The following is a 113,152-nucleotide window of genomic DNA, read 5'->3' as shown; positions in this document are numbered from 1 at the left end:
CTTCATGCTGGCCTGGCCCTACGGCGCCCCGGACATCAATTCCGGTTACGAGTTCTCCGACACGGACGCCGGCCCGCCCAACGGCGGCTCCGTGAGCGCCTGCTGGCAGAACGGCTGGAAGTGCCAGCACGCCTGGCCCGAGATCCAGCGCATGGTCGCCTTCCGCAACGCCACCCGCGGCCAGTCGGTGACCGACTGGTGGGACAACGGGGGCGACGCGATCGCCTTCGGCCGGGGCTCCAAGGGCTTCGTCGCGATCAACCACGAGAGCGGTTCGCTGAGCCGGACCTACCAGACCTCGCTGCCCGCCGGCACGTACTGCAACGTGCAGAGCAACACGACGGTGACGGTCGACTCCGGCGGCCGGCTCACCGCCACCCTGGGCGCGAACACCGCGCTGGCCGTCCACGCGGGCAAGTCCAGCTGCTGACCGCCTGACCCGGGCATGCGACGGCAAGGGTCGTGAAATTTCTTGCCGAGTCTTTCACGACCCTTGCTGTAAGCCTTTCGCCAGGGTTACGGTCACGCCGGCGCCCGGCGACACAGCCGTCCCGTGGCGCAGGGGTCGGACCCAAAAGAGCCGTAATCGCAAGGAGTTCACACCTGTGACACCGAGATGGCCGGCGCCCGGGACGCGCCGCACCGCCCGTGCCGGGCGGGTCGCCGCGGTCACCGCGGCAGCCCTCGCGGCAGCCCTCGTGCAGCCGCTCGCGGCCCGCGCCGCCACCCCGCCCCCGCCGCCCTCCGACGCGGCGCTGGCGAAGACCGCCGCCCGGCACGACCTCACCCGCGAGCAGTTCTACTTCGTCCTGCCGGACCGCTTCGCCAACGGCGACACCGCCAACGACAAGGGCGGCCTGACCGGTTCCCGCCTCGCCACCGGCTACGACCCCACCGACAAGGGCTTCTACCAGGGCGGCGACCTCAAGGGCCTCACCCGGCGCCTCGACTACATCAAGGGGCTCGGCACCACCGCCCTGTGGATGGCGCCCCTCTTCAAGAACCAGCCCGTCCAGGGCACCGGGAAGGACGCCTCGGCCGGCTACCACGGCTACTGGATCACCGACTTCACCCAGGTCGACCCGCACTTCGGCACCAACGAGGAGCTCGAGACCCTCATCGACAAGGCGCACGCCAAGGGGATGAAGGTCTTCTTCGACGTCATCACCAACCACACCGCCGACGTCGTCGACTACGAGGAGAAGTCCTACGGCTACCTCGCCAAGGGCGCCTTCCCGTACCTGACGAAGGACGGCGAGCCCTTCGACGACGCCGACCACGCGGGCACGGAGGACTTCCCCGAGGTCGACGCCGGCTCCTTCCCGCGCACGCCCGTCGTGCCCGCGGCGAGGAAGGACCTCAAGGTCCCCTCCTGGCTCAACGACCCCGCGATGTACCACAACCGGGGCGACTCGACCTTCGCGGGCGAGAGCTCGACGTACGGCGACTTCTCCGGCCTCGACGACCTGTGGACCGAGCGCCCCGAGGTCGTCCGGGGCATGGAGAAGATCTACCAGCGCTGGGTGCGGGACTTCGACGTCGACGGCTTCCGCATCGACACCGTCAAGCACGTGAACATGGAGTTCTGGACGCAGTGGGCCACGGCCCTCGACGCCTACGCGGCGAAGCGGGGCCGCGACGACTTCTTCATGTTCGGCGAGGTCTACTCCGCCGACACCGCCGTCACCTCCCCCTACGTCACCCAGGGCCGCCTCGACGCCACCCTCGACTTCCCCTTCCAGGAGGCGGCCCGCCAGTACGCCTCCCAGGGCGGCAGCGCGAAGAAGCTGGCCGCCGTCTTCGGTGACGACTACCGGTACACCACCGACAAGGCCAACGCCTACGAGCAGGTCACCTTCCTCGGCAACCACGACATGGGCCGCTTCGGCACCTTCCTGGCCCAGGACAACGCCGGGGCCACGGACGCCGAGCTCCTCGCCAAGGACAAGCTCGCCAACGAGCTGATGTTCCTCAGCCGCGGCAACCCCGTCGTCTACTACGGCGACGAGCAGGGCTTCACCGGCGCCGGCGGCGACAAGGACGCCCGCCAGACGATGTTCGCCTCGAAGACCGCCGACTACCTCGACGACGACCGGATCGGCACCGACCGCACCCACGCGAGCGACGCCTACGACACCGGCGCCCCGCTCTACCGGCAGATCAGCGCCCTCGCGCAGCTCCGCAAGGCCAACCCGGCCCTCACCGACGGCGTCCAGACCGAGCGGTACGCGGCGGACGGCGCGGGCGTCTACGCCTTCTCCCGCACGGACGCCCGGACCGGCACCGAGTACGTCGTCGCCTTCAACAACGCGGGCGAGGCCGAGTCGGCGACCTTCGCGACCGGTTCGGCGAAGACGGCCTTCCGCGGCCTCCACGGCACCTCCGCGACCGTCACCTCGGACGCCCACCGGAAGATCACCGTGAAGGTCCCGGCGGGCTCGGCGATCGTCCTCAAGGCCGCCGGCAGGCCCGCCGCGCCGGCCACGAAGCCCACCGTCACCCTCCGGGCCCCGGCCGCGGGCGCCACCGGCACCGTCGAGCTGAGCGCCGGCGTGGACGGCGGCGGGCTCGACCGCGTCGTCTTCGCCGCCCAGGTGGGCGACGGCGCCTGGCGCACGCTCGGCTCCGCCGACCACGCCCCCTACAAGGTCACGCAGGTCATCGGCGAGGACGTGCCCCCCGGCACCGCCCTGCGCTACAAGGCCGTGGTGATCGACCCCGCCGGCCGCACGGCGAGCGCGACCGCCGCCTCCACCACCGGCACCCCGCCCGCCCCCGAGGTCCCCACCGCCTCCTCCCGCGATCACGCGGTCGTCCACTACCGGCGCGCCGACGGCGACTACGACGACTGGGGCCTGTACGCCTGGGGCGACCTCGCCGACGGCGAGTCCACGAACTGGCCCGACAGCCACCCCTTCACCGGCCGCGACGCGTACGGCGCCTTCGCCTACGTCAAGCTCAAGCCCGGCGCGTCCGGCGTGAGCTTCCTCGTCATCGACGGACAGGGGAACAAGGACGTCTCCGCCGACCGCACGATCGACGTCACGAAGACCGGCGAGATCTGGATCGAACAGGGCAAGGAGACCGTCCTGACCGAACGGCCCGCCTACCCGCCGCAGGACAGGAGCAAGGCCGTCCTGCACTACCACCGGGCCGACGGGGACTACGACGGCTGGGGCCTGCACACCTGGACCGGCGCCGCGAACCCCACCGAGTGGTCGAACCCGCTGAAGCCGGTGCGCACCGACAGCTACGGCGCGGTCTTCGAGGTGCCGCTCACCGAGGGCGCCACCGCCCTCAGCTACATCCTCCACAAGGGCGACGAGAAGGACCTGCCCACCGACCGGTCGCTCGACCTCACCGCGGACGGCCACGAGGTGTGGCTGATCGGCGGCCAGGAGAAGCACCTCCTGCCGCAGCCCGCCGGCTCCGCCGCCGCCCTCGACCTCACCACCTCCAAGGCGGTCTGGATCGACCGGGACACCGTCGCCTGGAACGGCTCGGAGGCGGCCGCCTCCACCCAGCTGCTGTCCTCGCGCACCGGCTCGATCACGGCGAAGGACGGCACGCTCACCGGCGCCGACCAGCGCTGGCTGCGGCTCGCGAAGAGCACGCTCACCGACGCCCAGAAGGCGAAGTTCCCGCACCTGAAGGACCACACCGCCTGGACCGTCGACCCCCGTGACCGCGACCGGGTCCGCGAGGCCCTGCGCGGTCAGGTCGTCGCCTCCCAGCGGGCCGCGAACGGCGCCGTGCTCGCCGCCACCGGGGTGCAGACCGCGGGCGTCCTCGACGACCTCTACGCGGGCGCGGCCACCGCCCGCCTGGGCCCGACGTTCCGCGACGGCCGTCCCACCCTGGCCGTCTGGGCGCCGACCGCGCGGAACGTCTCCCTGGAGATCGACGGCTCCACCGTCCGGATGAAGCGGAACGACGCCACCGGCGTCTGGTCCGTCACCGGGCCGAGGTCCTGGAAGAACGAGCCGTACCGGTACGCCGTCACGGTCTGGGCGCCCGGCGCCCGCCAGGTCGTCACCAACAAGGTCACCGACCCCTACTCGGTCGCCCTGACCGCGGACTCCGCGCGCAGCCTGGTCGTCGACCTCGACGACAAGAACCTCGCCCCCGAGGGCTGGTCGAAGCTGGCCAAGCCCGCCGCCGTCCCCCTGAAGGACGCCCAGATCCAGGAACTGCACGTCCGGGACTTCTCGGTGGCCGACCCGACCGCCGACGACCCCGGCACCTACCTCGCCTTCACCGACAAGGACAGCGACGGCTCCGCGCACCTGCGGCGGCTGGCGAGGTCCGGCACGTCCTACGTCCACCTGCTGCCCGTCTTCGACATGGCCACCGTCCCCGAGAAGAAGGCCGACCAGGCCACCCCCGGCTGCGACCTGGCCTCCTACGCCGCCGACTCCGACCAGCAGCAGGAGTGCGTGGCGAAGTCGGCCGCGAAGGACGCCTACAACTGGGGGTACGACCCCTTCCACTACACGGTCCCCGAGGGCTCCTACGCCACCGACCCCGACGGCACGGCCCGTACCGTCGAGTTCCGCGAGATGGTCAAGGCACTGAACCAGGACGGCCTGCGCGTCGTCATGGACGTCGTCTACAACCACACCGCCGCGGCCGGGCAGGCGTCCACCAGCGTGCTCGACAAGGTGGTGCCCGGCTACTACCAGCGGCTGCTGGCCGACGGCTCGGTCGCCACCAGCACCTGCTGCGCCAACACCGCCACCGAGAACGCCATGATGGGCAAGCTGGTCGTCGACTCGATCGTCACCTGGGCCAAGGAGTACAAGGTCGACGGCTTCCGCTTCGACCTCATGGGCCACCACCCCAAGGCCAACATCCTGGCGGTCCGCAAGGCCCTGGACGCGCTGACCCCCGCCAGGGACGGCGTCGACGGCAAGAAGATCATCCTGTACGGCGAGGGCTGGAACTTCGGCGAGGTCGCCGACGACGCCCGCTTCGTCCAGGCCACCCAGAAGAACATGGCCGGCACGGGTGTCGCCACCTTCTCCGACCGCGCCCGCGACGCCGTCCGCGGCGGCGGCCCCTTCGACGAGGACCCGGGCGTCCAGGGCTTCGCCTCCGGCCTCTACACCGACCCCAACTCCTCCACCGCCAACGGCACCCCCGCCGAGCAGAAGGCCCGCCTGCTGCACTACCAGGACCTGATCAAGGTCGGGCTCAGCGGCAACCTCGCCGCCTACCGGTTCACCGACACCTCCGGCAAGGAGGTCACCGGCGCCCGGGTCGACTACAACGGCGCCCCGGCCGGCTACGCCGACGCCCCCGGCGACGCCCTCACCTACGCCGACGCCCACGACAACGAGTCGCTGTTCGACGCCCTCGCCTTCAAGCTCCCGGCGGACACCTCCGCCGCCGAGCGGGCCCGCATGCAGGTCCTGGCGATGGCGACGGCCACCCTCTCGCAGGGCCCGGCGCTCTCCCAGGCCGGCACCGACCTGCTGCGCTCCAAGTCCCTGGACCGCAACTCCTACGACAGCGGCGACTGGTTCAACGCGATCCACTGGAACTGCGCCGCCGGCAACGGCTTCGCCCGCGGACTGCCCCCGGCCGCCGACAACGCCGCCAAGTGGTCCTACGCCAAGCCCCTGCTGACCGGGACCGGCGTGGGCTGCGCCCAGATCACCGGCGCCTCGGCCGCCTACCAGGACCTGCTGAGGATCCGTACGACGGAGAAGGCGTTCTCCCTCGACACGGCCGCGCGGGTGCAGTCGGCGCTCTCCTTCCCGCTGTCCGGCGAGGACGAGACGCCCGGCGTCATCACCATGGCACTCGACGACCTGGTCGTCGTGTTCAACGCGACGCCCGACGCACAGGACCAGCGGGTCGACGCGCTCGCCGGGACCGGCTACCGCCTGCACCCGGTGCAGGCCGCCGGAGCCGACGACACCGTCAAGGCCGCCGCCTACGCGGAAGGCACCGGCACCTTCACCGTCCCGGCACGGACCGTCGCCGTGTTCACCCGCACTCCCTGACCGTCGTACCACCCCGGTGGAGCGGACCGCGAACCCGGTCCGCTCCACCGGTGCGTCCGGGGGCGACACGACGAACGCACACGGCATGCGGCGGGCGGTGGGCGGGCCGCGGTGACCGGGCCGGCTGCTCCGCCCGGATCGCTCGGGCCGCGGCTCGCACAGGCCGGGAGCGCGAGGACGGCACCGCCCCGCCCGGGCCGCGGCTCGCACCATAGGCTGATCCCCGTCGCCCACCACCGGGCCGTCCAGAAGGGGTGCCCATGCCGCAGATCACCGTCGACTACTCCGACCGGCTCGCCGACGACTTCGACCGCCCCGGCTTCGCCACCGCCCTGCACCGGGCCGTGGTCGAGATCGCGGCCGCCAAGCCGCCGGCCTGCAAGACGCGGTTCCGCCGCACCGAGGACACCACCGTCGGCCCCGACACCGAGGGCCACGCCCTCGTGCACGTCCACATCGCCCTGCTGGCCGGTCGCACCGAGGAGACCAAGGCCAGGCTCACCGAGACGGTCCTGGAACTGCTGCTGCAGCACGTGAGGACCCCGGCCGGAACGGCCCTGCACGCCTCCGCCGAGGTGCGCGACCTCGACCCGTCGTACCGCAAGCACGAGGCCTGAGCACGGGCCCGAGCACGAGGCCCGAGCACGGGGCCCGAGCACGGGGCCCGGAAAGCCACGGGGGACCTTTCCGGGCCGTCCTACGACGCCAGCGCGACCAGCCGGGTCACCAGGTCGCCGAACGGCCCGTCGCCCGGCTCCCCGCTCAGGACCGGCCGCAGCAGGGCGCGCAGTTCCTCGTCGTAGGCGGCGGTGACGGCGGTGAGGGCGGCGAAGTCGCGCACGAGCTTGACCTCCAGCTCCTCGCGGGGGACGCGCCGCCCGTCCAGCCAGATCAGCGCGGTCGACTCGGCGAGCGAGATCCAGGACCGGACGATCAGTTCGAGCCGCGCGGGCGCCTCGGTGACCCCCAGGTGCGACAGGATCTGCTCGTAGGCGGCCTGGCGCACGGAGTCGACGAGCGCGTTCGTGGTGGAGGAGCCGACCGCCGGGCCGCCGCGCATCAGGGCCGAGAACCCGGGCCCGTGCGCGTCGACGAAGTCGAAGTAGCGGCCCATCACCCGCAGCAGCCGGGCTCCCAGCGGCCCCTCGTGCGGCTCGGTGAACCGGCCCGCCAGATCCTCCGAGGCCCGCTTCAACGCCGCCTCGTACAGGCTGAGCTTGCCGGGGAAGTAGTGGTAGACGAGCGGCCGCGAGATGCCCGCGGCCGCGGCTATCTCGTCGATGGAGACCTCGTCGGGGGAACGGCGGGCGAACAGTTCGAGAGCGACGCCGATCAGCTGCTGCCGCCGCTCCTCCACGCCCATCCTGCGGCGAACCCCGGTACTCATACGAACACCTTACCGATCGGATCCGGACGCGAACGGACGGGACCGGCCACGGTGTTCGCACGGCGTCCCCTCCGCCGGCCGCGGGCCCGCCGTCTCCGCCCGGCGAGGGCCGGCCGCTCAGCCCAGCCCGTCCACCGCCCGCCCGCCCTTCAGCGTCCCCTCCAGCCGGGCCCGCGCGCCCTTCTCCGCCGGCACGGCCAGCAGGTTGCCCTCACCGGATCCCCTCACCCCGCCCGTCGCCCGCACCGACCCGGTGTCCTCGTCGCCGGCGGCGAGGAGGTACCAGGTGCCGGGCTCGGACTTCCACAGCACCCCGGCCAGCACGTGCGGGTCGCGCGGACCGCACGCCGGGACGTCACCGGCCCGCGCCGTGACCGCCCCGAACAGGCCGCCCGGCGTGTGGAACTGGGCCAGCACCCGGCTCCCGGCGCCCCGCCAGGTGTCGGCGCGGGTGCACACCCAGCCGGCCCGGCCGCCCGCGTCGGGCAGCGGCTGGCGCGCGTACGCCCAGGCGTTGACCGACCGCACGCCCTGCGCGCGCATCTCGCCCAGGGAGCAGGCGAACGGCGCCCAGGTGCGCAGCGCCTCCGCGCCCGTCGCCTCCTTCGGCGCGGTGGGCCGGCCCGCGGTCAGCCGGGCGGGCACCACCTCGCCGAGATCGCTCAGCAGGTACGACCCGGAGGCGTCGGTCACCTGCAGCACGTTCCACGTGGTGCAGGCACCGCGGCGGGTGGCGGGGCTGGACAGCGGCGAGGTGACGCCCCCGGTCAGGTCCAGGTCCATCAGTCCGGCGCCCGGCTTCGACAGGTCCCGCACGGCCGCCTTCGACACCCAGGGGGCGGTCAGGTAGCGGACGTTGCCGTCGACCCGGTCCAGGACCACCGCCGCGGCCTCGGCGCCGGTCGCGCCGTCCACCCGCGTGAGGTCCAGCACCGCGCCCACCGAGCCGTCCTTCGACGCGGCCTTCGGCTCGGCGTAGCGGACGATGCGCAGGCCGTCGTACAGGACGACCACGCGGGCGGTGGCGGCGTCACCCGCGTACAGCAGCTGGGGCGGGCCGGCCGGGCCGCCCGACGGGGTGCCGGGCGTCGACGCGAGGAGGACCCTTCCGCCGGGGCGGGCCCAGACGGCGAGGGCGCGACGCAGCAGCGCGTCGTCGTCGGTGCGGTCGCCGCGCGCGGGCCAGACGGAGAAGTCGGTGCGCGCGGAGGTCCTCCAGGCGGCGGCGGGCACCCTCACCAGCTGCCCGGGATCGAGGGCGGCCTCGGCCGCCGGGTTCCGCGCGTACGCCGGGGCGGCCGCACCGGCGGGCCCCCGGCCGTCACCGGGCAGCGCGACCAGCGCGCCGCACACGGCGAGCGCGGCCGCGGCGGCGAGCGCCGCCCTGGTGTGCCGGCGGCGCCGCATCAGGTCGGTGGGGCGGGCCTGGAGCGCACAGGGGTCGAACTCGGGGGACTCGAGCAGCGTGTACCGCACGGGGACGGTGTCGGCCTCGCGCAGCGCCGCGTCCACGTCGTCGACACCGGCCCCGGCCAGCACCTCGCGCACGGCGCCGTCGGGAAGCCCCTCCAGACCGCGCAGGACGTAGGCGGCGCGGGCCGGGCCCGACACGGTGGACAGCCCCTGGTCCAGGGCGAGTTCGTCGGCCCCGCCGGAGCGCGGGAAGAGCCGCAGCCCCCACACCCGGGGCAGCGGCGGCGGCAGCTGGGCGCGCCCGCGCCGGACCCGGCGCCGCAGCGGCAGTCCCGCCTCCAGCGCCGCACGGACGACGCGCAGGCGGACGTAGGCGTAACCGGGGTCGCCGCCGTGGGGGTCGGACCGGGACGGGACGGCCGCGGCCGAGGCGCGGCGGGGCAGCGAGCGCTGGACGAGGGCGTGGGCGGCGAGGACGCGCCTGCCGCGGCCGGGGCCGGGGGGCAGCACCAGATAGGCGAGCCGGACCAGACGCGGGTAGTGCTCGACGAGCGCGGCCTCGGCCTGCTCGACGTCGACGGTCCGGTCGGCGGGGGAACGGGGTGCGGGGCGTGGGGCGACATCCTGTGACTGCACGTCCAGCAGAACGAGCGAGCCGGGCGATGGTCACCGCGGACCGGGACCGCTCCGGGACCGCTCCGGGACCGCTCCGGGGCGACTCCGGGAGCGCTCCCCGGCCCTCGCGGGACGCCTCCGGGTGCCTTCGGGACGCGGGTATGTTGAGCGGACCGGGCGCGGGAGCCGTATCCAGAGCGAGGCTCTTGCTGGGAGGAACAGATGAAGGTGACCCGACCGATGCTCGCGGCGGCCGCAGTCGCGGCGGCGGCACTGGTGCTGACGGGCTGTGGTTCCGACGAGGACGCGCGGGGCGGCGTACCGGTGACCGCGACGGGCAGCCTGGAGCACCTGGCCGCCGAGGTGAAGTGCACGCCCGACATGCAGACCGACGCCGACGAACTCCGTCAGGCGCTCTGCAAGAACGCCGACGGCAAGTTCATCCTGCTGACCTTCGCCACCGACCGCGGCCAGCGCGAGTGGATCAACGGCGCCAAGGACTACGGCGGTCATTACCTGGTCGGCCGCAAGTGGGTGGCCGTGGGCGAGGAGACCGGCACCGTCACGGCGCTGCGGAACACGCTCGGCGGCGACATCGAGGAGGGCACGGACCACTCCGCGCACGAGCCCTCGCAGGGCGGCGCGACGCACTCGGGGCACTGAGTCCCCGCTCGGCGCGCCGGGTTCCCGCGCGGCGCGCCGGGTTCCCGCGGACGACGTGAGAGGCGGCGGTGAGGAATCCTCACCGCCGCCTCCTGCGTGCTCCCGGTCTCAGTGCTCCCGGTGTCCGGTCAGACCGTCACTCACTTGCACCGCTTGCCGGTGTTGATGCAGTTGACCATCTTGTTCATCGTGTTCTGGGAGAAGAAGTTGATGAAGTCGTTGTGGTCGGTGATCGGCTTGTGCAGGTTCTCGGGGAAGCTGTCCACCGCGTACGGGTTCACGACCTGCCCGTTCTGGATCTTCGGCGCGGGGACGTTGTAGACCAGCCGGACCTGGAGCTGCGGGATCGCCTTGAAGCCGTTCGCGCAGGTGCCGTTCGCCTGGACGAACGCCACGTGCGTGCGGTGGTTGGCGCTGTCGATGTTCTGACCGTCCCAGCAGCTCTGGAAGTTGGTCGTGCGGACGACCTGGCTGCCCTGCGGGCAGATCGGGTACTTGTCCTCCAGCTGCACCTTGTTCTCGAAGCCGGTGCAGCTCCAGTTGACGTTGGCGTTGCCGTTGCCGTTCACGAAGGCCTTGGCGTCACCGGTGATGATCCGCAGCGCCGTCGGCATCGCGACGACCTTGCCCCGCTTGTTGCCGACGAACTTCAGCTGGGCCTGGGCCGGCTGGAGGATCTTGCCGACGTTGCCCTCCTTGCCGCCGCCGTCGTTGTTCTGGTCGAAGTCCTGCGACCCGTCCTGCACCCGCAGCACCGGCCAGAAGTACGACGACTTGTCGCCCTGGTTCTGGCAGCTGGTCTCGGCCGCCGCCAGTTCCTGGTCGCTGGCGAACGCGTCGTTGTTCTGGTTGCCGACGTAGTCGTGCAGGTGGTGCGCGCCGTTGGTGACACCGGGGGCGACGATCACGTTGTCCGTGTTGTGGTTGTCGTTGCCGTTGGTGCCGCAGGAGGTGGTGAAGGTGCCGCGCGATCCGCCGTTGCCGTTCGCGGACAGACCGTTGGCGCCCACACCGAGCTGGGCGTTCCGCTGGGCCTTGGTGATGTCGACGAAGTCCGCCGCCGTCGGGCCGTTGCCGCCCTGGCCGCCGTTGCCCTGCTGACCGTTGTTCTGGCCGCCGTTCTGCTGGCCGCCATTGTTCTGGCCGCCATTGTTCTGACCGCCGTTGTTCTGGCCGCCGTTCTGCTGACCGCCGTTGTTCTGCTGGCCGCCGTTCTGGCCGCCGCCGGCATTGGTCTGCGCGCCCTGCGTGGTGCAGGCGGCGAGCCGGCTCAGGTCCTGGACCTGACCGCCCGCTCGCTGGATGTTGATGCGGATCCGGTCGATCGTGGCGGCCCGCTTCTCCTTCAGGGGGCCGACGATCGCGTTCTGCACGAAACCCGCGTCGTTGGTCTGCGCCTGGCGCGTGGAGGCGAGCCGGGCGTAGGCCTCGGTGATCTGCTTGTCGAGGTTCGCCAGCTCCCTGTCGACCCCCGAACGCGCCCCGCCGGGCACGTTCGTCAGCTTCTGCCCCACGTCGGGGCAGGAGATGGTGGCCACCTGCGCGGCGGCGGCCTTGGTCTGGTTCTGCGACGAGTTCTTCGACTCGTGCGCCGAAGCGTAGAAGTTCGCCCAGATCAGCCCGCCCCCACCGAGCGCTAGGGCCGCCGACGCGGCTATGGCCTTGTTGGCCATCGACGAACGGCGTTTACGTGTGTTGCGTCCCATGGAACTCCTCTGACTTCCTTGCGGGGCAGCATCGAGGCGCCCGACAGGAGTGAAGCGGCGCCTCTCCATACGCACGCCGCCCCGAGGGTGTTCAGCGGTCTCAGAAATTGATGAGAGTCCCGCGGGACAATTCCGCTTCAACTGCGTTATCCACCAAGGTGGTTGTGACAATCACCGGTCCCGGTCCAGATAGGCCAGCACGGCGAGGACCCGCCGGTTGTCGTCGTCGGAGACCTCCAGGCCCAGCTTGATGAAGATGTTGGCGGTGTGCTTGGCCACGGCCCGCTCGGTGACGACCATCTTCGCGGCGATCGCCGCGTTCGACCGGCCCTGCGCCATCAGCTCCATCACCTCCCGCTCGCGCGGCGTCAGCCGGGCCAGCGGCCGGTCGTCACCGCGCCGGGCCAGCAACTGCTGGATGACCTGCGGGTCCATCGCCGTCCCGCCGGCCGCGACCCGCCGTACGGCGTCCACGAACTGCTCCGCGTCGAAGACCCGGTCCTTCAGCAGGTAGCCGACCCCGCCGCTGCCGTCGGCGAGCAGCTCGCGCGCGTACAGCTGCTCCACGTGCTGGGACAGGATCAGCACCGGCAGCCCCGGCCGCTCCCGCCGGGCCCGCAGCGCGCACTGGAGGCCCTCGTCGGTGTGGGTCGGCGGGAGCCGGACGTCGATGACGGCGACGTCCGGCTCCAGTTCGGCCAGGGCCCGTTCCAGTTCGGGTCCGCTCTCGACGGCGGCGGCCATCTCGAAGCCGAACGCCTCCAGGAGCCGGACGAGTCCGTCCCGCAGCAGGAACAGGTCTTCGGCTAGGACAACGCGCACGGAATCTCCATGGTCACCATGGTGGGGCCGCCCTCCGGGGAGCTGACGGCCAGGACGCCGTCGAATGTACCCAGTCGCCGCTCGACCCCGGTCAGCCCCGACCCGGCGCCGATCACCGCGCCGCCCCCGCCGTTGTCCGTGACGGAGATCCGCAGGTGGCCGTCCGCGTGGTGCACGTCGATCCAGATCCGGTCGGCCCCGGAGTGCTTGACCGCGTTGGTGAGCACCTCGCTGACCGCGAAGTACGCCGCCGACTCCACGGGGGCGTCCGCCCGGCCGGGCAGTTCCACGGTCACCTCGGTGGCCGTCGGCATCCGCAGCGCCAGCGCGCGCACCGCGTCACCGAGTCCGCGCTCGGCGAGCACCGGGGGGTGGATGCCGCGCACCAGGTCGCGGAGTTCGGCGAGCGCGTCGGCGGACGACCGCCGGGCGTGCGCGAGGAGTTGCTTGGCCTTCTCGGGGTCCTTGTCCACGAGCATCTCGACGGTGCCGAGGTCCATGCCCATCGCCACCAGCCGGGCCTGGGCGCCGTCGTGCAGGTCGCGCTCGATGCGCCGCAGCTCGGAGGCCGAGGTGTCCACCGCGTCCCGCCGCGTCTGCGTCAGCACCCGGACGCGCTCGGCGAGTTCGGCCTGGGTCGGGGTGAGGAGGGCCCGGGTGAGGCGGAAGTGGAGCCGGAGGGCGCCGACCGTGTACCGGTGGGCGACGAGGAGCAGGACGGCGCCCAGGGCGGCGGCGCCGAACGCGGAGAGCTGGTCGGAGACGGGCACGAACCCGTACCAGTAGGGGTCGTTCCCGTACACCCGCCACAGCCCGGCCGCCAGCGTGAACCCCTCCAGCGGGTAGAGGACCAGGAGCGCCGGCAGCAGCGCCGTCACGAATCCCGCGGTCATGTCCACCGGCAGCCACCGCAGGTCCCGCCAGGTCGCCGGGTCGCGCAGCATCGCGGAGGTGCGCGCCCAGGGATTGGCGTCCTCGGGTATCGGCCGGTACGCCGCCGGGATGCGCACCCCGCCCCACGCGGCGGCGAGCTCCCGCCGCCGGCCCGCGAACAGGCGCACGCCGGTCAGGACGTAGGGCGTGGTCACGAGACCGACACCGATGGGGATCAGGGCGATCGAGACGGCGGTGAGGCAGAAGCACAGGACGGCGAGCGGGAGGGAGGCGACGGCCAGCACGAACCCGCGTCCGGCGGCCCGCAGCACGCCCCGGACCCCGAAGCCGTCGCTCTCGCCCTTCGTGGTGGTGTTCATGCCGTCAGTCTGGCCGACCCGCCGGCCGGGGGCACTGGGCCGAACCCCCGTTCCGGGGGGTGGAGCCAGGTACACCGGGCTCCGGGACGCCTGCCGCCGGGGGCGGCGCCGCCGTCACCGCGCGCCCGCCTCCAGCACCTTCGCCTCCACCTCCGGGTCCAGGCCCTTCCGGGCCCGGTCCGGGCGCTGCGGCGCCTCGCCGCCGATCTCCCGCAGCCACCGCCAGGTGTCGGCGACGGTCTCCCCGACCGGCCGGCAGACCAGCCCGGTGGCGAGGGCCCGTGAGACGTCCGCCGCGTGCAGGGCGTCGTGCAGGTCGCTGTCCGGCGGCACCCACACGGGCAGCTGGGTCCACGGCTCGATGCCCGCGGCGAGGACGGTCTCCGGCGCGGTCCAGCGCAGTTCGGCCGGACCGCCGGTGACCCGCACGCACGCCTCCAGCAACTCGCCCATGGTCGCGTGCCCCTGAGGGCTCATCAGGTTGAACGGTCCGCTCAGTCCCCGCTCCACCGCCCCGAGGATCCACTCGGCGAGGTCGCGGACGTCGACGTACTGCAGGGGCAGTCCGCGCGGCCCCGGAGCCAGGACCGGGCCGCCGCGCGCGATCCGGGTCAGCCACCAGGGCAGCCGGCCGACGTTCTCGTACGGCCCGAGGATCAGCCCGGCCCGCACCAGCACGGAGTCCGCCGTCCCGAACGCGTCCACGGCCGCCAGCTCGCCGCCCCGCTTGTCGCGGGCGTAGTCGGTCCGCTCCGCGTCGGGCGCGGCGCCCTCGACCGGCAGCGCGTCCTCGGCGTACCCGGCGGGCGGGGCCCAGGCGTACACCGAGCAGCTCGACACGTACACGTACCGGCCGGCGCGGCCCCGCAGCAGCCGCGCCGCCTCGTGCACCGCGCGGGGCGCCGCCGACCAGGTGTCGACGACGGCGTCCCACTCGCCGTCCTCCAGCGCGGCCAGGCCGCCGGGCGCGGTCCGGTCGCCGGACAGGGTCCGCACGCCGGGGGCGGCCGCGTGCCGCCCCCGGTTGAAGACCGTCACCTGCCAGCCGCGCCCGAGGGCCGCCTCGACGACGGCCCGTCCCGCGAACTCCGTACCGCCCAGCACCAGAAGTCTCATGCCGGTGACTGTGCCCGGTCCGCCGCCGGGAGGGAACCGTGCTCTGCCGTCGGCAGAGGCTCACGCGCCGGTCGGCGGCGTGTACTTGTAGCCCACCCGGCGCACCGTCTGGATCGCCCGGCGGTGCTCCGCGCCCAGCTTGCGGCGCAGCCGGGCGATGTGGACGTCGACGGTACGGCCGTCGCCCACGTGCCCGTAGCCCCACACGGTGGTGACGAGCTGGTCGCGGGTGTGCACCCGGTTCGGGTGCGCGACGAGGTGGGCGAGCAGCTCGAACTCCAGGTAGGTCAGGTCGAGTTCCCGCCCGCTCACCCACGCGGTGCGCTGCACGGGGTCGATCCGCACGACCTCCTCGCCGGCGGCCGGGGCCTCGTCGGGCTCCGGCCGGTCGGGCACCGCCGCGAACGGGAACGGCGGCTGCTGGTCGGCCGGGACGAGCACCAGGTAGCCGACCATCGGCGGCTGCCCCGGCAGGACGGGCAGGGTGTGCGGGGGAGCGGGCAGCCAGGTGGCGCCCGGCGGCAGGAAGTCCGGGACGTCCACGACCTCGTCGCGGTCCACCGCGCGGAGGCGGTGCCGGGCCGCGGCGGGCAGGGCGGGGGCGGGCAGGGCGGAGGCGTTGTACAGGGAACGAGTGGTCGCCATGAGAGGTCAGCTCTTTCGCGCGAGAGGTTCGTCGGGGGGCGACGGCCGCGATTCGTGGTCGGGCTCGTCGGGGACGTACGTCGTTCGCGCCGGCCGAAGACCGGGGTGTACGGCTTTAGAGGGCCGGCGCGTTCGTCGCGCGGCAACACACCCGGTCGAAGTCGTGGTGCTGACGGGACGGCCAGAACGGCTCGAGGTCGTGACGACCCGTCGCGGTGTGCTGCTGGAAGCCGGCCATGCGCTCATTGAAGCAGACACCGGCCCCGGACAGGAGACTCCTCTCACTGCTTGGACGCGTTCGCGGTCCGAAACCGGACGAGGGGCGCCCGCCGGTTCGGCGGACGCCCCTCGCGGGCGGACTGCGGGATCAGACCTGGCCGGCCTTCTCCAGCGCGGAGCAGCAGGTGTCCACGATCAGACGGGTCACCAGGTACGGGTCCACGTTGGCGTTCGGGCGGCGGTCCTCGATGTACCCCTTGCCGTCCTTCTCGACCTGCCACGGGATGCGGACCGAGGCGCCGCGGTCGGAGACGCCGTAGGAGTACTCGTTCCACGGGGCGGTCTCGTGCAGACCGGTCAGGCGGTCGTCGATGCCGGCGCCGTAGTTCTTGACGTGGTCGAGGGGCTTGGAGCCCTCGCCGAGCGACTCGCAGGCGGTGATGATCGCCTCGTACGTCTCGCGCATCGCCTTGGTGGAGAAGTTGGTGTGCGCGCCGGCGCCGTTCCAGTCGCCCTTGACCGGCTTGGGGTCGAGGGTGGCGGAGATGCCGAAGTCCTCGGCGGTGCGGTAGAGCAGCCAGCGGGCCACCCACAGCTGGTCGGAGACCTCCAGCGGGGAGAGCGGGCCGACCTGGAACTCCCACTGGCCGGGCATGACCTCGGCGTTGATGCCGGAGATGCCCAGGCCCGCCTTCAGGCAGTTGTCCAGGTGCGCCTCGACGACGTCACGGCCGAAGATCTCGTCGGCGCCGACACCGCAGTAGTAGCCGCCCTGCGGGGCCGGGAAGCCGCCCTTGGGGAAGCCGAGCGGGTAACCGTCCTGGAAGAAGGTGTACTCCTGCTCGATGCCGAAGATCGGCTCCTGCGCGGCGAACTTCTCGGCGACCTCGGCCAGCGCGGCACGGGTGTTGGACTCGTGCGGCGTCATGTCGATGTCGAGGACCTCGCACAGCACGAGGATGTCGTCGCCGCCGCGGACCGGGTCGGGGCAGGTGAAGACCGGCTTGAGGACGCGGTCCGAGGCGTGGCCCTCGGCCTGGCTCGTGGACGACCCGTCGAAGCCCCAGATCGGCAGCGCGTCCAGACCCACGGGCTCACCCGTGATGATCCTGGTCTTGGAGCGGAGCTTGGCGGTCGGCTGGGTGCCGTCGATCCAGATGTACTCAGCCTTGAAGGTCACGGGCCACTTCCTTCGGGGGTGGGTCAGGCGCACTTGCGGGTGCTGCGGCGCTGCGACACCGGGGCGCCGCACTCGATGCCGGGCAGCCTGTCAACAGGCGATTTCCCGGTCATTGCTCGTATGTGAACCCCGTGTTACCTGGTGGTTCTGTGGTGCGGCTCACGGTGTGAGGTCACCGGCCCGGCCGGGAGCGGCGGTGCGCGGACGCGTCCGCGGGCGCGCCCGCACGGGCGCGGGGCGGTGCCGGGACTCGTATGCGACGGGAAGGAAACACGGCGGCCGCGGGGTCGCCCCGGACGGGCCGGTCCCGCTGTCCGTGGCCGCGGACAGCGGGACCTCCCCCGCTCCCGGCTTCGCCCGGGCGGGGGTCCTCGTGCCGTACGGGCGGCGGTCCGGGCCGCCGCCTCACGGAGTGCTCCGGCCGGGCGTCACCCCACCTTCTCGATCAGGGCCCGGCGGATGAGGAACTTGCCGGGCTCGCGGACCTGTTCGAAGGCCGCGTTGTTCAGCAGCGCGCAACTGCCGGAGACCGAGGTCACCTCGACGGTCGTGGACTTGCCGTTGTCCAGGTTGGTGACCTTGAGCTTGGTCCCCGGGGGGAACTGGTTGCTGGACGCGGCCGGTGCGCCCGCCTCGCCGGAGAGGGTGACGGTCGAGCCGTTGCACACCTGCTGCCCGGCGGCGGCCCCGGCGTTCCCGCCGTTGCCCGCGTTCCCGGCCGGGGCGCTCTGCGACGGCCGGGCGGGCTGGGTGGCCTGCTGCCCGCCGCCCTGCTGGCCGTTCTGCTGGCCGTTCTGCGCCGGCTGCGTCGTCTGGGAGTCCTGAGCCGATTCCCCGACGACGCAACCCGACGCCTTCTGCTGCACCTTGATCTGCTCGACGACCGCTTCCCGGTTGGCGATCCGGGCCGCGGACTGCGCGTCCGGGTTCGCCCGTTGGTCGGCGATGAACCGCTGGTTGTTGCCGAGGGCGGTGGCGAGCCCCTGGCAGACGGTCGACTCGGCGGCCGTCTGCGGGCTCTGCGCGGCGTTGGAGGTGGCCGCCATGACGAAGGCGCCACCTCCCGCCACCGTCGCGGCGCCCACCAGCAGCGCGATCTTCTTCTTCGTGCCGAGAGTTCTCCTGCGCGACATCCGCGCCTCCTGAGGGGTAGGGGAGCGTACGCCGCTATGTACGAGATACCGAACGAGGATGCTCAGCCGTCACCGGAGTCCGCCGTCGTGGCGTACGTCACACGGGCGTTCCCCCGTCCGGTGCCCCGCTCAGCCGTCCTTCCCGCCCTCCCCGTCCTCGTGGTCCACGACCGTCTCGTTGACGTGTCGCAGCAACCCCTCCGTCTGGGCGGTGAGTTCGGCCTCGCCGGTCTCGGAGCCGTCGCCCCACTGGCCGTTGGCGAACACCACCGAACGGACCGTCATCACCCGCCGGAACACCCCGGCCGAACCCGGCGGCACCGTCGGCATGCCGGCCTCGGGCGGCGGGTCCAGCGAGACCACCTGGTAGGTGACCGGGTCCATCGAGGCCATCGTGAACACCCTCGTGGCGTCCTCGACGCGGGCGAAGCTCAGCACGGTCACCGTGATCTGCGAGCGCCGGTCCGCGTCCGTGAAGAGCGCCGCCGTCATGCGGGAGCACGGCTCGCCCTGCCCGATCAACCCGGCCAGCTCCGCCGACATGCCGCGGGCGCAGTCGGTGGTGGTGGCGAGGTCGACCCGGGTGTACCGCGAGCCGTCCCCGAGGCGGACGTTCTTCGCGGGGAACGCCTGCTCCGGCCGGACGACCGGCCGGGCCAGCAGCGAGGGCAGGCTGCTCGGGGCGTCGGAGGGCAGGGACGCGTCGACGGACGGGACGGCCGGGCCGGAGCCGGTCGCGGCGGCCGCCGGGGGAGCGCCGGCCGGACCGTCCCCGCCGTCCCGGCCTGCCGCCATGACGACACCGGCCGCCACGGCGGCGGCCAGGACGGCGCCGGTCCCGGCGACCGCGAGACGCCGGTTGCGCCGGCGCCGGCGTATCAGTTCCCGCTCGATCCGTTCCCGTTCGATCCGGTCCTGCTCGGCCGCGAAGCGGGCGTACGGATCGGGCGGTCCGTACGGGAATCCTTGATCACCGAAGGTCATGGCGGCGGAGGGTAACAGCGTCGGCGCCCCGACTCCCGCCGCCCGACCAATCGCCCGCAGGCGGACCAACGGGACAGAGCCTCCCGTGCGGCCTCTTCCGTGCGGGCCACCACCGCGGTGCCGTCCTCGGCGGTGATGATCGGGCGCTGGACGAGCCGGGGGTGGCCGGCGAGGGCCGCGATCCAGCGCCCGCGCGCGGCGGCGTCCCGCGGCCACCGCCCCGGCCCCAGCTCCTCGGCCTCGGCCTCCCGGGTGCGGGTGATGTCCCACGGCTCCAGCCCGAGGCGGTCGAGCACGGCGCTGATCTCGTCCTCGTCCGGCACGTCCTCCAGGTAGCGGCGGACGGTGTGGTCGGCGCCCTCGGCGTCGAGGAGGGTGAGGGCGCTGCGGCACGTGGAACAGGCGGGATCGATCCAGATCTCCATGCCGGTCACGGTAGCCGGAAACAGGGCCGAAAGCCCTTCTGATCAGGGGCGATTGTCAGTGGTCGGCAGTAGAATAGAAGCAGTGTTCGAGGGTTCCGCCGGAGGTGCCGGACGGGGCCCTGATCGCGACAGGAGGATGCCCGTGCCCGCTGCCGCACTCAAGACGAAGCGACCTGTCCCCCTCGACTCGCCCTACGTGCCCGTGGAGAAGCGACCGCTGCCGCCCGGCCGGCCGCGCGACTGGTACGTCACGCACAACCGCCGCCTCAAGGCCATGCGCCTGGCGATAGCCCTCCTCGACCTGGGCGTCTATCTGCCCGGCCAGGCCCGCGACGAGAAGATCCGCAGCACGGCCCGACTCATCGGCGTGCACCCGCCGTCGGACACGACGTGCCACATGGTGCGGGCGCTGATGCGTTACAGCAGGTGAGTTCGGCGCCGGGTGCCGCTGCGCACGGCCCCGGCGCACCACCGGCGCTCTCCTCCGCGGGACCTCGCCCTCCGCTCCCGCCCACCCGGAACGGGCCCCGCGCCCCGCTCCCGGCCGACGGTGGCCCCGCGCCATCCGTTCGCCAAACCCGGCCCGCACGGCCCCGGCCGGCCTTCGACGCGGCCGGGCGCACCCGCGCGCGGCCACGGGCGCCCGGGAGCGGCCGCACGCGTGCGTGGGCGCACATGCAGGCGGGGAGGCCGGCCGCGGGGACGGCTCACCCGGCCGCCTCCGCCGGCCGCGCGACCCCGGGCGCGGCGATCGCGGTGGTGGCCGCACCGGCCGTGCCCGGCGTGGGGACACCCCTCACGCGTACGCCTCCGGCAGCCCGGCCACGTATGCCTCCAGCCGCCCGCCGAGCACCTCGGCCGTCAGGTCGGTCCGGCCCGGCTCGCGTCACGGCCCCGCCGGTTTCGCCGCGTCGGGGCAGTGGGCCAGGGCGTCGAGCAGCCGCCGGTACAGGTGGTCGGCGCCGTCGGCGAGGCCGTGTCCGCCGTGCGCCTCGTAGCGCTCGCGGGAGCCGAGGCCGTGGACGGGCCCGTGCAGCAGGGCCAGGGCCGTGGAACAGTGGGCCACGTCCAGGTCGTCGTTCGCCGTCGTGCTCGTGCCGAAAGGGCCGATGGGGGGAACCGGACGACTGGCTCGTCCCCTCATCCCCTCATTCGCTCATGGGCGGTCAGGCCTTCGCCGACCCGCTCTCCGCCCGGGGCGCCCGGGCCGCCTCGAGGGCCTCCCGCAGGTGCTCCTCCTCCGCCTTGCCCAGCGAGGTCTGCACCAACTGCCCGCCGAACGGCGCGATCTGCGGGATCACCTTGTCCTCGGCCGCGTGCTTGACCAGGACGAAGAGGGCCGCGGCGCCGGGCCGCAGGTTCTGGCTGAGGTCCCTCATGAAGTCGTCGTTGATGCCGGTGTCGGTGAGGGAGCCGCCGGCCGCTCCGGCCGCCGCGCCCACCGCCGCCCCGAGCAGCGGGGCCAGGAACAGCAGCCCGATCACCCCGCCCCACACGGCACCGCCCGCCGCGCCGACCGCGGTGTGGCTCACCGCCTGGTGCAGCTTGATCCTGCCGTCGTCGCGCCGCTCGACGACCACCGCGTCCTCCAGCTCGACCAGATGCTGCTTGGACAGCTCGAACAACTTGTCGCGCACCTCGCCGGCCGTGGCGAGGTCGTCGTAGGCGACGACGAAGAGATTGCTCATCGGGGCACCCCTTTTGATCACACGTGTACCGTTCGGCCCGACTCTAGGTGCCCGGAAAAGGAGGTGCACGCCGAGTGAGCGTCTCATTACTCTGAGGAGACCGCGCCGTCCCCCACCCTCACCGTCCGGCGCACCCGTCCGTCCCGCCACGGGAAGTCCGTCCCCGCCCAGGAAGGAGGCACACCATGGGTACCGTCGTCCTCTCCGGGACCGCCGTCCTGGTGGTCCTGGGAATCGGCAACCACCTCTACTGGCTCGCCGCGGTCGCCGTCCTCTGCCTGTACGTGCGCCACGGCCGCGGCCCGGCGCCGGGGTCCAACCCGGTCGCGGGCTCCGCGCAGGGCCCGGCTCCCGCGTCCGCGCCGACGTCGTACAAGGCCTACCGGGCGCGCCGCGACCAGCAGGCCGAGTGGGAGCGCCGCTACGCCCGGGAACGCGGCGGCCGGTAGGGAGCGCGGGACCGCCCGGCTCAGGGCCCGTCCTCGCCGGCCGGCACCGTCCCCCGCCGGCCGGCACCACCGCTCACAAACCGGGCGCGCCCCACAGCGGGTACCAGCGGCCGAGGTCCTGCTCGGTCCGCAGGTCGCCGGCGAGGGCCGCCCTCACCTGCAGTTCCAGCGAGCCGTCGCGCCGCTGCCCTCCGCCGGGCAGCGGCGCGAACGGGTAGAAGGAGCCGCGCTTGTACAGGTACACCAGCGCCAGCCGCCGCCCGTCCCGGTCCTCGAACCCCGCGAGCGAGCACAGCAGTTGCGGGCCGAAGCCGTTGGCCTCCATCGAGCTGTTCACCGCGTGCAGGTCGTTGACCAGCTGCGGGAGTTCGCCGGGGGAGCGGTGGGAGACCAGCCAGGAGTAGCCGTAGCCGTCCCGCGACAGCCGCACCGGGGGCCCGGTGCGCTCGGTGTCCGCGTCCAGCAGGGCCTGGACCTCGCGGTGCGTCTGCTCGAACGCCGACCCCTCGACCGTCGCGAAGCACACCGCGCCCTGCCCGGTCGGCGTGAACCCGGTCGCCGCCTCCAGCGTCACCGCCGCCGACGGCAGCGCGAACAGCCGGTCCAGGTCGGGCGCGACAGGCTTGGACCGGCCGAGCAGGATGTCCAGCAGCCCCATGATCAGTCCGCCTTCCCCGGGGCGGCCGCCTCGCCCAGTTCGGCCGAGATCCGCCCCAGCTGCGCCAGCCGCTGCTCCAGGCTCGGGTGGGTGGAGAACAGCCGCGCGAGACCCGGCTCGGAGCCCAGCGCCGGGGTGAAGTAGAACGCGTTGAACGCCTGGACCGTCCGCAGGTCCTTCGACGGGATCCGCGCGATGTCCCCGGTGACCTTCGTCAGCGCGGAGGCCAGCGTGGAGGGCCGTCCGGTCAGCAGCGCCGCCGCCCGGTCCGCCGCCAGCTCCCGGTACCGGGAAAGGGCCCGGATCAGCAGGAAGCTGATCGCGTACACGGCCGCGGAGACACCCATGACGGCCGCGAGGACGGCCGCGGTGTTCTGGTCCCTGCGGCCGCCGCCGAAGAGCTGGCTGTAGAAGGCGAACCGCACGACCAGCCCCGCGATCACGCCGAGGAACGAGGCGATCGTGATCACGGCGACGTCCTTGTGCGCCACGTGCGACAGCTCGTGCGCGAGGACACCCTCCAGCTCCGCCGGCTCCAGCCGCCGCAGCAGCCCGGTGGTCACGCACACCACCGCGTGATCGGCGTCGCGTCCGGTGGCGAACGCGTTCGGCATGTCGATCTCCGACACGGCGACCAGCGGCCGCGGCATGTCCGCCAGCGCGCTCAACCGGTCGACCACGGCGTGCAGCTCGGGACACTCCTCCCGCTCCACCACCCGCCCCCGCATCGCGAACAGCGCGATCCGGTCGGAGAACCAGTACTGCGCGCCGAGCATCCCCGCCGCGACCACGACCACCAGCACCCACGACTTCAGCAGCACGACCAGCGCGGCGACGAACGCCACGTACAACAGTCCGAGCAGGAACAGCGTGACCGTCATCCGCGCGGTCAGCCCGCGGTCGCTGCGAAACCGACTCCGCATGTGCACCACCACCCACAGTCAGGCACTCGCCCCACTGCCCAGTGTGCACCGGCTCCCACCCGTGGGAAGGCCCCCCGCGCCCCCGGACCGGGCAAAAGGTCCCGTCCGGCCCGGCGACCCGGCAGCCGGCCGGCCGGCCCCGTTCCGTTCCGGCCGGCGGGCCGCGGGGCGGCCGGGTGCGGTCAGTAGGGCGCCTGGAACCGCGCGTACCCCAGCAGCAGGATCACCGCGGCGACGCAGCCCAGGACGACCGCCGTCGACACCCAGGACGACCGGCGGGGGGTCCGCGGGCCGGGAGCGGCCCGGAAGGGCTGGGGCTCGGGCGGGTTCTCCTTCCAGCGGGCGGCCAGCATGCGGGCCCGTGCCGAGGGCTCCTTGTGTTCCGAGCTGTCGGCCCACTTGAGGTCGAACTCCCGCTCGGCATCGTCCTGTTGCGACATCCCCGTCTCTCCCCGTCACCCTTGTCGAACAGCTGTGCCCGAAACCATACGACGGCGCCCCCGGCCCTGAGAAACCAGGAACGGAGGCGCGACCCGGCAGACGACGGCCTGCCGGAACGATCGCACCTCGGAGAAGCGGCGGGGCGGGCGCCCGACCTGCGGCCCCAGGATCAGGGCTGATCCCCCAGGGCTCCCGTTCCGCATGGGCGCTTCATCCAGCAGGGCCCGCCGGATGAAGCGCTTCGTCACACCGGGACCGGCGGACGGAGCGTCCAGGGTCGGCCGCCCGGATCGCGGGGTGGCTCGGGCGGCTGCAGAGCCGCGGAAGCAGTGACATCGTCTCCGCTTCGCCAGGCCGGCGGCAGGCCCCGTCCGTCACGGCGAGGAAACCTCACTGGCCATCGCCTTGGCGGTTCGTTGCCCGACGGGGGCGATATCGAGGGGACCCGCATCCGGTGCCACGGTGATGGCGAGGGCCCGGCAGTGAAAACCTTGAAAATCATCGTGACGGCGATGGTGCCGCGGGTTCGGAAAAGGGTCGACTGGAAAAGCGCTGCAGTACATCCTTTTTATGCATGAAGCGCGAACTCGTCGTCCGATCTCGGACCCGAAGCCGGATCGCGCTCAAATGTAAATCGACCGGACGTGCAATCGGTATTCAACGGGGTGAATCGCATCAAGGGAATCCCGTTCGATCGGCGTGATCGAACGGGATTCCCTTGTCCCGTACGCACCGACAATTCCGTGCCGTGTCCGACCTGGACGGTGATCGTCCAGGTCGGACGTGCTTCAGCCTCCCACGCGTCGTTCTGCGGCGTGGGCGTTGTCGTCCTTGGCCTGGGCGCGGGTGCCGGGGGTGACGCAGACGAGGTCGCTGGGTTGAGCCTCACGCCACACGAACCCCGGCTTGCACGTGGGGTCGTCCTCGCTGACCCGTCGTTCTGCGGCGTGGGCGTTGTCGTCCTTGACCTGGGCGCGGGTGCCGGGGGTGACGCAGACCAGGTCGTTGGAGGTGACCTCACGCCACACGAACCCTGACTTGCACTGGAGCGACAGCGTGGGCAGCTCCGGAGCCGCCGCCGCGGTCGACAGCCCCATGCCCCCTGCCACTGCGGCCAGAACAGCCGACACGACGGTGATCCTGCGAGAACGCTTGAGGATGTCTGCCATGTTTCCATGCTCCTTCATGGGGTTGCGGGCCTTGTCCGACCCGAGGGGTGTACCGATGTGAGGAGACCGTGACGGGGCCGGCTTCATCGAGGTGTGACATGCGAGCAGGGCCGGACTCCGGAAATGGATTGCCTCTGCTGTCGGATGGAGGCCGTGCGGCCTGGCCGATCACTCCGCGTGTGCCGTGGCTGAGCCATGGCGTGCAGACGGTTCAGGGGGAATTCCCGCCCTTTCCCTGCCGGGTCCTGCTTCTCAGATTGGCACTTCACTCTTCGGGGTGCATCTCGAGTGATTTGTCTGCATAGTGCAGAGGTTGGTCGTAGGACCTTGAGTGGGCCAACCCCGACGCGAAACTGGCCGAAGCCGACGGCGCCCTACAGGAATATTCCAACCGATTTCACCCTCCTTTCGTCTCGCCCCGCCTGCCGCCGACCCGGGCGGAGCCGAGCAGGCCGGGACGAGAACCCTGGCACTGGAGGTGCGTCTCCGGCCCGCGGGTGACTTCCTCGCTTCTGCCCGCAGCGTGTGCCGTGCCGCCGGGCGCGGCCGACCGGCGGCACGGGCAGGGAGCGGGCCGCGCCCGGCGGCGCGCCTGTGCCGTGCACGGGCCTCGACGAGGTGGAGAAGGGAAACCTGTGAATGGCGTCCGGTGGCGCAAGGTTCCGGCTGCTGACGTTCGTGCTCCGACGGGAGAGCCTTCGGCCAGGACCGTGCCCGCGGGGCCGTCGACGCGGCATGCGGCGTCGGATGCCGACCCCGGCCCCGACGAACCCTGTGTGCCGACTCGAGCGGCGGCCCGGCGCGGGGCCTCGGCGGCCGCTCGCGGCACAGGGCCCGAAAAAGGCCGTCGGCCGTGTCCTTCCGGCGAGGAAGGACACGGCCGACGGCCCACACACGGCCCAGGGGAGCGGAAACCCGCTCTGACCTGGGGCGATATCACACGTCGAAGTACAGCTCGAACTCGTGCGGGTGCGGACGCAGCTGGAGCGGCGCGATCTCGTGCGTGCGCTTGTAGTCGATCCACGTCTCGATCAGGTCGGGCGTGAAGACGTCACCGGCGAGCAGGAACTCGTGGTCGGACTCGAGGCGGTCCAGGACCGCCGACAGCGAGGTCGGGACCTGCGCGACGCCCGCGTGCTCCTCGGGGGCCAGCTCGTAGAGGTCCTTGTCGATCGGCTCGGCCGGCTCGATCTTGTTCTTGACGCCGTCCAGACCCGCCATGAGGAGGGCGGAGAAGGCCAGGTACGGGTTGCCGGAGGCGTCGGGCGCGCGGAACTCGACGCGCTTGGCCTTCGGGTTCGAGCCCGTGATCGGGATGCGCATCGCGGCGGAGCGGTTGCGCTGCGAGTACACCAGGTTGACCGGGGCCTCGAAGCCGGGGACCAGGCGGTGGTACGAGTTCACCGTCGGGTTGGTGAAGGCCAGCAGCGACGGGGCGTGCTTGAGGATGCCGCCGATGTAGTAGCGGGCCATGTCCGACAGGCCCGCGTAACCGGCCTCGTCGTAGAACAGCGGGGAGCCGCCGCTCCACAGCGACTGGTGCACGTGCATGCCCGAGCCGTTGTCGCCGAAGATCGGCTTCGGCATGAAGGTCGCGGTCTTGCCGTTGCGCCAGGCGACGTTCTTCACGATGTACTTGAAGAGCTGGAGGTCGTCGGCCGCGGCGAGCAGCGTGTTGAACTTGTAGTTGATCTCGGCCTGGCCGGCGGTGCCCACCTCGTGGTGCTGGCGCTCGACCTGGAGGCCGGACGCGGCCAGCTCCAGGGAGATCTCCGCACGCAGGTCGGCGAAGTGGTCGACCGGCGGGGTCGGGAAGTAACCGCCCTTGTAGCGGACCTTGTAACCGCGGTTGTCCTCCAGCGCACCGGTGTTCCAGGCGCCCGCCTCGGAGTCGATGTGGTAGAAGGACTCGTTCTCCGACGTCTTGAAGCGCACGGAGTCGAAGACGTAGAACTCGGCCTCGGGGCCGAAGTAGGCCGTGTCGGCGATACCGGTCGACGCCAGGTACGCCTCGGCCTTCTTCGCGACGTTGCGCGGGTCACGGGAGTACTGCTCGCCCGTGATCGGGTCGTGGATGAAGAAGTTGATGTTCAGCGTCTTGTCGCGGCGGAACGGGTCGACGCGCGCCGTCGACAGGTCGGCGCGCAGCGCCATGTCGGACTCGTGGATGGCCTGGAAGCCGCGGATCGACGAACCGTCGAACGCCAGTTCCTCGTCCGGGTCGAACGCCTCGACGGGCAGCGAGAAGTGCTGCATGACGCCCGGCAGGTCGCAGAACCGGACGTCGATGAACTTGACGTCCTTGTCCGCGATGAACTTCTTGACCTCGTCGGCGTTCTGGAACATCCAGCTCCTCCTACTCCCGGCCGTCGAGCCGGGGTGGTAGTTCGTTCGTGCGGCCAGTGCGGTGGCACACGCTGTCGTCGACCCTAAGGACGGGTGGTTTCTCGTGCGTGACCCGTTTGTTTCGCAGAAGTTAACGGGCCCGGTTCCACCGTAACGCCGACGCACCCCGCCGTCCCTCGTGCGAAAGGGGTCGCAGTACCGTGGACGGGTGGACAACAGGCAAGCAATCGGATCGTGGCTGTCCGGCCCCCGCGCGGCCATGGAGGACGCCGGCGCCGACTTCGGGTACCGGGGCGAGCAGCTGGGTCTGCCCGAGGAGGGGCCGGGCTCGATCGCCCGTCCCGGCCGACGGCTGGGCGCACTGGCCGTGGACTGGGGTCTGTGCGTCCTGATCGCATACAGCTTGATCACGCACGGCTACGGCCCCGCGACCAGCAACTGGGCCCTGCTGATCTTTCTCGTGACGAGTCTCCTCACGGTGGGCACGCTCGGCTTCACGCCCGGCAAGCGGCTGTTCCGCCTGCGCGTGGTGGCCCTCGGCACCGGCACCGTCAGCCCCTCGCGCGCGGCCGTCCGCACCGTCCTGCTCTGCCTCGCCGTCCCCGCCCTGGTCTGGGACCGCGACGGCCGCGGCCTCCACGACCGCGTGGCCCGCACCGTCGAGGTCCGCTTCTGAGGGAACCCCCGCGGCACGGGTTCCGAGGGAGCCCTCGCGGCACGGGCGAACGGCACGGCACGACGAAGAGCGCCGGAGCGTGAGGGCACGACGAAGCGCGACGGCACGACGAAGGGGGCGCCCGGACGGTTCCGGGCGCCCCCTTCGTGCGGGGTTTCGTGCGGGACGGGGATCAGCGGGGGCGCTGTCCGCCCTTCGGCAGGCGCATGCCCTTGGGCATCGGGCCCTTCGGCAGCGGCATGTTGCTCATCAGGTCGCCCATGGCGCGCAGCCGGTCGTTGGTGGTGGTCACCTGGGGGCCGGTCAGCACCCGCGGCAGCTTCAGCATGGTGGTCCGCAGCTTCTTCAGCTCGACCTGGCCCTCGCCCGTGCCGACGAGCAGGTCGTGCACCGGGACGTCCGCGACGATGCGGCTCATCTTCCTCTTCTCGGCGGCCAGCAGGCTCTTCACCCGGTTCGGGTTGCCCTCGGCCACCAGCACGATGCCGGCCTTGCCCACCGCCCGGTGCACCACGTCCTGGCTGCGGTTCATCGCCACCGCGGGGGTCGTGGTCCAGCCTCGGCCGATGTTGTCGAGCACCGCCGCGGCAGCGCCCGGCTGGCCCTCCATCTGCCCGAAGGCCGCCCGCTCGGCCCGGCGCCCGAACACGATCGCCGTCGCGAGGAAGGCGAGCAGGAAGCCCAGGATGCCGAGATAGATGGGGTGACCGATCAGGAAACCGATCGTGAGGAAGACACCGAAGGTGACGATTCCGACAGCCGCGAGTACAAGACCGATCTTCTTGTCGGCCTTGCGGGTCATCTTGTAGGTCAGAGCGATCTGCTTCAGTCGCCCGGGGTTAGCGGCGTCCGCCGCCGTGTCCTTCCTCGCCATGTCACGCAGTCTACGTGGCCGCGGGAGCGCCGACGACGGCAGTGCCCCGGAGGACTCCCGGAGGGCAGCCCGCGGATGTCCCCGACATGGCCGGGAGGGCGGGCCGGGGGGCGGCCCGGAGGAGACGCCGGGTGCGGTCAGAGGCGGAGGGAGGTGACCTCTTCGAGGACGCGCTGCGCCTCGGAGCGGTCCTTGGCGCGACGGCGGTCCTCCAGGACGGAGGTCCAGGCGTTGCGCCGGGCGGTGCGCTGGCCGCCGCTCATGAGCACGGACTCGACGGCGCGCAGGGCGTCGGTGATGGACGGGATCGCGGTGGCGCGAACGGGCGCGGCCTGCATGGCGGGGTCCCCTTCGGGAGCGGCTCGGCACGGAACTGCGGTGGTCTGCGGTGGTCCGCAGGGTGTGACACCAGCGTCACTGTTCGGTGTTACCAGGGCGTGACCGACCGGTCAAACACCCATGAAGCCTCGGTGCGGGGGCCGAAACGGTGACGCGGCCCTGACGTACGCCCTCATCTGCGAGGACGGTCAGGACCGCGTCGTATCGGACTGTACTGGCGGGTAATCGCTTGTGCGCGAATTCACACACGGGGGCTCCCGGCCCGGCGCGAGGGGAGCTTGACGGAGTGTCAGACGGCCTGGACGGCCACGAAGGAACCGCGCTTCTCGACGGCCATCCGGTACAGGCGTCCGGCGCGGTAGGAGGACCGTACCAGCGGTCCGGACATCACGCCCGAGAAGCCGATCTGCTCGGCCTCCTCCTTCAGCTCCACGAACTCGTGCGGCTTCACCCAGCGCTCCACCGGGTGGTGGCGCACCGACGGGCGCAGGTACTGCGTGATCGTGACCAGCTCGCAGCCCGCCTCGTGCAGCTGCCGGAGGGCCTCGCTGACTTCCTCACGGGTCTCGCCCATGCCGAGGATCAGGTTGGACTTGGTGACCAGGCCGACGTCGCGGGCCTCGGTGATGACCTTCAGCGAGCGCTCGTACCGGAAGCCCGGGCGGATGCGCTTGAAGATCCGCGGGACCGTCTCGACGTTGTGCGCGAAGACCTCGGGGCGGGCGGAGAAGACCTCCGCCAGCTGCTCGGGGACGGCGTTGAAGTCGGGCGCCAGCAGCTCGACCTTGGTCCGGCCGCCCTCGCGGCCGGCGGTCTGCGCGTGGATCTGGCGGACCGTCTCCGCGTACAGCCAGGCGCCGCCGTCCTCCAGGTCGTCGCGGGCGACGCCGGTGATGGTGGCGTAGTTCAGGTCCATGGTCACCACGGACTCGCCGACCCGGCGGGGCTCGTCGCGGTCCAGCGCCTCGGGCTTGCCGGTGTCGATCTGGCAGAAGTCGCAGCGCCGCGTGCACTGGTCACCGCCGATGAGGAAGGTCGCCTCGCGGTCCTCCCAGCACTCGTAGATGTTCGGGCAGCCGGCTTCCTGGCAGACCGTGTGCAGGCCCTCGCTCTTCACGAGGTTCTGCATCTTCGTGTATTCGGGACCCATTTTCGCCCGGGTCTTGATCCACTCGGGCTTGCGCTCGATGGGGGTCTGGCTGTTGCGGACCTCCAGGCGCAGCATCTTGCGTCCGTCGGGTGCGACTGCGGACACGACCGGCTCCCTGTAGCTTCGATTCTTCGGCGTACACCAGGGTACGCCCGTGTTTGTTGAGCCCTACCGGTGAGGCCAACCCGGAGACCGTGGGGGTCATTCCCCCCTGGGGCCGGGCGCCGTCCGGCTAGACGGCCGTCTTCTCGATCTCCCGCGGCTTCAGCTCCGCGTTCTCCAGCACGTCCCGCAGGTGCCGCTCGACGACCGGCAGCACCTCGTCGATCGTGACGTCCCGGCCCAGCTCGCCGGCCAGGGACGCGACGCCCGCGTCCCGGATCCCGCACGGGATGATGCGGTCGAACCAGGAGTTGTCCGGGTTCACGTTCAGGGCGAAGCCGTGCATCGTGACGCCCTTGGCGACCCGGATGCCGATCGCCGCGAGCTTGCGGTCCTCGCGGCGCTGGCCGGCGTTGGAGGGCGCGTACTCCGGGCCGTCGAGACGGGGGTCGAACTCCTCGTCGTGCAGCCGAGGGTCGAAGTCGAGGGAGAGGCCGCCGAGCGCGGGCCGCTGCTCCACCGGGTCGCCCAGCACCCACACCCCGCTGCGGCCCTCGACCCGCGAGGTCGCGACGCCGAACTCCGCGCACACCCGGATCAGGGCGTCCTCCAGCCGCCGCACGTGCGCCACGACGTCCACCGGCCGCGGGAGCTTCTGGATGGGGTAGCCCACCAGCTGGCCGGGGCCGTGCCAGGTGATCTTGCCGCCGCGGTCCACGTCCACCACCGGGGTGCCGTCCAGGGGGCGCTCGCTCTCGGCCGTGCGCCGGCCCGCGGTGTACACCGGCGGGTGTTCCAGCAGCAGCACGGTGTCGGGCACCTCGTCGGCGAACCGCGCCGCGTGCACCCGGCGCTGTTCGTCCCACGCCTCCTGGTACTCCACGGCGTCCGCTCCGAAGCCCATGCGAACGAACCGCAACTCACTCACGGCAAGCGCCTCCCTAGGCGATACGGCGATACGGCGATACGGCGATACGGCGGTACAGCGGTCCGGCGGTCCGCCGGGGTCCCGTACCGGTCGCCCGGACCCGCCGGTCGGCACCCGGCCCGCGGGCCCGCCGCCGGAACCCGGCTGTCAGGTCTCCACACGACCCAAGCCACTGTACGTCCGCCCGTCACGCGTCAGCCCCGCGGGCAATCCTCACACGATCGGATGAATGAACGGCGAGATGTGCGAGAGCTTGCTCACGCTCCGCTACATTCGCGCCGTTCACGAGGCCATCAGGGCTGCTCACAGCAATCAGGGCACTTCATCCGGGCGCGTCACAGGCCCGGAAGGCAGGAGACCGCACCGCAGATGACGGAACGACCCGCGCAGCGCATTCCCAACCGTCAGCTCGCCGCGCTCATCGCAGAAGCGGGATTCTCCAACGCGGGTCTGGCCCGACGCGTCGATCAGCTCGGCCTGGAGCACGGCCTGGACCTCAGATACGACAAGACCTCCGTCACCCGGTGGCTGCGCGGCCAGCAGCCCCGCGGCACCACCCCCGCCCTCATCGCCGAGGTCTTCACCCGCCGCCTCGGCCGCCGGCTGACCGCCCAGGACCTCGGCCTGGACGCCTGCGCCCCCGTGTACGCCGGTCTGGAGTTCGCCGGCACCCCCGAGGAGGCCGTCGAGATCGTCAGCGGGCTCTGGCGCAAGGACTCCGGCAGCCACGCCGAGCTGCGCAAGATCGCCTTCACCGCGGCCGGGCTCGTCGTGCCCAGCCGGGACTGGCTGATCGGCCGGGCCGACGAGAAGGTGGCCCACGGCGATCCGGCCGCCCGGGTGCCCGCCCAGGGCCGCCCGGCCGCCCGGCCCGCCCCGCCCGGACCCGCCCCCGTGGCCGGCCCGCCCGGCCCGCTCGCCCCGCCCGCCGTGCCCCGGCCCCGCCCCACGGCCGAGCGGGGCCCCGGCCGGCGGGTCACCGGCGGCGACATCGCCGCGCTGCGCTCGGTCGGCGAGCTCTTCCGCACCCTCGACGACATGTACGGCGGCGGTCACGCCCGCCAGGCCCTGGTGCGCTACCTGGAGCACGAGTGCGAGCCGATGCTGCGCGGCACCTACGGCGAGCAGACCGGCCGCCGGCTGTTCGCGGCAGCCGCCGACCTCACCCGCCTCGCGGGCTGGACCTCCTTCGACATCGCCGCGCACGGTCTGGCCCAGCGCTACTTCGTCCAGGCCCTGCGCCTCTCCCAGGCCGCCGCGGACCGGGCGTACGGCTCCTACGTCCTCGTCACCATGAGCCGTCAGGCCGTGTACCTCGGCCACGGACGGGAGGCCGTGCAGCTCGCACGAGTGGCGCAGCAGGGCGTCGGCACCGGCGCGCCGCCCGCCGTGCAGGTGCTGCTGCACACGGCGGAGGCCCGCGGGCACGCGGTGCTCGGGGAGGTGCGGGCCTGCACGGCGTCCCTGGTGCGGGCCGAGCGGGCGCTGGACGCGGCCAGGCCGGGGGAGGAGGTGCCGTTCTGGGCGCGGTTCGTCGACGAGGGGCAGCTCGCCGACGAGTTCGGGCACTGTCACCGCGATCTGCAGCAGTTCCGCGCCGCCGCGCAGCACGCCGAACGCTCCCTGCGGCTGCGCCCCGCCGGGTACGCGCGCAGCCGCCTGTTCTGCCGGATCGTCCTGGCCACCGCCCGCCTCGGCCTCGGTGAGCTCGACCAGGCCTGCCAGATCGCCGCGGAGGCGGCCGGGCAGGCCGCGGAGATGCGGTCGGTACGGGCGGTGGAGTACGTCCGTGACTTCGAACGCCGTCTGGAGCCGTACCGCGACGCGGCCCCGGCCAGGGCGTACCGGGACCGGGTGGCCGCGCTGGGATAGGGCCGCCGGCCGTCGCCCCCCCCGCCCCGCCCCGGCCGGGCGGGGTGGGCCGGGGCGGGCCGGAACCGGGAGTCGAGGCCCGGGGCCGGCCGCCGGGGGACGGGACGCCGCTTTGGCCCTCCGCCCTCAGGTCCCGGCGCCCGGCTTCCTCACGCTCACGCCGCCCGTGGCGCCGTCCTGGCCGGCTCGGCCGCGTGGAGCGACCCCGCCCCCAGGTCGGAGACGATCGCCGCGGACGCCCGGTGGGCCGAGTGCAGCGCGCCCTGGACCGTACTGGTGTCCCGGTGGTCGCCGCAGACGTACAGCCCGGCCAGCAGCCGCACCGGGCGGCGCAGGTCGTGCGGCGCCCGCATGGCCGGCACGGCCTCGGCGGTGTGGTGCACGGCCAGCGTCTCCCAGCGCCCGGTCGAGGTGCCGTACAGCCGCGCCAGGTGCCTGCGGACGGCCGTGTCGACGCCGTCCGGCGGCGGCCCGAGCACCGTGGAGGAGATCAGCGTGCGGCCGGCCGGTGCCCGGCTCGGGTCCACCTCGCTGAGCACCGCCGTGTGGGCGACCGGCCCGCTCCGGTCGGCGTCCAGCAGCAGCGAGGCCCCGGTCGCGAGCGGCTCGTCCGTCGTGTGGTGGAGGACCGTGACGGGATGGAAGCCGGGCAGCCGCAGGCCGGGCAGCAGCTCCGCCGCGGTGCGCGCGTCGGTCGCCACCAGCACCGCGCGGCACCGGAACTCGCCGTGCTCGGCGGTGGTCACCGAGGTGGTGGAGACGGCGGTGGCACGCACCCCCGTGTGCACGGTTCCCGGCGGCAGCGCCCGCGCGAGCAGTTCGGGCAGGACGTCGGCCCCGCCCTCCGGCACGCACAGCCGCCCGGCCGCGAAGGCGCGCAGCGCCAGGTCCGCGCACCGGCTGGAGGTGGTCAGGTCCGGGTCGCACAGCAGCGCGGCGAGCAGCGGCCGCAGGAAGCCGTCGATCGTGCGGGCGGGCAGGCCGCGCGCCGCGAGGGCCTCGGCGGCCGGTGCCTCGGGCCGGCGCAGCAGCCGTTCGGCGGGCGTGGCCGCGAGCCGGGTGAGCGCGGCACCGAGCCGGGCCTGGTCCACGGCCGAGCCCAGCGGCGCCCGGGCCCGTGGCGGTGCGGCGGCCGGTCCGGTGCGCGGCCGTGGCAGCGCCCCGCTCCGGGGGGCGCCGGCGAGGGCGCGGACGGCGTGGAGTGCGCCCCTTGCGCCCCCCGCACCCGCTTGCGCGCCCGCGCGATGGTGGCGTCCTTCGCTGTGCAGCAGGACCCCCGGGGCGAAGGGACGCAGGGTGAGCGCGTCCAGCCCGGGGGTCAGGGCCAGTTCGGGATACGCCGTGGACAGCAGGTGTCCGATGCGGTCGAGCCGGAAGCCGTCGACCTTCTCGGTCGCCATACGGCCGCCCACGCACGGGGCGGCCTCCAGGACCGTGGTCGTCACTCCTGCGCTGGTCAGTCGATGCGCTGCGGAGAGTCCGGCGACCCCGGCCCCCACGATGACGACGTCCGTCCGGTACGCGGGCTCAAGCACGTGCCCCTCCTCGAGGTTGCGCGGCCGATGGAGACGTCATGCCCCCGACCGGCCTCCTGGATACCCGAGTTCGGATCGAGCGTAGGTCCGTGACCGGTCGGCAACAGTCGCGCATGGACAGGGCACGGTCGCACGGCGGTCGCATACGGTCCCGACGGGGCGTCAGGCGGCTCGGAGGGCGTCCTCGATCCCGGGGAACGCGAAGGTGAACCCCGACTCCAGCAGCCGCTTCGGCACCACCCGCGCGCTGCCCAGCACGTCCCCGGCCATCTCGCCCAGGACCCCCCGCAGCACCGGCGCCGGCACGGAGAACAGCGTCGGCCGGTGCAGCACCCGCCCCATGGCCGCGGTGACCTCACGGTTCGTCAGCGGCTCCGGCGCGGTCAGGTTGAACGGCCCCGACAGGTCGTCACGGTCCAGCAGATGCCGGATCGCCGCCACCTCGTCGTGCAGCGCGATGTACGACCAGTACTGCCGCCCGTCGCCCATCCGTCCCCCGAGACCCGCCCGGAACAGCGGGAACAGCCGCCCCCAGGCGCCGCCGCCGCGCGAGACCACCAGCCCGGTCCGGGGGAACACCGTCCGCACCCCGGCCGCCCGCGCCGGTTCCGCCGCCGCCTCCCACTTCACGCACAGCTCGGGCAGGAAGCCCCGGCCGGCCGGCGCGTCCTCGTCGACGACCCGGTCGCCCGTCTCGCCGTAGTAGCCCATCGCACTGCCGCTGACGAACACCCGCGGCCGCTCGTCGAGCGAGGCGACGGCCTCGGCCAGGGCGGTCGTCCCGTGCACCCGGCTGTCGTGGATCCGGCGCTTGTACTCGTCCGTCCACCGGTGGTCGCCGACCCCCGCGCCCGCCAGGTTGACCACGGCGGAGCACCCGGCGAGCCCCGCCGCGTCCACCTGCCCCCGCTCGGGGTCCCAGCGCACCTCGTCCGACCCCCGGGGCGCGTGGCGCACCAGGCGGACCACCTCGTGCCCGTCGGCGGCCAGGGACCGCACCAGGGCGCTGCCGATGAGACCGGACGCGCCGGCCACCGCGATTCGCGTTCGTTCCATGGGCCCATCCTGCCCCCGCCACCCCGGAACACCCTCGCGGGCACGAGCCGCCCGAGTCGTAGGATGCCGCCCATGACCGGCCCCCTCATACGCCCCGCCCGGCCCGACGACGACGCGACGCTCGCCCTCGTCGACGCCCTGACCTGGTCGCCCCTGCACGCCGTGACGCCGCGTCCGCAGCCGCCGTACGGCCCCTTCTTCGACGCGCGGCACCTCCCCGAGGACCACCTGGTCGCCGAACTGTCCGGCCGGGTCGTCGGTTACGTCCGCGTGGTGCGCCCCACCGGACTCGCCTGCAACGCGCACGTGCGCCAGATCCAGGGCCTCGCCGTCTCCGACGAGGCGCGCGGCCGCGGCGTCGGACGCGCGCTGGTCCGGGCGGCCGTCGAGCGGACCCGCCGCCACGGCGCCCGCCGGCTCACCCTGCGCGTGCTCGGCCACAACACCGCCGCCCGCAAGCTCTACGAGTCCGAGGGCTTCGCGGTGGAGGGCGTCCTGCCGGAGGAGTTCCTCCTCGACGGGGCGTACGTGGACGACGTGTTCATGGGCCGCTCCGTCCTCTGACCCCGTCCCCCCCCGTGAAGTCCTAGGAACCGACCAGCTCGCCCGTGTCCACGGCCGCCGTCGCCGCGGCCGCCCGCCCGGCGTCCTCGGCCACCTCGGCGGCCGTCAGGACGTACCCCGTGCCGGTGTCGGAGGTGGAGCGGGCGAAGACGACCCCGAACACCCGGCCGTCGGTGGTCAGCAGCGGACCGCCGGAGTTGCCGGGGCGGACGGTGGAGCGGATCGAGTAGATCTCCCGGGTGACGGTGCCCTCGTCGTGGATGTCCCGCCCCCGCGCGTCGACCCGGTTCGCCACCGTCGCCGCCCGCAGGTCCAGGTCGCCGCCCTGCGGATAGCCCGCGACGACCGCGGGGTCCCCGCGCGAGGCGTCGTCGTCGAACCGCAGCTCCGGCGCCCGCAGCCCCGGCACGTACAGCACGGCGACGTCCCGGTCCGGGTCGAACAGCACCACCCGCGCCTCGTACGACCGTCCCACACCCCCGATCCGTACGGTCGGGTCGTCGATGCCCGCCACCACGTGCGCGTTGGTCATGACCCGCTCGTGCGCGTACACGAACCCGCTGCCCTCCCGGCCCCGGTCGCCCGAGACGCCCTCGACCTTCACCGTGCTCAGCCGGGCGGCGTCGGCCGCGGCCGGGGTGACGCTGTCGCCGGTGGGCTCGGCGACGTCCGCCGTCGACGCGTTCTCGAACGGGTTGAAGACCTGCGGGAAACCCGCCTCGGTGAGCGCGGACGTGGCCCGCGAGAACCAGGCCGGCGTGGTGTCCGGCATGGTGTCCTGCACCGCCCCCAGCAGCCGGGAGTCCCGTACCGCCGAGGACACCACCGGTGTCGAGGACACGGCCGGCACGCTCGCCGCCACCCAGGCCACGACCAGCACCGCCACCGCGTTCGCCATCGCCCCGCCGATCCCGTCGGCCACCCGGAGCGGCCCGCGGTCCAGCTCCCGGCGCAACCGCAGCGCCAGCCGCCCCGCCAGTTCGTGCCCCGCCGCCGCGGGCACCAGCACGGTGAGCACCGCGGTCACCGTCGCCGCCGTCGTCCCCGGTGCCACCAGGTCCGCCGCCCACGGCAGGATCCACACGCCCACCGCGGCGCCGCCCACGAAACCGGCCAGCGAGACACAGCCGGCCACCAGCCCCCGCCGGTATCCCGATCCGGCGTACGCCAGGACCACCGGCACCAGCAGGATGTCGAGCAGATCCACGGCGCCGCCTTTCTCCCGGACCCTTCAGTACGTGTGGGGCGGGCCCGGTGATCAGCCTCGCGCGCGGTCCGCTCCCGGCCGGTCACACATGCGTGCACCCCGGAGAACGTCACGGACCGGGCGGACGGTTCCACCGGGTGGCACAGCACACGTCGCGGGCGGGACCGAACCGTCCGACAGTGGGGTCATGCGTGCCATCCGACAGGTCCTCCGCCCCGGCCGCGGACCTGCGCACAGACCCGCGCGGGGACTCGCGCGCGGACCGGGGGGACGGCGCCCGGCGCGGCTGCCGCTCCCGCTCCTGGTGGTCCTGGCCTGTCTGCCCGGACTGGCCGCCGTGGCCGCCCTGGTCCTGTGCGCGGGCGGAGTCGAGCACGCCGCCACGGTCTCCCTGGCCGCCCGCCCCGTACGGCGCGCGGCGCACCTGCCCGCCCACTCCGCCGCCCGGCCGCGCATCGTGCCGCGCTCGGCCTGGGTGGCCGACGCCGGACGCGCCCAGCCGCCGCCGCGCTACGACGACGAGGTCGTCGCCGTCTTCGTCCACCACACCGACTCGCCCAACGGGTACGACTGCGCCGACGCGCCCCGCATCATCCGCGACCTCTACACGGGCCAGACCGGCGGCCGCGACTGGGACGACATCGGCTACAACTTCCTCGTCGACCGCTGCGGCACCGTCTACGAGGGCCGCGCGGGCGGCGTCGACCGGCCCGTCACCGGCGCGCACACCCAGGGCTTCAACCACCGCACGGCCGGCATCGCCGCCCTCGGCACGTTCACCGCGGGCGTCCCGGTGCCGCAGGCGATGGTGGACTCGATAGCGGCCCTCGCCGCCTGGAAGCTCGGCCCGGCGGACGTCGACCCGCGCGGGAGGGTCCGGCTGACCTCCAGCAACAGCGGCAGCCGGTACGCCGCGGGCACCACGACCGTCCTGCCCGCCCTCGCCGGCCACCAGGACGGCTACATGACCAGCTGCCCCGGCGCGGCCCTCAGCGCCCGGCTGCCGGAGATCCGGCAGACGGCCGCCCGCCTCCAGGGCCGTCCGTCCACAGCAACGCCCTAGACGGCGTCCAGGGTTCTCCCATGCCGGTCCCCTACGGTCGTGCACCACACGAAGCCGACCGAGGTGGGGACCATGAACGGCATCCTGAAGAGCAGCACCGGCACCACGCTCCGCGACCGGGAGGCGGCGGCCGGCGGGCGAAGCGCCCTGCGCAACCCCTGGACGGTCGTCTGCGCCGTCGCCGCGGTCGTCCTCGGCCCCGCGGCGGCCACCGCCTCCGCCCTGGAGCAGGCCAACGAGGCGCCGCTGCACCACGCCGTGCGGGCCGAGCCGCAGGCGTACCTCCCGGCGGACGCCACCCGCCGCCGCACGACCACCTGACCCGCCGCCGCACGACCGTCCGGCCCGCCGCCGACGCGGTCCGGCCCGGCTCCGGTCCCGGCCCGCTCCGCCCTCGGCCCGGCGTGGTCCGTCTCCGGTCCCGGACCGGTCCGATCCTGGTCCGGCCCGGTGGCACGGCCGGTGTCCCGGCCCGCCCGGCGGGACGGTCAGCCCCGGAAGCGCTCCCACAGGAGCGGGAACCGCTCCGCGAGCGCCCGCTCGTCCTCGAAGTCGACCGGTGTGCCCCCGGGTTCGGCCGGGGCGGGCGCGATGCCCAGTTCCGGGGCGACGGTCCCGGTGAGCTGCTCGTAGGCCTCGTCGGCCGCGTAGCCCAGCTCCTCGCCGTCGCCGTCGACCTCCTCGTCGAACTCGTCCAGCAGCTCCGCGAGCGCGTCCGGGTCGTGCACGGCCCCCTCGTACACCTCCCGGCCCCGGCCGATCAGCCAGCACCGGAAGAAGTCGAAGGCGTCGTCGCTGGCCCCGTCCAGCAACACCCAGGCGGCGCCCCACAGGTCCCAGGTGTACGCCCGGTTGTAGCGGGCCTCGAAGTGACGGGCGAAGTCGAGCACCAGGTCGGGGTCCAGCTGGAGCAGCCGCTCCACCAGCAGGTCGGCCTGCTCCTCCGGGTCGCCCCCGGCCGCCTCGCGGGTGGCGTCGACCAGCTCCCAGAACTCCGTCTCGTCCATCACGCGTCCCAGCATCCTGCCTGGACGGTGCGGCCGCACCCGGAGTGCGGGCGACCGTCAGGGCCGGTACAGCGCCGCCAGCCGGGCCGCGTCCTCGGCGAAACGGCGGCGCAGCGGCTCCGGGGAGACCACCTCGGCCTCCGGCCCCAGGGCGGTGAGCTGGCCGTGCGCCACCTCCTCGGACTCCACGCCCAGGGTGACCGTCACCCACCCCCGCGCGTCGGGCTCCCCGGCCGTCTCCAGGGCGTCCCGCGCGGCCACCGGGTCGACGGCGTGCGGCAGCCGGCGCAGCCCCGCCGGCGTCAGCCGCACGACGACCTCGGCGCGCAGGATCGACCGCGCGAACCGCTCCGCCTGCCGCGCCCAGAAGCCGGGCAGGTCGAAGTCCTCGTCCCTGCCGAACCGCTCCGCGCCCGCCCGCGCGTCCGTGAACCGGTCGACGCGGTACGTCCGGAAGACCTCCGCGCCGGTCACCCGCGCGCACAGGTACCAGACCCCCGCCTTGAGGACGAGCCCGTACGGCTCCAGCTCCCGCACGGCCTCCCTCCCGTCCCGCAGGTACCGGGCGGTGAGCGGACGGTCGTCCCACACCGCCTCCGCGACCACCGGCAGCAGCGGGGGCGTCCGCGGCTCCTGGAACCAGGCGGGCGCGTCCAGGTGGAACCGCTGCGCCGCCGTCCTCGGGGCGTCCCTGAGGGACGGCATCAGGGCGGCCGACACCTTCAGGCGGGCCGCCGAGGCCGCGTCCTCCAGCCCCATCTCCCGCAGCGCGCCCGGCACACCGCTCAGGAACAGCGCCTCCGCCTCGCCGCGGGCCAGGCCGGTGAGGCGGGTGCGGTAGCCGTCGACCAGGCGGTAGCCGCCGGCCCGCCCGCGCTCGGCGTACACCGGGACACCCGCCTCCGACAGGGCCTGGGCGTCCCTGACGACCGTCCGCTCCGACACCTGGAGCTCGCGCGCCAGCTCGGCGGCGGTCATGGCGGACCGGCCCTGCAGGAGCAGCACCATCTTGATGAGCCGGGCAGCACGCATACCCGCATGATGCCGGGTGGCACCGACAGGAGCCCCGGCCCCCGGCCGTCGCTCCCGGGACGAGGCCCACCGGCCGGCGGACGGCCCGAACGCCCGCGGGGGCGCGGCGGCCACCGGCCACCGCGCCCCCGCGGGCACACACCCGGGCCCTACAGCCCGTACCGCTCCCGTGCTTCCTTCACCGCCGTCGCCCGGACCTCGCCGCGGCGGGCCAGCCGGGCGAGGGCCGCCACCACGATGGACTCCGCGTCGACGCCGAAGTGGCGGCGGGCGGCGTCACGGGTGTCGGACAGGCCGAAGCCGTCGGCGCCCAGCGACGAGTAGTCCTGCTCGACCCACTGCGCGATCTGGTCGGGGACCTGGCGCATGTAGTCGGAGACCGCGAGGACCGGCCCCTCGGCTCCCTGGAGCGCCTGGCGGACGTACGGCACCCGCTCCTCGCCGCGCAGCAGCGCCGCGTCGGCCTCCAGCGCGTCGCGCCGCAGCTCGGTCCAGGAGGTCGCGGACCACACGTCGGCGGCCACGCCCCACTCCTCGGCGAGCATCCTCTGCGCCCTCAGCGTCCAGTGGATCGCCGTGCCGGAGCCCAGGAGCTGGATGCGCGGCGCGTTGGCGACCGGGGACAGACCCGCGGACTCCGCCGTGTTGAAGCGGTACAGGCCCTTGACGATGCCCTCGTCGATGCCGGGGACGGCCGGCTTCGCGGGCTGCGGCACCGGCTCGTTGTAGACGGTCAGGTAGTAGAAGACGTTCGGGTCCTCGCCCGGCGCCGCCTCGCCGTACATCCGGCGCAGACCGTCCTTGACGATGACGCCGATCTCGTACGCGAACGCCGGGTCGTACGTCAGCGCGGCCGGGTTGGTCGCCGCGATCACCGGCGAGTGGCCGTCGGCGTGCTGGAGGCCCTCGCCTGTCAGCGTGGTGCGGCCGGCCGTGGCGCCGACCAGGAAGCCGCGGCCGAGCTGGTCGCCGAGCTGCCACATCTGGTCGGCCGTGCGCTGCCAGCCGAACATCGAGTAGAAGATGTAGAACGGGATCATCGCCTCGCCGTGCGTGGCGTACGCGGTGGACGCGGCGATGAAGTCGGCCATCGAACCGGCCTCGGTGATCCCCTCGTTGAGGATCTGGCCGTTCTTCGCCTCCTTGTAGTACATCAGCTGGTCGCGGTCGACCGGCTCGTACGTCTGGCCCTTGGGGGAGTAGATGCCCAGGGACGGGAACAGCGACTCCATGCCGAAGGTGCGCGCCTCGTCGGGGACGATCGGCACCCAGCGCCTGCCGGTCTTCTTGTCGCGGACCAGGTCCTTGACCAGCCGGACGAAGGCCATGGTGGTGGCGACGTTCTGGGAGCCGGAGCCCTTGTCGAACGCGGCGAAGGCCTTCTCGGCGGGGGCGGGCAGCGGGGCGAGCGCGTGCGTGCGGCGGGCCGGGGCCGGGCCGCCGAGGGCCGCGCGGCGCTCCTGGAGGTAGCGGACCTCGGGGGAGTCGGCGCCCGGGTGGCCGTAGGGCACGACCCCGTCGGCGAACGCGCTGTCCGGGATCGGCAGCTCCAGCAGGTCGCGCATCGCCTTGAACTCGTCCACCGAGAGCTTCTTCATCTGGTGGTTGGCGTTCTTCGACGCGAAGCCCTCGCCGAGGGTGTGGCCCTTGACCGTCTGGGCGAGGATGACCGTCGGGGCGCCCTTGTGCTCGACGGCCGCCTTGTAGGCCGCGTACACCTTGCGCGCCTCGTGGCCGCCGCGGGAGAGGTGGAAGCACTCCAGGATCTTGTCGTCGCTCAGCAGTTTCGCCATCTCGACGAGCGCCGGGTCGGCGCCGAAGAAGTCCCGGCGGATGTAGGCGGCGTCGCGCGTCTGGTACGTCTGCACCTGGGCGTCGGGCACCTGGCGCAGACGGCGTACGAGCGCGCCCGTGGTGTCGAGCCGGAACAGCTCGTCCCAGGCCGAACCCCACAGCGTCTTGACGACGTTCCAGCCGGCGCCGCGGAACTGGGCCTCCAGCTCCTGCACGATCTTGAAGTTCGCGCGGACCGGGCCGTCGAGGCGCTGGAGGTTGCAGTTGATGACGAAGGTGAGGTTGTCCAGCTCCTCGCGGGCGGCGAGCGCGAGGGCCGCCGTCGACTCGGGCTCGTCCATCTCGCCGTCGCCGAGGAACGCCCACACGTGGGAGGCGGAGACGTCCTTGATGCCGCGGTTGGTCAGGTAGCGGTTGAAGCGCGCCTGGTAGATCGCGGAGAGCGGGCCGAGGCCCATCGACACCGTCGGGAACTCCCACAGCCAGGGCAGCCGGCGCGGGTGCGGGTACGACGGCAGGCCGTTGCCGCCCGCCTCCTGGCGGAAGTTGTCGAGGTGGCCCTCGTCCAGCCGGCCGTCGAGGAAGGCGCGGGCGTAGATGCCGGGGGAGGCGTGGCCCTGGATGTAGAGCTGGTCGCCCGAGCCGTCGGCCTCCTTGCCCTGGAAGAAGTGGTTGAAGCCGGTCTCGTAGAGCCAGGCCGCGGAGGCGAAGGTGGCGATGTGGCCGCCGACGCCGTGCTTCGCGCCCCGGGTCACCATGGCCGCCGCGTTCCAGCGGTTCCAGGCGGTGATCCGGGCCTCCAGCGCCTCGTCACCCGGCGTGGCGGGCTCGGCGGCGGTGGGGATGGTGTTGACGTAGTCGGTCTCGAGCAGCTTGGGCAGCGCGATGCCGTTGCCCTCGGCCCGCTCCAGCGTGCGCCGCATCAGGTACGCGGCACGGTGCGGCCCGGCCGCCTGGGCGACCGCGTCCAGTGAGGCCTGCCATTCGGCGGTCTCCTCCGGGTCCCGGTCGGGGAGCTGGTCGAGCGCGCTCGGCTGGATGGCGTGGGGGTCGGTCATGTCGCCGCCTTCCTCAGTCGAAGGGGGTTCCCTCATCGGTAAGGGTTCGGGGGTGCCCTTGGTCTTTGGCAGGACAGGGCGGTGGGGCTCTGCCGCGGAGTCGTTGTACGACACCGCCGCGCGGCCCGTCGGCGACTGTAACCCCCTGATCGATGATCGATCAAAGGGTTGAGGGCGAAAACCTCTTGATCACGAGAAAGTCGGCACGCGGTGTCTCACGCAAAGGCACCGGGTGCCGCGTTTTCGAAAGGTTTCCGCAGGTGAGGCCACGTATGAGCGAATGCGCGCTCAGTGGCGTCCGGCACCGCCTGGGCCGGCACTCCGCAGGCCCGCGGGCCGGTACCGCTCGGGCCGGCACCGCGCACGCCGCAGCCGCTCAGGCCCGCGGCGCGCAGCCCAGCACGTGCGCCTTCACGATCTCCGCGATGCGCGGGTCCCGCCGCTTGAAGGCCGCCACCAGCTCCTCGTGCTCCTCCGCGTACGACTGCTGCACCGTGCCCAGCCAGCGGATCGACAGGGCCGTGAACACCTCGATCCCCAGACCCTCCCAGGTGTGCAGCAGCACGGAGTTGCCGGCCGCGCGGACCAGCTCGCGGTGGAAGGCCACCGTGTGCCGCACCTGCCCCGTCCCGTCCGCCGCCCGGTCCGCCTCGTACAGCGCGGCCACGTGCGGCTCCAGCGCCGAGCAGTCCTCGGCCAGCCGCTGCGCCGCCAGCTCCGCGGCGATCGCCTCCAGCCCGGCCCGGACCGGATAGCTCTCCTCCAGGTCGGCCGCGGTCAGGTTCCGCACCCGTACGCCCTTGTTCGGCGCGGACTCGATCAGCCGCAGCGACTCCAGCTCGCGCAGCGCCTCGCGCACCGGCGTCTGGCTGACCTCGAGCTCGCCGGCGATCCGCCGCTCCACGATCCGCTCGCCCGGCTTCCAGCGCCCGCTGACGATCCCCTCCACGATGTGCTCGCGGATCTGCTCGCGCAGCGAGTGGACGACGGGCGCGGTCATGGGTGCTCCTTAGGGAGGGGCCGCCCATCGGCCCCTGGGGCGTTCGACGTTTAGACAATAAGGCCGCGACGGGTCCGGGGAGCGGCTCACGGGGGTGCTCCCGCGCAGGTGAGACGAGACTTACACACGGCCGACGGCCCGTCCGGCCGCCGGGGACGAGGCCCGGACGGGACCGGGAGCCGGGTTCCGGGGGCGGTGGGGGCGGTGGGGGCGCGAGGGTCGGCGGGGCGCGGGAATCCCCCTGGACGCGAACGTGCGGCGCCCCCGCCCGGAAGGGATCCGGACGGGGGCGCCGTACGACACCGCGCGCAGGCTACAGGCCGAGCTCGACCTCGAACTCGCCCGCCTCCAGGATCGCCTTGACCGCCGTCAGGTAACGGGCCGCGTCGGCGCCGTCCACCAGCCGGTGGTCGTAGGAGAGCGTCAGGTAGGTCATGTCGCGGACGCCGATGACCGTGCCCTCCTCCGTCTCGATGACGGCCGGACGCTTCACCGTGGCCCCGATGCCGAGGATCGCGACCTGGCCCGGCGGCACGATGATCGTGTCGAAGAGGGCACCGCGCGAGCCGGTGTTGGAGATGGTGAAGGTCGCGCCGGACAGCTCGTCCGGAGTGATCTTGTTGCCGCGGACCTTGCCGGCCAGCTCGGCCGTGGCCTTGGCGATGCCGGCGAGGTTGAGGTCGCCGGCGTTCTTGATGACCGGGGTCATCAGGCCCTTCTCGGAGTCCACCGCGATACCGACGTTCTCGGTGTCGAAGTAGGTGATGGTCCCCTCGGCCTCGTTGATCTTGGCGTTGATCGGCGCGTGGGCCTTCAGCGCCTGGGCCGCGGCCTTGACGAAGAACGGCATCGGCGAGAGCTTGACGCCCTCGCGGGCCGCGAAGGAGTCCTTCGCCCTGGCGCGCAGCTTCATCAGCCGCGTGACGTCGACCTCGACGACCGAGGACAGCTGCGCCTGCTCGTGCAGCGCCTTGACCATGTTGTCGCCGATGACCTTGCGGATGCGCGGCATCTTGACGGTCTGGCCGCGCAGCGGGGAGGCCTCCAGGGCGGGGGCCTTCCTCGCGGCGGTCGGCGCGGCGGCGGCCGGAGCCGGCGCGGCGGCGGCGGCCTTCGCGGCCTCGGCGGCGGCGACGACGTCCTGCTTGCGGATGCGACCGCCGACGCCGGTGCCCTTGACCGAGCCCAGGTCGACGCCGTTCTCGGCGGCGAGCTTGCGCACCAGCGGGGTGACGTAGGCACCCTCGTCGGTGGCCTGCGCGGCGGGGGCGGCCGCGGCCGGAGCCGGGGCGGCCGGCGCCGGGGCGGCCGGAGCGGGCGCGGCCGGAGCAGGAGCCGGGGCCGGCGTGGGCTCCGGGGCCGGCGCGGGCGCCGGAGCGGCGGGCGCGGGCGCGGCGGGAGCCGGGGCCGGGGCGGCGGGCGCGGGGGCGGCGGCCGGAGCCGCACCCGGGGCGCCGATGACGGCCAGCTTGGCGCCGACCTCGGCGGTCTCGTCCTCGCCGACCGTGATCTCGAGCAGCACACCGGAGGTGGGCGCCGGGATCTCCGTGTCGACCTTGTCCGTGGAGACCTCGAGCAGCGGCTCGTCGGCCTCGACGGAGTCGCCGACCGACTTCAGCCAGCGGGTGACGGTGCCCTCGGTGACGGACTCGCCGAGCGCGGGCAGGACGACGTCCGTGCCCTCGGCGGAGCCGCCGCCGGCGGCGGCCTCGGCGGTGGGAGCGGGGGCCGGGGCCGCCTGCTCGGTGGAGGGCTGCGCGGCCGGGGCCGGCTCGGGGGCCGGCGGGGCGACCTGCTCGGCCGCCGGCGCCTCCTCGGCGGCCGGGGCCGGCTCCGCGGCCTCGGCCGCACCGGTGCCGTCGTCGATGACGGCCAGCTCGGCGCCGACCTCGACGGTCTCGTCCTCGGCGACCTTGATGGACGCCAGGATGCCGGCGGCGGGCGAGGGGATCTCGGTGTCGACCTTGTCGGTCGACACCTCGAGCAGGGGCTCGTCGGCCTCGACGCGCTCACCCTCGGCCTTCAGCCAGCGGGTGACAGTGCCCTCGGTGACGCTCTCGCCGAGCGCCGGAAGGGTTACGGAAACCGCCATGGTTTCGGTTGCTCCTTACGAATTGCGGAAGTCTGTGTCGTCGCGGAGTCGCTTCGCCGACCGAGGGTCAGTCGTGCGCGTGGAGCGGCTTGCCGGCCAGGGCGAGGTGGGCCTCGCCGAGCGCCTCGTTCTGCGTCGGGTGGGCGTGGATGAGCTGCGCGACCTCGGCCGGCAGCGCCTCCCAGTTGTAGATCAGCTGGGCTTCGCCGACCTGCTCGCCCATGCGGTCGCCGACCATGTGGACGCCGACCACGGCACCGTCCTTGACCTGGACGAGCTTGATCTCGCCCGCGGTCTGGAGGATCTTGCTCTTGCCGTTGCCCGCCAGGTTGTACTTCAGAGCGACGACCTTGTCCGCGCCGTAGATCTCCTTGGCCTTGGCCTCGGTGATGCCCACGGAGGCGACCTCGGGGTGGCAGTACGTCACCCGCGGGACACCGTCGTAGTCGATCGGGACGGTCTTCAGACCGGCCAGACGCTCCGCCACCAGGATGCCCTCGGCGAAGCCGACGTGCGCGAGCTGGAGCGTCGGGACGAGGTCGCCGACGGCGGAGACGGTGGGGACGTTCGTGCGCATGTACTCGTCGACCAGGACGTAGCCGCGGTCCGTCGCGATGCCCTGCTCCTCGTAACCGAGGCCCTGCGAGACCGGGCCGCGGCCGATGGCGACGAGCAGGATCTCGGCCTCGAACTCCTTGCCGTCGGCGAGGGTGACCTTGACGCCGTCCTGGGTGTACTCGGCCTTCTGGAAGAAGGTGCCCAGGTTGAACTTGATGCCGCGCTTGCGGAACGCGCGCTCGAGGAGCTTGGAGCTGTTCTCGTCCTCGACCGGCACGAGGTGCTTGAGGCCCTCGACGATGGTGACGTCGGTGCCGAAGGACTTCCACGCGGAGGCGAACTCCACGCCGATGACGCCGCCGCCCAGGATGATCGCGGACTTCGGCACGCGGTCCAGGACGAGCGCGTGGTCGGAGGAGATGATCCGGTTGCCGTCGATCTCCAGGCCCGGCAGCGACTTCGGCACGGAGCCGGTCGCCAGGAGCACGTGGCGGCCCTGGACGCGCTGCCCGTTCACGTCGACGGAGGTCGGGGAGGACAGACGGCCCTCACCCTCGATGTACGTCACCTTGCGGGAGGCGACAAGCCCCTGGAGGCCCTTGTACAGGCCGGAGACGACACCGTCCTTGTACTTGTGGACCCCGGCGATGTCGATGCCCTCGAAGGTGGCCTTGACGCCGAACTGCTCGCTCTCGCGGGCCTGGTCGGCGATCTCGCCCGCGTGGAGCAGGGCCTTGGTGGGGATGCAACCCCGGTGCAGGCAGGTACCGCCGACCTTGTCCTTCTCGATCAGGGCGACGTCCAGGCCCAGCTGCGCCCCGCGCAGGGCCGCGGCGTAACCGCCACTGCCACCGCCGAGGATCACTAGGTCGAAAACGGTGCTGGCGTCGTTCGCCACGTCACGTCCTCCATGCATGTGCGCCGTGCGCCGGTCGTCGCTGACCGCCGGCGGCTGGTGTCCGGCCGCTCTTTCTTCGGCCCTGTGGTGTAGGGCCCTGTCCTGCCGGGCCCCATCTTCGCACCTGTGGGAGGCGAACGAGACGCCGGGCCGTGGTGTGAGACACCCCACGCCCGCTCGTGCGCGGGAGGGAGCGGCCCCACCAGGGGTGCGGGGACGCGCCCGACGGACGGCGCGCGCGCCGAGTGATCAGGCGCACAGTCCCCGCACCCCGGGCGGTCAGCCGAGATCGCCCTCCGCGGTCAGCTCCGCCAGCCGCACCAGCGTCCGCACGGCCGTGCCCGTACCGCCCTTGGGCGTGTAGCCGAACGGCCCGCCCTCGTTGAACGCCGGTCCCGCGATGTCGAGGTGCGCCCAGGTGATGCCCTCACCGACGAACTCCCGCAGGAACAGACCGGCGACGAGCCCGCCGCCCATGCGCTCACCCATGTTCGCGATGTCGGCGACGGGGGAGTCCATGCCCTTGCGCAGGTGCTCGGGGAGCGGCATCGGCCACGCCGGCTCGCCGACCTCCTCGGCGGCCTCGTGCACGGCGGCGCGGAACGCGTCGTCGTTCGCCATGACGCCGAACGTCCGGCTGCCCAGCGCCAGCATCATCGCGCCGGTCAGGGTCGCGACGTCCACGATGGCGTCCGGCTTCTCCTGGGAGGCGGCCCACAGCGCGTCGGCGAGGACCAGCCGGCCCTCGGCGTCGGTGTTGAGGACCTCCACCGTCTTGCCGCTGAACATGCGCAGCACGTCACCCGGGCGGGTGGCGGAGCCGGACGGCATGTTCTCGGCGAGCGCCAGCCAGCCGGTGACGTCGACCTCCAGGCCGAGGCGCGCGACGGCGACCACGGCGGCGAAGACCGCCGCCGCACCGCTCATGTCGCACTTCATCGTCTCGTTGTGCCCGGCCGGCTTGAGCGAGATGCCGCCCGAGTCGTAGGTGATGCCCTTGCCGACGAAGGCGAGGTGCTTCTTCGCCTTCGAGGAGGTGTACGACAGCTTCACCAGGCGCGGGGCCGCCGCCGAGCCGGCGCCGACGCCGAGGATGCCGCCGTAGCCGCCCTTGGCGAGGGCCTTCTCGTCGAGGACCTGGACCTTGATGCCGTGTTCCTTGGCCGCGGTCTGGGCGAGGGCGGCGAAGGCCTGGGGGTCGAGGTCGTTCGGCGGGGTGTTGACGAGGTCCCGGGCGCGGTTGAGCTCCTCGGTGACGGCCGCGGCGCGGGCGAGGGCCGCCTTGTGCGCGGCGTCGCGCGGCTTGCCGCCGAGCAGGACGGCCTCGGCGAGCGGGGCCTTGCCCTTCTTCGACCCGGCGTCCTTGCCCTGCTCCTTGTAGGTGTCGAAGGAGTACGCGCCGAGCGCGACCCCCTCGGCGACCGCGCCGAGGTCGGCGGCGTCCGTCAGGGGCAGGGCGAAGGCGGCCTTCCGGGAACCGGCGAGGGCGCGGGCGGCCACACCGGCGGCGCGGCGCAGCGCCTCGGCGTCGTAGGAGGCGTCCTTCTCGGGCTCCGCGCCCAGCCCCACCGCCAGCACGAGGGGCGTCTTGAAGCCGGCCGGGGCCGGCAGCTTCGTCACCTCGCCCTCGGCGCCGGCGGCACCGAGGGTTTCCAGGACGCCGGCGAGCCGGCCGTCGTAGGCCTTGGCCACGGCCTCGGCGCCCGAAGTGACGACGGGGCCGTTGGCGCCCTTGGCGACACCGATCACGATCGCGTCGGCCCGCAGGCCGGGCGCCGCGGCGGTGCTGAGAGTGAGAGCAGTCACGGTGGTGATTTCTCGCTTCCGATGTGGAGTTGCTGTGGCCGGTATGAGTGGGTCGACCGGGCCCGACAGCCGACACTAGATCCGGGCTGTGGGAGCGGTCGCCACCGGGGGCGGCCTCACCGGCGCGGCGTACCGGCGCGGCAACCCCGCGACGAGCGTACGCGTGCGTGGGCGTTCGCCCGTGCACGGGAGCGTTCACCTGTCGGTGGCGTCGTGGCCACTCCCCGATCCTCGCATCCGGTGCGCGGGGCCACACCTCTCGGGTGCCGTGGAGGGCGGTGCCGGCCGCCGGAGGGCGCCGGGAGATCATGGCGGGAGCCGCCGTCGCCCACCCTGGAGCCCGTCCGTGAGACGCATGGTCCCGCTGTCCGTCCTGCTGCCCGTCCTGCTGTCGCTGCTGGCGGGCTGCGCGTCCGCGCCGGACGACGGGCCGGCGCGGGGGGACCGCTGGCGGCCGGCCCCCGGCATCGGCTGGCAGTGGCAGCTGAGGGGGCGTCTGGACACCTCCGTCGACGTGCCGGTGTACGACATCGACGGCTTCGACCAGAGCGCGGCGGCCGTCGCCGGCCTGCACGAGGACGGCCGCAAGGTCATCTGCTACCTGTCCACCGGCGCCTGGGAGGACTGGCGCCCGGACGCGGGGGAGTTCCCGCGGGCGGTCCTGGGAGAGGGCAACGGCTGGGACGGGGAGCGCTGGCTGGACGTCCGCCGCACCGACGTCCTCGAACCGCTGATGGCGGCCCGTCTGGACATGTGCCGCGACAAGGGCTTCGACGCGGTGGAACCGGACAACATGGACGGCTACCGCAACGAGACCGGCTTCCCGCTGACGGCCGCCGACCAGCTCCGCTACAACCGGCTGATCGCCCGGCTCGCCCACGACCGCGGCCTGTCCGTCGGCCTGAAGAACGACCTCGACCAGATCCCCGAACTCGTCGACGACTTCGACTTCGCGGTCAACGAACAGTGCGCCCAGTACGGCGAGTGCGCGAGGACGACCCCGTTCGTCGAGGCGGGCAAGGCCGTCTTCCACGTCGAGTACGAACTCCCCACCAGCCGCTTCTGCGCCGAGTCCCGTCGCTTGAAGCTGAGTTCCCTGCTGAAGAAGTACGAACTCACCGCGTGGCGCGAGGCCTGTTAGCCGGACCCCCGCGCGGTCGCGCCGGCTAGCCGAGGCAGAGGACGAGCAGTGCCGCCGTGGCCGCCGTCTCCGCCAGGCCGCCGAAGACGTCGCCGGTGACCCCGCCGAAGCGGCGCGTGCAGTGGCGCAGGAGCAGTTCGGCGGCGACGACGGCGAGGACGAGGGCGGCGGGCGTGCGGACGGCGTCGGCCGGGCCGAGGAGGGCGCCCGCGGCCGCCGCGGCCGCCAGGCAGCCCGCCGCCGCGGCCAGCGCGCCGCGCACCGGGACCACCCCGGCGACCGCCGCGCCGAGCCCCTCCGGCCGGGCGGCGGGCACGCCGGCGCGGGCGGCGAGGGTGAGCGCCAGCCGGCCGGCGAGCGCGGAGGCGACGGCCGCCAGGGCGCCCCGGGTCCAGGAGGAGCCGTAGAGCTGGGCCAGTGCGGCCACCTGGGCGAGCAGGACGAGGACCAGGGTGAGCACGCCGAAGGGCCCGACGTCCGACTGCTTCATGATGCGCAGCGCGTCGTCCGCGGGCCTGCCGCTGCCCAGCCCGTCCGCGGTGTCCGCCAGCCCGTCGAGGTGCAGACCGCGGGTGAGGGCGGCGGGTACGGCGACGGAGGCGACGGCGGCGAGCGGCGGGCCCGCGCCGAGGAGCAGGAGCAGCAGCCCGAGCCCGGCCGCGCAGCCGCCGACGACCAGCCCGGCCAGCGGCGCCGCGAGCATGCCCCCGCGCGCGGCCCCGCGGTCCCAGCGGGTCACCCGGACGGGCAGGACGGTCAGGGTGCCGAAGGCGAAGCGGAGACCGTCGAGGCCGGAGGGCGGCGAGGGAGGGGAGGGCGGGGTCGTGGACACCGGCGCAGATTACCCGGCGGCCGGACGGGCGCCGCGGGGCGCCCGGGACGAAAATGCGGCTATGGGAGATTGGCTCCAGCGCAACATCGTCGAACCGGGCAAGCTGCCGCTGCTCGTCGCCCTGGCCTCCTTCGTCCTGACCTTCCTGATCACCCGGGTCGTCACCCGCCTGATCCGCGCGGGCAAGGGCCCGTTCGGCAACATCAGCGAGGGCGGGGTGCACATCCACCACGTGGTCCCCGGGGTCGTCCTCACCGTCGTCGGCGGTTTCGGCGCGGTCGCCAGCGGCCGGCACGGCTTCGGCTCGTCCGCCTGCGCGGCGGTCTTCGGCATCGGCGCGGGCCTGGTCCTGGACGAGTTCGCACTGGTCCTGCACCTCGACGACGTGTACTGGACGGAGGCCGGCCGCAAGAGCGTGGAGGCCGTCGTCCTGACGGCGGCCCTCGTCGGCCTGGTGCTGGTCGGCTTCGCCCCGTTCGGCGTCAACGACCTCAGCGACGAGGAGCTCCAGGACCGGGGCACCGTGCTCTCGACGGTGATCGTCAACTTCCTGATCGCCCTGGGCGTGCTGAGCAAGGGCAAGGTGAAGCTGGCGGTCTTCAGCGTGGTCGTCCCCTTCCTCGCCCTGTTCGGCCTCGTCCGGGTGGCCCGCCCCGACTCTCCGTGGGCCCGCCGCTTCTACCGCGGACGCCCCCGGGCCCGCGCCAAGGCGATCCTGCGGGCCTACCGTCACGACCGCCGCTGGGCGGGGCCGCGCCGGATGGTCGGCGACTGGCTGGGCGGCAAGACCGACGCCGAACTGAGCCGCGCCGACGAGCACCGCTGACGCGCTGCCGGGCGTCCTCGGGTGTGCCGCCGGGCGTCGCCGACGTGCCGCTCGCGCAGAGCCCTGGCGTGCCGCCGCCGAGCACCTGCGGCGCGCTGCCGGGTGCCTCGAGTGCCTCGGGTGTGCCGCCGGGCGTCGCCGGTGTGCCGTCCACGCCGGGCCCTGGCGTGCCGCCGCCGAGTACGGCCGGCACGTTCCGAGCATCTCCGGGTGTGCCGCCGGGCGTCGTAGGCGTGCCGTCCACGCCGGGCTCTGGCGTGCCGCCGCCGAGCACCTGCGGCGCGCTGCCGGGCGTCCTCTGGTGTGCCGCCGAGCGTCGCAGGCGTGCCGCCGAGCCCTGCGGTGCGGGCCGCCGGGCATGCCCGGCGCTCCGCGGTGACGGTCGGCGGTCCGGTGGCTACTCCGTGCCGAGCGCCTCGGCGGGCTCTCCGGCGGCCACCTTCCCGGCGGAGCCCTCGGAGCCCTCGGAGCCCTCGGGCCCCTGCGGTGCCGCGGGCCTCTCCGGCAGTTCGGCGGCCAGGGCGGCGGCCGCCTGCACCAGCGGCAGCGCCAGCAGCGCCCCCGCGCCCTCGCCCACCGTCACGCCCTGGTCCAGCAGCGGCTCCAGCGCCATCCGGTCCAGCGCCTTCGCCTGCCCCGGCTCCCCGCTGCGCTGCCCGGCCAGCCACCAGTCCGGGGCCCGGAACGCGATCCGCTGCCCGACGAGCGCGCACGCCGCCGCCACGACGCCGTCCAGCACCACCGGCATCTTCCGCACGGCGCTCTGGAGCAGGAAGCCCGTCATCGCCGCGAGGTCCGCGCCGCCCACGGTCGCCAGCAGCCGCAACTGGTCCCCGAGCACCGGCCGCGCCCGCCGCAACGCGTCCCGGATCGCGGCGCACTTGCGCATCCACGCCAGGTCGTCGATCGCCAGACCGCCCCGCCCGGTCACCACGGACGCGTCGGTCCCGCACAGCGCGGCCACCAGCACGCCCGCCGCCGTCGTCCCGCCCACGCTGACGTCGCCGAGCACGACCAGGTCCGTCCCGGAGTCGGCCTCCTCGTCGGCCACCGCGACCCCGGCGAGGAAGGCCGTCTCGGCCTCCTCGGCGGTCAGCGCGTCCTCGACGTCGATACGGCCGCTGCCGCGCCGCACCCGGTGCCGCACGACGTCCCCGGGGAACGTCTCCGGCGGGCAGTCCAGCGCCATGTCCACGACGCGCACGGGGACGTCGAGCCGCCGGGCGAGCACCGACACCGGCCGGCCGCCCTCCAGCACCTCGCGCACCAGCTCCGCCGCGCCGCCCGCCGGGCGCGCGGAGACACCCAGTTCCGCGATCCCGTGATCGCCGGCGAACAGCACCACCCGGGGCCGTACGACCGGCCGTACGGGCACCGAACCCTGCGCCGCCGCCAGCCACTCACCCAGGTCGTCGAGGCGGCCCAGCGATCCGGGCGGCACGGTCAGCCGTTCCCGGCGGGCCTCCGCGTCGCGGCGCACCCCGCCGTCGGGACGCTCGATCAGATCGGTGAAGTCGTCGAGATTCAGCGAGCTCATTCGCCGAACAGTACCGGCACCGGTCGAACGGTCCGGCGCCACATCGGCACCACACCCCCCTGACGTCTTTGCACCCAAGATCGGCATCCCATACGTTCCGTTTTGTTGAGAATCGCCGCACCCCCCGACGCCCCTCCACGGAGCCGCTCATGCCCCCCAGGCCCATCCACGAGCCGCGCCGCGACGACTGCCCCTGGTGCGGCTCGAAACGCCTGCGCACCCGCCTGCGCGCGCCCGACCTGCTCCACCACCGCCCCGGCACCTTCGCCCTCGACGAATGCCGGGACTGCGCCCACGCCTTCCAGAACCCGCGACTGACCGCGGAGGGCCTCGCCCTCTACCACCGCCCCCCGGCCGGGGACCCGCCCCACGGCTCCACCGAACGCGTCCTCGCCACCCGCACGCGGCGGCGCCGGCTGGTGGCCACCGCCCGCACGATGCTGCCCTTCCCCGAGCCGGAGAGCTGGCTGGACGTGGGCACGGGCGACGCGCTGTTCCCCGAGGCGGCCAAGGAACTCTTCACCTACACCTCCTTCGACGGGCTCGACCCCACCCCGCGGGTCGTCCGGGCCCAGGAGGCCGGCCGCGTGGAGGAGGCCCACCAGGGGCAGCTCACCCACCCCGCCACCACCGCACGGCTGCGCGCCCGCTACGACGTCGTCAGCATGCTCGGCCACCTGGAGCACGTCCTCGACCCCCGCGCGGAACTGCGTGCCGCGCTCGTCGCGCTGCGGCCCGGCGGGCACCTGCTCCTCGAACTGCCCGAACCGGACAGCGCGTTCGCGGCGCTGCTCGGCAAGTGGTGGGTGGCCCACGGGCAGCCGCGCCACCTCCACCTCGTCCCCCTGCCCAACCTCCGCGCCGAACTCGAGGCCCAGGGCTGCACCGTCGTCACGGCCGACCGCAGCGGCGCCCACGTCCCCCACGACCTCGCGGCGGCCCTCGCCCTGTCCCTGTCCCGCCCGGTCCCCGCCCCCCGCACGTCCTCCGGCGCGGCCCTCCCGCGAGCCGCCCGCCCGCTGGTCGCCGCGGCCCACGCCCTGGACCACCTGCTGGCCCCCCTGCTCCGCCACACCCGCTTCTCCAACACCTACCGGGTGATCGCCCGCAGGAACTGACCCCGGCCCCCGGCGGGCGCCCGCCCCGAGCGTCGGACCGTCGCCCGGGAGCGCCGGCGCCTCAGCCCCGCAGCACCGTCACCTGTCCCGCCACCACCAGCAGCACCTCCTCGCACTCGCCCGCGACCGCCGCGTTCAGCCGTCCCAGCTCGTCCCGGTACCGCCGTCCCGACGCCGTCGCCGGCACGATCCCGGACCCCACCTCGTTCGACACCAGCACCACCGGGCGCCGGGTCCCCCGCACCGCTCCCGCCAGCTCCGCCACCCGGGAGCGCAGCGCGCGCTCGCCGCCGTCCGCCCACACCGCGTCGTCCCAGGCGCCGACGGAGTCCATCGCGTCGGTCAGCCACAGCGACAGGCAGTCGATCAGCAGGGGCGACGCCCCGTCCTCGGCGAGCAGCGGCACCAGGTCGCACGTCTCGGCCGTCCGCCACGACCCCGGCCGCCGCTCCCGGTGCGTGGCCACCCGTGCCGCCCACTCGCCGTCCCCGCCCCGCGACCCGCCGGTCGCGACGTACAGCACGCCGGGGAAGGACTCCAGCCGCCGTTCGGCCTCCACCGACTTGCCCGACCGCGCGCCGCCCAGCACCAGGGTCCGCCGCGGCACGTCCGGCACCTCCTCGTAGACGCCCACCGTCAGCGTCGAGCCGTCCGGCACCGCCCGCGCCCCCGCCGCGGCCAGCCGGCGCCGCACCTCCGGCCCCGGGGGCACGTCGTGGTCCAGATGGACGGCGACGACGTCCGTGGTGGGTCCGACCGCGCCCACCGCCCGCAGCTTCGCCAGCGCGTCCGGCCGCCCCACCACGTCGGCGAGGACCATGTCGTACCGCTCGGCCGGTTCCCCGCCCTCCTCCAGCCCGGCCGGCGCCCCGCCCGGCGGCAGGTACAGCAGCCGTTGCCCGTCGGGGCCGGTCACGGCGTACCCGGTACCGGGCGCGTCCATCGCCACCCCCCGCACCCGATGCCCCGTCAGTTGCGTCAACTCCCGTCCGTCCGACGCCCGGACGGGTTGCGGCAGCCCGGCCGGCACCTCGACCGCGGGCCCGTCGTGCGGATGCGACAGCAGCACCTGCCGTACGCCGCCCAGGGAGTGGCCGGAGCGCGCGGCGGCGAAGGCCGCGCCCGGCGTGAGGTCGAGCAGCAGCGCCCCGTCCACGAGCACCGCGGTCGCCGCCCGGGCGTCCACCCCGAGGGAGGTCGCGCAGACGGCACAGGGACAGTCGGGGCGGGGGAGTCCCGCGGGGGCACCGGTACCGAGCAGAGTCACTTCCACGGACCTGATTTTCGCGCGTCCGACCGGGTCTTGCGCATCCGGCTAGGCTGCGTGCCTGGAGCCGGACCATGATCCGGCTCCTGCTCTGCATGTGCTCACACGTTGGAGGCGTACATGGCGGCATGGACGTGGCGGTTCGAGAAGGCCGACGGGACGGAGGTCCAGCCCGCGGTGGAGCCGGAGGAGTTCACCACCCAGGGGGACGCCGAGTCCTGGCTCGGGGAGCACTGGAAGGCCCTGCTCGAAGGCGGCGCGGACCAGGTCCGGCTGTCCGAGGACGCCACCGAGATCTACGGCCCGATGAACCTGCACGCCGACGAGTCGTAGGACCGGCACCGGCCCGGGGTGGCCGGCCGACGGCCACCCCGCTCACCCCGTCCGGCACTCACCCCCGTCCGGGGCTCGCCCCGCCCGACGGTCCCCGCCACCCCTCGCCGGCGTCACGTCGGCCGTCCGCCCGTCGCCGTTCCGGGGAGCCGCCGGGGGAGAGCCGTCCGGGGGAGCCCCTCGGTCCCTCAGCCCCGCACGCCGCACAGGTGCAGCAGCGCCGCCACGCTGCGGTACGGGTCCGTCCGGCCCGCCCGCTCCTCCGCCGCCAGCAGCGGCTCCAGGTCCTCGGGGACGTCCGCGCCGTCCACCGCCGTGTCCGTGAAGACCCGCACGCCGTACCAGGCGTGCAGCGGCGCCCCGATGCCCGAGAGGGTCGCGGTCAGGGTCTCCCGGCGGTCCGCGCGGACGTCGAGGCCCAGCCGGTTGCGGTAGGCCGTGGTGTCGAAGGAGCCCAGGGCGCCCGCCCAGTCCCCGCCCAGCCCGGGCCGCATGGCCAGCGCGTCGGCGTTGCGCACCAGGAGGGACAGCAGCCCGCCGGGGGCCAGCACGCGCGCGAGGCCCGCGAGCAGGGGATCCGGCTCCTGGACGTACATGAGCACGCCGTGGCAGAGCACCACGTCGAAGCTGCCCGGCGGGAAGTGCGCACCGGTGTCCCGGCCGTCGCCCTCCATGATCTGCATCCGCTCCCGGATGCCCTCGGGCTCCCCGCACAGGGCCTCACGGGCCGCGGCGATCATCGTCGCGTCCTGCTCCAGCCCGGTCACCTGGTGGCCGAGCCGGGCCAGCCGCAGCGCCTGCGTGCCCTGCCCCATCCCCACGTCGAGCACGCGCAGCCGCTGCCTGACCGGATACCGCCCGGCTATCTGCTCGTCGAGCTGCCGGGCCACCAGCTCCTGCCGTACGACGTCACGCAGCCCGCCGAGCCTGCTCAGCCAGGCCTTCGCCGCGCCCCCGGAGAAAGAACCCGTGCTCAGGGCCGCTCTCCGCGCTTGACCTGCGGCTTGGGCAGCCGGAGCCGACGCATCTGCAGGGAGCGCATGAGCCCGTAGGCCACCGCGCCCCGACGGTTCTGGTCGGGGAAGCGCTCGGCGAGCCGCTTCTTCAGACGGAACCCGGTCACGAGCGAGTCCAGCACGATCAGCACGATCACCACGAGCCACAGCAGCAGTGCGATCGTCTGGAGCGAGCCCACCCGGACCATGCTCAGCACCAGGATCACCACGGCCATCGGCAGGAAGAACTCCGCCACGTTGAACCGCGAGTCGATGGTGTCGCGCGCGAACTTGCGCACCGGGCCCTTGTCGCGGGCCGGCAGGAACCGTTCGTCACCACCCGCCAGCGCCTGGCGCTGGCGCTCCAGCTGGGCTCGGCGCTCCTCGCGCTGACGCTTGGCGGCGTCCTTGCGCGACAACGAGGTGCTGGCGACGCTGCGGCGCTGGGACTGGGCCTCACTGCGCTTGGGCGTGGGCCTGCCCTTGGGGGCCTGCGGGTCGCGGGTCTGCTTGGAGTCGGCCGGCGCCCTGTCGGCTACCGGGACCTTCTCTTCCTTGGCACGGCTACGGAACACAAAACCCAAGGGTAAGCGCTCCCCGGGCATGGACCCCAGCCCGGTGGGGAACGATCCGGCAACGCCGCTCGTCTGAAGTGAGGACGGACCCGGGACAGACCGGTGGAGAGGGGACAGGCGGTGGCGAGGCGGTCACCCCGAAGGTCGTCTCCTCCTCACGCCGGAGCAAGGCCCCGGTCAGTCGTCCTCGGGGATGAGCGCATCTGTCCTCGAACAGTGCGTCAATGGAAGCAGGGCCCGTACTGTGGGTTCTGTCGCAGAGCTGGAGCTGGACGTCAGAAGGGGGCGCGCGAAGCCCATGAGCGGTGTCATGAAGCGTATGGGGATGATCTTCCGCGCGAAGGCGAACAAGGCCCTTGACCGGGCCGAGGACCCGCGCGAGACCCTCGACTACTCGTACCAGAAGCAGCTGGAGCTCCTCCAGAAGGTCCGCCGCGGTGTCGCGGACGTGGCCACCTCGCGCAAGCGGCTGGAACTCCAGCTGAACCAGTTGCAGTCGCAGTCCTCCAAGCTGGAGGACCAGGGCCGCAAGGCGCTCGCGCTGGGCCGCGAGGACCTGGCCCGCGAGGCGCTCTCCCGCCGTGCCGCCCTCCAACAACAGGTCACCGACCTGGAGACGCAGCACTCGACGCTCCAGGGCGAGGAGGAGAAGCTCACCCTGGCGGCCCAGCGCCTGCAGGCCAAGGTGGACGCCTTCCGCACCAAGAAGGAGACCATCAAGGCCACCTACACGGCCGCGCAGGCGCAGACCCGGATCGGGGAGGCCTTCTCCGGCATCTCCGAGGAGATGGGCGACGTCGGCCTGGCGATCCAGCGTGCCGAGGACAAGACGGCCCAGCTCCAGGCCCGGGCCGGCGCCCTCGACGAACTCCTCGCCTCCGGCGCCCTGGACGACCCCACCGGCATCGCCAAGGACGACCTCCAGGCCGAGCTGGACCGGCTCTCCGGTGGTACGGATGTGGAGCTGGAGCTCCAGCGCATGAAGGCGGAGCTGGCCGGTGGCCCCTCGTCCGGGCAGCAGGCCATCGAAGGCGGCGCCGACCCGGCGCAGAGCCGGCAGCAGCCGCAGGACACCCCGCGCCTCGACAAGCAGTAACTTCGCGGCCGGGGCCGGAGCCGAGGAGACCGACATGATCGTCCGGATCATGGGGGAGGGCCAGTGGACGCTGGCCGACTCCCACTTCGCCGAGCTGAACACCCTGGACGACGAACTGCTGGCCGAGACGGAGGGCGGCGACGACGACGGCTTCCACCGCACCCTCGGCGCCCTCCTGGACGCCGTGCGCCGCCTGGGCGATCCCCTCCCCGACGACTGCCTGGAACCGTCCGAACTGATCCTCCCGGCTCCGGACGCGAGCCTGGAGGAGGTGCGGGAGATGCTGAGCGACGACGGGCTGATCCCCGAGCCGGGCCGGCCCCCGGGTGACGGCGCGCGGGTCCCGCCCGCCGGACGGCCGGGGTCGACGTCGCCCGGGCCGGCGGGTGGATCCGAGAGCGCCGGCCCCGGCGACCGCCACGAAAGCGACGGTACGGAAAGTGACCCCCCTTGACCCCCCTCGCCCGAGCCCGGCGCCGGCTGAAGGCCCACCCCCTCGCCCTGGACTCCGCCCTCGCCGCCGCCGTACTGCTGTGCATGCTGGCCGGTGCCTTCATCGACCCGCACGGCGAGCGGGGCGTCAGCTGGAGCCTGCGCAGCCCTGACGCGCTCAGCCTGCTGCTGATCACCCTCGCCGGCGCCGCCCTCGTCCTCCGCCGCATCGCCCCCCCGGCGGTCCTCGCGGTCACCGGCGCCTGCTCCGTGGTCGAGAGCCTCACCGGCGACCCCCGCGCCCCCGTCGCGATGTCCGCCGTGATCGCCCTCTACACCGTCGCCTCCACCACCGACCGTCCCACCGCCTGGCGGGTCGGCCTGCTCACCACCACCGTCCTCACCGGCACCGCCATGCTCGCCGGGCCGCTGCCCTGGTACGCCCAGGAGAACGTGGGGATCCTCGCCTGGACCGGCATCGGCGCCACCGCGGGGGACGCCGTCCGCAGCCGCCGGGCCGTCGTGCGCGCCATCCGGGAGCGGGCCGAACGCGCCGAACGCACCCGTGAGGAGGAGGCCCGCCGCCGGGTCGCCGAGGAGCGCCTGCGCATCGCCCGCGACCTGCACGACGTGGTCGCCCACCACATCGCCCTGGTCAACGTGCAGGCCGGGGTCGCCGCCCACGTCATGGACAGACGCCCCGACCAGGCCAAGGAAGCCCTCGCGCACGTCCGCGAGGCCAGCCGCTCCGCGCTCGACGAACTCCGCGCCACGGTCGGTCTGCTGCGCCAGTCCGGCGACCCGGAGGCGCCCACCGAGCCCGCCCCCGGCCTCGACCGGCTCGACGAACTGGCCGGCACCTTCCGCAACGCGGGCCTGCCGGTCGAGGTGGCCCGCGCCGACCACGGCACCGAACTCCCCGCCGCCGTCGGCCTGGCCGCCTACCGCGTCGTCCAGGAGGCCCTGACCAACGTGCGCAAACACGCGGGGCCGCGGGCCAGGGCCGAGGTCAGCGTCGTGCGCGTCGGCCCCCACATCGAGGTCACCGTCCTCGACGACGGCGCCGGGGACGTACCGGCCCCGGAGGGCGGCGGCGGACACGGCCTGCTCGGGATGCGCGAGCGCGTCACCGCCCTGAGCGGCGCCCTCACCACCGGCCCCCGCTACGGAGGCGGCTACCGCGTCCATGCGATCCTGCCCGTCGAGACCCGCTCCAGCGCCCCCGAGGACTCCGCATGACCATCCGTGTCCTGCTCGCCGACGACCAGGCGCTGCTGCGCAGCGCGTTCCGGGTGCTCGTCGACTCCGAGCCCGACATGGAGGTGGTCGGCGAGGCGTCCGACGGGGCGCAGGCGGTCCGGCTCGCCAAGGAGGAGCGCGCCGACGTCGTCCTGATGGACATCCGCATGCCCGGTACCGACGGTCTCGCCGCCACCCGTCTGATCAGCGCCGACCCGTCCCTCGCGCAGGTCCGCGTGGTGATCCTGACGACCTTCGAGGTCGACGACTACGTCGTGCGGTCGCTGCGCGCCGGTGCCTCCGGCTTCCTCGGCAAGGGCAGCGAGCCGGAGGAACTGCTCAACGCCATCCGGGTCGCCGCCGCCGGGGACGCCCTGCTCTCGCCGGCCGCGACCAAGGGGCTGATCGCCCGCTTCCTCGCGCAGGGCGACGCGGAGGGCGACGACGCCCCGGACCGGACGCAGCGGCTCTCGGCGCTCACCGGCCGGGAGCGCGAGGTCCTCGTCCAGGTCGCCGGCGGCCACTCCAACGACGAGATCGCCGAGCGCCTGGAGGTCAGCCCGCTGACCGTGAAGACGCACGTCAACAGGGCCATGGCCAAGCTGGGTGCCCGCGACCGGGCCCAGCTCGTGGTGATCGCGTACGAGTCAGGGCTGGTCCGCCCGAGGGTGGACTGATCTCCACCCGGCCGTACTGCGCCCGGAGTATGCGCCGGATAAGGAAACCGACCTGGGGCTTACGGGTCGGGCTCTCCCCATGGCCCAGGGTGTAGGGGACGGCGCTCGTGTGTGCTCGCGTCACCCTTTCCGTCCCTGCCCCGCCGCTCCTGGAAGAGAGACCTGTAACCCATGTCCTGGCTGTCGAAGTTCAGCCTCGCGCAACGGGCCCTGATAGGCCTCGTGTCCATCATCGCGATCGTGTTCGGGGCGATCGCGATCCCGCAGCTCAAACAGCAGCTCCTGCCCACCATCGAACTGCCGATGGTCTCGGTGATCGCGCCGTACCAGGGCGCCTCCCCCGACGTCGTCGAGAAGCAGGTGATCCAGCCCATCGAGGACAACCTCGAAGGGGTCGACGGCATCACCGGCGTCACCTCCACCGCGAGCGAGGGCAACGCCGTCGTCCTCACCTCCTTCGACTACGGCAACGACACCAAGCAGCTCGTCGCCGACGTCCAGCAGGCCGTCAACCGGGCCCGTGTCCGGCTCCCGGACTCGGTGGACCCCCAGGTCGTCGCCGGTTCCACGGACGACATCCCGACCGTGGTCCTCGCCGTCGCCTCGGCCGGCGACCAGCAGGCCCTCGCCGACCGCCTGGACACGACGGTCGTGCCCGCGCTGAAGGACATCGACGGCGTCGGCCAGGTCACCGTCGACGGCGTGCGCGACCTGCGGGTCGCCGTCACCCCGGCCGACGCGAAGCTGGCGAAGGCCGGGCTGACCACCCAGTCGCTCGCCCAGGCCCTCCAGGCCGGCGGCGTCACCGTCGCCGCGGGCTCCTTCGACGAGGCCGGCGGCAACCGCACCGTCCAGGTCGGCGGCGGCTACACCTCCCTGCAGCAGATCCAGGACCTGGTGATCCCCGCGCAGCCGGGCGGCAAGCCGGTCCGCCTCGCCGACGTCGCCACGGTGAAGCAGGAGGAGGCCCCGGCCGCCTCCATCACCCGCACCGACGGCAAGCCCAGCCTCGCCGTGGCCGTCACCATGGACCACGACGGCAGCGCGGTCGCCATCTCCGACGCGGTCCAGGACAAGCTGCCCGGCCTGCGCGAGGACCTCGGCGCCGGCGCGTCGATCACGGTCGTCAGCGACCAGGGCCCGGCGGTGTCGAAGTCCATCGAGGGCCTGACCACCGAGGGCGCGCTCGGCCTGCTCTTCGCGGTCCTGGTCATCCTGGTCTTCCTGGCGTCGGTCCGCTCGACGCTGGTGACGGCGGTGTCCATCCCGCTGTCCGTCGTCCTCGCCCTGATCGTGCTGTGGACCCGCGACCTGTCGCTCAACATGCTGACCCTGGGCGCGCTGACCATCGCCATCGGCCGCGTCGTCGACGACTCGATCGTGGTCCTGGAGAACATCAAGCGTCACCTCGGCTACGGCGAGGAGCGCCAGAGCGCCATCCTCACCGCGGTCCGCGAGGTGGCCGGCGCGGTCACCTCCTCCACCCTCACCACGGTCGCCGTGTTCCTGCCGATCGGCCTGGTCGGCGGCATGGTCGGCGCCCTGTTCGGCGCGTTCAGCCTCACCGTCACGGCGGCCCTGCTGGCCTCCCTGCTGGTGTCGCTGACGGTCGTCCCGGTCCTGTCGTACTGGTTCCTGCGGCCTCCGAAGGGCACCCCCGAGGACGCCGAGGAGGCCCGCCGCGCGGCCGAGGAGAAGGAGGCGAACAGCCGCCTGCAGCGCCTCTACGTCCCCGTCCTGCGGTTCGCGACCCGGCGCCGTCTGACGAGCGTGGCGATCGCGGTCGTCGTCCTGATCGGCACCTTCGGCATGGCGCCGCTGCTGAAGACCAACTTCTTCGACCAGGGCGAGCAGCAGGTCCTGACGGTCAAGCAGGAGCTGGAGCCGGGCACCAGCCTGGCGGCGACCGACGCCCAGGCCAAGAAGGTCGAGCAACTCCTCGCCGGAATCGACGGCGTGAAGGACTACCAGGTCACCGTCGGCTCCTCCGGGTTCATGGCCGCCTTCGGCGGCGGCACCGACACCAACCAGGCCTCGTACCAGGTGATGCTGGAGGACTCGGCGTCCTTTGAGGACGTCCAGGACCACATCGAGGACGGACTGAAGAAGCTGTCCGGCATCGGCAGCACCACGGTCGCCGCCGGTGACGGCTTCGGCAGCCAGGACCTGAGCGTCGTCGTGAAGGCGGCCGACGCCGAGGTGCTGCGCACGGCGGCCGAGCAGGTGCGCGCCGCGGTGGCCGGCCTGGACGACGTCACCGACGTCACCAGCGACCTCTCGCAGAGCGTGCCGCGCATCTCGGTGGCGGCGAACGCGAAGGCCGCGGCCGCCGGGTTCGACGAGCAGACGCTCGGCGCGGCGGTCACGCAGGCGGTCCGCGGGACGACGGCGGCGAAGGCGGTCCTGGACGACACCGAGCGCGACGTCGTCATCACCTCCGCCGCGCCGGCCACCACGCTGGCCCAGCTCCGGGCCCTGCCCCTCGGCCCGGTGAAGCTCGGCGACATCGCCACCGTGCGGCTCGTCGACGGCCCCGTCTCCATGACCCGCATCGACGGTCAGCGCGCCGCCACCGTCACCGCGCGGCCGACCGGCGACAACACGGGCGCGGTGAGCGCGGACCTGACGGCGAAGCTGGACGCGCTGAAGCTGCCGGCGGGCGCCACGGCCGAGATCGGCGGTGTCTCGCAGGACCAGGACGACGCGTTCAAGAACCTCGCCCTGGCGATGCTCGCGGCGATCGCGATCGTCTTCATGCTGCTGGTGGCGACCTTCCGGTCGCTGGCCCAGCCGCTGATCCTGCTGGTCTCCATCCCGTTCGCGGCGACCGGCGCGATCGGCCTGCTGATCGCCACCGGCACCCCGATGGGCGTCCCGGCCATGATCGGCATGCTGATGCTGATCGGCATCGTGGTCACCAACGCCATCGTGCTGATCGACCTGATCAACCAGTACCGCGGACAGGGGTACGGCGTGGTCGAGGCCGTGGTCGAGGGCGGCCGTCACCGGCTGCGGCCCATCCTCATGACGGCGCTGGCGACCATCTTCGCCCTGCTGCCGATGGCCCTGGGCGTCACCGGTGAGGGCGGCTTCATCGCGCAGCCGCTGGCCGTGGTCGTGATCGGCGGTCTGATCACCTCCACGCTGCTCACCCTGCTGCTGGTCCCGACCCTCTACGCGATGCTCGAACTGCGCAAGGAACGGCGGGCGAAGAAGCGGGCGGCGAAGAAGGACACCGCCGAGCCGGCGAAGGAGCCGGAGCCGGCGGCCGTGTGACACGCCGCTGAGCACGACCGGCACCGATGTCCCTCTCCCCGCAGGGCCTTCCTGCCCTGTGAGCTCGAACTGCCCCGCGGGGGAAGGGGATCGGGGCGGTGCCTCCGCACCAGGACGATCCGAGGCCGCCCGGCGGCCACCGGATCGGTCCCGAGGCCGGATCCAGGCGGTCGGTCGAACCGGCGGGCGAGCCCCGGGGCGGGGTGGCCCTGACGCACGGCGTGCTCTGCCCCGCCGCCCCGGGCGGCCGGGTGACGGCCCTGTCGCCCGGGACCGGCGAGGTGCCGCGGCGGACCGCCACGACCCTGGAGCGGCCCGAGCGTCCGCTGGCCGACAGCCGGGGGACACCGGGTGGACGGTCGGCGCGAGCGGACGCGTCGCGGCCCTCGACGTCGGCGACGGCACCCTGTCGTGGGAGTCCCCGCCCCGCGCGGGGCGGGTCGCCGGCGGGTCCGGCCGGTCCGCGGTGCACCTCGACGAGGGCGCCCGGTGGTGTCCACGCCCGACGGCACGCTCCTCACCCTCGACCCGGCCCACCCGCGACGCAGAACGGCGTCGGAGCGACTTCCGGCTCCGACGCCGTCCCCCCGCGGTCCGCCCGCGGCCTGCCTACGGCAGCGCCAGCATCCGCTCCAGTGCCAGCTTCGCGAACGCCTCGGTCTCCTCGTCGACCTCGATGCGGTTGACCAGCGTGCCCTCGGCCAGGGACTCCAGGGTCCACACCAGGTGCGGCAGGTCGATGCGGTTCATGGTCGAGCAGAAGCAGACCGTCTTGTCGAGGAACACGATCTCCTTGCCCTCGGGAGCGAAACGGTTCGCCAGCCGGCGGACCAGGTTCAGCTCCGTGCCGATGGCCCACTTGGAGCCGGCGGGCGCGGCCTCCAGGGTCTTGATGATGTACTCGGTCGAGCCGACCTGGTCCGCCGCCGCCACGACCTCGTGCCGGCACTCGGGGTGCACGAGCACGTTCACCCCGGGGATGCGGGCGCGGACGTCCTCCACCGACTCCAGGCTGAAGCGGCCGTGCACCGAGCAGTGGCCCCGCCACAGGATCATCTTCGCGTCGCGCAGCTGCTCGGCGGTGAGCCCGCCGTTCGGCTTGTGCGGGTTGTAGACGACGCAGTCCTCCAGGGACATGCCCATGTCGCGGACGGCGGTGTTGCGGCCCAGGTGCTGGTCCGGCAGGAACAGCACCTTCTCGCCCTGCGCGAAGGCCCACTCCAGGGCCTTCCTGGCGTTGGAGGAGGTGCAGATCGTGCCGCCGTGCCTGCCGGTGAAGGCCTTGATGTCCGCGGAGGAGTTCATGTAGGAGACGGGTACGACCTGCTCGGCGACGCCGGCCTCGGTCAGTACGTCCCAGCACTCGGCGACCTGCTCGGCCGTCGCCATGTCGGCCATCGAGCAGCCGGCCGCCAGGTCGGGCAGGACCACCTTCTGGTCGTCGGAGGTCAGGATGTCCGCGGACTCGGCCATGAAGTGCACACCGCAGAACACGATGTACTCGGCCTCCGGGCGGGCGGCGGCGTCCCGTGCCAGCTTGAAGGAGTCGCCCGTGACGTCGGCGAACTGGATGACCTCGTCGCGCTGGTAGTGGTGCCCGAGGACGAAGACCTTGTCACCGAGCTTCTCCTTGGCGGCGCGGGCCCGCTCCACCAGGTCCGGGTCGGACGGGGAGGGCAGGTCGCCGGGACACTCGACGCCCCGCTCACTCTTCGGGTCGGCCTCGCGGCCGAGCAGCAACAGGGCGAGCGGAGTCGGCTGTACGTCGAGCTCCGTGGTCTGGGCGGTGGTCACGACACGCACCCTTTCTACTTTTCGTCGATCTGACGCTATCTATCATAACCCGCTTCATGTCACTTTGACGATGGTCATTGCGTCGATGTGACATGAATCCCGCGCGCCCCGGCGCGGGCTCGTCCGCGGGAGCCGAGGGCCGCTGTTCGCCGCCCCGCGCGTGTGCGAGCATGAAAGAACGGGCGGAAGACAACTCGCCCGGCCCGTGGAATGAATCCGCGGCCCCGCCGGTTGACACCGTCGGCAAGCAGTCTCCGTACAACCCGGGAGAGATGTAGATGTCCGTATCGGACGAGAAGACCACTGTCAGCGACGGCATCCTCCTGTCCGACGCCGCCGCGGCGAAGGTCAAGACCCTGCTCGACCAGGAAGGCCGTGACGACCTGGCCCTGCGTGTCGCCGTCCAGCCCGGCGGCTGCTCCGGCCTGCGCTACCAGCTCTTCTTCGACGAGCGTTCCCTCGACGGCGACGTCGTCAAGGACTTCGACGGCGTCAAGGTCGTCACCGACCGCATGAGCGCCCCCTACCTGGGCGGCGCGTCCATCGACTTCGTGGACACCATCGAGAAGCAGGGCTTCACGATCGACAACCCGAACGCGACGGGCTCCTGCGCCTGCGGCGACTCCTTCAGCTAGGGCGCGACGCGGAAGGCGGCGGTCCCCTCCGGGGCCGCCGCCTTCCGCGTGTCCGGCGCCTACCGCGGCAGCCGCGCCCCCGGCTTCTCCAGGGGGACCTGCCCGCCGTCCGAGCCGACGACCGTCCGGTCGCCCAGCGGCCCGTCGAGCCGCACGGTCCGGTGGAAGAACTTGGCGATCTTGATGCAGACCGTGTCCGGCCACGGCGTCTCGGTCACGGTGACCTTCACCCGGCCCCCGCTCTCCACCGCCGTCGCCCGGTAGTCGGAGCACACCCCACCCGTGAAGCCGACGACCAGTTCGTCGCCCTCGGCCGTGTAGCCGTCGACCTTCACGTCACGGGTCCCGGTGCCGGAGGACGGCGCCCCGGACGGCGTGGCGGCCGGGGGCGCGCTCAGGAACTCCGGCTCGACCGCCGGGTGCGTCACCGTGTAGGCGTCCCGCGCCCCGGCCCCGCGCACCGAGAACAGCCAGGAGGGCACCAGCACCTGCCGGCCGCCCGAGGCGTGCGGGGCGAGCCCGAACACCGCGCTCTCGACCGTGAGCGTCTCCCTCGGGGACGCGCCGGTAGGCATCCCGCACGCGCTCTCCCGCCCTTCCTCCGCCGGGACGGGTGTGGCGCAGCCGCCGATGCCCGCACGGGGGTCGGTCCCCGGCGCCGCGTTCATCCGGTCCAGCGTCTCCCGCGCCCCCAGCACGGGGTACGTCTCCCCCTCGACCGGTGTCTTCACCTGGCCGCTGCCGGCGACGATCTCGCCCCGGGCGTCCACGGTGACGCCGGTCGTCCAGCCGTAGGTCGGCAGGCCGTCGACCTCGGGATCGGCGTTCACCGTCCGCCGCGCGCCCACGACCTGGCTCGCGTCGGTCTCGGCGTCGTCCTGTCCGACCGCCTCCAGGACCGGCGCCGCCGCCTTCTTCGCGGCCGCCTCGCTCACCGGGTCGGCCGACGAGGCCGTGGCGTCCGGCGCGCAGACGTCGGAGCCGCTCTCGCAGGCGTCGGTGCCGGGGACGTACCGGCTGAACGTCCACTGGCCCGGCGCCCCCTTCTCCACCCGGAGCAGCGGACCTGACCCGTCCGTCGCGGCGCCGACCCGCCAGGTCCGGCCCTCGGCCACCGGAGTCCCCTCGACCCCCAGCGCGTCCGCCAGCCGGGTCACCTCGGCCCGCGAGACCTCGCCCTTCGCCCAGTACACGGACGCCGAGCCGGGGCCCTCGGGGAGGGTGCCGTCGGCCCGGTAGGTCACCCCGTACGGGTTCGGCTCCCCGGGCGCGATGCCCGGCGGGCTCTGCGGGACCGACGCCGGGGCGTGGTCGTCCAGCACGAGCGCCGGGGGAGTGCCGTCCGCCGCGGACGTCCGGCCGCCGCCGTCGCCGTCCCCCGCGCGGGAGGCCAGCCAGGCCCCGCCCCCGCCGACGAGCAGCACCGCGGCGGCGACGGAGGCGACGAGCGCGACGGAGCGCCGACGGCCGCCCCCCGGGACGCCGTGCCGCGCGTCTGCGGGGGAGCGGCCGACGACCTCGGTCCCGTCCTCCTCCTCGTTCTCGGCCTCGTCCCGCGGACCGGTGCCGGCGGGGGGCGCCGGGGGACCGGCCGCCGGGCCGGCGGGAGCGTCGTCGGCCGCCGGGCCTGCGGCCGGCTCCTCGGTGTCGGGCGCGTCGGCCGCGTCGGCCTCGCCCGGACTCCCCGCTCCCCGTGCCGTGCCGGGGGCCTTCCCCGCCGCTCCGGTCTCCTCTGTCTCCCCGGGCGCTTCGGTCTCTCCGGTCGTCCCGGTCTTCCCGGGCGCCTCGGTCTCCCCGGTCTCTCCGGCTTCCTCGCCCTTCCCGGTCTCCTCGACCGGGGTCCCCTCCGCACGCGCCTTCTCCGGCGTACCCCGGTCCTGCGGGGTACGTCCGTCCTCCGGCCCGCGTGCGGCGTCGTCGTTGTCGGGTCGCTCGGTGTTCACCGCATCGCTCCTTCGGCTGCGCCGCTGTCGTACCTCACATCCCCTGCACGGGGGACAGCGATGGGACGCAGCCGGGGAGCGCACGGTTCCCCGCTCGCGCCCCGGCCGGAGGAAGGGCCCGCGAGAGCCCCGCTAGTCGCCGTACTCCGGCATCGCCTCCAGCAGCCGGGCCGCGGTCGCGGGGACGGTCACGCCGTGGAGGAGGGACAGCGGCACCGGACGGGCCACGCGCTTCTCCGGGGCGGTCCAGTGCGGTGCCATCCGGGCGCAGTCGCCCCGCAGCGACGCCAGGTCGCCTTCGGGATCGGCCGGAGCGGGCGCGTGGACATCGAGGTTCGTCATAACGGCACCGTATGCGCGGACAGGGCCGCGAAGAAAGAACTACTATCGGGTAGTTTCGTCCGCTTCAGCGGTCGCGGCCGACCGGGTAGCGTGAACTGTCAGCCCGCCCTCCCGCCTCCCGCCGAGCACCCTTCCGGCGAGTGCCGGCGGGCACCCCTTTCCCATCCACAGGAGAATCCACGCCGTGCGCATCGCAGTCACCGGCTCCATCGCGACCGACCACCTCATGACGTTCCCCGGCCGCTTCGCCGACCAGCTCGTCGCGGACCAGCTCCACACGGTCTCGCTCTCCTTCCTGGTCGACAAGCTGGACGTACGGCGCGGCGGGGTGGGCGCGAACATCGCCTTCGGCATGGGCCAGCTCGGCACGAAGCCCGTCCTGGTCGGCTCCGCGGGCTCCGACTTCGACGAGTACCGGGCCTGGCTGGACCGGCACGGCGTCGACACCGCCTCGGTCCGCATCTCCGAGACCCTGCACACCGCCCGCTTCGTGTGCACCACGGACTCCGACCACAACCAGATCGGCTCCTTCTACACGGGCGCGATGAGCGAGGCCCGCCTGATCGAGCTGAAGACCGTCGCCGACCGCGTCGGCGGCCTCGACCTGGTCCTGATCGGTGCCGACGACCCCGAGGCGATGCTGCGCCACACGGAGGAGTGCCGCTCCCGGGGCATCCCCTTCGCCGCCGACTTCTCCCAGCAGATCGCCCGCATGGGCGGCGAGGAGATCCGCATCCTGCTGGACGGGGCGACGTACCTCTTCTCCAACGAGTACGAGAAGGGCCTCATCGAGTCCAAGACCGGCTGGAGCGACGAGGAGATCCTCGGCAAGGTCGGCCACCGCGTCACCACCCTGGGCGCGCGCGGCGTGCGCGTCGAGCGGGCCGGCGAGGAGCCGATCGAGGTCGGCTGCCCGCAGGAGGAGCGCAAGGCCGAGCCCACCGGTGTCGGCGACGCCTTCCGCGCCGGCTTCCTCTCCGGCCTGGCCTGGGACGTCTCCCTGGAGCGCGCCGCCCAGATCGGCTGCATGCTCGCCACCCTGGTCATCGAGACCGTCGGCACCCAGGAGTACCAGCTCCGCCGCGCCCACTTCATGGACCGCTTCGCCAAGGCGTACGGGGACGAGGCCGCCGCCGAGGTCCAGAAGCACCTGAACTGACCCGACACGGCCGGCACCCCGGCCGGCCCGCGGCCCGCCCACGGCCGCGGGCCGGCCCGGTGCGGGCCGGGGTGCCGGGCGGCCCGGAGCCGGTTCAGACGAGGCGGCGGACCAGATGGGCCGAGCCCCGCTCCGCCGGCTCCTCGCCGACGTACTCCTGTCCCCGCATCTGGCACCAGGCGGGGATGTCGAGCCGGGCCGCCTCGTCGTCGGCCAGGACCCGCACGGTGCCGCCGACCGGCACGTCGGCGATGACCTTCGCCAGCTCGATGACGGGGAGCGGGCAGAGCTTGCCGAGGGCGTCGAGGACCAGCTCGTCCGCCTCCGCGACGGCCGCCGGCACGGGCGCCCCGAGCTTGTCCCGCACCCCCGCCACCGCGCCCGGCAGCACGGCGAGGAACCGCTCCACGTCCTCCTCGGCCGTCCCCGGCGGCAGCGACACCCGCACGTTCCCCTCGCTCAGCACCCCCATCGCCCTGAGCACGTGGCTCGGGGTGAGCGTGCTGCTCGTGCAGGACGAGCCGGAGGAGACGGAGAACCCCTCCCGGTCCAACTCGTGCAGCAGTGTCTCCCCGTCGACATAGAGACAGGAGAAGGTGACGATCCCGGGCAGTCGCCGTTCCGCGTCACCCACCACCTCCACGTCCGGCACGGCCCGCGCCACCCGGGCCCGGATCCGCCCGGTCAGCTCCCGCAGCCGCGCCGCCTCGGCCGCCGCCTCCGTCCGCACCGCCCGCAGCGAGGCCACCGCGGCCACGATCGCCGGGATGTTCTCGAACCCGGCCGCGCGCCCCGACTCCCTCTCGTCGGCCGGCCCCCGGGGAGCGAACCGCACCCCCTTGCGCACCACCAGCAGCCCCACCCCCGGCGGCCCGCCCCACTTGTGCGCGCTCGCCGCCAGCAGCGACCAGGGCCCCGCCACCGGAGCCCACCCGAGCGACTGGGCCGCGTCGACGAACAGCGGCACCCCCGCCGCCCGGCACGCCTCGGCGACCTCCGCCACCGGCTGCTCGGTCCCCACCTCGTGGTTGGCCGACTGCAGACAGGCCAGCGCGGTGTCGGGCCGCAGCGCCCCGGCGTACGACGCGGGGGTCACCGCGCCGGACCGCAGCACCGGCACCCGGGTCACCGTCCCGCCGGCCGACTCGAAGACCTCGGCCGAATGGAGCACGCAGGAGTGTTCGACCGATGACACGATCAGGTGGCGTCCGGCGCGTCGCCGACCCGCCAGCGCGCCCGCGACGCCGCTGTGCACGGCGCGCGTCCCCGACGGGGTGAACACCACCTCGTCGGGCCGGCACCCCACCGCCTCCGCCGCGGCCTCGCGGGAGGCGTCCAGCAGCAACCGGGCCCGGCGGCCCTCGCGGTGGAGCCGGGCGGGATCGGCCCAGCCCTCGTCGAGCGAGGCCAACAGGGCCTGACGGGCCACGGGATGGAGCGGGACGGCGGAGGCGGCGTCGAAGTAGGGCACACGGCAACGGTAGAGCGCGGGGGAGCGGGACGGCGGGCCGGGGAACGGCACGAGCGGCCACAAACCCGCACGCACGCGTCCAACAGGCCGCATCCCCGAGCGATTAGGGGCCCTCTCCCACCCCTGGGCGTGACCCCCGGCGCGTTGCCGACCCCTCCCCGCGCGACCCCAAAACGCGTCCAGTAGGGTTTGGTCCGCATAAACATCCAAACCCCTGCCCGACGCAGGGCGGCGACCTACCAGCGAGAAGGCCGCAGCCGACCGCGCGGGCGAGACTCTCGGGAAGGCGCTACGTGAGTCCCAACGGCTCCGACCGCTCGCCGCGGCGCCCGATGCGGCGGAAGCTGCTGCAGGCACTGACCGCGGGCCTGGTCCTTGCGACCGCAACCGGTTGCACATACGAGGACTTCCCCCGCCTTGGTATGCCCACCCCGACCACGGAAGAGGCTCCGCGGATCCTCTCCCTGTGGCAGGGCTCATGGGCTGCCGCGCTGGCCACCGGCGTGCTGGTGTGGGGCCTGATCCTGTGGAGTGCTTTCTTCCACCGGCGCAGCCGCACCAAGGTCGAGGTACCTCCGCAGACCCGGTACAACATGCCCATCGAGGCCCTGTACACGGTGGTCCCGATCATCATCGTCTCGGTCCTCTTCTACTTCACCGCCCGCGACGAATCGAAGCTGCTCAGCCTCGACAAGAAGCCCGACGTCACGGTCAACGTGGTCGGCTTCCAGTGGAGCTGGTGCTTCAACTACATCGAGAGCGTCGACGGTTCCACCGGTGACGCGAAGTCCGACGAGAACCTGGCCGCCATCCCGGACCGGTACAAGAAGGACTTCCCGGCCGACGCGGGCGGTGTCTACACCTGCGGCACCCCCGGTGAGCGGAACCCGCAGACCAACAACCCCGGTCCGACCCTCTGGCTGCCCGAGGGCAAGACGGTCCGCTTCGTCCTCACCTCGCGTGACGTCATCCACTCCTTCTGGGTGGTGCCGTTCCTGATGAAGCAGGACGTCATCCCGGGCCACACCAACGCCTTCCAGGTGACCCCCAACAAGCAGGGCACCTTCCTGGGCAAGTGCGCCGAGCTGTGCGGCGTCGACCACTCCCGGATGCTGTTCAACGTGAAGGTCGTCTCCCCCGAGCGCTACGAGCAGCACCTGAAGGACCTCGCCAAGAAGGGGCAGACCGGTTACGTTCCGGCCGGCATCGAGCAGACGAGCCCCGAGAAGAACCGGGAGTCGAACATCCTGTGAGCATCCTCAACGAACCCCAGGGTGCCGCCGCAGCAGGGTCCCACTACGAGGACGAGCTGCCGGTCCGGCGCCAGCGCCGCGGCGAAGTCGCCGTCAAGTGGCTCACCACGACTGACCACAAGACGATCGGCACGCTGTACCTCGTGACGTCGTTCGTGTTCTTCTGCATCGGCGGCGTGATGGCGCTCTTCATGCGCGCCGAGCTGGCCCGTCCGGGTCTGCAGTTCATGTCGAACGAGCAGTTCAACCAGGCGTTCACGATGCACGGCACGATCATGCTGCTGATGTTCGCGACGCCGCTGTTCGCCGGCTTCGCGAACTGGATCATGCCGCTCCAGATCGGTGCCCCCGACGTCGCCTTCCCGCGGCTGAACATGTTCGCCTACTGGCTGTACCTGTTCGGCTCGCTGATCGCCGTGGGCGGCTTCCTCACCCCGTCGGGTGCGGCCGACTTCGGCTGGTTCGCCTACTCCCCGCTCTCGGACGCGGTCCGCAGCCCGGGCATCGGCGCCGACATGTGGATCATGGGCCTGGCCTTCTCCGGCTTCGGCACGATCCTCGGCTCGGTCAACTTCATCACCACGATCATCTGCATGCGCGCACCGGGCATGACCATGTTCCGCATGCCGATCTTCACCTGGAACGTCCTGCTGACCGGTGTCCTGGTCCTGCTGGCCTTCCCGGTCCTCGCGGCGGCGCTGTTCGCCCTGGAGGCGGACCGCAAGTTCGGCGCCCACATCTTCGACGCCTCCAACGGCGGCGCGTTGCTGTGGCAACACCTCTTCTGGTTCTTCGGCCATCCAGAGGTGTACATCATCGCCCTGCCGTTCTTCGGGATCATCTCCGAAGTGATCCCCGTCTTCTCCCGCAAGCCGATGTTCGGCTACATGGGCCTGATCGCCGCGACCATCTCGATCGCCGGTCTGTCCGTGACGGTGTGGGCGCACCACATGTACGTCACCGGTGGCGTCCTGCTCCCGTTCTTCTCCTTCATGACGTTCCTCATCGCCGTCCCGACGGGCGTGAAGTTCTTCAACTGGATCGGAACGATGTGGAAGGGGTCGCTGAGTTTCGAGACCCCGATGCTGTGGGCGGCCGGCTTCCTGATCACCTTCACCTTCGGTGGTCTGACCGGTGTCATCCTGGCCTCGCCGCCGATGGACTTCCACGTGTCGGACTCGTACTTCGTGGTGGCGCACTTCCACTACGTCGTCTTCGGCACCGTCGTCTTCGCGATGTTCTCCGGCTTCCACTTCTGGTGGCCGAAGATGACCGGCAAGATGCTCGACGAGCGTCTCGGCAAGGTCACCTTCTGGACGCTGTTCGTCGGCTTCCACGGCACGTTCCTGGTCCAGCACTGGCTGGGCGCCGAGGGCATGCCGCGCCGCTACGCGGACTACCTGGCCGCCGACGGCTTCACCGTCCTGAACACGATCTCGACGATCAGCTCGTTCGTGCTCGGCCTGTCCGTCCTGCCGTTCTTCTACAACGTGTGGAAGACCGCCAAGTACGGCAAGCCGGTCCAGGTCGACGACCCGTGGGGCTACGGCCGCTCCCTGGAGTGGGCGACCTCCTGCCCGCCGCCGCGGCACAACTTCCTCACCCTGCCGCGGATCCGCAGTGAATCCCCGGCGTTCGACCTGCACCACCCGGAGATCGCCGCGCTCGAGCAGCTGGAGCACGCCGGCCACGGTGCCAGTGCCGTCGCGGGCAGCAAGGAGGCCGGCAAGTGAAGATCCAGGGCAAGATGTTCATCTGGCTGAGCGTCTTCCTGCTCATCATGGCGACCGTCTACGGCGTCTGGTCCAAGGAGCCGGCCGGCACCACGGCCCTCTTCCTCGCCTTCGGCCTGTCCATCATGGTCGGTTTCTACCTGGGCTTCACGGCCAAGCGGGTCGACACCGGTGCCCAGGACAACAAGGAGGCGGACGTCGCGGACGACGCCGGCGAGCTGGGCTTCTTCAGCCCGCACAGCTGGCAGCCGCTCTCCCTGGCCGTCGGCGGCGCCCTCGCCTTCATGGGGGTCGCGGTCGGCTGGTGGCTGCTCTACTTCTCCGCCCCGCTGATCCTCATCGGCCTGTGGGGCTGGGTCTTCGAGTACTACCGCGGTGAGAACCGCACCCAGTAGCACGTGCCGCGCGCCGCAGAGCCCGGACACTCCGTCAGGAGGGTCCGGGCTCCTGCTTGTGCAGTAATCGGTATCGCCCGTCCGTGTCACTCGGCGTGCCGTGGTTGACGCCGCTCCCTAGCGTGAAGCCATGAACCACGAACCCCGTTCCCGCACCGTCGTCAGCTGCACGCTGCTGGTGACCGCCCTGGTCGCGGGCGCGACCGCCTGCGGCTCGGACGGCGACCCGCTCGCCTCACGCCCGTACGACGCGACGGACCGGATCGCGTTCGACACGCCCCGCGGCGACACCGGGAAGACCGATCCGGACAAGCCCCTGGAGATCAGGGCGAAGGGCTTCGGCGAGCGGATCACCGACGTCACCGCCCTGGACGCCGCAGGCCGCTACGTGGCGGGCGAACTCGCCGCCGACGGCCGTCGCTGGCACAGCACCGAACCGCTCGCCGCGGACGCCCACTACACGGTCCGGGTGAGCACCGAGGACGAGGACGGCAGCCCCGGCCGCCGGGTCCTCACCTTCGACACCGGCCGACCCACCGCCGAGAAGCGGCTGACCGTCACCTTCGGCCCCGGTCCCGGCACCTACGGCGTCGGCCGGCCCGTCACCGCCGAACTGAACCGGCCGATCGGGGACCCCGCCCAGCGGGCCGTCGTGGAACGCGCACTGAAGGTCGACGCCAAGCCCTCCGCGCAGGGCGCCTGGCACTGGGTGGACGACAAGACGCTGCACTACCGTCCGAAGGACTACTGGCCCGCCCACGCCACCGTCCGCGTCCGCAGCACCCTGGACGGCATCAAGGTCGGCGACCGGCTCTGGGGCGGGAAGTCGAAGGACGTCACCTTCACCGTCGGCGACCGCGTCGTCGCCGTCACCGACGCCTCCGCGCACTCCCTCACGCTGTACCGCGACGACGAGGCGGTGAAGGAGATCCCCGTCACCACCGGAAAGCCCGGCTTCGAGACCCGCAACGGCGTCAAGGTCGTCCTGGGCAAGGAGTACTTCGTACGCATGCGCGGGACCACCGTCGGCATCGCCGAGGGCTCCTCGGAGTCGTACGACCTGCCCGTGTACTACGCCACCCGCGTCACCTGGAGCGGCGAGTACGTCCACGCCGCCCCCTGGTCCGTCGGCTCCCAGGGCTCCGCCAACGTCAGCCACGGCTGCGTGGGCATGAGCACCGAGAACGCCGAGTGGTTCTTCGACAACGTCCGCGAGGGCGACGTCGTCGAGGTCGTCAACAGCGACGGCGACACGATGGAGACCTTCGGCAACGGCTTCGGCGACTGGAACCTGGACTGGGGGAAGTGGCGCGAGGGCAGCGCCCTGACCGCCGGCCCGGACAAGCCCCGGGAGGACACCTTCAGGCTCCGCCCGGCGGCCGTCTAGCGGCGCCCCCGCGCCCCGCGGCCCCTCAGTCCCCGGAGAGGCCCTCGGACGCGCCCACGAGGCTCCGGCGGCGCAGCACGGCCGCCAGGGCCGCCGCGAACTCCACGGGGTCCACCGGCAGCGTCACGGCCGCGTCGGCCCGGCTCCAGGTGGCCAGCCACGCGTCCTGCGGCCGCCCGATGAGCAGCAGCACCGGCGGGCAGCGGAACACCTCGTCCTTGATCTGCCGGCAGAGCCCCATGCCGCCCATGGGCACGGCCTCGCCGTCCAGCACACACACGTCGATCCCGCCCCGGTCCAGTTCCGTCAGCACGGCGGCGGGCGTCGCGCACTCCAGGAACTCGACCAGGGGCGCGTCCGGGGCCGGCCGCCGTCCGGCGGCCAGCCGCACCTGCTCCCTGGTGTCGGCGTCGTCGCTGTAGACCAGCACCGTGGCGGTCGCCTGCATGGTTCCTCCGCGTCATTGGAGTGGAACTTCGGGGTACCGATGGGGCGGATGCTACTCCCCCGGACACCGCGTCAACACCTGTGGGAACACGCCTGCGATGGGCCATACGGGCAGTACACGGGGTGCGGACACTCCGAACGGCACCCCCCGGAGTGAGGGCGGGATAAGCGACCGACATAATGTCGGTCGTGGCGACAGCAACGACAGTAGACACCGGGCACGCGCACCCGTCGGTCAATCGGCCGAACCTCACCAGCGTCGGAACCATCATCTGGCTGAGTTCCGAGCTGATGTTCTTCGCGGCCCTCTTCGCGATGTACTTCACCCTGCGATCGGTGACGGGTCCCGATCACTGGAAGGAAATGGCGCACGCGCTGAACCTTCCGTTCTCGGCGACGAACACCACGATCCTGGTGCTCTCCTCCCTCACCTGCCAGCTCGGCGTCTTCGCCGCCGAGCGCGGTGACGTGAAGAAGCTCAGGATGTGGTTCATCGTCACCTTCGTGATGGGTGCGATCTTCATCGGCGGTCAGGTGTACGAGTACACCGAGCTGGTCAAGAAGGACGGGCTCTCGCTCTCCTCCGACCCGTACGGCTCGGCGTTCTACCTGACCACCGGGTTCCACGGCCTGCACGTGACGGGTGGCCTCATCGCCTTCCTGTTCGTCCTCGGTCGCACCTACGCGGCGAAGAGGTTCACTCACGAACAGGCGACCGCGGCCATCGTCGTGTCCTACTACTGGCACTTCGTCGATGTCGTCTGGATCGGCCTCTTCGCCACGATCTACCTGATCAAGTAGCCGGGCCCGATCCCGCACCCGTCCCAGAAGCATCGACGCAGAAGATCCTGACACCGGGGTAATCCGTGAAAAAGCTCTCCGCACGACGACGCCATCCGATGGCGGCGCTCGTCGTCCTCCTCCTCGCGCTGGCATGCACCGGGGGGCTGTACGCCGCGTTCGCACCCGCGGGCAAGGCGCAGGCAGACGAAACCGCACAGTCCCTCGCCATCGACGAGGGCAAGAAGCTCTACGCCGTCGGCTGCGCCAGCTGCCACGGCACCGGCGGTCAGGGCACCTCCGACGGTCCGAGCCTGGTCGGCGTGGGCGCCGCGGCCGTCGACTTCCAGGTCGCCACCGGCCGGATGCCGGCCGCGACCTCCCAGGGCGCCCAGGTGCCCAAGAAGAAGAACATCTACACGCAGGCCGAGATCGACCAGCTCGCCGCGTACATCGCCTCGCTCGGCGCCGGCCCCGCCGTCCCCACCGAGGCCCAGTACGGCCCCGAGGGCGCGGACATCGCCAAGGGCGGTGACCTGTTCCGCACCAACTGCGCCCAGTGCCACAACTTCACCGGCAAGGGCGGCGCCCTGACCCGGGGCAAGTACGCGCCTTCGCTGGAGGGCGTGGACCCGAAGCACATCTACGAGGCCATGCAGACCGGCCCGCAGAACATGCCCTCCTTCCCCGACACCACCATGTCGGAGCAGAACAAGAAGGACATCATCGCGTACCTGGACGCGGTCAACAGCTCCGACTCGGAGAGCCCCGGCGGTCTTGAGCTGGGCGGCCTCGGGCCGGTCAGCGAGGGCCTCTTCGGCTGGATCTTCGGTCTCGGCGGGCTGATCGCCGTCGCCGTGTGGGTCGCCGCCCGGACCGCAAAGGCCAAGAAGTCATGAGTAGCCAAGACATCCCAGAAGAGAACCTGCCCGCTGCGCAGGAGCACGCCCACGGAGCCGTAGGCGTCGCGGACGAGAAGCACCCGTTCGCCGACCCCGGGCTGCCGCCGCACGAGCACCGTGTGCAGGACATCGACGAGCGGGCCGCCAAGCGGTCCGAGCGTGCGGTCGCCTTCCTGTTCACGCTGTCGATGCTGGCCACCGTCGGCTTCATCGCCTCCTACGTGGCGATCCCGCACGACAAGTCGGTCTTCATCTTCCCGCTCGGCCACATCAGCGCGCTGAACTTCGCGCTCGGTCTGACGCTCGGCGCGGCCCTGTTCTGCATCGGCGCGGGCGCGGTCCACTGGGCCCGCACCCTGATGTCCGACGTGGAGGTCGCCGACGAGCGGCACGCCATCGAGGCGTCGCCCGAGGTCAAGGCCAAGGTCATGGCCGACTTCCGGGACGGTGCCCGGGAGTCCGCGCTGGGCCGCCGCAAGCTGATCCGCAACACGATGTTCGGTGCGCTGGCCCTGTTCCCGCTCTCCGGCGTCGTCCTGCTGCGCGACCTCGGTCCGCTGCCCGAGGACAAGCTGCGGCACACGCTGTGGTCCAAGGGCAAGCTGCTCGTCAACATGAACACCAACGAGCCGCTGCGTCCCTCGGACGTCGCCGTCGGTTCCCTCACCTTCGCCAAGCCGGAGGACCTCGAGGAGGACGACCACGACTTCCAGACCCAGATCGCCAAGGCCGCCCTGATGATCGTCCGCATCCAGCCGGAGGACATCAAGGACAAGCGCGAGCTCGAGTGGTCGCACGAAGGCATCGTGGCGTACTCGAAGATCTGCACCCACGTGGGCTGCCCGATCTCCCTGTACGAGCAGCAGACGCACCACGTGCTGTGCCCCTGCCACCAGTCCACCTTCGACCTGTCCGACGGTGCCCGAGTGATCTTCGGTCCCGCCGGTCACGCCCTGCCGCAGCTGCGCATCGGCGTGAACGACGAGGGCTACCTCGAGGCGCTCGGCGACTTCGAAGAGCCCGTCGGTCCTGCCTTCTGGGAGCGCGGATGAGTAACAAGGACGACCGCCGCAAGGCGCCCGCGGGCGAGCGGGTCGCCGACTGGGCCGACGGCCGCCTGGGGATCTACTCCCTGGCCAAGGCCAACATGCGCAAGATCTTCCCGGACCACTGGTCCTTCATGCTGGGTGAGATCTGCCTCTACAGCTTCATCATCATCATCCTCACGGGTGTGTACCTGACGCTGTTCTTCCACCCGTCGATGAACGAGGTGGAGTACCACGGCAGCTACGTCCCGCTGCAGGGCCAGCTGATGTCCGAGGCCTTCAACTCGACCATGCACATCTCCTTCGACGTGCGCGGTGGTCTGCTCATCCGGCAGATCCACCACTGGGCCGCGGTCATCTTCCTCGCCGGCATGTTCGTGCACATGATGCGCGTCTTCTTCACGGGCGCCTTCCGCAAGCCGCGCGAGATCAACTGGCTGTTCGGCTTCCTGCTGTTCGTCCTGGGCATGTTCACCGGTTTCACCGGCTACTCGCTCCCGGACGACCTGCTCTCGGGCACCGGTGTCCGCTTCACGCAGGGCGCGATCCTGTCGGTGCCGATCGTCGGCACCTACATCTCGATGTTCCTGTTCGGCGGGGAGTTCCCGGGCGGCGACTTCGTCGCGCGGTTCTACTCGATCCACATCCTGCTGCTGCCGGGCATCATGCTCGGGCTCGTGGTCGGCCACCTGATCCTGGTCTTCTACCACAAGCACACCCAGTTCGCGGGTCCCGGACGCACCAACAAGAACGTCGTCGGCATGCCGCTGCTGCCGGTCTACATGGCCAAGGCCGGAGGCTTCTTCTTCCTGGTCTTCGGCGCCATCGCGGCCATCGCCGGCATCGCGTCCATCAACCCGATCTGGGTGCTGGGCCCCTACCGTCCGGACCAGGTGTCCACCGGCGCCCAGCCCGACTGGTACATGGGCTTCGCCGAGGGCCTGATCCGCGCGATGCCGGGCTGGGAGATCAACTTCTGGGGCCACACGCTGGTCATGGGCGTGTTCGTCCCGCTGGTGCTGTTCGGTCTGTTCCTCGGTGTGATCGCCATGTACCCGTTCATCGAGTCGTGGGTCACCGGCGACAAGCGCGAGCACCACATCCTGGACCGCCCGCGCAACGCCCCGACCCGTACGGCCTTCGGTGTCGCCTGGGTCACCGGCTACCTGATCATGCTGATCGGTGGTGGCAACGACATCTTCGCCACCCACTTCCACCTGTCGATCAACGCGGTCACCTGGTTCGTCCGGATCGGCTTCTTCGCCGGACCGGTCATCGCCTTCGTGATCACCAAGCGGATCTGCCTCGGCCTCCAGCGCCGCGACAGGGACAAGGTGCTGCACGGTCGCGAGACCGGCACCATCAAGCGCCTGCCGCACGGTGAGTTCATCGAGGTGCACGAGCCGCTCAGCCAGGAGGCGCTCTACACGCTCACCTCGCACGAGCAGTACGAGCCCGTCGAGATCGGCCCGACGGTCGACGAGAACGGCGTCGAGCGCAAGGTGAAGCGCACCGAGAAGGTCCGCGCCAAGCTGAGCAAGGCGTACTACGGCGAGGAGAGCCAGATCGCCAAGCCGACCGTCGAGGAGTACAAGGAGATCACGAGCGGCCACGGCCACCACTGATCACTGCGTCGCCACGCACCCCAGAAGGGCCCCGTCCGGTGTACGGACGGGGCCCTTCGCCCTGTCCGCGGCTGGATAGGGTGGAACCGTAGAGACGCGCGTCCCGCGGAGCGGGACCCCATCGACCCAGGAGCGGCTTATGAGCGCTGTGACCCCCGCCGGAGGCGACACCGCGGCGGACCGTTCCTGGCCCGAGGTGCTGAACGCCCTGCTGTCCGGCCACGACCAGAGCGCCGACGCCACGGCGTGGGCGATGGACCGGATCATGCGCGGCGAGGCCACCGACGCGCAGATCGCCGGCTTCGTGGTGGCGCTGCGCGCCAAGGGCGAGACCGTCGAGGAGATCAACGGACTCGTCCGCGCGATGTACGCGCACGCGAACGTCATCGAGGTGCCCGGCCCCTCGGTCGACATCGTCGGCACGGGCGGCGACGGCGCGAAGACGGTCAACATCTCCACGATGTCCTCGATCGTCGTCGCCGGCACCGGCGTCAAGGTCGTCAAGCACGGCAACCGGGCCGCGTCCTCCGCCTCCGGCGCCTCGGACGTCCTGGAGAAGCTCGGCGTCCGCCTCGACCTGACCCCGCGGCGGGTGGCCGAGGTCGCCGAGGAGGCCGGCATCACCTTCTGCTTCGCCGTCACGTTCCACCCGGCGCTGCGCCACGCGGGCGCCGCGCGCGGCCAGCTGGGCATCCGCACGGTGTTCAACGTGCTGGGCCCGCTGACCAACCCGGCCAGGGTCCGGGCCCAGGCGGTCGGCGTGGCGGACCCGCGGATGGCGCCGATCGTCGCCGGCGTCTTCGCCGAACGCGGCCACTCCTCGCTGGTGTTCCGCGGTGACGACGGCCTCGACGAGCTGACGACGACCTCCACCTCCCGGGTCTGGGTGGTCCGTGAGGGCAAGGTGACCGAGGAGTCCTTCGACCCGCGCGACGTCGGCCTCGACCTCGTTCCCGTCGAGGCCCTGCGGGGTGCCGACGCCTCCTACAACGCCGAGGTGGCGCGCAGGCTGCTGGACGGCGCGACGGGCCCGGTCCGCGACGCCGTCCTGCTGAACTCGGCGGCCGCCCTGGTCGCCCTGGAGCCGACCGGGGCGCCGCTCGCCGAGCAGTTGCGCGCCGGCATGGCCAGGGCCGCGGAGTCCCTCGACTCGGGGGCGGCGAAGCGGACGCTGGAGCGCTGGGCGGCGGCCACCCACGCCTGAACACGGCCGCCCGCGCGCCGAACACGGCCACCCGCGCCCGGACCGGGACAGCGGTCGGCGGGGCGCGGTCCGGACTCCCGCCGTCTCAGGGAACGGACCGCGCCTTGCGCGCCGGTGATCGTGTGGCAAGATGCTGTACCAGGTCATGAGTGACAGTCATGAGGCCCCGGCCGACTGTCCGGCAACCCTCCGTCCGTGGCGGGGTGCCCCGGGTGAAGACCAGGCCGTGGACAGAAAGGTCCACGGCAAGCGCGGACCCCTCGCACGCTTCTGACCGAGCGAGGGCAGGGGTCCTGGTCGTCGAGGAGCCCTCCGTGAGCAAGCGAATGCACTAGGGCCGCAGAGCCCCGCCTCCGCATCCCTCTTCACTCTTCCCCGCGCTCGAGCCGTAGTCGCTCGCGTGGTGAATACCCCTGCCTCTCACGGGAGTTCAGCCATGTCCGTCTCCACCGTTGCCGCCGACCCGACGCTTCGCACCCCGCTGCCCGTCCTGGGGCGGGACGTCACCGTCCCGCTCGTCACCGGCGGCGAGATCGGCTACGCGGCCCTGGACTACGCCGCCAGCGCGCCCGCCCTCCAGCGCGTCTGGGACGACGTGGCCGCCTACGCCCCCTACTACGGCAGCGTCCACCGCGGCGCCGGACACCTCTCCCAGCTCTCCACCGACCTCTTCGAGAACGCCCGCCGCACGGTCGCCGACTTCCTCGACTGCCGGCCCGACGACCAGCTCGTCTTCACGCGCTCCACCACCGACTCCCTCAACCTCCTGGCCGCCGCCCTCCCCGCCGGCTGCCAGGTCTTCGTCTTCGAGACCGAGCACCACGCCGCGCTGCTGCCCTGGAAGAACGCCCGGGTCACCTTCCTCGACGCCCCGCGCACCCCGCGGCAGGCCGTGGCGACCCTGGAGCGGGCCCTCGCCGGCCGCGACGGGCACGGCCCGGCTTTGGTCTGCGTCACCGGTGCCTCCAATGTCACCGGCGAGCTGTGGCCCGTACGCGAACTGGCCGCCGCGGCCCACGCCCACGGCGCCCGGATCGTCCTGGACGCCGCCCAGCTCGCCCCCCACCACCCGGTGTCCGTCCGCGACCTCGACGTCGACTGGGTCGCCTTCTCCGGCCACAAGCTGTACGCCCCCTTCGGCTCCGGGGTGCTGGCCGGCCGCGCCGACTGGCTGCGGGAGGCCGAGCCGTACCTCGCCGGTGGCGGCGCCAGCCGCAGGGTGACCCGGCGCGAGGACGGGGGAGTGGACGTGGAGTGGCACGAGGGCGCCGCCCGGCACGAGGCCGGCTCCCCGAACGTCATCGGGGCCCACGCCGTCGCCTCCGCCTGCAGGGCCCTCACCGAGGCGGGCTTCGACACCCTGGTGGCCCGCGAGCGGTACCTCGTGGAGAAGGTCCGCACCGGCCTCGCGCGGGTCCCCGGGGTGCGGATCCTGTCCCTCTTCGGTGACGACGCGCCGCGGGTCGGCGTGATCTCCTTCGTGGTGGACGGCTGGAACAGCTCCCACCTCGCCGCCGCGCTCTCCGCCGAGCACGGCATCGGCGTCCGCGACGGCCTCTTCTGCGCCCACCCCCTGGTACGCACCCTCCTCGGCGGCGACCCCCGCGGCGGGGGCGAGTGCGGCGCCCCCGGGGCGGCCCCCGGCGAGGAGTCCCTCAGCGCGATCCGCGTGAGTTTCGGCGCGGGCACCCCCGACGAGCACGTCGACCGCTTCGTGGCGGCGGTGCGGGAACTGGTGACCGAGGGTGCGAAGTGGCGCTACCGCACGCAGGACGGCCGCTGCGTCCCGGCGGTGTAGCCGGCGGCCTCCCCGCAGGGGGCGGCGCCCCGCAGGGTCAGGAGTCCAGCCCGATGGCGAACGCGGCCTCGAGGTCGTGCTGCGAGTAGGTGCGGAACGCGACGTGCGTGTCCGTCGCCTCCACGCCCGGGATCTTGCTGATCCGCCCCGGGATCACCTCGGCGAGGTCCTCGTGCTGCCGCACCCGCACCATGGCGATCAGGTCGTAGGTGCCGGTCACGGAGAACACCTCGCTCACGGACTCCAGCGAAGCGATCGACTCCGCGATCTCGGGGATCCGGTCCACGCTGGTCTTGATGAGGACGATCGCGGTGATCACGGCTGGTTCTCTCCCTCGGGGGCCGGAGCTGGGCTGCCGCCCACTCTAGTGCCGCGACAGGCGACGTCCGCCCCGTCGCGACGCCCGGCACGCACGCTCGCCGCACCGGCCGAAGTCCCCGGCACGTCCCGTACGAGGGACTCCGGCCGGCACGCCGGGAGCACGCACCGGACGCCGCTCCTTCACGGGCGGACGCCGCCCGCCACGGCACTGGTGGGCCGGGTGAAGCGGGCCCACGCGTAGCCGAAGCCCAGCCCGAAGCCCACCAGGTGCGCCAGGTACGCCACGCCCGGCCCCTCCCCGGCGCGGCCCGCCGCCACCCATTGCAGCGCCGCCCAGAAGGGCAGCACGACCCAGGCCGGGAACCGCAGCGGCAGGAAGAGCAGGAACGGCAGGAGACTGGTGACGCGGGCCCGGGGGAACAGGTACAGGAACGCGCCGAGCACCGCCGAGACCGCCCCGGAGGCACCGACCAGGGACTGTCCGGAGTCGGCGTTGGCGGCGGCGTACCCCAGCAGTGCCAGGGCGCCGCAGCCGAGGTAGAAGAGCGTGAACTCGACGCGGCCCATCCGGCGCTCGGTCATCGCCCCGAAGACGTGGAGGAAGAGCATGTTGCCCAGCAGGTGCACCCAGCCGCCGTGGACGAACAGGGCGGTGAAAGGAGTGAGGGCGGAGTGCGGCACGCCGTCGAACACGTCCGCGGGGATCACGCCCCACCGACGGAAGTAGGCGCGTTGCGCGAGCGCCGCCCCCTCGCCGGTGCCGTACGCCGGATCGAGGCCCGAGGCCGGGCCGATCACGAAGACCAGGCAGCACAGGGCCGTCAGTCCGTACGTCACGGGCGCCACCGGGTGTCGGACGGCCCGCCCCAGCAGCCTGCTCCAGTCGCCGATCATGGCTACAGAGCATGACGCAACGGGACGTAACGGACCCCGTCGCCTCGCCGCCGTGGACGGACGGGCGGCGCGGACCCGCCAGGCCGTAGGGTTACGAGCCACATGCTCCGGGGAGCCTCGGGCGCGGCCCGGTCCCGGAGGACCGACACTAGAAGGAAGCGGACGGTCACGATGACGGTTCCCCTGCCGACCGCCACGACGCGGTGGCGCTGCACTCTCTGCGGCAACCTCACGCGGTTCGACGTGACGCGCTCGTCGAAGGTCGTCGAGTACGTCCACCTCGATCTCGCCGGTGAGGCGAAGGTGGAGGAGCGCGAGGTGGTCAGTGAGACCATCGAGTCGGTGCGGTGCCGTTGGTGCAACGCCGTGGATCAGGTGGAACTGGTGGACCGGCCGGGCGCCGGCTCCTGAGGATGGGGGCCGCCCCGCTCGAGCGAAGTCGAGAGTGGGGGAGGGCCCCGCACGGAATTGGGGTGTGACGGATGGTGGAGACCACGGACGGGGAGCCGGGCGACGGCGCCGCCGAGGTGCTCGACCGTCCGCTGCCCGACGGGGTGCGGCGCCGGGTCGTGCAGATCGTCGCGGACGGCTTCGGCGGCCTGACCGTCGCCGAACTGCCCGCCCAGTTGCGGCAGTACGCCCGGTTCGCCCCGAACCGGCGGGCCAAGTTCGCGGGCAACGCGATGGCCGCCGCGCTGGAGACCGACCCGCTGTTCCGGCAGCGCATCGCGGAGAAGCTCAGGGAGGCCCAGCCGGAACTGGCCGACGCCCTGGACGCCGGTTCGCCGCCCCCGGCCGCGGACCCGCTCGACGTGGCGGCCGCGGCCTACGTGCTGCGCCCCGCCGGCTGGGTCAAGCTGGTCACCGCCGCCGGCGAGGAGGCCCTGCGGGCGGACGCCGAGCGGGCCGACGAGGAGAGCCGGGCGGAGCTGGAGCGGCTGCGCGAGCAGCTCGCCGAGGCCCGTGAGCTGACCCGGACCGAGACCGAGCGGCTGCGCGCCGAGCTGGACGCGGCGAAGCGGGAGGGCGACGCGCTGCACCGCAAGTTGCGGTCGGCCCTCAGTGACGTCAAGCGCGGCGAGGCCGCACTGCGCAAGCTCCAGGGCGAGATGGACGCCGTACGGAGCGAGGGGCAGGCGCAGGTGTCCGCCGCCGAGAGCGAGTCGCGGCGGCTCAAGGCGCGGCTCGGCGAGGTGGAGGCCGCGCTGGAGGCCACCCGGCGGGCGGCCCGCGAGGGGCGCAGCGTCGAGGACATGCGGGTGCGGCTGCTGCTGGACACCCTGCTGGAGTCGGCCCAGGGGCTGCGCCGGGAACTGGCGTTGCCGCCGGTGTCGGTGCGCCCGGCGGAGACCGTCGACGCGGTGGAGCCCGGCCGGATGACCCCGAAGGACATCGCGGCCCGCGCGCTGTCGGAGAACGACCCCGCGATCCTGGACCAGTTGCTGGCGCTGCCGCAGGCGCATCTCGTCGTCGACGGCTACAACGTCACCAAGACCGGTTATCCGCAGATGCCGTTGGAGAAGCAGCGGCTGCGGCTGCTCGGGCAGCTCTCGGCGCTCGCCGCGCAGACCGGCGCCGAGGTCACCTGTGTCTTCGACGGTGCCGAACTGGTCGCGCCGGTGCTGCTGGCGCCGCCGCGCGGGGTGCGGGTGCTGTTCTCCAAGCCGGGGATTACCGCCGACGAGCTGATCCGTCAGCTGGTGCGGGCCGAGCCGCCCGGCCGGCCGGTCATCGTGGCCTCGACGGACCGGGAGGTGGCGGACGGGGTCGCCAGGGCGGGGGCCCGTCCCGTGGCTTCTGCGGTACTCCTGAAGCGACTGACCTGAAGGTCAACGTAAAGGCCCAATGCCCGAATTGGCGCAATCGTCACGCAACGTAGCGTCAATCACGCGTCACTGCACGTGGGTTGAGGGTAAAGAATGCAGTGCGTCACCGATTTTTTCGGCTCCAGGATTTGAAGTGATCACAGGAGGGTCACTAGGGTCTGCCTTCGAACCTCCGCACGAGTGATCACTCACATGAAGGAGCTCGCTCTCCGTGGCGTCCCACCGTCGACCCAAGCAGCCGAGTCGCGCTCGCGTGACCTTGCTGACCACCGCGGCCGCCGCCGCCGTCGCCCTGAGCTCGCAGGCCGCCAACGCCGCGCCGAGCGAGAAGCCCAGCAAGGACGAGGTCAAGTCCAAGGTCGACAAGCTCTACGAGGACGCGGAGCAGGCCACCGAGAAGTACAACGGCGCCAAGGAGAAGCAGGAGAAGCTCCAGAAGGAGATCTCCACGATCCAGGACGACGTCGCCCGCGGCCAGCAGGAGCTCAACGAGCTGCGGGACTCCATAGGCCAGGCGGCCGCGGCCCAGTACCGCTCCGGCAGCATCGACTCCTCCCTCCAGCTGTTCCTGTCGTCGGACCCGGACGACTACCTGGACAAGGCGTCCGCCGCCGACCAGCTGAGCGCCCAGCAGGTCGACTCCCTGAAGAAGATCCAGGACAAGCAGCGCGAGCTGGCCCAGGACCGCGCGGAGGCCTCCGACAAGCTCAAGGACCTCGCCTCCACCCGTACCGAACTGGGCAAGAAGAAGAAGGAAGTCCAGGGCAAGCTCGCCGAGGCGCAGAAGCTCCTCAACACGCTGACGGCCGAGGAGAAGGCCGCGCTGGCCGCCTCCGACGCCCGTGCCAGCCGTGATGCCGGCGAGCGCGTCGACCTCGGCAACACGGGTGCCGCCTCCGGCCGCGCGATGGCCGCCTTCCAGGCCGCCCAGAGCAAGATCGGCTCGCCCTACTCCTACGGCGCCACCGGCCCCTCCACCTTCGACTGCTCGGGCCTGACCTCCTGGGCCTTCGCCCAGGCCGGCGTCAGCATCCCGCGCACCTCCCAGTCCCAGGCCAACGCCGGTACGCGCATCTACTCCCAGTCCGACCTCAAGGTCGGCGACCTGGTCATCTTCTACGGCGACCAGCACCACGTCGGCTTCTACGCGGGCAACGGCCAGGTGCTGCACGCCCCGCGCACCGGCACCGTCGTGCGCTACGAGTCGATCAACAACATGCCGTACCAGTTCGGCGTCCGCATCTGAGCCTCCGTCCGGCCGCGCCGGCCGAGCGCCCGAACGGGCGAATCGCCGCGACGTGAACCGACCCCGCACCCCGCCCATGACCTGCGTCAGAGGCGGGGTGCCGCGTTGTGCGGCCGCCGATCGTCTTTGGCGGGCCCCCCGTCGCGCGGCTACTGTCTGCCGCGTTTCCCCGGCACGCGTGCCGGGGAACGGTCCCTGTCCGCCAGAGGAAGGAACGCGGCTTCCCGTGGGGTTCCATCGCCGCCTTGCACCGTCCGGGTCCGACCGGGGCGCCCTGTGCGTCCTGTCCGCCGCCGCCGTCCTCGGCGCCGTCGCCACCATCGCCGTACCGGCCGCGGCCGCCCCGCACGAGGACGTCCGCGCCGAGGTGGACCGGCTCTACGAGACCGCCGAGAAGGCCACCGAGGCCTTCAACGCGGCCGGGGAGCGGGCCGCCACCCTGCGCCGGCAGGTCGGGGACTCCCAGGACCGCGTCGCCCGCGGACAGGAGCGCGTCAACGAGCTGCGCGAGCGGCTCGGCGCGCTGGCCGGCGCCCAGTACCGCTCCGGTGGACTCGACCCCTCCCTGGCGCTGCTGTTCTCCGACGACCCGGCCGACTACCTCGACAAGGCCTCCGTCCTCGACCGCATCACCACCCACCAGGCCGGCGAACTGAGGGACCTGCGGCAGGCCCTGCGCGAACTGACCCAGGAACGCGCCGAGGCCACCCGCAGACTCGGCGAGCTGGAGAAGAGCCGCGAGGCGGTCGGGAAGCACAAGCGGACCGTCGAGCGCAAGCTCGCCCGGGCCCGGCGGCTGCTGAACTCCCTGCCGCCCGCCGAGCGCGCCGCCTACGACCGGGCGTCCCGCTCCGGCCGCTTCGGACCGCCCGGCCCCGAGGACGCCGGCGCCGTTCCGGGCCGCGCCGCCGCCGCCCTGGCCGCCGCCCGCTCCGCACTGGGCAGACCGTACGTCTGGGGCGCCAACGGGCCCACCGGCTTCGACTGCTCGGGCCTGATGCAGTGGTCGTACGCGCGGGCCGGGGTCTTCCTGCCGCGGACCTCGCAGGCACAGGCGCACGCCGGACGGCGGGTCCCGCTCTCCCAGGCCCGGCCCGGCGACATCGTCACCTACCGCTCCGACGCCGGCCACGTCGGCATGTACGCGGGCAACGGCCAGGTCATCCACGCCCCCTACCCGGGCGCGCCGGTGCGCTACGACCCGGTCGGGATGATGCCGGTGTCGTCGGTGACCAGGCCCTGACCGGCGCGGGCGGCGCCCGCCTTCGGGGTTCGGCCCGGGGCGGCCCCCCGTACGATCGGGGGGATGGCTGGTCGCAGGCGGGCGCGCGGATCCGGAGCCGTGGGGCTCGCGGTGCTGCTGCTCGTCCTGCTCGTGGGCTGCGGCGGGCGGCCTGCCACCGACGCCGCCCGGGCCGAGGTCCAGCGGGTGCTGGACCGGCGGGCCGCCGCCGTCCTGGCCCACGACGCGGCCGCCTACGCCGCCACCGGGGACCCCGCCGGATACACCCGGCTGCGGGCCGTGCCGCTGGCCGCCTGGTCCTACCGGGTCACCGCCCTCCGGCCCGACGAGAGCGGGGCCGAGGCCGACGCGGAGCTGAGCTACCGCGTCGAGGGCCACGACCGGGGCCCGGTGACCGTGGCACGCGTCCTGCGCCTGACCCGCGACGCCGGCGGGCGGTGGAACGTGGCCGCCGAGGAGCCCGCGCGCGGGTCCGGCCGGCAACTGTGGGACCAGGGCACGGTCACGGTCGTCCGGGGCGCCCGCAGTCTCGTCCTCGGGGTCGGCCGGTCCGACGAGCAGCTGCGGACCTTCGCGGCGCTCGCCGACCGGGCCGTCCCCGCGGTCTCGCAGGCGTGGGGCACCGGCTGGGCCCGGCGGGTCGTCGTCCTCGTACCGCAGTCGCTCGACGGCATGGCGGCGCTGCTCGGCTCGCCCGCCTCCTCCTACCGCGGGATCGCCGCGGTCACCACCGGGGAGACGGGGGGCGGGACCGACGCGCCGGCCGACCGGATCGTCGTCAACCCGGACGCCTTCGGCATGCTCGGTCCGGTCGGCCGGCAGGTGGTGCTCACCCACGAGACCACGCACGTCGCCACCCGGGCCGACACCAACGCGGCGACCCCGCTGTGGCTGTCGGAGGGGTACGCCGACTGGGTCGGCTACCGCGGCACCGGCCGCACCCCGGACGAGGCCGCGCCCGAACTGCGGAAGGCCGTCCGCGAGGGCGGCCTGCCGGACGGGCTGCCCTCCGACGCCGACTTCGGTTTCGCCGGCGACGCGGCGCGGCTGGCGCGGGCGTACGAGGGCGGCTGGACGGCCTGCCGGATGATCGCCGGGCGATGGGGCGAGGAGGAGCTCCACGCCTTCTACCGGGCCGTGGGGGAGCACGGGGAACGGCCCGGTGCGGTGGAGGGGGCGATGGAGAGCGTGCTGGGCACGACCCCGGAGGACTTCACGGCCGACTGGCGGCAGTACCTCCGCAACGAACTGGGCTGAGCGCCGCCGCGTTCCACCCCCCCGGCGTCAGGAGGGGACCTGTGCCGGGGGAGGACCCGCGTCAGGAGGAGACCGGCGCGCGCTCGGCGCGGGCGTCCCGGCCCGGTCCGGCGGTCGGTGCGGCACCGCGCGGCACCGTCGAGCGCCACAGCCGTACGGCCGCGGTGACCGCGGCCGCCACCAGCAGGCCGTTGCGCAGGAACAGCAGGGTGAGCCCGAGGGCGTCGCTCGCGACGACGTGGTCGAACCAGACGGGGAACTCCAGCACCGTCACCGGCGCCGCGGCCAGCACCAGGACGGTCGGCGGTCCCATCCGGCCGCCCGGCAGACACCGGCAGACGGCGGCCAGGCCGACCAGCCACACCAGGTACTGCGGGCTGATCACACGGCTGGTGACGGTGAACAGCAGCACGGCGGTGAAGGCGGCGTCCGCGAGCGTGTGCGGCGCGAACCGCCGCGCCCGCAGCCGCCACAGCAGCAGCCAGCCGAACGCGGCCGCCGTCAGGCCGAGGGACGCGTCGCTCACCGCCTCCACGTGCGGGCCGAGAAACTCGACCGAGCCGTAGGCGAGCCGCACCTCGCCGCTCCAGCCGAGGTGCCGGGCGACGTGGAACACCAGGGCGCCTAGCGACTCCACCTCGGTGCCGCGGTCCCGCTGGGAGGAGAGGAAGGCGAAGGAGCCGGGGGCGGCCGACGCGAACAGGGCCACGAGGGCGCCGACGGTGACGGCCGCCGCGCCCTGGGCCCGCCGCCCCGCACCGGCCAGCAGCAGCACCGGCCACACCTTGAGCAGGGCTCCCAGGCCGGCCAGCGCCCCCATGACCCGGGGACGCCGTGCCCCGGCGAGCAGCGCGGCCACCGCGACCGCGGTCACCATCAGGTCGTAGCGGGCGTACACCGTCGGGCCCAGCAGGGGGACGCCCGCCACCCAGACGAGGGCGCCGCGCGGGGATCGGCCGGCCCTCAGCAGCAGCACCAGGACGGCGAGGTCGGCGAGGAGGGCCAGGACGAAGAACGCCGACGCGTACCCCAGGAAGGGCAGCAGCGCGGGGGAGAGGATCGCGAGGGCGGCCGCGGGCGGGTACTGCCAGGTCACGTCGTCGTGCGGGTAGGCGCCGGCGCTCAGCGCGTCGTACCAGCCCCGGTAGATCACCGACACGTCGGTGGTGACGTCCGGACCGGGGAAGACGTACACCTTGAACACGCACAGCAGCAGCACGAGCCGGGTCGCGCCCCACAGGACCGACAGGCCCCTCGGGCCGGCCGGGGAACGCCTGTCGTCCGTGTGATCCACCTGTGCCCCTGTTCGTCCTCCTGGTCAGGGTAGGCGGACCGCATGTCTCCCGCCCGGCCGTGCGCGGGCCGTGCGGCACGGCCGGGCGCGGCGGCGGGGGACGGTTTGGATAGGGTCGGCGGCGATGCACAAGACCCTGATCGTGACGAACGACTTCCCGCCCCGCCCCGGGGGCATCCAGGCGTTCCTGCACAACATGGCGCTGCGCCTCGACCCCGAGCGCGTCGTCGTCTACGCGTCCACCTGGAAACGGGGCCGCGAGGGCGCCGAGGCGACGGCGGCCTTCGACGCCGAGCAGCCCTTCCGCGTCGTACGGGACTCCACGACCATGCTGCTACCGACGCCCGGCGCGACGCGGCGGGCCGTCGGGCTGCTGCGCGAACACGGGTGCACGTCCGTGTGGTTCGGCGCCGCCGCGCCGCTCGGCCTGATGGCTCCCGCGCTCAGGAAGGCCGGCGCCCGCCGGCTGGTGGCCACCACGCACGGCCACGAGGCGGGCTGGGCCCAGCTGCCCGCCGCCCGGCACCTGCTGGGGCGCATCGGCGAGGCCACCGACACGATCACCTACCTCGGCGAGTACACGCGCTCGCGGATCGCCACCGCGCTGAGCCCCGCGGCCGCCGCGCGGATGGTGCAACTGCCGCCGGGCGTCGACGAGAAGACCTTCCACCCCGGCTCCGGCGGCGACCGGGTGCGGGCCCGCCTCGGGCTCACCGACCGCCCCGTGGTGGTGTGCGTCTCGCGGCTCGTGCCGCGCAAGGGCCAGGACACGCTGATCCGGGCCATGCCCCGCATCCTCGCCGCCGAGCCGGAGGCCGTGCTGCTCGTCGTCGGCGGCGGACCCTACGAGAAGGACCTGCGCCGCCTGGCCCGGGAGACCGGGGTCGCCGCCTCCGTGCGGTTCACCGGCTCCGTCCCCTGGTCGGACCTGCCCGCCCACTACGGCGCCGGCGACGTCTTCGCCATGCCGTGCCGCACCCGCCGGGGCGGACTCGACGTGGAGGGCCTCGGCATCGTCTACCTGGAGGCCTCCGCGACCGGCCTGCCCGTCGTCGCCGGCGACTCCGGCGGCGCCCCCGACGCCGTACTGGACGGCGAGACCGGCTGGGTCGTACGGGGCGCCTCCCCCGAGGACACGGCCGACCGCGTCACGGCCCTGCTGGCCGATCCCGAACTGCGCCGCCGCATGGGCGAACGGGGCCGCCGGTGGGTCGAGGAGAAGTGGCGCTGGGACCTGCTGGCGGAGCGGCTGAGGGAACTGCTCTAGGGCCTTTCGTTCGGATCATGCCGGGCTCGCGGGCCCCGGCACCGCACCTCGCCGCGTCGTCATCGGTCGCCAGGGCTCCGCCCTGACTCCCTCCTCCGCCTCGCGAGGCACGGCACCGGACCCCGCTCCCTGATCCGGCCCGATCCGAACGAAAGACCCTGGGCGGTCCCCGCCGCCCCGCGGCGGCCGGGCGGTCCCCGCTACTTCTGGTAGATGGCCTCGATCTCGGCCGCGTAGTCCTTCGCCACGACGTTGCGCTTGAGCTTCAGCGACGGGGTGAGGTGGCCCGAGTCCTCCGTGAACTGGGCGGACAGGAGGCGGAACTTCCGCACCGACTCCGCCTTCGAGACCGCGGCGTTGCCGTCGTCGATCGCCGACTGGATCTCCGCCAGCAGGTCGGCGTCCTCGCGCAGCGACGCCGCGGTGGAGCCCGCCGGCTTGCCGTGGTCGGCGGCCCACCGGCCCAGGAACTCCTCGTCGACGGTGACCAGCGCGCCCACGAACGGCCGCCCGTCGCCCACCACCATGCACTCCGCGACCAGCGCGTGCGCCCGGATGCGGTCCTCGATCACGGCCGGGGCGACGTTCTTGCCGCCCGCGGTGACGATGATCTCCTTCTTGCGGCCGGTGATCCTGAGGTAGCCGTCCTCGTCCAGGGTGCCGATGTCGCCGGTGTGGAACCAGCCGTCGGCCAGCGCCTCCGCGGTCGCGCCGGGGTTGTTCCAGTACTCCTTGAACAGGTGCTCGCCGTGCAGCAGCACCTCGCCGTCGTCCGCGATGCGCACCACCGACCCCGGCAACGGCTGGCCGACCGTCCCGATCTTCTGCCGGTCCCACGGGTTGAACGCGGTCGCCGCGCAGGACTCCGTCAGGCCGTAGCCCTCCAGGACGGTGAAGCCGATGCCGCGGAAGAAGTGGCCGAGGCGCTCGCCCAGCGGGGCGCCACCGGAGATGGCGTACTCGCCCTTGCCGCCGAGCACCGCGCGCAGCTTGCCGTAGACGAGCTTGTCGAAGATCTTGTGCTTGATCCGCACGCCGAGCGACGGGCCCGAGGGGGTGTCCAGCGCCTTGCTGTAGGCGATCGCGGCGTCCGCCGCCCGGTCGAAGATCGCGCCCTTGCCGTCCGCCTGCGCCTTGGCCCGGGCCGCGTTGTACACCTTCTCGAACACGCGCGGCACGCCGAGGATCAGCGTCGGCCGGAAGGCCGCCAGTTCGTCGGTGAGGTTCTTGATGTCCGGGACCGTGCCCAGCTTGATGGGCGCCATCATCGGGGCGATCTGCACCAGGCGGCCGAAGACGTGCGCGAGCGGGAGGAACAGCAGCACGCTGCACTCGCCGGTGCGGAACAGCGGGCGCAGCCGCTCCACCACGTTGCCGCACTCGGCGAAGAAGCTGCGGTGGGTGAGCACGCAGCCCTTGGGCCGGCCGGTGGTGCCGGAGGTGTAGACGATGGTGGCCGGGTCGTCGGCCTTGGCGAGCGAGCCGCGCTCCTCGACGACCTCGTCGGAGACGTCCGTGCCCAGCCGCCGCAGCTCCTCGACGCCGCCGCCCTCGATCTGCCAGACGTGCTTCAGCGCCGGCAGGGTCTCGCGCACCGACTCGACGGCGGCGCTGTGGTTGTCCAGCTCGACGACGCAGGCCGTCGCGCCCGAGTCGGAGAGGATCCACTGCACCTGCTCGGGCGAACTGGTCTCGTACACCGGCACGGTGACGGCGCCCGCGCACCAGATCGCGAAGTCGAGCAGCGTCCACTCGTAGCGGGTGCGGGACATCAGGCCGACGCGGTCGCCCGGCTGGACCCCGGAGGCGATGAGGCCCTTGGCCGCCGCGTGCACCTCGGCCAGGAAGGCCGTGGCCGTGACGTCCTGCCAGACGCCGTCGACCTTGCGGGCGATGACGGCGACGTCGGGATGCTGCGCGGCGTTTCTCCGGACGATGTCGGTCAGGTTTCCGTCCGCGGGGACCTCGTACAAGGCCGGAAGGCTGAACTCGCGCAAGACTGCTGCTCCTCATAGGGCGCCGGCGCCACGACGTTGTGCGATGCGACGGTGCGGTCCAAGGCTCGGGCAAGTGCTCGCGCATCGGTGGCCGAAATGCTGAGCACGACTGGACTGCCCGGACGTTACCCGCCGGTATGGCTTCTTCGACAGGGGGTCCTGGCGAGATGTTCGCTGCGTCACACAGATGGATGTTGCAGTCCGTACGGTAGTCCACCCGAAAACCGACCGGCCAGTAACGCCAGGTTTCGCCGCCACTGTTCACCGGTGCCGCACACGCCTACCCTTGATCGACATGGCCTCCACACCGTCCGGAAAGCCCAGCACGCGTATTCACGTGGTCAGCGACGTGCACGGCAACGCGCGCGACCTGGCCCGCGCCGGCGAGGGCGCGGACGCGCTGATCTGCCTGGGCGACCTCGTCCTCTTCCTCGACTACGCCGACCACTCCCGCGGCATCTTCCCCGACCTGTTCGGCGTGGAGAACGCCCACCGCATCGTCGAGCTGCGCACGGCCCGCCGCTTCGCCGAGGCCCGCGAGCTGGGGGCCCGGCTGTGGGGCGGGGTCGGCGAGGACCGGGCCGCGGTGATCGAGCGGGCGGTGCGGGGGCAGTACGCCGAGATGTTCGCCGCCTTCCCGACGCCGACGTACGCCACCTACGGCAATGTCGACATACCCGCACTGTGGCCGGAGTACGCCGGTCCGGGCACCACCGTGCTCGACGGCGAGCGCGTGGAGATCGGCGGCCGGGTCTTCGGCTTCGTGGGCGGCGGCCTGCGCACCCCGATGCGCACCCCCTACGAGATCGACGACGAGGAGTACGCCGCGAAGATCGAGGCCGTCGGCGAGGTCGACGTCCTGTGCACGCACATCCCGCCCGAGGTGCCGGAGCTCGTCTACGACACCGTCGCGCGCCGCTTCGAACGCGGCAGCCGCGCGCTGCTGGACGCCATCCGCCGCACCCGGCCCCGCTACTCCCTCTTCGGCCACGTCCACCAGCCGCTGGCGCGGCGGATGCGGATCGGGGCGACCGAGTGCGTCAACGTCGGGCACTTCGCGGGGACCGGGAAGCCGTGGGCGCTCCAGTGGTGAAGGCCGTCGCGCCCCGCGGCACGGGCCGCCGCGCCCCACGGGGTGAAGGCGGCCGGCCGGGCGCGCGGTAGCCTTCACGCTGCACACACGTGCGCACGTCCGCGCACGGGGATCCCTCCCTACCGGCCCGCATCTGGAGGAGCCACCGCGATGGCGGAACACACCAGCTCGAGCATCACGATCGAGGCGGCACCGGCCGACGTCATGGCGGTCATCGCCGACTTCGCCCGCTACCCGGACTGGACCGGCGAGGTCAAGGAGGCGGAGGTCCTGGCGACCGACGCCGCGGGACGCGCCGAGCGGGTGCGGCTGGTCATGGACGCGGGCGCGATCAAGGACGACCAGACGCTGGCGTACACCTGGACCGGCGGGCACGAGGTCTCCTGGACGCTGGTCAAGTCCCAGATGCTGCGCTCGCTGGACGGCTCCTACCTCTTGAAGGCCGTCGGTGCGGGGGCCACCGAGGTCACCTACCAGCTGACGGTCGACGTCAAGATCCCCATGCTGGGCATGATCAAGCGCAAGGCCGAGAAGGTCATCATCGACCGGGCGCTGGCGGGCCTCAAGAAGCGGGTCGAGTCGGACCGGTAGCCGGTGATCCGGTGGCCCGGCGTCGGCGCGGGCCCCGCGGGGGCCGTCACCCCGGACCCCGTCCGGCCGCCGGGGCACGACCCCGGCTTCCGTTACCGTTCACCCTCATGCGCACCCTCCTGATCACCGGCCCCGGCGGCAGTGGCCGTACGACCGTCGCCGCGGCCACCGCACTCGGGGCGGCCCGCACGGGCGTGAAGACCCTCGTGCTCAGTGCCGACCGCACCGACACCCTGGGCGCGGCGCTCGGCACGGCGACGGGCGCGGTTCCGGTGCAGGCGGGCCCGGACCTCACCGCCTGGCGCCCCGACGCCACCGCCGGCTTCCGGGACGACCTCACCTCCTTCCAGGACCGTGCCTCCACCGTCCTGGACCTGCTCGGCGCCTCCCGGCTCGACCCGGAGGAGGTCACCCCGCTGCCCGGCGCGGAGGAACTGACCCTGCTGCGCGCCCTGCGCGACGCCGCCCTCGCCGGGACCCACGACCTCCTCGTCGTCGACCTGCCGCCCGCCCCGCAGGCCCTCGCCCTGCTCGCCCTCCCGGAGGAACTGCGGCGCTACCTGCGCCGGCTGCTCCCCCCGGAGCGGCAGGCCGCCCGCGCCCTGCGCCCCGTCCTCGGCCGTCTGGCCGGCGTCCCCATGCCCGCCGAGTGGCTGTACGAGACGACCGCCCGCTGGGACGGGGAACTGGCCGCCGTCGAGGCCGTCCTCGCCGACCGCGGGACCTCCGTACGGCTGGTGGCCGAGCCGGGGCCGGCCGGCGCCGACGCCGTCCGCGAAGCCCGCCTCGGCCTGGCCCTGCGCGGCCTGCCCGTCGAGTCGCTCCTGGCGAACCGCGTCCTGCCCGAGGACGCCGGCGCCCTCACCGCGCTCCACGCCCAGCAGCAGAAGACCCTGGGGGAGTGGACCGGCGCGCGGGCCGTCGCGCACCTCGGCCGTGACCCCCGCGGGGGCGACGACCTCGGGGCCCTGGCCGTGCCCGGCGTCGACCCGGCGGCCTCCCCCGTCGAGTGGCCCGTGGAGGACCGGATCGAGGCGGACGGCGTGCTGGTGTGGCACCTCCCGCTGCCCGGCGCCGTGCGCGACGAGCTGGACCTCGTCCGCCGCGGCGACGAACTCGTCGTCACCGCGGGCGCGTTCCGCCGGATCGTCCCGCTGCCCTCAGTCCTGCGCCGCTGCACCGTGGCGGGCGCCGCACTGCGCGAGGGCGAGCTGCGCGTGCGGTTCGCGCCGGATCCCGCGCTGTGGCCGCGGACCCGATGAGGGCCGTGGCCGCGGACCGGGTGAAGGACGTTCCGCCGTTCGGGTAACGTCGGAGGGACGAACCGTAGTCAGGAGCCCGTCATGAGCGAAGAGCCTCCCCCGTCGGACACCGGTGAGCGCCAGACCGCCGACGAGGTGCCCCGCGCCACCGACGCCGACGCCTGGGCGACCGCCTGCGCCGAGGACATGGCGGCGGAGAAGGCCCGCCGCCGGGCGGAGCGGGGCGAGCCCCAGGGATCGGCCGCCGAGGAACTGCGCAGGCTTCTCGACACGGTCGCCGACAAGCTCTCCGGCCTCCGGACCCCGCTGCTCGGCGCGGTCGCCGGACCCGCCGCCCAGCAGATGGTCCGCCAGGCCGTCCAGCAGGCCAGGGCGGCCGTCGAACCGGTCATCGAGCGCAACCCGGACGTCTTCGACCACCTCGCCGCCGCGGGCGGCGAACTGCTCGCCGCCTACCGCTCCGCCGTCCAGCAGCAGGAGCGGCGCTGGACGGCCCGCACCACCGACCCGCGCGAGGACCCGGCCGGGCCCCGCGACGACGACGGGGGCACCGGCCCCGGCCAGCGCATCGATCTCGACTGACGGCCTCGCCCGCACCCCGGCGGCGCTCGCGCGGTAGCGGCGCCGCCCCCTCGGGTACGGTTGGCCGTAGCGGGGCTCGACCGAAACTGAGGGATTCATGGGACTCACCATCGGCGTCGACATCGGCGGCACGAAGATCGCGGCCGGCGTGGTCGACGAGGAAGGCAACATCCTCTCGACCTTCAAGGTGCCGACCCCGGGTACGCCCGAGGGCATCGTGGACGCCATCGCCTCCGCGGTGGAGGGCGCGCGCGCCGGGCACGAGATCGTCGGCGTGGGCATCGGCGCCGCCGGCTACGTCAACCGTCAGCGCTCCACGGTCTACTTCGCGCCCAACATCGACTGGCGCAACGAGCCGCTCAAGGAGAAGGTCGAGGCCCGCGTCGGCCTGCCGGTCGTCGTGGAGAACGACGCCAACGCCGCGGCCTGGGGCGAGTACAAGTTCGGCGCCGGCAAGGGCCACCGCAACGTCATCTGCATCACGCTGGGCACCGGCCTCGGCGGCGGCATCATCATCGGCAACAAGCTGCGCCGCGGCCACTTCGGCGTCGCCGCCGAGTTCGGCCACATCCGCATGGTCCCGGACGGGCTGCTGTGCGGCTGCGGCTCGCAGGGATGCTGGGAGCAGTACGCCTCCGGCCGCGCCCTGGTGCGGTACGCCAAGCAGCGCGCCAACGCCACCCCGGAGCGCGCCGAGGTGCTGCTCGCGCTCGGCGACGGCACCCCCGACGGCATCGAGGGCAAGCACATCTCCGTGGCCGCCCGCCAGGGCGACCCGGTCGCGGTGGACTCCTACCGCGAGCTGGCCCGCTGGGCCGGCGCCGGCCTCGCCGACCTGGCCTCCCTGTTCGACCCGTCCGCCTTCATCGTCGGCGGTGGCCTCTCGGACGAGGGCGACCTGGTCCTCGACCCGATCCGCAAGTCCTACAAGCGGTGGCTGGTCGGCGGCAACTGGCGCCCGGTGGCGGACGTGATCGCGGCCCGGCTGGGCAACAAGGCGGGGCTGGTGGGCGCGGCCGACCTGGCCCGCGAGCCCGACCCGATCATGTGAGGGCGGCTGTCTGACACGCGGCTGTTCCCCGCACCCCTTTGGGGGCGCGGGGAACGACGCCCGCGACCGCCCGGGAACCGCTCCCCCCGCGACCGCCCGGGAACCGCTCCCCCCGCGACCGCCCGGGAACCGCTCCCCCCGCGACCGCCCGGGAACCGCTCCCCCGGCCGCCCGGAGAACCGTGACCCCGGCAGGCCGTCCGGAGAACCGTGACCCCGGCCGTCCGGAGAACCATGGCCGTCCGGAGGACCGTGCCCGCGGCCGCCCCGGATCCTTGCGCCCACGAGGCGATCGGCACGTATCGTGACGGCATGGTGACGCCCCCGCCGCTCCCGGAGTCCCGTACCGAACCCGACGGCTCCGCCGTGATCCGTGTCCTCGGCTACAACATCCGCTCGATGCGCGACGACACCGCGGCCCTCGCCCGAGTGATCACCGCATGCGCCCCCGACCTGGTCCTGGTCCAGGAGGCGCCGCGGTTCTTCCGCTGGCGCAAGAAGCTGGCCCGGCTCGCGGCCGCCTCCGGGCAGGTCGTCCTCACCGGCGGCGGCACGGCGGCGGGCCCCGCCGTCCTCTGCTCGCTGCGGGCGACCGTCGAACGCACCGAGGACGTGCTCCTGCCCCTCACCCCCGGACAGCACCGACGGGGCTTCGCCACCGCCGTGGTCCGGTTCGGGGGCGCCCGCCTGGGCGTCCTCAGCTGTCATCTCGGCCTGGACGGGGCCGAGCGCCACGAGCAGGCCGGAGCGCTCCTCGACCGGCTCGCCGGGCTGGGCGTGGAACACGCCGTCGCGGGCGGCGACCTCAACGAGCGCCCCGGCGGACGCGCCTTCACCCGTCTGACCGCCGCACTCCAGGACTGCCGTACGACGGCACCCTGGGGCGGCGAGAACACCTTCCCGGCCGCCCGCCCGGACCGCCGCATCGACGCCCTCCTCGCGACGAAGGGCGTGGCGGTGCTCGGCTGCGGGGTTCCGCTCGGCCTCCCGGGCGTCACGGACACCGACCTGAGGACGGCCACGGACCACCTGCCGGTCCTGGCCGCCCTGCGGGTGCCCGCCGTCTGAACCGGCCCCGCGCCCCGGACCCCTGGGGAACCGCCCCCGCGCCCCGGGCGCGCGACGGCGCGCGGGGGCGCGGTCCTCAGACGACCGCGCCCCGCCCCGGATCCTGGTCGTCCTCGTCGTCCGGGCGCATGCGCATCACCAGCGTGGCGAAGCCGCCGAGGAAGCCGCCGATGCAGATCGTCGTCAGCCACCAGGTCATCTCCCAGCCGAGCAGGATCGCCAGCAGCAGCAGGACCGGACCGCCGATCACCCCGAGCCAGGCGAACTTGGCCGTCGTGTCGGCCTCGGGCAGCGGCGGCGGCTCCGGCGGCACGAAGTGCCCCTCGTCGTCGCCGTCGGGGTCCGTCCCGGCGGCTCCGGCCGGCTCGGCCGGCGAGTAGTCGCGCGGTCCGACACCGGGGGCGAAGGAGACCGAGCTGCCCAGCGGCCCGGCCGGCTTCTTCTCCTCGGCGGGCTCCTCCGCGGGGCCCGCGCCCGGGGACGCGCCGCTCACCGGACCCTCGTCGTCGGTCTTCGCCTCCAGGAGCGCCAGGTCCTCGACCGACTTGAACGGCTTGGCGCCCGGCGGGTCCACCGGCTCGTCGCCGTACCCCGCGACGATCGCCGCCCACGCGGCCGCCTCGTCGAAGGGCACGCTCTGCTCCGGCTCGTGGTCGCGGCCGTCCTCGCGGTCCTCACGGTCCTCGCGGTCGGAGTCGTGCTCAGCCACCTGCTGTCGTCCCTTCCTTGCCGACACTGGGTGCGAGCCGGCCGATGAACGCGAGGGTCTCCTCGAAGATCCGGTCCGCGTCGTGGTCCAACGTCGCCACGTGATAGCTCTGTTCCAGCAGGACCTCGGTCACGTCCGTCGACGACACCCGGCTCAGGATCCGGGCGGAGTCGGCGGCCGGCACCACATGGTCCCGCACACTGCGCAGGAGCAGCAGCGGCTGGGTCACCTGCGGCAGGTCGCCGTCGGCCAGCCGCAGGAAGGTCCGCAGCGAGTGCGCCGCGTGCAGCGGCACACGGTCGTAACCGATCTCCACCGCCCCCTCCTTCGCGATGTCGCTGGCGATCCCCCGCGTCGTGCGCACCAGGTGACGGGCGACCGGAAGCGCGCGGGCGGACAGGCCGTGCACCCGGTTCGCCGGGTTGACGACCACGACGCCCTCGACCGCGTCGCCGTGCCGGGCGGCGAGCCGCAGCGCCAGGGCACCGCCCATCGAGAGCCCGGCCACGAACACCCGCGCGCACCGCTCCCGCAGGACGCGCAGCTCGCGGTCCACCTCCGCGTACCAGTCGGGCCAGCCGGTGAGCGCCATGTCCTCCCAGCGCGTGCCGTGGCCCGGCAGCAGGGGCAGGGAGACGGTCAGGCCGTGCCCGGCCAGATGCCGCGCCCAGGGACGCAGCGACTGCGGGGAACCGGTGAAGCCGTGACAGAGGAGGATCCCTACCTCCCCGCCCTCGTGGCGGTACGGCTCGGCTCCAGGAAGGACCGGCACCTTCGGTCTCCTGTCTTCGTCGTTGTCGATGGGGGCCTCTCGCCGGGGTTCCTCGGCGGAGTCTTCGCTGGGGTCTTCGCTGGGGTCTTCGGTGGCGCTGCTCGACGGGACTTCCGCGACGGGACCTCCGCGACGGACGGGCGTGAGGTTCACCGTACGCGACCGCGCTGACACCGACCAGGGTCGTCGAAGCCGCGGGCCGCCACTCCGGGTTAAGGTCTGAGCGACACTTACAGGAGGCACTCGGTTGTTGTACGGCGCGATGAAGGTTTCCGTCGGGGGGCCGCTGAAGATGATCTTCAGGCCCTGGGTGGAGGGCCTGGAGAACGTGCCCGCCGAGGGCCCCGCGATCCTGGCGAGCAATCACCTCTCCTTCTCGGACTCGTTCTTCCTCCCCGCGGTCCTCGACCGCAAGGTCACGTTCATCGCGAAGGCCGAGTACTTCACCACGCCCGGCGTGAAGGGCCGGCTGACGGCGGCCTTCTTCAAGGGCGTCGGGCAGCTCCCCGTGGACCGCTCCGGCGCCCGCGGCGCGGGCGAGGCGGCGATCAGGAGCGGGGTGGACGTGCTGGAGCGCGGTGAGCTGTTCGGGATCTACCCGGAGGGCACCCGTTCGCCCGACGGGCGGCTCTACCGCGGCAAGCCGGGCGGCCTCGCGCGCGTGGCGCTCGCCACCGGCGCCCCGGTGATCCCGGTCGCGATGATCGACACGGAGAAGATCCAGCCGCCCGGCCAGGTGATGCCGAAGATCATGCGGCCCGGCATCCGCATCGGCAGGCCGCTGGACTTCAGCCGCTACCACGGCATGGAACACGACCGTTTCGTGCTCCGGGCGGTGACCGACGAGGTCATGTACGAGATCATGAAGCTCTCCGGCCAGGAGTACGTCGACATCTACGCGACGGCCGCCAAGCGGCAGATCGCGGAGGCCGCGAAGGCCGACAAGGAAGCGGAGAAGGCCGCGAAGGCCGCGCTCGCGCAGGCCGAGAAGGAACAGGCGAAGAAGGAGAAGTCCGGGCGGAGCGAGCCCTAGGGCGCGTCCGGCCGTCCCCGCCCGGCGGGAACGGCCGGACACGCCCCGGCGACGGCGGTCCGGGCTCAGGGGGTGGGGGAAGTGCCCAAGCGCGAGAGGGTCATGAGGATGTCGGTCGAGCTGCCGCTGTGGCGTGCGCTCACCGCCTACCGGGTGCTGACCATGGTGTACGCGGTCGGCCTGTTCGCCGCCGAGCACGACGGCTACGACCGGCCCGGCATCGCCGTCGCCTACTTCGCCGTCCTGTGCGGCTGGACGCTCGCCACCCTGCCCCGGGTGCAGAACGCGACCGAGTGCACCAGGCCCTTCCTCGCCGCCGACCTCCTCGTCGCCCTCGCCGGCATCCTCCTGACCCCGCTGGTCGTCAGCGACCAGCACATCCAGGACAGCGGTCCCACCCTGCCGTCGATATGGACGGCAGGCTCGGTCCTGGCGTTCGCCATCAAGGGCGGCTGGCGCTGGGCGGCGTTCGCCTCCACCCCGGTGGCCGTCGCCAACCTGATCGAGCGCGGCCAGCCGACCCGCGACACCGTCCACAACGTGATCCTCGTCTGGGTCGCCTCCATCGCCATCGGATACGTCGTCGAGGTCGCCCGCGCCTCCGAGCGCACCCTCGCCCGCGCCCTGGAGATCGAGGCCGCGACCCGCGAGCGGGAGCGGCTCGCCCGCGACATCCACGACAGCGTGCTCCAGGTGCTCGCCATGGTGCAGCGGCGCGGCGCGGTCATCGGCGGGGAGGCGGCCGAGCTGGGCCGGATGGCCGGCGAGCAGGAGGTCGCCCTGCGCACCCTGGTCTCCGGCGGCCTCGCCCCCGTCTCCCGGGTGTCGCGGGACGCCGCCGAGGGGGCCGTCGTCGTCGCGGTGGACGAGAGCGACGACGAGGCCGGTCCGGTCGATCTGCGCACGCTGCTCGCCCCCTTCGCCGCGGCCCGCGTCAGCCTCGCCGAGCCCGGCGCCCCGGTCCTGCTGGCCCCGGCCGCGGCCCGGGAGCTGGCGGCGGCGGTCGGGGCCGCGCTGGACAACGTGCGCGAGCACGCGGGGGAGCGGGCACGGGCCTGGATCCTGGTGGAGGACGAGCCCGAGGCGGTGATCGTGACCGTACGGGACGACGGGCCGGGCATCGCGGAGGGCCGGCTGGCGCAGGCCGAGGGCGAGGGGCGGCTCGGGGTCGCCCAGTCGATCCGGGGCCGGCTGCGCGACCTCGGCGGCGGGGCCGAGCTGGTGTCGACGCCGGGACAGGGCACCGAGGTCGAACTGACCGTACCGAGACAGCACGTCAAGCGGGGGAAGGCAGGCGCACGATGAGCAGTGGACAGGACCCGATCAAGGTGATGGTGGTCGACGACCACCCCATGTGGCGCGAGGCCGTCGCCCGCGACCTCGCCGAGTCCGGCTTCGACGTGGTCGCCACCGCCGGCGACGGCGAGCAGGCCGTGCGCCGCGCCAGGGCCGCCTCCCCCCACGTCCTCGTCCTGGACCTCAACCTGCCCGCCAAGCCGGGCGTCCAGGTCTGCAAGGAGGTCGTCGCGGCCGACCCGGCGCTGCGCGTCCTGGTGCTGTCCGCGAGCGGCGAGCACGCCGACGTACTGGAGGCGGTGAAGTCCGGCGCGACCGGCTACCTGCTGAAGTCGGCGTCCACGGAGGAACTGCTGGACGCGGTGCGCCGCACCGCCGCCGGCGACCCGGTGTTCACGCCGGGCCTGGCCGGACTGGTGCTCGGCGAGTACCGGCGGCTGGCGTCCGACCCCGGTCAGACGTCCGGCGCCGACGACCCGGGCGCGCCCCGGCTCACCGACCGCGAGACCGAGGTGCTGCGCCTGGTCGCCAAGGGCCTGAGCTACAAGCAGATCGCCGAACGCCTCGTCATCTCGCACCGCACGGTCCAGAACCACGTGCAGAACACCCTCGGCAAGCTCCAGCTGCACAACCGGGTGGAGCTGGTGCGGTACGCGATAGAGCGCGGCCTCGACGACGAGTGACCGGTGCCGCCGGGACCCCGGGGAGCCCCGGCGGCACCGCTCACGGCACCACCGGGCGCCCCCTCCGGACGGCGGCCCCGGGGCCGCCGCCGACGGGGCGTGCGACTAGACCACCGGCCGCCGCCCGGACCGGCTGCCGGCGTCCCTCAGGTGGGCCATCAGCTCCCGCACGATCGCCGCCCCGTCCAGCGTGAGCACCGACTCCGGGTGGAACTGCACGCCGGCGAACCCGGGCCCGCGCAACGCGTGCACCTCCCCGTTCGCCGCCCGGCTCACCTCCACCCCGTGCGCGGCCAGCTCCTGCCGGGCGTCGTCGTCGCACCGCGCCACGAAGCTGTTGTAGAACCCGACGGTCTCCTCCCGCCCGAACAGCTCCACCCGCGTCTGCGCCCCCTGGTACGGCACCTCCTTGCGCACGATCTCCAGGCCCAGCTCCGCCGCGATCAGCTCGTGCCCGAGGCACACGCCCAGCACCCCGTGCCGGTTCTCCCCGACGACCCGCGCGGTCAGCTCCCGCAGGAACCGCATCTTCGGGTCGGCCAGATCGGACGGGTCACCCGGACCCGGGCCCAGCACCACGGGACCCTCGTGCGCGAGCACCGCCGCCCGCAGCCCCGGTTCGTCGTAGCGCCGGACGGCGACCTCCAGCCCGGACGAGCGCAGGACGTGCGCGAGCATCGCCGTGAAGGTGTCCTCGGCGTCGACCACCAGGGCGCGCCCGCTCAGTTCCCGCGCTCTCTCCTGCATCCGCAGCCAGAACGGCGCCAGCGAGGCCCGGCGGCCGTCCAGCGCCGCCCGCACCCGCGGATCGTCCGCCAGCGGGGCCCGCGCCCCCTCGGCCCGCGGCCTCCCCGGCCGCACCCCGAGGGCCGCCAGCACCCCGGCCGCCTTGGCGTGGGTCTCCGCGACCTCGCCCGCCGGGTCCGAGCCGCGTACCAGTGTGGCCCCGACCGGCACCCGCAGCCGCCCGGCCGCGTCGATGTCGGCGGTGCGGATGAGGATGGGGGAGTCGAGGGTCTGGGCCCCGCCGGAGTCCCGTCCGATCAGCGCCAGCGCGGCCCCGTAGTAGCCGCGCCCGCCGACCTCGTGCCGCTCGATGACCCGGCAGGCGTTCTGCACCGGCGAGCCCGTGACGGTCGCCGCGAACATCGTCTCCCGCAGCACCTCGCGCACGTCCATCGAGGACTTCCCGCGCAGCTCGTACTCGGTGTGCGCGAGGTGGGCCATCTCCTTCAGCCGCGGCCCGACCACCACCCCGCCCATGTCGCCGACGGTGCACATCATCTTCAGTTCCTCGTCGACGACCATCGACAGCTCCTCGATCTCCTTGCCGTCGGCGAGGAACTCCAGCAGGTGCTCGGGGGTCGGCCCCCCGGCCGGATAGCGGTAGGTCCCGCTGATCGGGTTCATCACGACCGTCCCGCCCGACATCCGCACGTGCACCTCGGGACTGGCACCCACCAGGGTCCGGTCCCCGGTGTGCACGACGAACGTCCAGTACGCGCCCCGCTCGCCCTCCAGCAGCCGCCGGAACAGCGCGAGCGCGTCGGCCCTGCCGAACCCGGGCACCGCGCCCTCGTACGTCCGCCGGATGACGAAGTTCGCCCCCTCGCCCCGCCCGATCTCCTCCCGCAGCACCCGGCCGACGATCTGCGCGTACTCCTCGTCGCCGACGTCGAAGCCACCGCCCTCGACGCGCACCTCGTGCGCGGGGAGCTGCTCCAGCGCCTCGGCGAGCGGGATCTCGTACCGCTCCTCGGGGATCAGGACGGACAGCGGCGTGCCGTCGTCGCGGACGTCGAAGCCGCGCTCGCGGATCTGGCGGAACGGCACCAGCGCGAGACCCTCGTCGGGCAGGTCGGCGAGCCGCTCGCGGACGGCGACCGGGCCGACGAGCAGCTCCACGGTGGCGCCGTCCCCGGTGGTCCGGCCCGGTGCCCGGCGGCGCAGCAGGGCGAAGGGGCGGGGATCGGTCAGGAGATCGAGCAGATGCATGGGTCGGTGTCCTTCTCGGTGGGAGAGTCCACAGGGACGGCCGGGCCCAGGAATGCCGAAGGCCGCCCCTGCGGGCGGCCTTCGCGAAGTCGTGCGTACGCGCAGTCAGTGGGCCGCCGAAGGAGCGGTCCACCACCAGTTCCGGGTCGAGTGCGCGAACATGGGCTGCACGCTACACGACGTGACGCGCGCGGCTCCGCCTCGTTCGACGAGGCGTGCCCTCCGCCGACACGGAGCCGTCTCATAGGCTGAGAGCGGCGATGGACCTCCGGACCGACCGCGTACTGTGGGGCGCGTGACCGTGAACGCTGATTCCCGAAGTGTCGCCGCTCAGGCGACGTGGCGAGACCTGCCCGCGGCGCAGCAGCCCGAGTACCCGGATGCCGAGGCTCTGCGCGAAGTGATCGCCGAGCTCGAGACGTATCCCCCGCTGGTGTTCGCCGGTGAGTGCGACCAGCTCCGCGCGCGGATGGCCGCGGTCGCCCGGGGGGAGGCGTTCCTGCTCCAGGGCGGTGACTGCGCCGAGTCCTTCGACGCGGTGTCCGCCGAGCACATCCGGGCGAAGCTGAAGACGCTCCTCCAGATGGGGGCCGTCCTCACCTACGCGGCCTCCGTGCCGGTCGTGAAGGTGGGCCGGATCGCGGGCCAGTACTCCAAGCCGCGCTCCAAGAACACCGAGACCCGCGACGGCGTGACCCTGCCGACGTACCGCGGCGACTCGGTCAACGGCTTCGACTTCAACGAGACCGCCCGCGTCCCGGACCCCGAGCGCCTGAAGCGGATGTACCACGCGTCCGCCTCCACGCTGAACCTGGTGCGCGCCTTCACCACCGGCGGCTACGCCGACCTGCGCCAGGTCCACGCCTGGAACCAGGACTTCGTGAAGTCGTCCCCCTCCGGTCAGCGGTACGAGCAGCTCGCCCGCGAGATCGACCAGGCGCTCAACTTCATGCACGCCTGCGGGGCGGACCCGGAGGAGTTCAAGACCGTCGAGTTCTACGCCTCCCACGAGGCGCTGCTCCTCGACTACGAGTCGGCCCTCACCCGCGTCGACTCCCGGACCGGCCGCCTGTACGACGTCTCCGCGCACATGGTGTGGATCGGCGAGCGCACCCGGCAGCTGGACCACGCGCACATCGAGTTCGCCTCGAAGATCCGCAACCCCATCGGCATCAAGCTCGGTCCGACGACGACGGCCGAGGAGGCGCTCCAGTACATCGAGCGTCTCGACCCCGACCGCGAGCCGGGCCGGCTGACCTTCGTCGTCCGCATGGGCGCCGACAAGGTCCGCGACAAGCTCCCCGAGCTGGTGGAGAAGGTCACGGCCTCCGGCGCGACCGTCGCCTGGGTGACCGACCCGATGCACGGCAACACCTTCGAGGCGGCCTCCGGCCACAAGACCCGCCGCTTCGACGACGTGCTCGACGAGGTCAAGGGCTTCTTCGAGGTCCACAAGGGCCTCGGCACCCACCCCGGCGGCATCCACGTCGAACTGACCGGTGACGACGTCACCGAGTGCGTGGGCGGCGGCGACGAGATCTTCGTCGACGACCTCCACCAGCGCTACGAGACCGCCTGCGACCCGCGGCTCAACCGCAGCCAGTCGCTCGACCTGGCGTTCCTCGTCGCGGAGATGTACCGGGACCAGTAGCGGTCGCCGACGCGGCGGACCTTTGACCGGTCCGCCCGGCACGGAGCCCGAAGTGGGGCGCGGATCACATACGATCCGCGCCCCATCTCCCTTTTGCGGCCTCTGTGCGCCGGGTAAGGTTAGGTAAACCTAATCGATCTCGGCGGGAGGTGTCCGCGTGTACGTCTGCAGCTGCTTCGGAGTCACGGAAGCGCAGGTCCGACAGCATGCGGACGACGGCGCCTGCACGCCTCGCCAGATCGCCTCCGCGTGCAAGGCGGGCACGGACTGCGGCTCGTGCGTCCGCCGCATCCAGGCGATCCTCGGCCGGGGCGCCTGCCCGCGCCGCGACCCGGCCGACCAGGGCCGGCCGGTCCTCACCGCGCTCGACGACGCCGCCTGAGCGTCCGACGGCTCCCTCCGGGCCTTCCCGGTTCTCGCCGGCATCCGGTACCCCGGTCCGCCGGTTCTTCCCGGCCTCCCGGTTCTCCCGGGGCCGTCCGCCGGGATTCTCCCGGGGCCGTCCGCCGGGACGCGGCCCTCCGCCGCCCCTCAGCTCTCCGGCTGCTCGATCAGCTGTGCGATGTACAGCGCCTCGCCGAGCTTCTCCACCAGGTCCAGCTGGGTGTCGAGGTAGTCGATGTGGTGCTCCTCGTCCTCCAGGATCGCCTCGAAGATGTTCGCGGACGTGATGTCGCCCTTCTCGCGCATCACCTTGATCCCGCGCTTGAGGCGGTCGATCGCCTCCACCTCGACCTGCCGGTCGGCCTCGAACATCTCCTTGACCGTCTGGCCCACGCGCACGTGGAACAGTCGCTGGTAGTTCGGCAGGCCGTCCAGGAGCAGGATCCGGTCGGTCAGGACCTCCGCGTGCTTCATCTCGTCGAACGACTCGTGCCGCGTGTACTTCGCGAGCTTCGTCCAGCCGAGGTTCTCCTGCATCTTCGCGTGCAGGAAGTACTGGTTGATCGCGGTCAGCTCACCGGTGAGCTGCTCGTTGAGGAAGTCGAGGACCTCGGGGTCGCCCTGCATCGCAGAGGCTCCTTCCGCGCGGGGATTCGGGAGGTTGCCGCCGCATGATGTCACCGGCGCGGAAGATCGTCCAGTAAGTGCGCACTTAGTAAGTTGATCCCTGCTTGGCGCTGCTTGTCCGATTCTGGTCATGCCTGGTCATTCGCACCGGTCGAGGTCTGTCAGGATGGAGTCATGGGTCATCCGGTGGAGCGAGAACCAGGGGAAGCAGCAGCGTCCGAGCTTCCGCCGGGGCAGCGACTTCAGCGGGGCTGGCCCGTCACCCACTACGGACCGGTGCCCAAGTTCCGGCCCGAGCGCTGGGAGTTCAGGGTCTTCGGCAGCACCGCCGACGGCGACAAGCGCTGCTGGACCCACGAGGAGTTCACGGCCCTTCCGTACGCCACCGTGGTGGCCGATCTGCACTGCGTGACGAAGTTCAGCATGCTCGGCGCCGAATGGGGCGGCGTACCGGCCCGGACCATCCTGGAGGCCGTGCCGCCCGCCGCCGACGTCACCCACGTCATGGTGTGGGCGGAGTACGGCTTCAGTTCCAATCTGCGGCTGTCCGACTTCGCCGCCTCGCACACCCTCTTCGCCACCCACAAGGACGGCGAACTGCTCACCGCCGAGCACGGCTTCCCGGTGCGGCTGGTCGTGCCCCACCTCTACGCCTGGAAGGGCCCCAAGTGGGTCCGCGGCGTCGAGTACATGACCGCCGACCGCCGCGGTTTCTGGGAGGAACGCGGCTACCACAACATCGGCGACCCCTGGAAGGAACAGCGCTACTCCTACCAGGAGGAGCCCGGGGACGGCCCCGAACTCTGAGTTCCGGCCCCCCGCGGGGTGTCCGGGCACCGCCCCGCGATGCGGATCAGCCGTCCCGGAGTTTCTTCAGCCGCTCCACGTCCGCCGCGTGCCCCTCCCTGCCGCCGGGCGTCTCGATCACGAGCGGTACGCCGGCGGTCGCCGGGTGCGTCATCAGCGCGCGGAACGGATCCTCGCCGATGTGACCCGCGCCGATGTTCTCGTGCCGGTCCTTGTGGGCACCCGCCACGTCCTTGGAGTCGTTGGCGTGGATCAGCTTCAGCCGGCCCTCGCCGACCGTGTCCACCAGCAGGTCGAGGGTCTGGTGCATGCCCGCCGGGCCGGTCAGGTCGTGCCCGGCCGCGAAGACGTGGCAGGTGTCCAGGCAGACGCCGAGCCGCGGATGGGCGTCCAGCGCCTCGAAGTACGGTCCGAAGTCCCAGGTCCGCGAACAGAGCGAGGCGCCCTGTCCGGCCGTCGACTCCAGCAGCAGGAACGGGTCGTCGTCGTGGGTCAGCTCGTCCAGCAGCGGCAGCAGGTACTCCCGGACCTGTCGCAGGGCCACGTCCCGGTCCCGCCCGCCCGTCGCACTCCCGGTGTGCACGACCACGCCCAGCGCGCCGATCTCCCGTCCCCGGCGCAGCGAGTGCCGCAGGGACTCCACCGACCGCTGCGCGGTCGCCTCGGTGTGCGAACCGAAGTTGATCAGGTACGGCGCGTGCACGTACGCCGGGATCGACTCCCGCGCGCAGGCCTCCCGGAACGCCGCGTCCTGGGCCGGACTGCCCGCCGGGGTGGCCCAGCCGCGGGGGTTGGCCACGAAGACCTGGACCGCCTCGGCCTTGAGGTCGTGGGCGTAGGACATGCCCACGGAGTGCAGGCCGCCGGCCACCGGGACATGGCCGCCGACCGGATTGCGGGAGGGGAAGGGGTGCGCGGAACTCACCCCTCCAGGGTGTCATGCCCCCGGCGCCGCCCGGTCACCGGAGGGCGGGCGCCCGGTCGTGCGGGGCCGGCGCCCCGTTATCTTTTTCGCGGTCCTGCAAGAGGGCCGCTGGCCTCCGGGCCCGGCATGACTGTTGCCCCCTGTCGATGGGATGACCTGGGGGGTGG

101 protein-coding genes, 2 pseudogenes and 1 riboswitch (1 of these 104 cut by a window edge) are annotated in these 113,152 nt (G+C 73.0%); of the genes and pseudogenes, 50 read left to right on the top strand and 53 right to left on the bottom strand.

The genetic code is table 11. From position 1 onward, the window contains the following. The 3 genes from ACZ5FU_RS32885 to ACZ5FU_RS32875 form a co-directional block, all read left to right on the top strand. Positions 1-430, top strand: partial view of an alpha-amylase gene (locus ACZ5FU_RS32885; RefSeq protein ID WP_468643606.1) — the 3' end only. Its footprint begins 944 nt before the window's first position; 430 of the gene's 1,374 nt are visible here — the last part of the coding sequence; its start codon lies beyond the left edge, outside the window; it ends in the stop codon at positions 428-430. A gap of 175 nt (positions 431-605) precedes the next feature. Continuing rightward, positions 606-6,008, top strand: coding sequence for a pullulanase-type alpha-1,6-glucosidase (gene pulA, locus ACZ5FU_RS32880; RefSeq protein WP_469047659.1), 5,403 nt, complete (start codon positions 606-608; stop codon positions 6,006-6,008). Positions 6,009-6,268: 260 nt separating this feature from the next. After that, entirely contained in the window at positions 6,269-6,625 is a 357-nt protein-coding gene (locus tag ACZ5FU_RS32875) for a 5-carboxymethyl-2-hydroxymuconate Delta-isomerase (RefSeq protein ID WP_451526470.1), read from the top strand. An 80-nt stretch (positions 6,626-6,705) separates the two neighbouring features. Here ACZ5FU_RS32875 and ACZ5FU_RS32870 read toward each other — a convergent pair whose 3' ends face one another. Together ACZ5FU_RS32870 and ACZ5FU_RS32865 are read right to left on the bottom strand one after the other, a co-directional pair. After that, the gene (locus ACZ5FU_RS32870; RefSeq protein WP_451526469.1) at positions 6,706-7,395 is read right to left on the bottom strand and encodes a TetR/AcrR family transcriptional regulator; all 690 of its coding nucleotides are present in this window, start codon (positions 7,393-7,395) and stop codon (positions 6,706-6,708) included. A gap of 117 nt (positions 7,396-7,512) precedes the next feature. After that, entirely contained in the window at positions 7,513-9,444 is a 1,932-nt protein-coding gene (locus ACZ5FU_RS32865) for a hypothetical protein (RefSeq protein ID WP_469047657.1), read from the bottom strand. A 201-nt stretch (positions 9,445-9,645) separates the two neighbouring features. Here ACZ5FU_RS32865 and ACZ5FU_RS32860 point away from each other — a divergent pair, with 201 nt between their 5' ends. Then, the gene (locus ACZ5FU_RS32860; protein WP_451526467.1) at positions 9,646-10,086 is read left to right on the top strand and encodes a hypothetical protein; all 441 of its coding nucleotides are present in this window, start codon (positions 9,646-9,648) and stop codon (positions 10,084-10,086) included. Between the two features lie 140 nt (positions 10,087-10,226). Here ACZ5FU_RS32860 and ACZ5FU_RS32855 read toward each other — a convergent pair whose 3' ends face one another. From ACZ5FU_RS32855 to ACZ5FU_RS32810, 10 genes are all read right to left on the bottom strand, one after another. Then, positions 10,227-11,792 (bottom strand): DUF1996 domain-containing protein, encoded by a 1,566-nt coding sequence (locus ACZ5FU_RS32855; protein WP_469047656.1) that lies wholly within the window; start codon positions 11,790-11,792, stop codon positions 10,227-10,229. Positions 11,793-11,963: 171 nt separating this feature from the next. Next, positions 11,964-12,614, bottom strand: a complete 651-nt coding sequence (locus tag ACZ5FU_RS32850; RefSeq protein ID WP_451526465.1) for a response regulator transcription factor — start codon at positions 12,612-12,614, stop codon at positions 11,964-11,966. Then, positions 12,599-13,867 carry a sensor histidine kinase gene (locus ACZ5FU_RS32845; RefSeq protein WP_468837153.1) on the bottom strand — a complete coding sequence of 423 codons (1,269 nt, stop codon included), beginning with the start codon at positions 13,865-13,867 and terminating at the stop codon, positions 12,599-12,601. Before ACZ5FU_RS32845 ends, ACZ5FU_RS32850 begins: the two co-directional genes overlap by 16 nt. Positions 13,868-13,981: 114 nt before the next feature. Further along, on the bottom strand, positions 13,982-14,983 hold the full coding sequence (locus tag ACZ5FU_RS32840) for an NAD-dependent epimerase/dehydratase family protein (protein WP_451776502.1): 1,002 nt from the start codon (positions 14,981-14,983) through the stop codon (positions 13,982-13,984). 60 nt (positions 14,984-15,043) lie between these two features. Beyond that, on the bottom strand, positions 15,044-15,628 hold the full coding sequence (locus tag ACZ5FU_RS32835; protein WP_451526462.1) for a winged helix-turn-helix domain-containing protein: 585 nt from the start codon (positions 15,626-15,628) through the stop codon (positions 15,044-15,046). 115 nt (positions 15,629-15,743) lie between these two features. Further along, a complete protein-coding gene (locus tag ACZ5FU_RS32830; RefSeq protein WP_403576239.1) occupies positions 15,744-15,866 on the bottom strand; it encodes a hypothetical protein in 123 nt (40 codons plus the stop codon). Between the two features lie 129 nt (positions 15,867-15,995). Further along, on the bottom strand, positions 15,996-17,027 hold the full coding sequence (gene glnII, locus ACZ5FU_RS32825; RefSeq protein WP_451526461.1) for a glutamine synthetase: 1,032 nt from the start codon (positions 17,025-17,027) through the stop codon (positions 15,996-15,998). 428 nt (positions 17,028-17,455) lie between these two features. Further along, entirely contained in the window at positions 17,456-18,160 is a 705-nt protein-coding gene (locus ACZ5FU_RS32820) for an RlpA-like double-psi beta-barrel domain-containing protein (RefSeq protein ID WP_468643615.1), read from the bottom strand. 129 nt (positions 18,161-18,289) lie between these two features. Next, positions 18,290-19,144 carry a hypothetical protein gene (locus ACZ5FU_RS32815; protein ID WP_451526459.1) on the bottom strand — a complete coding sequence of 285 codons (855 nt, stop codon included), beginning with the start codon at positions 19,142-19,144 and terminating at the stop codon, positions 18,290-18,292. After that, positions 19,141-19,569 carry an ArsC/Spx/MgsR family protein gene (locus ACZ5FU_RS32810; RefSeq protein WP_468643617.1) on the bottom strand — a complete coding sequence of 143 codons (429 nt, stop codon included), beginning with the start codon at positions 19,567-19,569 and terminating at the stop codon, positions 19,141-19,143. Before ACZ5FU_RS32810 ends, ACZ5FU_RS32815 begins: the two co-directional genes overlap by 4 nt. Before the next feature lie 142 nt (positions 19,570-19,711). On the opposite strand from ACZ5FU_RS32810, the gene ACZ5FU_RS32805 reads away from it, so the two are divergent. Next, positions 19,712-19,999: a hypothetical protein gene (locus tag ACZ5FU_RS32805; protein WP_451526457.1), complete on the top strand. Its 288-nt coding sequence runs from the start codon at positions 19,712-19,714 to the stop codon at positions 19,997-19,999. Between the two features lie 366 nt (positions 20,000-20,365). Here ACZ5FU_RS32805 and ACZ5FU_RS32800 read toward each other — a convergent pair. Together ACZ5FU_RS32800 and ACZ5FU_RS32795 are read right to left on the bottom strand one after the other, a co-directional pair. After that, positions 20,366-20,644, bottom strand: a pseudogene (locus ACZ5FU_RS32800) (aminoglycoside phosphotransferase); the annotation flags it as partial. 91 nt (positions 20,645-20,735) lie between these two features. After that, positions 20,736-21,257 carry a DUF1269 domain-containing protein gene (locus tag ACZ5FU_RS32795; protein WP_451526456.1) on the bottom strand — a complete coding sequence of 174 codons (522 nt, stop codon included), beginning with the start codon at positions 21,255-21,257 and terminating at the stop codon, positions 20,736-20,738. Between the two features lie 185 nt (positions 21,258-21,442). Between ACZ5FU_RS32795 and ACZ5FU_RS32790 the strand changes: the two genes are divergently transcribed. Then, positions 21,443-21,706: a hypothetical protein gene (locus ACZ5FU_RS32790; protein ID WP_451526455.1), complete on the top strand. Its 264-nt coding sequence runs from the start codon at positions 21,443-21,445 to the stop codon at positions 21,704-21,706. 73 nt (positions 21,707-21,779) lie between these two features. On the opposite strand, the gene pspAB is transcribed toward ACZ5FU_RS32790, so the two are convergent. The 5 genes from pspAB to glnA form a co-directional block, all read right to left on the bottom strand. Then, positions 21,780-22,364 carry a PspA-associated protein PspAB gene (gene pspAB / locus ACZ5FU_RS32785; protein WP_451776513.1) on the bottom strand — a complete coding sequence of 195 codons (585 nt, stop codon included), beginning with the start codon at positions 22,362-22,364 and terminating at the stop codon, positions 21,780-21,782. A gap of 2 nt (positions 22,365-22,366) precedes the next feature. After that, positions 22,367-23,287, bottom strand: a complete 921-nt coding sequence (gene htpX, locus ACZ5FU_RS32780; protein WP_451526453.1) for a zinc metalloprotease HtpX — start codon at positions 23,285-23,287, stop codon at positions 22,367-22,369. Positions 23,288-23,469: 182 nt separating this feature from the next. Further along, positions 23,470-23,727 carry an SCO2583/SCO2584 N-terminal domain-containing protein gene (locus ACZ5FU_RS32775; RefSeq protein ID WP_451526452.1) on the bottom strand — a complete coding sequence of 86 codons (258 nt, stop codon included), beginning with the start codon at positions 23,725-23,727 and terminating at the stop codon, positions 23,470-23,472. Positions 23,728-24,516: 789 nt separating this feature from the next. Further along, entirely contained in the window at positions 24,517-24,897 is a 381-nt protein-coding gene (locus ACZ5FU_RS32770; RefSeq protein WP_451526451.1) for a hypothetical protein, read from the bottom strand. A gap of 936 nt (positions 24,898-25,833) precedes the next feature. Further along, positions 25,834-27,243 (bottom strand): type I glutamate--ammonia ligase, encoded by a 1,410-nt coding sequence (gene glnA, locus ACZ5FU_RS32765; protein ID WP_451526450.1) that lies wholly within the window; start codon positions 27,241-27,243, stop codon positions 25,834-25,836. Between the two features lie 208 nt (positions 27,244-27,451). Between glnA and ACZ5FU_RS32760 the strand changes: the two genes are divergently transcribed. After that, positions 27,452-27,919, top strand: coding sequence for an RDD family protein (locus ACZ5FU_RS32760; RefSeq protein WP_468643626.1), 468 nt, complete (start codon positions 27,452-27,454; stop codon positions 27,917-27,919). 172 nt (positions 27,920-28,091) lie between these two features. On the opposite strand, the gene ACZ5FU_RS32755 is transcribed toward ACZ5FU_RS32760, so the two are convergent. From ACZ5FU_RS32755 to lipB, 4 genes are all read right to left on the bottom strand, one after another. Next, positions 28,092-28,793 (bottom strand): DUF4191 domain-containing protein, encoded by a 702-nt coding sequence (locus ACZ5FU_RS32755; RefSeq protein WP_468643628.1) that lies wholly within the window; start codon positions 28,791-28,793, stop codon positions 28,092-28,094. 137 nt (positions 28,794-28,930) lie between these two features. Then, positions 28,931-29,131 (bottom strand): SCO2195 family GlnR-regulated protein, encoded by a 201-nt coding sequence (locus ACZ5FU_RS32750; protein WP_451526447.1) that lies wholly within the window; start codon positions 29,129-29,131, stop codon positions 28,931-28,933. A gap of 290 nt (positions 29,132-29,421) precedes the next feature. Beyond that, complete coding sequence (gene lipA, locus ACZ5FU_RS32745; protein WP_451526446.1) at positions 29,422-30,387, bottom strand: lipoyl synthase; 966 nt, start codon at positions 30,385-30,387, stop codon at positions 29,422-29,424. Between the two features lie 127 nt (positions 30,388-30,514). After that, positions 30,515-31,312 carry a lipoyl(octanoyl) transferase LipB gene (lipB, locus tag ACZ5FU_RS32740; RefSeq protein ID WP_451526445.1) on the bottom strand — a complete coding sequence of 266 codons (798 nt, stop codon included), beginning with the start codon at positions 31,310-31,312 and terminating at the stop codon, positions 30,515-30,517. A 369-nt stretch (positions 31,313-31,681) separates the two neighbouring features. Between lipB and ACZ5FU_RS32735 the strand changes: the two genes are divergently transcribed. Next, on the top strand, positions 31,682-33,184 hold the full coding sequence (locus tag ACZ5FU_RS32735; protein WP_451526444.1) for a regulator: 1,503 nt from the start codon (positions 31,682-31,684) through the stop codon (positions 33,182-33,184). Between the two features lie 155 nt (positions 33,185-33,339). Here ACZ5FU_RS32735 and ACZ5FU_RS32730 read toward each other — a convergent pair whose 3' ends face one another. Beyond that, positions 33,340-34,719 (bottom strand): NAD(P)/FAD-dependent oxidoreductase, encoded by a 1,380-nt coding sequence (locus ACZ5FU_RS32730; protein ID WP_451776521.1) that lies wholly within the window; start codon positions 34,717-34,719, stop codon positions 33,340-33,342. A 162-nt stretch (positions 34,720-34,881) separates the two neighbouring features. Further along, the gene (locus tag ACZ5FU_RS32725; protein ID WP_451526442.1) at positions 34,882-35,775 is read right to left on the bottom strand and encodes a TIGR01777 family oxidoreductase; all 894 of its coding nucleotides are present in this window, start codon (positions 35,773-35,775) and stop codon (positions 34,882-34,884) included. A 72-nt stretch (positions 35,776-35,847) separates the two neighbouring features. Between ACZ5FU_RS32725 and ACZ5FU_RS32720 the strand changes: the two genes are divergently transcribed. Further along, positions 35,848-36,339 (top strand): GNAT family N-acetyltransferase, encoded by a 492-nt coding sequence (locus ACZ5FU_RS32720; RefSeq protein ID WP_468837171.1) that lies wholly within the window; start codon positions 35,848-35,850, stop codon positions 36,337-36,339. A 22-nt stretch (positions 36,340-36,361) separates the two neighbouring features. Here the strand turns inward: ACZ5FU_RS32720 and ACZ5FU_RS32715 are convergent, their stop codons facing one another. After that, positions 36,362-37,546, bottom strand: coding sequence for a MarP family serine protease (locus ACZ5FU_RS32715; RefSeq protein ID WP_451526440.1), 1,185 nt, complete (start codon positions 37,544-37,546; stop codon positions 36,362-36,364). A gap of 187 nt (positions 37,547-37,733) precedes the next feature. Here ACZ5FU_RS32715 and ACZ5FU_RS32710 point away from each other — a divergent pair, with 187 nt between their 5' ends. Both ACZ5FU_RS32710 and ACZ5FU_RS32705 read left to right on the top strand, forming a co-directional pair. After that, positions 37,734-38,609, top strand: a complete 876-nt coding sequence (locus ACZ5FU_RS32710; RefSeq protein ID WP_451526439.1) for a peptidoglycan recognition protein family protein — start codon at positions 37,734-37,736, stop codon at positions 38,607-38,609. Between the two features lie 72 nt (positions 38,610-38,681). Next, positions 38,682-38,930, top strand: coding sequence for a hypothetical protein (locus tag ACZ5FU_RS32705; protein ID WP_451526438.1), 249 nt, complete (start codon positions 38,682-38,684; stop codon positions 38,928-38,930). A 167-nt stretch (positions 38,931-39,097) separates the two neighbouring features. On the opposite strand, the gene ACZ5FU_RS32700 is transcribed toward ACZ5FU_RS32705, so the two are convergent. From ACZ5FU_RS32700 to ACZ5FU_RS32670, 7 genes are all read right to left on the bottom strand, one after another. Next, positions 39,098-39,616 carry a DUF4240 domain-containing protein gene (locus ACZ5FU_RS32700; RefSeq protein ID WP_451526566.1) on the bottom strand — a complete coding sequence of 173 codons (519 nt, stop codon included), beginning with the start codon at positions 39,614-39,616 and terminating at the stop codon, positions 39,098-39,100. 57 nt (positions 39,617-39,673) lie between these two features. Then, positions 39,674-40,648: a helix-turn-helix transcriptional regulator gene (locus ACZ5FU_RS32695; protein WP_451526437.1), complete on the bottom strand. Its 975-nt coding sequence runs from the start codon at positions 40,646-40,648 to the stop codon at positions 39,674-39,676. A 149-nt stretch (positions 40,649-40,797) separates the two neighbouring features. Next, positions 40,798-43,500, bottom strand: coding sequence for a pyruvate dehydrogenase (acetyl-transferring), homodimeric type (gene aceE / locus ACZ5FU_RS32690; protein ID WP_469047653.1), 2,703 nt, complete (start codon positions 43,498-43,500; stop codon positions 40,798-40,800). A gap of 376 nt (positions 43,501-43,876) precedes the next feature. Beyond that, the gene (locus ACZ5FU_RS32685) at positions 43,877-44,500 is read right to left on the bottom strand and encodes a GntR family transcriptional regulator (RefSeq protein ID WP_451526435.1); all 624 of its coding nucleotides are present in this window, start codon (positions 44,498-44,500) and stop codon (positions 43,877-43,879) included. Positions 44,501-44,813: 313 nt separating this feature from the next. Then, positions 44,814-46,592: a 2-oxoglutarate dehydrogenase, E2 component, dihydrolipoamide succinyltransferase gene (gene sucB / locus ACZ5FU_RS32680; RefSeq protein ID WP_469047652.1), complete on the bottom strand. Its 1,779-nt coding sequence runs from the start codon at positions 46,590-46,592 to the stop codon at positions 44,814-44,816. 67 nt (positions 46,593-46,659) lie between these two features. Continuing rightward, positions 46,660-48,048, bottom strand: a complete 1,389-nt coding sequence (gene lpdA, locus ACZ5FU_RS32675) for a dihydrolipoyl dehydrogenase (protein ID WP_451526433.1) — start codon at positions 48,046-48,048, stop codon at positions 46,660-46,662. A gap of 279 nt (positions 48,049-48,327) precedes the next feature. Beyond that, complete coding sequence (locus ACZ5FU_RS32670; protein ID WP_451526432.1) at positions 48,328-49,854, bottom strand: leucyl aminopeptidase; 1,527 nt, start codon at positions 49,852-49,854, stop codon at positions 48,328-48,330. 355 nt (positions 49,855-50,209) lie between these two features. Between ACZ5FU_RS32670 and ACZ5FU_RS32665 the strand changes: the two genes are divergently transcribed. Continuing rightward, the gene (locus tag ACZ5FU_RS32665) at positions 50,210-50,995 is read left to right on the top strand and encodes an endo alpha-1,4 polygalactosaminidase (protein ID WP_451526565.1); all 786 of its coding nucleotides are present in this window, start codon (positions 50,210-50,212) and stop codon (positions 50,993-50,995) included. 25 nt (positions 50,996-51,020) lie between these two features. Here ACZ5FU_RS32665 and ACZ5FU_RS32660 read toward each other — a convergent pair whose 3' ends face one another. Beyond that, entirely contained in the window at positions 51,021-51,827 is an 807-nt protein-coding gene (locus ACZ5FU_RS32660) for an adenosylcobinamide-GDP ribazoletransferase (protein WP_451526431.1), read from the bottom strand. Positions 51,828-51,888: 61 nt separating this feature from the next. Between ACZ5FU_RS32660 and ACZ5FU_RS32655 the strand changes: the two genes are divergently transcribed. Beyond that, entirely contained in the window at positions 51,889-52,653 is a 765-nt protein-coding gene (locus tag ACZ5FU_RS32655; protein ID WP_469047650.1) for a hypothetical protein, read from the top strand. Between the two features lie 397 nt (positions 52,654-53,050). On the opposite strand, the gene cobT is transcribed toward ACZ5FU_RS32655, so the two are convergent. Continuing rightward, positions 53,051-54,190, bottom strand: a complete 1,140-nt coding sequence (gene cobT, locus ACZ5FU_RS32650) for a nicotinate-nucleotide--dimethylbenzimidazole phosphoribosyltransferase (RefSeq protein ID WP_469047648.1) — start codon at positions 54,188-54,190, stop codon at positions 53,051-53,053. A 149-nt stretch (positions 54,191-54,339) separates the two neighbouring features. Here cobT and ACZ5FU_RS32645 point away from each other — a divergent pair, with 149 nt between their 5' ends. Further along, a complete protein-coding gene (locus ACZ5FU_RS32645) occupies positions 54,340-55,308 on the top strand; it encodes a class I SAM-dependent methyltransferase (RefSeq protein ID WP_451776546.1) in 969 nt (322 codons plus the stop codon). A gap of 61 nt (positions 55,309-55,369) precedes the next feature. Here the strand turns inward: ACZ5FU_RS32645 and ACZ5FU_RS32640 are convergent, their stop codons facing one another. Beyond that, complete coding sequence (locus tag ACZ5FU_RS32640; protein ID WP_451776549.1) at positions 55,370-56,581, bottom strand: bifunctional adenosylcobinamide kinase/adenosylcobinamide-phosphate guanylyltransferase; 1,212 nt, start codon at positions 56,579-56,581, stop codon at positions 55,370-55,372. Positions 56,582-56,695: 114 nt separating this feature from the next. Here ACZ5FU_RS32640 and ACZ5FU_RS32635 point away from each other — a divergent pair, with 114 nt between their 5' ends. Continuing rightward, positions 56,696-56,908, top strand: a complete 213-nt coding sequence (locus tag ACZ5FU_RS32635; protein WP_451526426.1) for a hypothetical protein — start codon at positions 56,696-56,698, stop codon at positions 56,906-56,908. A 188-nt stretch (positions 56,909-57,096) separates the two neighbouring features. Here the strand turns inward: ACZ5FU_RS32635 and ACZ5FU_RS32630 are convergent, their stop codons facing one another. Together ACZ5FU_RS32630 and ACZ5FU_RS32625 are read right to left on the bottom strand one after the other, a co-directional pair. Beyond that, positions 57,097-57,798 carry a class I SAM-dependent methyltransferase gene (locus ACZ5FU_RS32630; protein WP_469047646.1) on the bottom strand — a complete coding sequence of 234 codons (702 nt, stop codon included), beginning with the start codon at positions 57,796-57,798 and terminating at the stop codon, positions 57,097-57,099. A gap of 83 nt (positions 57,799-57,881) precedes the next feature. Next, positions 57,882-58,508: a DUF3043 domain-containing protein gene (locus tag ACZ5FU_RS32625; protein WP_451526424.1), complete on the bottom strand. Its 627-nt coding sequence runs from the start codon at positions 58,506-58,508 to the stop codon at positions 57,882-57,884. Positions 58,509-58,797: 289 nt separating this feature from the next. On the opposite strand from ACZ5FU_RS32625, the gene ACZ5FU_RS32620 reads away from it, so the two are divergent. From ACZ5FU_RS32620 to ACZ5FU_RS32600, 5 genes and pseudogenes are all read left to right on the top strand, one after another. Next, complete coding sequence (locus tag ACZ5FU_RS32620; RefSeq protein WP_451526564.1) at positions 58,798-59,574, top strand: PspA/IM30 family protein; 777 nt, start codon at positions 58,798-58,800, stop codon at positions 59,572-59,574. 34 nt (positions 59,575-59,608) lie between these two features. Next, positions 59,609-59,881 (top strand): annotated as a pseudogene (gene pspAA, locus ACZ5FU_RS32615) (PspA-associated protein PspAA); the annotation flags it as partial. A gap of 143 nt (positions 59,882-60,024) precedes the next feature. Beyond that, positions 60,025-61,245, top strand: coding sequence for a sensor histidine kinase (locus tag ACZ5FU_RS32610; RefSeq protein WP_451526422.1), 1,221 nt, complete (start codon positions 60,025-60,027; stop codon positions 61,243-61,245). Then, a complete protein-coding gene (locus tag ACZ5FU_RS32605; RefSeq protein WP_451526421.1) occupies positions 61,242-61,922 on the top strand; it encodes a response regulator in 681 nt (226 codons plus the stop codon). Before ACZ5FU_RS32610 ends, ACZ5FU_RS32605 begins: the two co-directional genes overlap by 4 nt. Before the next feature lie 171 nt (positions 61,923-62,093). After that, positions 62,094-65,198: an efflux RND transporter permease subunit gene (locus ACZ5FU_RS32600; RefSeq protein WP_469047644.1), complete on the top strand. Its 3,105-nt coding sequence runs from the start codon at positions 62,094-62,096 to the stop codon at positions 65,196-65,198. Between the two features lie 609 nt (positions 65,199-65,807). Here ACZ5FU_RS32600 and nadA read toward each other — a convergent pair. Further along, positions 65,808-66,992 (bottom strand): quinolinate synthase NadA, encoded by a 1,185-nt coding sequence (gene nadA, locus ACZ5FU_RS32595; RefSeq protein WP_451776554.1) that lies wholly within the window; start codon positions 66,990-66,992, stop codon positions 65,808-65,810. Between the two features lie 278 nt (positions 66,993-67,270). On the opposite strand from nadA, the gene ACZ5FU_RS32590 reads away from it, so the two are divergent. Then, a complete protein-coding gene (locus tag ACZ5FU_RS32590; RefSeq protein ID WP_451526418.1) occupies positions 67,271-67,627 on the top strand; it encodes a HesB/IscA family protein in 357 nt (118 codons plus the stop codon). A gap of 59 nt (positions 67,628-67,686) precedes the next feature. Here ACZ5FU_RS32590 and ACZ5FU_RS32585 read toward each other — a convergent pair whose 3' ends face one another. After that, entirely contained in the window at positions 67,687-69,570 is a 1,884-nt protein-coding gene (locus tag ACZ5FU_RS32585) for a hypothetical protein (protein WP_451776557.1), read from the bottom strand. Positions 69,571-69,702: 132 nt separating this feature from the next. After that, entirely contained in the window at positions 69,703-69,912 is a 210-nt protein-coding gene (locus tag ACZ5FU_RS32580; protein ID WP_451526416.1) for a hypothetical protein, read from the bottom strand. A gap of 184 nt (positions 69,913-70,096) precedes the next feature. Here ACZ5FU_RS32580 and ACZ5FU_RS32575 point away from each other — a divergent pair, with 184 nt between their 5' ends. After that, on the top strand, positions 70,097-71,071 hold the full coding sequence (locus ACZ5FU_RS32575) for a carbohydrate kinase family protein (RefSeq protein WP_451526415.1): 975 nt from the start codon (positions 70,097-70,099) through the stop codon (positions 71,069-71,071). 94 nt (positions 71,072-71,165) lie between these two features. Here the strand turns inward: ACZ5FU_RS32575 and ACZ5FU_RS32570 are convergent, their stop codons facing one another. Further along, positions 71,166-72,542 (bottom strand): cysteine desulfurase/sulfurtransferase TusA family protein, encoded by a 1,377-nt coding sequence (locus ACZ5FU_RS32570; protein ID WP_451776559.1) that lies wholly within the window; start codon positions 72,540-72,542, stop codon positions 71,166-71,168. Between the two features lie 293 nt (positions 72,543-72,835). Here ACZ5FU_RS32570 and ctaC point away from each other — a divergent pair, with 293 nt between their 5' ends. The 4 genes from ctaC to ACZ5FU_RS32550 all read left to right on the top strand — a co-directional run bounded on the left by ctaC (position 72,836) and on the right by ACZ5FU_RS32550 (position 77,310). Beyond that, a complete protein-coding gene (gene ctaC / locus ACZ5FU_RS32565) occupies positions 72,836-73,795 on the top strand; it encodes an aa3-type cytochrome oxidase subunit II (RefSeq protein WP_451526413.1) in 960 nt (319 codons plus the stop codon). Then, entirely contained in the window at positions 73,792-75,528 is a 1,737-nt protein-coding gene (gene ctaD / locus ACZ5FU_RS32560) for an aa3-type cytochrome oxidase subunit I (protein ID WP_451526412.1), read from the top strand. The genes ctaC and ctaD overlap by 4 nt, the downstream gene beginning before the upstream one ends. Beyond that, positions 75,525-75,923, top strand: coding sequence for a cytochrome c oxidase subunit 4 (locus tag ACZ5FU_RS32555; protein ID WP_451526411.1), 399 nt, complete (start codon positions 75,525-75,527; stop codon positions 75,921-75,923). Before ctaD ends, ACZ5FU_RS32555 begins: the two co-directional genes overlap by 4 nt. 130 nt (positions 75,924-76,053) lie before the next feature. Then, on the top strand, positions 76,054-77,310 hold the full coding sequence (locus tag ACZ5FU_RS32550) for a L,D-transpeptidase (RefSeq protein ID WP_451526410.1): 1,257 nt from the start codon (positions 76,054-76,056) through the stop codon (positions 77,308-77,310). Between the two features lie 25 nt (positions 77,311-77,335). Here the strand turns inward: ACZ5FU_RS32550 and ACZ5FU_RS32545 are convergent, their stop codons facing one another. Beyond that, positions 77,336-77,758, bottom strand: coding sequence for a response regulator (locus ACZ5FU_RS32545; protein WP_451526409.1), 423 nt, complete (start codon positions 77,756-77,758; stop codon positions 77,336-77,338). 179 nt (positions 77,759-77,937) lie between these two features. Between ACZ5FU_RS32545 and ctaE the strand changes: the two genes are divergently transcribed. The 6 genes from ctaE (at position 77,938) to ACZ5FU_RS32515 (ending at position 85,112) form a co-directional block, all read left to right on the top strand. Next, positions 77,938-78,558 (top strand): aa3-type cytochrome oxidase subunit III, encoded by a 621-nt coding sequence (ctaE, locus tag ACZ5FU_RS32540; RefSeq protein ID WP_366062195.1) that lies wholly within the window; start codon positions 77,938-77,940, stop codon positions 78,556-78,558. 65 nt (positions 78,559-78,623) lie between these two features. Then, positions 78,624-79,436: a cytochrome bc1 complex diheme cytochrome c subunit gene (gene qcrC, locus ACZ5FU_RS32535; RefSeq protein WP_451776562.1), complete on the top strand. Its 813-nt coding sequence runs from the start codon at positions 78,624-78,626 to the stop codon at positions 79,434-79,436. Further along, a complete protein-coding gene (gene qcrA, locus ACZ5FU_RS32530) occupies positions 79,433-80,491 on the top strand; it encodes a cytochrome bc1 complex Rieske iron-sulfur subunit (protein WP_451526407.1) in 1,059 nt (352 codons plus the stop codon). The genes qcrC and qcrA overlap by 4 nt, the downstream gene beginning before the upstream one ends. Further along, a complete protein-coding gene (gene qcrB, locus ACZ5FU_RS32525; RefSeq protein WP_451526406.1) occupies positions 80,488-82,110 on the top strand; it encodes a cytochrome bc1 complex cytochrome b subunit in 1,623 nt (540 codons plus the stop codon). Before qcrA ends, qcrB begins: the two co-directional genes overlap by 4 nt. Before the next feature lie 139 nt (positions 82,111-82,249). Next, complete coding sequence (gene trpD, locus ACZ5FU_RS32520; protein ID WP_451776563.1) at positions 82,250-83,314, top strand: anthranilate phosphoribosyltransferase; 1,065 nt, start codon at positions 82,250-82,252, stop codon at positions 83,312-83,314. A gap of 141 nt (positions 83,315-83,455) precedes the next feature. Further along, positions 83,456-83,572, top strand: a riboswitch (SAM riboswitch). Between the two features lie 178 nt (positions 83,573-83,750). Further along, complete coding sequence (locus ACZ5FU_RS32515; RefSeq protein ID WP_451526404.1) at positions 83,751-85,112, top strand: aminotransferase class V-fold PLP-dependent enzyme; 1,362 nt, start codon at positions 83,751-83,753, stop codon at positions 85,110-85,112. A 37-nt stretch (positions 85,113-85,149) separates the two neighbouring features. On the opposite strand, the gene ACZ5FU_RS32510 is transcribed toward ACZ5FU_RS32515, so the two are convergent. Together ACZ5FU_RS32510 and ACZ5FU_RS32505 are read right to left on the bottom strand one after the other, a co-directional pair. Next, positions 85,150-85,431, bottom strand: coding sequence for an Lrp/AsnC family transcriptional regulator (locus ACZ5FU_RS32510; RefSeq protein WP_367323768.1), 282 nt, complete (start codon positions 85,429-85,431; stop codon positions 85,150-85,152). 182 nt (positions 85,432-85,613) lie between these two features. Continuing rightward, on the bottom strand, positions 85,614-86,327 hold the full coding sequence (locus tag ACZ5FU_RS32505; RefSeq protein WP_451526403.1) for a rhomboid family intramembrane serine protease: 714 nt from the start codon (positions 86,325-86,327) through the stop codon (positions 85,614-85,616). A 171-nt stretch (positions 86,328-86,498) separates the two neighbouring features. On the opposite strand from ACZ5FU_RS32505, the gene ACZ5FU_RS32500 reads away from it, so the two are divergent. The 5 genes from ACZ5FU_RS32500 (at position 86,499) to ACZ5FU_RS32480 (ending at position 91,899) form a co-directional block, all read left to right on the top strand. Next, the gene (locus ACZ5FU_RS32500) at positions 86,499-86,738 is read left to right on the top strand and encodes a hypothetical protein (RefSeq protein WP_073491882.1); all 240 of its coding nucleotides are present in this window, start codon (positions 86,499-86,501) and stop codon (positions 86,736-86,738) included. Between the two features lie 71 nt (positions 86,739-86,809). After that, complete coding sequence (locus ACZ5FU_RS32495; protein ID WP_451526402.1) at positions 86,810-88,153, top strand: NYN domain-containing protein; 1,344 nt, start codon at positions 86,810-86,812, stop codon at positions 88,151-88,153. 211 nt (positions 88,154-88,364) lie between these two features. Further along, the gene (locus ACZ5FU_RS32490; protein ID WP_451526401.1) at positions 88,365-89,399 is read left to right on the top strand and encodes an NlpC/P60 family protein; all 1,035 of its coding nucleotides are present in this window, start codon (positions 88,365-88,367) and stop codon (positions 89,397-89,399) included. Positions 89,400-89,625: 226 nt separating this feature from the next. Next, complete coding sequence (locus tag ACZ5FU_RS32485; RefSeq protein ID WP_451776566.1) at positions 89,626-90,642, top strand: C40 family peptidase; 1,017 nt, start codon at positions 89,626-89,628, stop codon at positions 90,640-90,642. A 63-nt stretch (positions 90,643-90,705) separates the two neighbouring features. Continuing rightward, on the top strand, positions 90,706-91,899 hold the full coding sequence (locus tag ACZ5FU_RS32480) for a hypothetical protein (protein ID WP_468837212.1): 1,194 nt from the start codon (positions 90,706-90,708) through the stop codon (positions 91,897-91,899). Positions 91,900-91,960: 61 nt separating this feature from the next. Here ACZ5FU_RS32480 and ACZ5FU_RS32475 read toward each other — a convergent pair whose 3' ends face one another. Further along, positions 91,961-93,193 (bottom strand): glycosyltransferase 87 family protein, encoded by a 1,233-nt coding sequence (locus ACZ5FU_RS32475; protein ID WP_451776571.1) that lies wholly within the window; start codon positions 93,191-93,193, stop codon positions 91,961-91,963. A gap of 124 nt (positions 93,194-93,317) precedes the next feature. Between ACZ5FU_RS32475 and ACZ5FU_RS32470 the strand changes: the two genes are divergently transcribed. Beyond that, positions 93,318-94,460, top strand: a complete 1,143-nt coding sequence (locus ACZ5FU_RS32470) for a glycosyltransferase family 4 protein (protein ID WP_451526397.1) — start codon at positions 93,318-93,320, stop codon at positions 94,458-94,460. A 200-nt stretch (positions 94,461-94,660) separates the two neighbouring features. On the opposite strand, the gene ACZ5FU_RS32465 is transcribed toward ACZ5FU_RS32470, so the two are convergent. Next, a complete protein-coding gene (locus ACZ5FU_RS32465) occupies positions 94,661-96,457 on the bottom strand; it encodes an AMP-dependent synthetase/ligase (RefSeq protein ID WP_451526396.1) in 1,797 nt (598 codons plus the stop codon). A 337-nt stretch (positions 96,458-96,794) separates the two neighbouring features. Here ACZ5FU_RS32465 and ACZ5FU_RS32460 point away from each other — a divergent pair, with 337 nt between their 5' ends. The 6 genes from ACZ5FU_RS32460 to ACZ5FU_RS32435 all read left to right on the top strand — a co-directional run bounded on the left by ACZ5FU_RS32460 (position 96,795) and on the right by ACZ5FU_RS32435 (position 102,103). Further along, entirely contained in the window at positions 96,795-97,550 is a 756-nt protein-coding gene (locus tag ACZ5FU_RS32460; protein WP_451526563.1) for a metallophosphoesterase family protein, read from the top strand. A gap of 150 nt (positions 97,551-97,700) precedes the next feature. Further along, a complete protein-coding gene (locus ACZ5FU_RS32455) occupies positions 97,701-98,141 on the top strand; it encodes an SRPBCC family protein (RefSeq protein WP_451526395.1) in 441 nt (146 codons plus the stop codon). Between the two features lie 107 nt (positions 98,142-98,248). After that, positions 98,249-99,403 (top strand): ArsA family ATPase, encoded by a 1,155-nt coding sequence (locus tag ACZ5FU_RS32450; protein WP_451526394.1) that lies wholly within the window; start codon positions 98,249-98,251, stop codon positions 99,401-99,403. 81 nt (positions 99,404-99,484) lie between these two features. Next, on the top strand, positions 99,485-99,985 hold the full coding sequence (locus ACZ5FU_RS32445; RefSeq protein WP_451776576.1) for a DUF5304 domain-containing protein: 501 nt from the start codon (positions 99,485-99,487) through the stop codon (positions 99,983-99,985). Between the two features lie 97 nt (positions 99,986-100,082). After that, a complete protein-coding gene (locus ACZ5FU_RS32440; RefSeq protein WP_451526392.1) occupies positions 100,083-101,036 on the top strand; it encodes an ROK family glucokinase in 954 nt (317 codons plus the stop codon). Between the two features lie 311 nt (positions 101,037-101,347). Beyond that, on the top strand, positions 101,348-102,103 hold the full coding sequence (locus ACZ5FU_RS32435) for an endonuclease/exonuclease/phosphatase family protein (RefSeq protein ID WP_451526391.1): 756 nt from the start codon (positions 101,348-101,350) through the stop codon (positions 102,101-102,103). Between the two features lie 76 nt (positions 102,104-102,179). Here the strand turns inward: ACZ5FU_RS32435 and ACZ5FU_RS32430 are convergent, their stop codons facing one another. Together ACZ5FU_RS32430 and ACZ5FU_RS32425 are read right to left on the bottom strand one after the other, a co-directional pair. After that, positions 102,180-102,812 (bottom strand): hypothetical protein, encoded by a 633-nt coding sequence (locus ACZ5FU_RS32430; protein WP_468837217.1) that lies wholly within the window; start codon positions 102,810-102,812, stop codon positions 102,180-102,182. Next, positions 102,805-103,584, bottom strand: coding sequence for an alpha/beta hydrolase (locus ACZ5FU_RS32425; RefSeq protein WP_451526389.1), 780 nt, complete (start codon positions 103,582-103,584; stop codon positions 102,805-102,807). The genes ACZ5FU_RS32430 and ACZ5FU_RS32425 overlap by 8 nt, the downstream gene beginning before the upstream one ends. Before the next feature lie 262 nt (positions 103,585-103,846). Here ACZ5FU_RS32425 and ACZ5FU_RS32420 point away from each other — a divergent pair, with 262 nt between their 5' ends. The 3 genes from ACZ5FU_RS32420 (at position 103,847) to ACZ5FU_RS32410 (ending at position 106,596) form a co-directional block, all read left to right on the top strand. Then, complete coding sequence (locus ACZ5FU_RS32420) at positions 103,847-104,617, top strand: lysophospholipid acyltransferase family protein (protein WP_451526388.1); 771 nt, start codon at positions 103,847-103,849, stop codon at positions 104,615-104,617. An 81-nt stretch (positions 104,618-104,698) separates the two neighbouring features. Beyond that, the gene (gene macS, locus ACZ5FU_RS32415; RefSeq protein ID WP_451526387.1) at positions 104,699-105,922 is read left to right on the top strand and encodes a MacS family sensor histidine kinase; all 1,224 of its coding nucleotides are present in this window, start codon (positions 104,699-104,701) and stop codon (positions 105,920-105,922) included. Continuing rightward, positions 105,919-106,596, top strand: coding sequence for a response regulator (locus tag ACZ5FU_RS32410; RefSeq protein ID WP_451526386.1), 678 nt, complete (start codon positions 105,919-105,921; stop codon positions 106,594-106,596). Before macS ends, ACZ5FU_RS32410 begins: the two co-directional genes overlap by 4 nt. Positions 106,597-106,701: 105 nt before the next feature. On the opposite strand, the gene ACZ5FU_RS32405 is transcribed toward ACZ5FU_RS32410, so the two are convergent. Together ACZ5FU_RS32405 and ACZ5FU_RS32400 are read right to left on the bottom strand one after the other, a co-directional pair. Beyond that, on the bottom strand, positions 106,702-108,591 hold the full coding sequence (locus ACZ5FU_RS32405; protein ID WP_451776578.1) for an anthranilate synthase family protein: 1,890 nt from the start codon (positions 108,589-108,591) through the stop codon (positions 106,702-106,704). 105 nt (positions 108,592-108,696) lie between these two features. Next, complete coding sequence (locus ACZ5FU_RS32400; protein ID WP_356552233.1) at positions 108,697-108,753, bottom strand: trp operon leader peptide; 57 nt, start codon at positions 108,751-108,753, stop codon at positions 108,697-108,699. Positions 108,754-108,886: 133 nt separating this feature from the next. On the opposite strand from ACZ5FU_RS32400, the gene ACZ5FU_RS32395 reads away from it, so the two are divergent. Next, complete coding sequence (locus ACZ5FU_RS32395) at positions 108,887-110,242, top strand: class II 3-deoxy-7-phosphoheptulonate synthase (protein ID WP_451526384.1); 1,356 nt, start codon at positions 108,887-108,889, stop codon at positions 110,240-110,242. 157 nt (positions 110,243-110,399) lie between these two features. After that, complete coding sequence (locus tag ACZ5FU_RS32390; RefSeq protein ID WP_451776580.1) at positions 110,400-110,624, top strand: (2Fe-2S)-binding protein; 225 nt, start codon at positions 110,400-110,402, stop codon at positions 110,622-110,624. A gap of 149 nt (positions 110,625-110,773) precedes the next feature. On the opposite strand, the gene bfr is transcribed toward ACZ5FU_RS32390, so the two are convergent. Further along, positions 110,774-111,253: a bacterioferritin gene (gene bfr, locus ACZ5FU_RS32385; RefSeq protein WP_451526382.1), complete on the bottom strand. Its 480-nt coding sequence runs from the start codon at positions 111,251-111,253 to the stop codon at positions 110,774-110,776. Positions 111,254-111,427: 174 nt separating this feature from the next. Here bfr and ACZ5FU_RS32380 point away from each other — a divergent pair, with 174 nt between their 5' ends. Then, positions 111,428-112,060, top strand: a complete 633-nt coding sequence (locus ACZ5FU_RS32380; RefSeq protein ID WP_451526381.1) for a sulfite oxidase-like oxidoreductase — start codon at positions 111,428-111,430, stop codon at positions 112,058-112,060. Between the two features lie 46 nt (positions 112,061-112,106). Here the strand turns inward: ACZ5FU_RS32380 and ACZ5FU_RS32375 are convergent, their stop codons facing one another. After that, the gene (locus tag ACZ5FU_RS32375; RefSeq protein ID WP_468643666.1) at positions 112,107-112,985 is read right to left on the bottom strand and encodes a deoxyribonuclease IV; all 879 of its coding nucleotides are present in this window, start codon (positions 112,983-112,985) and stop codon (positions 112,107-112,109) included. Between the last annotated feature and the right edge of the window lie 167 nt (positions 112,986-113,152).

Source organism: Streptomyces sp. NPDC031554 (assembly GCF_055580685.1).
This window is presented reverse-complemented; position numbering and strand designations above follow the sequence as displayed.

What these genes read in the sequence shown, in the direction of transcription:
- ACZ5FU_RS32875 (WP_451526470.1), top strand. Translation starts at nt 6,269, where the DNA reads ATGCCGCAGATCACCGTCGACTACTCCGACCGGCTCGCCGACGACTTC.
- ACZ5FU_RS32870 (WP_451526469.1), bottom strand. Translation starts at nt 7,395, where the DNA reads ATGAGTACCGGGGTTCGCCGCAGGATGGGCGTGGAGGAGCGGCGGCAG.
- ACZ5FU_RS32860 (WP_451526467.1), top strand. Translation starts at nt 9,646, where the DNA reads ATGAAGGTGACCCGACCGATGCTCGCGGCGGCCGCAGTCGCGGCGGCG.
- ACZ5FU_RS32855 (WP_469047656.1), bottom strand. Translation starts at nt 11,792, where the DNA reads ATGGGACGCAACACACGTAAACGCCGTTCGTCGATGGCCAACAAGGCC.
- ACZ5FU_RS32845 (WP_468837153.1), bottom strand. Translation starts at nt 13,867, where the DNA reads ATGAACACCACCACGAAGGGCGAGAGCGACGGCTTCGGGGTCCGGGGC.
- ACZ5FU_RS32840 (WP_451776502.1), bottom strand. Translation starts at nt 14,983, where the DNA reads ATGAGACTTCTGGTGCTGGGCGGTACGGAGTTCGCGGGACGGGCCGTC.
- ACZ5FU_RS32835 (WP_451526462.1), bottom strand. Translation starts at nt 15,628, where the DNA reads ATGGCGACCACTCGTTCCCTGTACAACGCCTCCGCCCTGCCCGCCCCC.
- ACZ5FU_RS32830 (WP_403576239.1), bottom strand. Translation starts at nt 15,866, where the DNA reads ATGGCCGGCTTCCAGCAGCACACCGCGACGGGTCGTCACGACCTCGAG.
- ACZ5FU_RS32820 (WP_468643615.1), bottom strand. Translation starts at nt 18,160, where the DNA reads ATGTCGCGCAGGAGAACTCTCGGCACGAAGAAGAAGATCGCGCTGCTG.
- ACZ5FU_RS32815 (WP_451526459.1), bottom strand. Translation starts at nt 19,144, where the DNA reads ATGACCTTCGGTGATCAAGGATTCCCGTACGGACCGCCCGATCCGTAC.
- ACZ5FU_RS32810 (WP_468643617.1), bottom strand. Translation starts at nt 19,569, where the DNA reads ATGGAGATCTGGATCGATCCCGCCTGTTCCACGTGCCGCAGCGCCCTC.
- ACZ5FU_RS32795 (WP_451526456.1), bottom strand. Translation starts at nt 21,257, where the DNA reads ATGAGCAATCTCTTCGTCGTCGCCTACGACGACCTCGCCACGGCCGGC.
- ACZ5FU_RS32790 (WP_451526455.1), top strand. Translation starts at nt 21,443, where the DNA reads ATGGGTACCGTCGTCCTCTCCGGGACCGCCGTCCTGGTGGTCCTGGGA.
- pspAB (WP_451776513.1), bottom strand. Translation starts at nt 22,364, where the DNA reads ATGGGGCTGCTGGACATCCTGCTCGGCCGGTCCAAGCCTGTCGCGCCC.
- htpX (WP_451526453.1), bottom strand. Translation starts at nt 23,287, where the DNA reads ATGCGGAGTCGGTTTCGCAGCGACCGCGGGCTGACCGCGCGGATGACG.
- ACZ5FU_RS32775 (WP_451526452.1), bottom strand. Translation starts at nt 23,727, where the DNA reads ATGTCGCAACAGGACGATGCCGAGCGGGAGTTCGACCTCAAGTGGGCC.
- ACZ5FU_RS32770 (WP_451526451.1), bottom strand. Translation starts at nt 24,897, where the DNA reads ATGGCAGACATCCTCAAGCGTTCTCGCAGGATCACCGTCGTGTCGGCT.
- glnA (WP_451526450.1), bottom strand. Translation starts at nt 27,243, where the DNA reads ATGTTCCAGAACGCCGACGAGGTCAAGAAGTTCATCGCGGACAAGGAC.
- ACZ5FU_RS32755 (WP_468643628.1), bottom strand. Translation starts at nt 28,793, where the DNA reads ATGGCGAGGAAGGACACGGCGGCGGACGCCGCTAACCCCGGGCGACTG.
- ACZ5FU_RS32750 (WP_451526447.1), bottom strand. Translation starts at nt 29,131, where the DNA reads ATGCAGGCCGCGCCCGTTCGCGCCACCGCGATCCCGTCCATCACCGAC.
- ACZ5FU_RS32735 (WP_451526444.1), top strand. Translation starts at nt 31,682, where the DNA reads ATGACGGAACGACCCGCGCAGCGCATTCCCAACCGTCAGCTCGCCGCG.
- ACZ5FU_RS32725 (WP_451526442.1), bottom strand. Translation starts at nt 35,775, where the DNA reads ATGGAACGAACGCGAATCGCGGTGGCCGGCGCGTCCGGTCTCATCGGC.
- ACZ5FU_RS32720 (WP_468837171.1), top strand. Translation starts at nt 35,848, where the DNA reads ATGACCGGCCCCCTCATACGCCCCGCCCGGCCCGACGACGACGCGACG.
- ACZ5FU_RS32710 (WP_451526439.1), top strand. Translation starts at nt 37,734, where the DNA reads ATGCGTGCCATCCGACAGGTCCTCCGCCCCGGCCGCGGACCTGCGCAC.
- ACZ5FU_RS32705 (WP_451526438.1), top strand. Translation starts at nt 38,682, where the DNA reads ATGAACGGCATCCTGAAGAGCAGCACCGGCACCACGCTCCGCGACCGG.
- ACZ5FU_RS32700 (WP_451526566.1), bottom strand. Translation starts at nt 39,616, where the DNA reads ATGGACGAGACGGAGTTCTGGGAGCTGGTCGACGCCACCCGCGAGGCG.
- ACZ5FU_RS32695 (WP_451526437.1), bottom strand. Translation starts at nt 40,648, where the DNA reads ATGCGTGCTGCCCGGCTCATCAAGATGGTGCTGCTCCTGCAGGGCCGG.
- aceE (WP_469047653.1), bottom strand. Translation starts at nt 43,500, where the DNA reads ATGACCGACCCCCACGCCATCCAGCCGAGCGCGCTCGACCAGCTCCCC.
- ACZ5FU_RS32685 (WP_451526435.1), bottom strand. Translation starts at nt 44,500, where the DNA reads ATGACCGCGCCCGTCGTCCACTCGCTGCGCGAGCAGATCCGCGAGCAC.
- sucB (WP_469047652.1), bottom strand. Translation starts at nt 46,592, where the DNA reads ATGGCGGTTTCCGTAACCCTTCCGGCGCTCGGCGAGAGCGTCACCGAG.
- ACZ5FU_RS32665 (WP_451526565.1), top strand. Translation starts at nt 50,210, where the DNA reads ATGGTCCCGCTGTCCGTCCTGCTGCCCGTCCTGCTGTCGCTGCTGGCG.
- ACZ5FU_RS32655 (WP_469047650.1), top strand. Translation starts at nt 51,889, where the DNA reads ATGGGAGATTGGCTCCAGCGCAACATCGTCGAACCGGGCAAGCTGCCG.
- cobT (WP_469047648.1), bottom strand. Translation starts at nt 54,190, where the DNA reads ATGAGCTCGCTGAATCTCGACGACTTCACCGATCTGATCGAGCGTCCC.
- ACZ5FU_RS32645 (WP_451776546.1), top strand. Translation starts at nt 54,340, where the DNA reads ATGCCCCCCAGGCCCATCCACGAGCCGCGCCGCGACGACTGCCCCTGG.
- ACZ5FU_RS32635 (WP_451526426.1), top strand. Translation starts at nt 56,696, where the DNA reads ATGGCGGCATGGACGTGGCGGTTCGAGAAGGCCGACGGGACGGAGGTC.
- ACZ5FU_RS32625 (WP_451526424.1), bottom strand. Translation starts at nt 58,508, where the DNA reads ATGCCCGGGGAGCGCTTACCCTTGGGTTTTGTGTTCCGTAGCCGTGCC.
- ACZ5FU_RS32620 (WP_451526564.1), top strand. Translation starts at nt 58,798, where the DNA reads ATGGGGATGATCTTCCGCGCGAAGGCGAACAAGGCCCTTGACCGGGCC.
- ACZ5FU_RS32605 (WP_451526421.1), top strand. Translation starts at nt 61,242, where the DNA reads ATGACCATCCGTGTCCTGCTCGCCGACGACCAGGCGCTGCTGCGCAGC.
- ACZ5FU_RS32600 (WP_469047644.1), top strand. Translation starts at nt 62,094, where the DNA reads ATGTCCTGGCTGTCGAAGTTCAGCCTCGCGCAACGGGCCCTGATAGGC.
- ACZ5FU_RS32590 (WP_451526418.1), top strand. Translation starts at nt 67,271, where the DNA reads ATGTCCGTATCGGACGAGAAGACCACTGTCAGCGACGGCATCCTCCTG.
- ACZ5FU_RS32580 (WP_451526416.1), bottom strand. Translation starts at nt 69,912, where the DNA reads ATGACGAACCTCGATGTCCACGCGCCCGCTCCGGCCGATCCCGAAGGC.
- ACZ5FU_RS32550 (WP_451526410.1), top strand. Translation starts at nt 76,054, where the DNA reads ATGAACCACGAACCCCGTTCCCGCACCGTCGTCAGCTGCACGCTGCTG.
- ACZ5FU_RS32545 (WP_451526409.1), bottom strand. Translation starts at nt 77,758, where the DNA reads ATGCAGGCGACCGCCACGGTGCTGGTCTACAGCGACGACGCCGACACC.
- ctaE (WP_366062195.1), top strand. Translation starts at nt 77,938, where the DNA reads ATGTCGGTCGTGGCGACAGCAACGACAGTAGACACCGGGCACGCGCAC.
- qcrA (WP_451526407.1), top strand. Translation starts at nt 79,433, where the DNA reads ATGAGTAGCCAAGACATCCCAGAAGAGAACCTGCCCGCTGCGCAGGAG.
- qcrB (WP_451526406.1), top strand. Translation starts at nt 80,488, where the DNA reads ATGAGTAACAAGGACGACCGCCGCAAGGCGCCCGCGGGCGAGCGGGTC.
- trpD (WP_451776563.1), top strand. Translation starts at nt 82,250, where the DNA reads ATGAGCGCTGTGACCCCCGCCGGAGGCGACACCGCGGCGGACCGTTCC.
- ACZ5FU_RS32515 (WP_451526404.1), top strand. Translation starts at nt 83,751, where the DNA reads ATGTCCGTCTCCACCGTTGCCGCCGACCCGACGCTTCGCACCCCGCTG.
- ACZ5FU_RS32505 (WP_451526403.1), bottom strand. Translation starts at nt 86,327, where the DNA reads ATGATCGGCGACTGGAGCAGGCTGCTGGGGCGGGCCGTCCGACACCCG.
- ACZ5FU_RS32500 (WP_073491882.1), top strand. Translation starts at nt 86,499, where the DNA reads ATGACGGTTCCCCTGCCGACCGCCACGACGCGGTGGCGCTGCACTCTC.
- ACZ5FU_RS32495 (WP_451526402.1), top strand. Translation starts at nt 86,810, where the DNA reads ATGGTGGAGACCACGGACGGGGAGCCGGGCGACGGCGCCGCCGAGGTG.
- ACZ5FU_RS32480 (WP_468837212.1), top strand. Translation starts at nt 90,706, where the DNA reads ATGGCTGGTCGCAGGCGGGCGCGCGGATCCGGAGCCGTGGGGCTCGCG.
- ACZ5FU_RS32470 (WP_451526397.1), top strand. Translation starts at nt 93,318, where the DNA reads ATGCACAAGACCCTGATCGTGACGAACGACTTCCCGCCCCGCCCCGGG.
- ACZ5FU_RS32455 (WP_451526395.1), top strand. Translation starts at nt 97,701, where the DNA reads ATGGCGGAACACACCAGCTCGAGCATCACGATCGAGGCGGCACCGGCC.
- ACZ5FU_RS32450 (WP_451526394.1), top strand. Translation starts at nt 98,249, where the DNA reads ATGCGCACCCTCCTGATCACCGGCCCCGGCGGCAGTGGCCGTACGACC.
- ACZ5FU_RS32445 (WP_451776576.1), top strand. Translation starts at nt 99,485, where the DNA reads ATGAGCGAAGAGCCTCCCCCGTCGGACACCGGTGAGCGCCAGACCGCC.
- ACZ5FU_RS32440 (WP_451526392.1), top strand. Translation starts at nt 100,083, where the DNA reads ATGGGACTCACCATCGGCGTCGACATCGGCGGCACGAAGATCGCGGCC.
- ACZ5FU_RS32435 (WP_451526391.1), top strand. Translation starts at nt 101,348, where the DNA reads ATGGTGACGCCCCCGCCGCTCCCGGAGTCCCGTACCGAACCCGACGGC.
- ACZ5FU_RS32420 (WP_451526388.1), top strand. Translation starts at nt 103,847, where the DNA reads ATGAAGGTTTCCGTCGGGGGGCCGCTGAAGATGATCTTCAGGCCCTGG.
- ACZ5FU_RS32410 (WP_451526386.1), top strand. Translation starts at nt 105,919, where the DNA reads ATGAGCAGTGGACAGGACCCGATCAAGGTGATGGTGGTCGACGACCAC.
- ACZ5FU_RS32405 (WP_451776578.1), bottom strand. Translation starts at nt 108,591, where the DNA reads ATGCATCTGCTCGATCTCCTGACCGATCCCCGCCCCTTCGCCCTGCTG.
- bfr (WP_451526382.1), bottom strand. Translation starts at nt 111,253, where the DNA reads ATGCAGGGCGACCCCGAGGTCCTCGACTTCCTCAACGAGCAGCTCACC.
- ACZ5FU_RS32380 (WP_451526381.1), top strand. Translation starts at nt 111,428, where the DNA reads ATGGGTCATCCGGTGGAGCGAGAACCAGGGGAAGCAGCAGCGTCCGAG.